The 114,553-nt window shown below is 47.4% G+C and carries 110 protein-coding genes and 7 tRNA genes (2 of these 117 cut by a window edge); 68 read left to right on the plus strand and 49 right to left on the minus strand.

Annotation, left to right across the window (positions count from 1 at the left end; translation table 11 throughout):
* On the minus strand, nt 1-516 hold the 5' portion of the coding sequence (locus ACOSVP_RS01645; RefSeq protein ID WP_487345775.1) for a 2-hydroxyacid dehydrogenase. The gene continues 495 nt to the left of window position 1, outside the view; 516 of the gene's 1,011 nt are visible here — the first part of the coding sequence; its start codon is at nt 514-516; the stop codon falls past the left edge of the window.
* A 341-nt stretch (nt 517-857) separates the two neighbouring features.
* Between ACOSVP_RS01645 and ACOSVP_RS01650 the strand changes: the two genes are divergently transcribed.
* The gene (locus ACOSVP_RS01650; RefSeq protein ID WP_055462030.1) at nt 858-1,067 is read left to right on the plus strand and encodes a cold-shock protein; all 210 of its coding nucleotides are present in this window, start codon (nt 858-860) and stop codon (nt 1,065-1,067) included.
* A 73-nt stretch (nt 1,068-1,140) separates the two neighbouring features.
* Here ACOSVP_RS01650 and ACOSVP_RS01655 read toward each other — a convergent pair whose 3' ends face one another.
* A complete protein-coding gene (locus ACOSVP_RS01655) occupies nt 1,141-1,899 on the minus strand; it encodes a sulfite exporter TauE/SafE family protein (protein ID WP_487345776.1) in 759 nt (252 codons plus the stop codon).
* A gap of 485 nt (nt 1,900-2,384) precedes the next feature.
* On the opposite strand from ACOSVP_RS01655, the gene ACOSVP_RS01660 reads away from it, so the two are divergent.
* The 3 genes from ACOSVP_RS01660 (at nt 2,385) to ACOSVP_RS01670 (ending at nt 4,903) form a co-directional block, all read left to right on the plus strand.
* A complete protein-coding gene (locus ACOSVP_RS01660; RefSeq protein WP_487345777.1) occupies nt 2,385-3,317 on the plus strand; it encodes a porin in 933 nt (310 codons plus the stop codon).
* Nucleotides 3,318-3,550: 233 nt separating this feature from the next.
* Entirely contained in the window at nt 3,551-4,192 is a 642-nt protein-coding gene (locus tag ACOSVP_RS01665; protein ID WP_487345778.1) for a cupin domain-containing protein, read from the plus strand.
* 9 nt (nt 4,193-4,201) lie between these two features.
* A complete protein-coding gene (locus tag ACOSVP_RS01670; protein ID WP_487345779.1) occupies nt 4,202-4,903 on the plus strand; it encodes a fumarylacetoacetate hydrolase family protein in 702 nt (233 codons plus the stop codon).
* Here ACOSVP_RS01670 and ACOSVP_RS01675 read toward each other — a convergent pair.
* Both ACOSVP_RS01675 and ACOSVP_RS01680 read right to left on the minus strand, forming a co-directional pair.
* Nucleotides 4,900-5,376, minus strand: coding sequence for a DTW domain-containing protein (locus ACOSVP_RS01675; RefSeq protein ID WP_487345780.1), 477 nt, complete (start codon nt 5,374-5,376; stop codon nt 4,900-4,902). The genes ACOSVP_RS01670 and ACOSVP_RS01675 overlap by 4 nt on opposite strands.
* A 98-nt stretch (nt 5,377-5,474) precedes the next feature.
* On the minus strand, nt 5,475-6,686 hold the full coding sequence (locus ACOSVP_RS01680) for an ammonium transporter (RefSeq protein ID WP_487345781.1): 1,212 nt from the start codon (nt 6,684-6,686) through the stop codon (nt 5,475-5,477).
* 470 nt (nt 6,687-7,156) lie between these two features.
* On the opposite strand from ACOSVP_RS01680, the gene ACOSVP_RS01685 reads away from it, so the two are divergent.
* Complete coding sequence (locus ACOSVP_RS01685) at nt 7,157-7,369, plus strand: cold-shock protein (RefSeq protein WP_055462037.1); 213 nt, start codon at nt 7,157-7,159, stop codon at nt 7,367-7,369.
* A 74-nt stretch (nt 7,370-7,443) separates the two neighbouring features.
* Here ACOSVP_RS01685 and ACOSVP_RS01690 read toward each other — a convergent pair whose 3' ends face one another.
* Complete coding sequence (locus ACOSVP_RS01690; RefSeq protein ID WP_487345782.1) at nt 7,444-8,271, minus strand: outer membrane protein assembly factor BamD; 828 nt, start codon at nt 8,269-8,271, stop codon at nt 7,444-7,446.
* A gap of 123 nt (nt 8,272-8,394) precedes the next feature.
* Between ACOSVP_RS01690 and rluD the strand changes: the two genes are divergently transcribed.
* From rluD to clpB, 3 genes are all read left to right on the plus strand, one after another.
* Complete coding sequence (gene rluD / locus ACOSVP_RS01695) at nt 8,395-9,372, plus strand: 23S rRNA pseudouridine(1911/1915/1917) synthase RluD (RefSeq protein WP_487345783.1); 978 nt, start codon at nt 8,395-8,397, stop codon at nt 9,370-9,372.
* A 73-nt stretch (nt 9,373-9,445) separates the two neighbouring features.
* Complete coding sequence (pgeF, locus tag ACOSVP_RS01700; protein WP_487345784.1) at nt 9,446-10,189, plus strand: peptidoglycan editing factor PgeF; 744 nt, start codon at nt 9,446-9,448, stop codon at nt 10,187-10,189.
* A gap of 100 nt (nt 10,190-10,289) precedes the next feature.
* Nucleotides 10,290-12,893 carry an ATP-dependent chaperone ClpB gene (clpB, locus tag ACOSVP_RS01705; RefSeq protein WP_487345785.1) on the plus strand — a complete coding sequence of 868 codons (2,604 nt, stop codon included), beginning with the start codon at nt 10,290-10,292 and terminating at the stop codon, nt 12,891-12,893.
* Between the two features lie 84 nt (nt 12,894-12,977).
* Here clpB and ACOSVP_RS01710 read toward each other — a convergent pair whose 3' ends face one another.
* The 15 genes from ACOSVP_RS01710 to ACOSVP_RS01780 all read right to left on the minus strand — a co-directional run bounded on the left by ACOSVP_RS01710 (nt 12,978) and on the right by ACOSVP_RS01780 (nt 21,004).
* The gene (locus tag ACOSVP_RS01710) at nt 12,978-13,631 is read right to left on the minus strand and encodes a TIGR04219 family outer membrane beta-barrel protein (protein ID WP_487345786.1); all 654 of its coding nucleotides are present in this window, start codon (nt 13,629-13,631) and stop codon (nt 12,978-12,980) included.
* 95 nt (nt 13,632-13,726) lie between these two features.
* A tRNA-Gln gene (locus ACOSVP_RS01715) sits at nt 13,727-13,801 on the minus strand.
* A 15-nt stretch (nt 13,802-13,816) separates the two neighbouring features.
* Nucleotides 13,817-13,893, minus strand: a tRNA-Met gene (locus ACOSVP_RS01720).
* Between the two features lie 22 nt (nt 13,894-13,915).
* Nucleotides 13,916-13,990: transfer RNA gene (locus ACOSVP_RS01725), tRNA-Gln, on the minus strand.
* Between the two features lie 12 nt (nt 13,991-14,002).
* Nucleotides 14,003-14,079: transfer RNA gene (locus ACOSVP_RS01730), tRNA-Met, on the minus strand.
* Between the two features lie 22 nt (nt 14,080-14,101).
* A tRNA-Gln gene (locus tag ACOSVP_RS01735) sits at nt 14,102-14,176 on the minus strand.
* A 13-nt stretch (nt 14,177-14,189) separates the two neighbouring features.
* A tRNA-Met gene (locus ACOSVP_RS01740) sits at nt 14,190-14,266 on the minus strand.
* 13 nt (nt 14,267-14,279) lie between these two features.
* A tRNA-Gln gene (locus tag ACOSVP_RS01745) sits at nt 14,280-14,354 on the minus strand.
* A gap of 104 nt (nt 14,355-14,458) precedes the next feature.
* Nucleotides 14,459-15,550, minus strand: coding sequence for a redox-regulated ATPase YchF (gene ychF / locus ACOSVP_RS01750; protein ID WP_487345787.1), 1,092 nt, complete (start codon nt 15,548-15,550; stop codon nt 14,459-14,461).
* A gap of 24 nt (nt 15,551-15,574) precedes the next feature.
* Nucleotides 15,575-16,159: an aminoacyl-tRNA hydrolase gene (gene pth / locus ACOSVP_RS01755; RefSeq protein ID WP_487345788.1), complete on the minus strand. Its 585-nt coding sequence runs from the start codon at nt 16,157-16,159 to the stop codon at nt 15,575-15,577.
* A gap of 16 nt (nt 16,160-16,175) precedes the next feature.
* Nucleotides 16,176-16,754, minus strand: coding sequence for a 50S ribosomal protein L25/general stress protein Ctc (locus ACOSVP_RS01760; RefSeq protein ID WP_487345789.1), 579 nt, complete (start codon nt 16,752-16,754; stop codon nt 16,176-16,178).
* Nucleotides 16,755-16,821: 67 nt separating this feature from the next.
* A complete protein-coding gene (locus ACOSVP_RS01765; protein ID WP_487345790.1) occupies nt 16,822-17,769 on the minus strand; it encodes a ribose-phosphate diphosphokinase in 948 nt (315 codons plus the stop codon).
* A 56-nt stretch (nt 17,770-17,825) separates the two neighbouring features.
* Entirely contained in the window at nt 17,826-18,686 is an 861-nt protein-coding gene (ispE, locus tag ACOSVP_RS01770; RefSeq protein ID WP_487345791.1) for a 4-(cytidine 5'-diphospho)-2-C-methyl-D-erythritol kinase, read from the minus strand.
* A complete protein-coding gene (gene lolB, locus ACOSVP_RS01775; protein WP_487345792.1) occupies nt 18,683-19,261 on the minus strand; it encodes a lipoprotein insertase outer membrane protein LolB in 579 nt (192 codons plus the stop codon). The genes ispE and lolB overlap by 4 nt, the downstream gene beginning before the upstream one ends.
* 9 nt (nt 19,262-19,270) lie before the next feature.
* Entirely contained in the window at nt 19,271-21,004 is a 1,734-nt protein-coding gene (locus ACOSVP_RS01780) for a tetratricopeptide repeat protein (RefSeq protein WP_487345793.1), read from the minus strand.
* A 237-nt stretch (nt 21,005-21,241) separates the two neighbouring features.
* On the opposite strand from ACOSVP_RS01780, the gene hemA reads away from it, so the two are divergent.
* From hemA to prmC, 3 genes are read left to right on the plus strand one after another with little or no spacing between them, the layout of a single operon-like run.
* Nucleotides 21,242-22,510, plus strand: a complete 1,269-nt coding sequence (gene hemA, locus ACOSVP_RS01785) for a glutamyl-tRNA reductase (RefSeq protein ID WP_487345794.1) — start codon at nt 21,242-21,244, stop codon at nt 22,508-22,510.
* A 1-nt stretch (nt 22,511) separates the two neighbouring features.
* The gene (gene prfA, locus ACOSVP_RS01790; protein ID WP_487345795.1) at nt 22,512-23,600 is read left to right on the plus strand and encodes a peptide chain release factor 1; all 1,089 of its coding nucleotides are present in this window, start codon (nt 22,512-22,514) and stop codon (nt 23,598-23,600) included.
* Nucleotides 23,601-23,632: 32 nt separating this feature from the next.
* The gene (gene prmC, locus ACOSVP_RS01795) at nt 23,633-24,472 is read left to right on the plus strand and encodes a peptide chain release factor N(5)-glutamine methyltransferase (RefSeq protein WP_487345796.1); all 840 of its coding nucleotides are present in this window, start codon (nt 23,633-23,635) and stop codon (nt 24,470-24,472) included.
* Nucleotides 24,473-24,488: 16 nt separating this feature from the next.
* Here the strand turns inward: prmC and yaaA are convergent, their stop codons facing one another.
* Nucleotides 24,489-25,262, minus strand: coding sequence for a peroxide stress protein YaaA (gene yaaA / locus ACOSVP_RS01800; protein ID WP_487345797.1), 774 nt, complete (start codon nt 25,260-25,262; stop codon nt 24,489-24,491).
* 89 nt (nt 25,263-25,351) lie between these two features.
* Here yaaA and ACOSVP_RS01805 point away from each other — a divergent pair, with 89 nt between their 5' ends.
* The 3 genes from ACOSVP_RS01805 (at nt 25,352) to ACOSVP_RS01815 (ending at nt 28,183) form a co-directional block, all read left to right on the plus strand.
* Nucleotides 25,352-25,555: a hypothetical protein gene (locus ACOSVP_RS01805; protein ID WP_487345798.1), complete on the plus strand. Its 204-nt coding sequence runs from the start codon at nt 25,352-25,354 to the stop codon at nt 25,553-25,555.
* Between the two features lie 24 nt (nt 25,556-25,579).
* On the plus strand, nt 25,580-26,500 hold the full coding sequence (locus ACOSVP_RS01810) for a hypothetical protein (protein ID WP_487345799.1): 921 nt from the start codon (nt 25,580-25,582) through the stop codon (nt 26,498-26,500).
* Between the two features lie 132 nt (nt 26,501-26,632).
* Nucleotides 26,633-28,183 (plus strand): methyl-accepting chemotaxis protein, encoded by a 1,551-nt coding sequence (locus ACOSVP_RS01815; protein WP_487345800.1) that lies wholly within the window; start codon nt 26,633-26,635, stop codon nt 28,181-28,183.
* A 66-nt stretch (nt 28,184-28,249) separates the two neighbouring features.
* Here the strand turns inward: ACOSVP_RS01815 and ACOSVP_RS01820 are convergent, their stop codons facing one another.
* Genes ACOSVP_RS01820 through hemC form a run of 4 tightly spaced genes read right to left on the minus strand, consistent with a single transcriptional unit; the run spans nt 28,250 to nt 32,407 of the window.
* The gene (locus ACOSVP_RS01820; protein ID WP_487345801.1) at nt 28,250-29,482 is read right to left on the minus strand and encodes a heme biosynthesis HemY N-terminal domain-containing protein; all 1,233 of its coding nucleotides are present in this window, start codon (nt 29,480-29,482) and stop codon (nt 28,250-28,252) included.
* Nucleotides 29,479-30,696 (minus strand): uroporphyrinogen-III C-methyltransferase, encoded by a 1,218-nt coding sequence (locus ACOSVP_RS01825; protein ID WP_487345802.1) that lies wholly within the window; start codon nt 30,694-30,696, stop codon nt 29,479-29,481. Before ACOSVP_RS01825 ends, ACOSVP_RS01820 begins: the two co-directional genes overlap by 4 nt.
* Before the next feature lies 1 nt (nt 30,697).
* Nucleotides 30,698-31,450 carry a uroporphyrinogen-III synthase gene (locus tag ACOSVP_RS01830; RefSeq protein ID WP_487345803.1) on the minus strand — a complete coding sequence of 251 codons (753 nt, stop codon included), beginning with the start codon at nt 31,448-31,450 and terminating at the stop codon, nt 30,698-30,700.
* A 30-nt stretch (nt 31,451-31,480) separates the two neighbouring features.
* Nucleotides 31,481-32,407, minus strand: a complete 927-nt coding sequence (gene hemC / locus ACOSVP_RS01835; RefSeq protein WP_487345804.1) for a hydroxymethylbilane synthase — start codon at nt 32,405-32,407, stop codon at nt 31,481-31,483.
* Nucleotides 32,408-32,564: 157 nt separating this feature from the next.
* On the opposite strand from hemC, the gene argH reads away from it, so the two are divergent.
* Nucleotides 32,565-33,965, plus strand: a complete 1,401-nt coding sequence (argH, locus tag ACOSVP_RS01840) for an argininosuccinate lyase (protein ID WP_487345805.1) — start codon at nt 32,565-32,567, stop codon at nt 33,963-33,965.
* An 86-nt stretch (nt 33,966-34,051) separates the two neighbouring features.
* On the opposite strand, the gene ACOSVP_RS01845 is transcribed toward argH, so the two are convergent.
* Nucleotides 34,052-34,840, minus strand: a complete 789-nt coding sequence (locus ACOSVP_RS01845; RefSeq protein ID WP_487345806.1) for a hypothetical protein — start codon at nt 34,838-34,840, stop codon at nt 34,052-34,054.
* 196 nt (nt 34,841-35,036) lie between these two features.
* On the opposite strand from ACOSVP_RS01845, the gene lptM reads away from it, so the two are divergent.
* The 6 genes from lptM to trxA all read left to right on the plus strand — a co-directional run bounded on the left by lptM (nt 35,037) and on the right by trxA (nt 39,083).
* Nucleotides 35,037-35,162 (plus strand): LPS translocon maturation chaperone LptM, encoded by a 126-nt coding sequence (gene lptM, locus ACOSVP_RS01850; RefSeq protein WP_487345807.1) that lies wholly within the window; start codon nt 35,037-35,039, stop codon nt 35,160-35,162.
* Between the two features lie 10 nt (nt 35,163-35,172).
* Nucleotides 35,173-36,426 carry a diaminopimelate decarboxylase gene (gene lysA / locus ACOSVP_RS01855; protein WP_487345808.1) on the plus strand — a complete coding sequence of 418 codons (1,254 nt, stop codon included), beginning with the start codon at nt 35,173-35,175 and terminating at the stop codon, nt 36,424-36,426.
* A 10-nt stretch (nt 36,427-36,436) separates the two neighbouring features.
* A complete protein-coding gene (gene dapF / locus ACOSVP_RS01860; protein ID WP_487345809.1) occupies nt 36,437-37,267 on the plus strand; it encodes a diaminopimelate epimerase in 831 nt (276 codons plus the stop codon).
* Nucleotides 37,268-37,277: 10 nt separating this feature from the next.
* Nucleotides 37,278-37,946: a DUF484 family protein gene (locus tag ACOSVP_RS01865; RefSeq protein WP_487345810.1), complete on the plus strand. Its 669-nt coding sequence runs from the start codon at nt 37,278-37,280 to the stop codon at nt 37,944-37,946.
* A complete protein-coding gene (locus ACOSVP_RS01870; RefSeq protein WP_487345811.1) occupies nt 37,943-38,656 on the plus strand; it encodes an HAD family hydrolase in 714 nt (237 codons plus the stop codon). Before ACOSVP_RS01865 ends, ACOSVP_RS01870 begins: the two co-directional genes overlap by 4 nt.
* 100 nt (nt 38,657-38,756) lie before the next feature.
* On the plus strand, nt 38,757-39,083 hold the full coding sequence (gene trxA, locus ACOSVP_RS01875; protein ID WP_487345812.1) for a thioredoxin TrxA: 327 nt from the start codon (nt 38,757-38,759) through the stop codon (nt 39,081-39,083).
* A gap of 65 nt (nt 39,084-39,148) precedes the next feature.
* Here the strand turns inward: trxA and ACOSVP_RS01880 are convergent, their stop codons facing one another.
* A complete protein-coding gene (locus tag ACOSVP_RS01880) occupies nt 39,149-40,471 on the minus strand; it encodes a peptidoglycan DD-metalloendopeptidase family protein (protein ID WP_487345813.1) in 1,323 nt (440 codons plus the stop codon).
* 103 nt (nt 40,472-40,574) lie between these two features.
* Between ACOSVP_RS01880 and tyrS the strand changes: the two genes are divergently transcribed.
* Both tyrS and tilS read left to right on the plus strand, forming a co-directional pair.
* Nucleotides 40,575-41,879: a tyrosine--tRNA ligase gene (gene tyrS, locus ACOSVP_RS01885; protein ID WP_487345814.1), complete on the plus strand. Its 1,305-nt coding sequence runs from the start codon at nt 40,575-40,577 to the stop codon at nt 41,877-41,879.
* Between the two features lie 79 nt (nt 41,880-41,958).
* Complete coding sequence (gene tilS / locus ACOSVP_RS01890) at nt 41,959-43,206, plus strand: tRNA lysidine(34) synthetase TilS (protein WP_487345815.1); 1,248 nt, start codon at nt 41,959-41,961, stop codon at nt 43,204-43,206.
* Between the two features lie 52 nt (nt 43,207-43,258).
* Here tilS and ACOSVP_RS01895 read toward each other — a convergent pair whose 3' ends face one another.
* A complete protein-coding gene (locus ACOSVP_RS01895; protein WP_487345816.1) occupies nt 43,259-44,497 on the minus strand; it encodes an outer membrane protein transport protein in 1,239 nt (412 codons plus the stop codon).
* A gap of 140 nt (nt 44,498-44,637) precedes the next feature.
* The gene (locus tag ACOSVP_RS01900) at nt 44,638-45,321 is read right to left on the minus strand and encodes a nucleoside/nucleotide kinase family protein (protein ID WP_487345817.1); all 684 of its coding nucleotides are present in this window, start codon (nt 45,319-45,321) and stop codon (nt 44,638-44,640) included.
* Nucleotides 45,322-45,391: 70 nt separating this feature from the next.
* On the opposite strand from ACOSVP_RS01900, the gene ACOSVP_RS01905 reads away from it, so the two are divergent.
* From ACOSVP_RS01905 to rpoS, 13 genes are all read left to right on the plus strand, one after another.
* On the plus strand, nt 45,392-45,688 hold the full coding sequence (locus ACOSVP_RS01905) for a DUF6482 family protein (RefSeq protein ID WP_487345818.1): 297 nt from the start codon (nt 45,392-45,394) through the stop codon (nt 45,686-45,688).
* An 85-nt stretch (nt 45,689-45,773) separates the two neighbouring features.
* Entirely contained in the window at nt 45,774-46,742 is a 969-nt protein-coding gene (locus ACOSVP_RS01910; RefSeq protein ID WP_487345819.1) for a PDR/VanB family oxidoreductase, read from the plus strand.
* A gap of 184 nt (nt 46,743-46,926) precedes the next feature.
* Nucleotides 46,927-48,561 (plus strand): CTP synthase, encoded by a 1,635-nt coding sequence (pyrG, locus tag ACOSVP_RS01915; protein ID WP_487345820.1) that lies wholly within the window; start codon nt 46,927-46,929, stop codon nt 48,559-48,561.
* A 51-nt stretch (nt 48,562-48,612) separates the two neighbouring features.
* A complete protein-coding gene (gene eno, locus ACOSVP_RS01920; protein ID WP_487345821.1) occupies nt 48,613-49,908 on the plus strand; it encodes a phosphopyruvate hydratase in 1,296 nt (431 codons plus the stop codon).
* A gap of 111 nt (nt 49,909-50,019) precedes the next feature.
* Entirely contained in the window at nt 50,020-50,298 is a 279-nt protein-coding gene (locus tag ACOSVP_RS01925; RefSeq protein WP_487345822.1) for a septum formation initiator family protein, read from the plus strand.
* Nucleotides 50,298-50,996, plus strand: a complete 699-nt coding sequence (gene ispD, locus ACOSVP_RS01930) for a 2-C-methyl-D-erythritol 4-phosphate cytidylyltransferase (protein WP_487345823.1) — start codon at nt 50,298-50,300, stop codon at nt 50,994-50,996. Before ACOSVP_RS01925 ends, ispD begins: the two co-directional genes overlap by 1 nt.
* A gap of 9 nt (nt 50,997-51,005) precedes the next feature.
* The gene (gene ispF / locus ACOSVP_RS01935) at nt 51,006-51,494 is read left to right on the plus strand and encodes a 2-C-methyl-D-erythritol 2,4-cyclodiphosphate synthase (RefSeq protein ID WP_487345824.1); all 489 of its coding nucleotides are present in this window, start codon (nt 51,006-51,008) and stop codon (nt 51,492-51,494) included.
* The gene (gene truD / locus ACOSVP_RS01940; RefSeq protein ID WP_487345825.1) at nt 51,491-52,585 is read left to right on the plus strand and encodes a tRNA pseudouridine(13) synthase TruD; all 1,095 of its coding nucleotides are present in this window, start codon (nt 51,491-51,493) and stop codon (nt 52,583-52,585) included. The genes ispF and truD overlap by 4 nt, the downstream gene beginning before the upstream one ends.
* A complete protein-coding gene (gene surE / locus ACOSVP_RS01945; protein ID WP_487345826.1) occupies nt 52,563-53,309 on the plus strand; it encodes a 5'/3'-nucleotidase SurE in 747 nt (248 codons plus the stop codon). Before truD ends, surE begins: the two co-directional genes overlap by 23 nt.
* Nucleotides 53,306-53,968: a protein-L-isoaspartate(D-aspartate) O-methyltransferase gene (locus ACOSVP_RS01950; RefSeq protein WP_487345827.1), complete on the plus strand. Its 663-nt coding sequence runs from the start codon at nt 53,306-53,308 to the stop codon at nt 53,966-53,968. The genes surE and ACOSVP_RS01950 overlap by 4 nt, the downstream gene beginning before the upstream one ends.
* Nucleotides 53,961-54,905 carry a DUF368 domain-containing protein gene (locus ACOSVP_RS01955; protein ID WP_487345828.1) on the plus strand — a complete coding sequence of 315 codons (945 nt, stop codon included), beginning with the start codon at nt 53,961-53,963 and terminating at the stop codon, nt 54,903-54,905. The genes ACOSVP_RS01950 and ACOSVP_RS01955 overlap by 8 nt, the downstream gene beginning before the upstream one ends.
* Nucleotides 54,906-54,922: 17 nt before the next feature.
* Nucleotides 54,923-55,747: a peptidoglycan DD-metalloendopeptidase family protein gene (locus ACOSVP_RS01960; protein ID WP_487345829.1), complete on the plus strand. Its 825-nt coding sequence runs from the start codon at nt 54,923-54,925 to the stop codon at nt 55,745-55,747.
* A gap of 31 nt (nt 55,748-55,778) precedes the next feature.
* Nucleotides 55,779-56,780, plus strand: a complete 1,002-nt coding sequence (gene rpoS, locus ACOSVP_RS01965; RefSeq protein WP_487345830.1) for an RNA polymerase sigma factor RpoS — start codon at nt 55,779-55,781, stop codon at nt 56,778-56,780.
* A 96-nt stretch (nt 56,781-56,876) separates the two neighbouring features.
* Here the strand turns inward: rpoS and ACOSVP_RS01970 are convergent, their stop codons facing one another.
* Nucleotides 56,877-58,325 carry an AhpA/YtjB family protein gene (locus tag ACOSVP_RS01970; RefSeq protein ID WP_487345831.1) on the minus strand — a complete coding sequence of 483 codons (1,449 nt, stop codon included), beginning with the start codon at nt 58,323-58,325 and terminating at the stop codon, nt 56,877-56,879.
* A 165-nt stretch (nt 58,326-58,490) separates the two neighbouring features.
* Between ACOSVP_RS01970 and serB the strand changes: the two genes are divergently transcribed.
* Nucleotides 58,491-59,411 carry a phosphoserine phosphatase SerB gene (gene serB, locus ACOSVP_RS01975; protein WP_487345832.1) on the plus strand — a complete coding sequence of 307 codons (921 nt, stop codon included), beginning with the start codon at nt 58,491-58,493 and terminating at the stop codon, nt 59,409-59,411.
* 70 nt (nt 59,412-59,481) lie between these two features.
* On the opposite strand, the gene ACOSVP_RS01980 is transcribed toward serB, so the two are convergent.
* From ACOSVP_RS01980 to moaA, 3 genes are read right to left on the minus strand one after another with little or no spacing between them, the layout of a single operon-like run.
* Nucleotides 59,482-60,672, minus strand: coding sequence for a molybdopterin molybdotransferase MoeA (locus tag ACOSVP_RS01980; RefSeq protein WP_487345833.1), 1,191 nt, complete (start codon nt 60,670-60,672; stop codon nt 59,482-59,484).
* 1 nt (nt 60,673) lies between these two features.
* Complete coding sequence (gene moaB, locus ACOSVP_RS01985; RefSeq protein ID WP_487345834.1) at nt 60,674-61,213, minus strand: molybdenum cofactor biosynthesis protein B; 540 nt, start codon at nt 61,211-61,213, stop codon at nt 60,674-60,676.
* Between the two features lie 14 nt (nt 61,214-61,227).
* Entirely contained in the window at nt 61,228-62,211 is a 984-nt protein-coding gene (moaA, locus tag ACOSVP_RS01990; protein ID WP_487345835.1) for a GTP 3',8-cyclase MoaA, read from the minus strand.
* A 196-nt stretch (nt 62,212-62,407) separates the two neighbouring features.
* Here moaA and ACOSVP_RS01995 point away from each other — a divergent pair, with 196 nt between their 5' ends.
* Both ACOSVP_RS01995 and ACOSVP_RS02000 read left to right on the plus strand, forming a co-directional pair.
* Entirely contained in the window at nt 62,408-63,232 is an 825-nt protein-coding gene (locus ACOSVP_RS01995) for an acyl-CoA thioesterase domain-containing protein (RefSeq protein ID WP_487345836.1), read from the plus strand.
* A 295-nt stretch (nt 63,233-63,527) separates the two neighbouring features.
* Entirely contained in the window at nt 63,528-64,841 is a 1,314-nt protein-coding gene (locus tag ACOSVP_RS02000) for a GGDEF domain-containing protein (RefSeq protein WP_487345837.1), read from the plus strand.
* Here the strand turns inward: ACOSVP_RS02000 and queG are convergent.
* Nucleotides 64,768-65,838, minus strand: coding sequence for a tRNA epoxyqueuosine(34) reductase QueG (gene queG, locus ACOSVP_RS02005; RefSeq protein WP_487345838.1), 1,071 nt, complete (start codon nt 65,836-65,838; stop codon nt 64,768-64,770). The genes ACOSVP_RS02000 and queG overlap by 74 nt on opposite strands.
* An 88-nt stretch (nt 65,839-65,926) precedes the next feature.
* The gene (locus tag ACOSVP_RS02010) at nt 65,927-66,187 is read right to left on the minus strand and encodes a hypothetical protein (RefSeq protein WP_055462092.1); all 261 of its coding nucleotides are present in this window, start codon (nt 66,185-66,187) and stop codon (nt 65,927-65,929) included.
* 423 nt (nt 66,188-66,610) lie between these two features.
* On the opposite strand from ACOSVP_RS02010, the gene ACOSVP_RS02015 reads away from it, so the two are divergent.
* From ACOSVP_RS02015 to ACOSVP_RS02030, 4 genes are all read left to right on the plus strand, one after another.
* A complete protein-coding gene (locus ACOSVP_RS02015) occupies nt 66,611-68,329 on the plus strand; it encodes an acetolactate synthase 3 large subunit (protein ID WP_487345916.1) in 1,719 nt (572 codons plus the stop codon).
* Between the two features lies 1 nt (nt 68,330).
* Complete coding sequence (gene ilvN, locus ACOSVP_RS02020; RefSeq protein WP_055462094.1) at nt 68,331-68,822, plus strand: acetolactate synthase small subunit; 492 nt, start codon at nt 68,331-68,333, stop codon at nt 68,820-68,822.
* Between the two features lie 248 nt (nt 68,823-69,070).
* Nucleotides 69,071-69,574 (plus strand): hypothetical protein, encoded by a 504-nt coding sequence (locus ACOSVP_RS02025; RefSeq protein WP_487345839.1) that lies wholly within the window; start codon nt 69,071-69,073, stop codon nt 69,572-69,574.
* Between the two features lie 148 nt (nt 69,575-69,722).
* Complete coding sequence (locus ACOSVP_RS02030) at nt 69,723-70,181, plus strand: Lrp/AsnC family transcriptional regulator (protein WP_487345840.1); 459 nt, start codon at nt 69,723-69,725, stop codon at nt 70,179-70,181.
* On the opposite strand, the gene ACOSVP_RS02035 is transcribed toward ACOSVP_RS02030, so the two are convergent.
* Nucleotides 70,165-71,052 (minus strand): DMT family transporter, encoded by an 888-nt coding sequence (locus ACOSVP_RS02035; RefSeq protein ID WP_487345841.1) that lies wholly within the window; start codon nt 71,050-71,052, stop codon nt 70,165-70,167. The genes ACOSVP_RS02030 and ACOSVP_RS02035 overlap by 17 nt on opposite strands.
* 167 nt (nt 71,053-71,219) lie before the next feature.
* Here ACOSVP_RS02035 and ACOSVP_RS02040 point away from each other — a divergent pair, with 167 nt between their 5' ends.
* The gene (locus ACOSVP_RS02040; protein ID WP_487345842.1) at nt 71,220-71,849 is read left to right on the plus strand and encodes a LysE family translocator; all 630 of its coding nucleotides are present in this window, start codon (nt 71,220-71,222) and stop codon (nt 71,847-71,849) included.
* A 92-nt stretch (nt 71,850-71,941) separates the two neighbouring features.
* On the opposite strand, the gene ACOSVP_RS02045 is transcribed toward ACOSVP_RS02040, so the two are convergent.
* From ACOSVP_RS02045 to ACOSVP_RS02060, 4 genes are all read right to left on the minus strand, one after another.
* Nucleotides 71,942-72,421: a MarR family winged helix-turn-helix transcriptional regulator gene (locus ACOSVP_RS02045; RefSeq protein ID WP_487345843.1), complete on the minus strand. Its 480-nt coding sequence runs from the start codon at nt 72,419-72,421 to the stop codon at nt 71,942-71,944.
* 182 nt (nt 72,422-72,603) lie between these two features.
* On the minus strand, nt 72,604-74,010 hold the full coding sequence (locus ACOSVP_RS02050) for a cryptochrome/photolyase family protein (RefSeq protein WP_487345844.1): 1,407 nt from the start codon (nt 74,008-74,010) through the stop codon (nt 72,604-72,606).
* Between the two features lie 2 nt (nt 74,011-74,012).
* Nucleotides 74,013-74,993: a YbgA family protein gene (locus tag ACOSVP_RS02055; protein WP_487345845.1), complete on the minus strand. Its 981-nt coding sequence runs from the start codon at nt 74,991-74,993 to the stop codon at nt 74,013-74,015.
* A 9-nt stretch (nt 74,994-75,002) separates the two neighbouring features.
* Nucleotides 75,003-75,974: an NAD(P)/FAD-dependent oxidoreductase gene (locus ACOSVP_RS02060; RefSeq protein ID WP_487345846.1), complete on the minus strand. Its 972-nt coding sequence runs from the start codon at nt 75,972-75,974 to the stop codon at nt 75,003-75,005.
* 106 nt (nt 75,975-76,080) lie between these two features.
* Between ACOSVP_RS02060 and ACOSVP_RS02065 the strand changes: the two genes are divergently transcribed.
* Both ACOSVP_RS02065 and ACOSVP_RS02070 read left to right on the plus strand, forming a co-directional pair.
* On the plus strand, nt 76,081-76,944 hold the full coding sequence (locus ACOSVP_RS02065) for a MerR family transcriptional regulator (protein WP_487345847.1): 864 nt from the start codon (nt 76,081-76,083) through the stop codon (nt 76,942-76,944).
* A gap of 102 nt (nt 76,945-77,046) precedes the next feature.
* The gene (locus ACOSVP_RS02070; protein WP_487345848.1) at nt 77,047-77,280 is read left to right on the plus strand and encodes a DUF2061 domain-containing protein; all 234 of its coding nucleotides are present in this window, start codon (nt 77,047-77,049) and stop codon (nt 77,278-77,280) included.
* A 51-nt stretch (nt 77,281-77,331) separates the two neighbouring features.
* On the opposite strand, the gene ACOSVP_RS02075 is transcribed toward ACOSVP_RS02070, so the two are convergent.
* Nucleotides 77,332-78,681 carry a sodium-dependent transporter gene (locus tag ACOSVP_RS02075; RefSeq protein ID WP_487345849.1) on the minus strand — a complete coding sequence of 450 codons (1,350 nt, stop codon included), beginning with the start codon at nt 78,679-78,681 and terminating at the stop codon, nt 77,332-77,334.
* Nucleotides 78,682-79,147: 466 nt separating this feature from the next.
* Between ACOSVP_RS02075 and ectA the strand changes: the two genes are divergently transcribed.
* The 4 genes from ectA to ACOSVP_RS02095 all read left to right on the plus strand — a co-directional run bounded on the left by ectA (nt 79,148) and on the right by ACOSVP_RS02095 (nt 83,120).
* Entirely contained in the window at nt 79,148-79,651 is a 504-nt protein-coding gene (ectA, locus tag ACOSVP_RS02080; protein ID WP_487345850.1) for a diaminobutyrate acetyltransferase, read from the plus strand.
* A gap of 59 nt (nt 79,652-79,710) precedes the next feature.
* Complete coding sequence (gene ectB / locus ACOSVP_RS02085; protein ID WP_487345851.1) at nt 79,711-81,021, plus strand: diaminobutyrate--2-oxoglutarate transaminase; 1,311 nt, start codon at nt 79,711-79,713, stop codon at nt 81,019-81,021.
* Between the two features lie 76 nt (nt 81,022-81,097).
* Nucleotides 81,098-81,487 carry an ectoine synthase gene (locus ACOSVP_RS02090; RefSeq protein WP_487345852.1) on the plus strand — a complete coding sequence of 130 codons (390 nt, stop codon included), beginning with the start codon at nt 81,098-81,100 and terminating at the stop codon, nt 81,485-81,487.
* A 190-nt stretch (nt 81,488-81,677) separates the two neighbouring features.
* Complete coding sequence (locus ACOSVP_RS02095; protein WP_487345853.1) at nt 81,678-83,120, plus strand: aspartate kinase; 1,443 nt, start codon at nt 81,678-81,680, stop codon at nt 83,118-83,120.
* Nucleotides 83,121-83,194: 74 nt separating this feature from the next.
* Here ACOSVP_RS02095 and ACOSVP_RS02100 read toward each other — a convergent pair whose 3' ends face one another.
* Complete coding sequence (locus ACOSVP_RS02100; RefSeq protein WP_487345854.1) at nt 83,195-85,417, minus strand: bifunctional diguanylate cyclase/phosphodiesterase; 2,223 nt, start codon at nt 85,415-85,417, stop codon at nt 83,195-83,197.
* 188 nt (nt 85,418-85,605) lie between these two features.
* A complete protein-coding gene (locus tag ACOSVP_RS02105; RefSeq protein WP_487345855.1) occupies nt 85,606-86,187 on the minus strand; it encodes a HupE/UreJ family protein in 582 nt (193 codons plus the stop codon).
* 250 nt (nt 86,188-86,437) lie between these two features.
* Here ACOSVP_RS02105 and ACOSVP_RS02110 point away from each other — a divergent pair, with 250 nt between their 5' ends.
* From ACOSVP_RS02110 to ACOSVP_RS02120, 3 genes are read left to right on the plus strand one after another with little or no spacing between them, the layout of a single operon-like run.
* Nucleotides 86,438-87,391 (plus strand): ABC transporter substrate-binding protein, encoded by a 954-nt coding sequence (locus ACOSVP_RS02110; RefSeq protein WP_487345856.1) that lies wholly within the window; start codon nt 86,438-86,440, stop codon nt 87,389-87,391.
* A gap of 10 nt (nt 87,392-87,401) precedes the next feature.
* Nucleotides 87,402-90,533, plus strand: coding sequence for an EAL domain-containing protein (locus tag ACOSVP_RS02115; RefSeq protein ID WP_487345857.1), 3,132 nt, complete (start codon nt 87,402-87,404; stop codon nt 90,531-90,533).
* A complete protein-coding gene (locus ACOSVP_RS02120) occupies nt 90,521-91,159 on the plus strand; it encodes an HD domain-containing protein (protein ID WP_487345858.1) in 639 nt (212 codons plus the stop codon). Before ACOSVP_RS02115 ends, ACOSVP_RS02120 begins: the two co-directional genes overlap by 13 nt.
* Here the strand turns inward: ACOSVP_RS02120 and ACOSVP_RS02125 are convergent.
* Nucleotides 91,152-91,598 carry a MarR family winged helix-turn-helix transcriptional regulator gene (locus ACOSVP_RS02125; RefSeq protein ID WP_487345859.1) on the minus strand — a complete coding sequence of 149 codons (447 nt, stop codon included), beginning with the start codon at nt 91,596-91,598 and terminating at the stop codon, nt 91,152-91,154. The two genes, ACOSVP_RS02120 and ACOSVP_RS02125, sit on opposite strands and share 8 nt — an antisense overlap.
* A gap of 78 nt (nt 91,599-91,676) precedes the next feature.
* Nucleotides 91,677-92,012, minus strand: a complete 336-nt coding sequence (locus tag ACOSVP_RS02130; protein WP_487345860.1) for a Rieske (2Fe-2S) protein — start codon at nt 92,010-92,012, stop codon at nt 91,677-91,679.
* 202 nt (nt 92,013-92,214) lie between these two features.
* On the opposite strand from ACOSVP_RS02130, the gene mrcB reads away from it, so the two are divergent.
* Both mrcB and ACOSVP_RS02140 read left to right on the plus strand, forming a co-directional pair.
* Nucleotides 92,215-94,431 (plus strand): penicillin-binding protein 1B, encoded by a 2,217-nt coding sequence (mrcB, locus tag ACOSVP_RS02135; protein WP_487345861.1) that lies wholly within the window; start codon nt 92,215-92,217, stop codon nt 94,429-94,431.
* A gap of 177 nt (nt 94,432-94,608) precedes the next feature.
* Nucleotides 94,609-95,406, plus strand: coding sequence for a substrate-binding periplasmic protein (locus ACOSVP_RS02140; protein WP_487345862.1), 798 nt, complete (start codon nt 94,609-94,611; stop codon nt 95,404-95,406).
* A 64-nt stretch (nt 95,407-95,470) separates the two neighbouring features.
* Here the strand turns inward: ACOSVP_RS02140 and glgA are convergent, their stop codons facing one another.
* On the minus strand, nt 95,471-96,901 hold the full coding sequence (glgA, locus tag ACOSVP_RS02145) for a glycogen synthase GlgA (protein ID WP_487345863.1): 1,431 nt from the start codon (nt 96,899-96,901) through the stop codon (nt 95,471-95,473).
* A 97-nt stretch (nt 96,902-96,998) separates the two neighbouring features.
* On the opposite strand from glgA, the gene glgC reads away from it, so the two are divergent.
* Complete coding sequence (glgC, locus tag ACOSVP_RS02150) at nt 96,999-98,261, plus strand: glucose-1-phosphate adenylyltransferase (protein WP_487345864.1); 1,263 nt, start codon at nt 96,999-97,001, stop codon at nt 98,259-98,261.
* Nucleotides 98,262-98,295: 34 nt separating this feature from the next.
* Here the strand turns inward: glgC and ACOSVP_RS02155 are convergent, their stop codons facing one another.
* Nucleotides 98,296-99,234 (minus strand): TraB/GumN family protein, encoded by a 939-nt coding sequence (locus ACOSVP_RS02155; RefSeq protein ID WP_487345865.1) that lies wholly within the window; start codon nt 99,232-99,234, stop codon nt 98,296-98,298.
* A gap of 205 nt (nt 99,235-99,439) precedes the next feature.
* Between ACOSVP_RS02155 and ACOSVP_RS02160 the strand changes: the two genes are divergently transcribed.
* The 7 genes from ACOSVP_RS02160 to acpS all read left to right on the plus strand — a co-directional run bounded on the left by ACOSVP_RS02160 (nt 99,440) and on the right by acpS (nt 105,726).
* Complete coding sequence (locus ACOSVP_RS02160; protein ID WP_487345866.1) at nt 99,440-100,075, plus strand: riboflavin synthase subunit alpha; 636 nt, start codon at nt 99,440-99,442, stop codon at nt 100,073-100,075.
* A 215-nt stretch (nt 100,076-100,290) separates the two neighbouring features.
* Nucleotides 100,291-102,093, plus strand: coding sequence for a translation elongation factor 4 (gene lepA, locus ACOSVP_RS02165; RefSeq protein ID WP_487345867.1), 1,803 nt, complete (start codon nt 100,291-100,293; stop codon nt 102,091-102,093).
* 55 nt (nt 102,094-102,148) lie between these two features.
* Complete coding sequence (gene lepB / locus ACOSVP_RS02170) at nt 102,149-102,973, plus strand: signal peptidase I (protein WP_487345868.1); 825 nt, start codon at nt 102,149-102,151, stop codon at nt 102,971-102,973.
* A gap of 17 nt (nt 102,974-102,990) precedes the next feature.
* Nucleotides 102,991-103,668: a ribonuclease III gene (rnc, locus tag ACOSVP_RS02175; protein ID WP_067212199.1), complete on the plus strand. Its 678-nt coding sequence runs from the start codon at nt 102,991-102,993 to the stop codon at nt 103,666-103,668.
* Nucleotides 103,669-104,583 carry a GTPase Era gene (gene era, locus ACOSVP_RS02180; protein WP_487345869.1) on the plus strand — a complete coding sequence of 305 codons (915 nt, stop codon included), beginning with the start codon at nt 103,669-103,671 and terminating at the stop codon, nt 104,581-104,583. It abuts the gene before it with no gap.
* 3 nt (nt 104,584-104,586) lie between these two features.
* Nucleotides 104,587-105,333, plus strand: a complete 747-nt coding sequence (gene recO, locus ACOSVP_RS02185) for a DNA repair protein RecO (RefSeq protein ID WP_487345870.1) — start codon at nt 104,587-104,589, stop codon at nt 105,331-105,333.
* 9 nt (nt 105,334-105,342) lie between these two features.
* Nucleotides 105,343-105,726: a holo-ACP synthase gene (gene acpS / locus ACOSVP_RS02190; protein ID WP_487345871.1), complete on the plus strand. Its 384-nt coding sequence runs from the start codon at nt 105,343-105,345 to the stop codon at nt 105,724-105,726.
* On the opposite strand, the gene ACOSVP_RS02195 is transcribed toward acpS, so the two are convergent.
* Together ACOSVP_RS02195 and ACOSVP_RS02200 are read right to left on the minus strand one after the other, a co-directional pair.
* Nucleotides 105,665-108,520, minus strand: coding sequence for an ATP-binding protein (locus ACOSVP_RS02195; protein WP_487345872.1), 2,856 nt, complete (start codon nt 108,518-108,520; stop codon nt 105,665-105,667). The genes acpS and ACOSVP_RS02195 overlap by 62 nt on opposite strands.
* Before the next feature lie 29 nt (nt 108,521-108,549).
* Nucleotides 108,550-108,777 carry a hypothetical protein gene (locus tag ACOSVP_RS02200; protein WP_487345873.1) on the minus strand — a complete coding sequence of 76 codons (228 nt, stop codon included), beginning with the start codon at nt 108,775-108,777 and terminating at the stop codon, nt 108,550-108,552.
* Between the two features lie 142 nt (nt 108,778-108,919).
* On the opposite strand from ACOSVP_RS02200, the gene cysM reads away from it, so the two are divergent.
* The 5 genes from cysM to ppc form a co-directional block, all read left to right on the plus strand.
* Nucleotides 108,920-109,816, plus strand: a complete 897-nt coding sequence (gene cysM / locus ACOSVP_RS02205; RefSeq protein WP_487345874.1) for a cysteine synthase CysM — start codon at nt 108,920-108,922, stop codon at nt 109,814-109,816.
* A 77-nt stretch (nt 109,817-109,893) separates the two neighbouring features.
* Complete coding sequence (gene rlmD / locus ACOSVP_RS02210) at nt 109,894-111,204, plus strand: 23S rRNA (uracil(1939)-C(5))-methyltransferase RlmD (RefSeq protein ID WP_487345875.1); 1,311 nt, start codon at nt 109,894-109,896, stop codon at nt 111,202-111,204.
* 23 nt (nt 111,205-111,227) lie between these two features.
* Nucleotides 111,228-113,474, plus strand: coding sequence for a GTP diphosphokinase (gene relA, locus ACOSVP_RS02215; protein ID WP_487345876.1), 2,247 nt, complete (start codon nt 111,228-111,230; stop codon nt 113,472-113,474).
* Nucleotides 113,471-114,283 (plus strand): nucleoside triphosphate pyrophosphohydrolase, encoded by an 813-nt coding sequence (gene mazG / locus ACOSVP_RS02220; RefSeq protein ID WP_487345877.1) that lies wholly within the window; start codon nt 113,471-113,473, stop codon nt 114,281-114,283. The genes relA and mazG overlap by 4 nt, the downstream gene beginning before the upstream one ends.
* A 49-nt stretch (nt 114,284-114,332) precedes the next feature.
* Nucleotides 114,333-114,553 carry the start of a phosphoenolpyruvate carboxylase gene (ppc, locus tag ACOSVP_RS02225; RefSeq protein ID WP_487345878.1) on the plus strand. 2,410 nt of this gene lie beyond the right edge of the window, so the window shows 221 of its 2,631 coding nt (coding positions 1-221); its start codon is at nt 114,333-114,335; its stop codon lies off the right edge, out of view.

Raw genomic sequence — 114,553 nt, forward strand, 5'->3', positions numbered from 1 at the left:
CAAAACTTTGCAGCCAAAACCATTCATGATGCGACAAAAGGCCTCACCGATTCGCCCTGTACCAATACAGCCAACTGTTTTGCCTTCTAGGTTAAAGCCCATTAGTCCCTCTAGAGCAAAGTTACCTTCTTTGACGCGATGGTAAGCGCGATGGGTTTTACGGTTTAGCGCCATAATTAGCGCAACGGCATGCTCGGCAACAGATGTAGGGCTGTAGTCGGGGACATGAAACACGGGGATGGAGAAGGCTTTAGCACAGAAAAGATCAACATTGTTATAGCCAGCACAGCGCATAGCGATGGCTTTGATACCGTACTCCGCTAACTGTTCAATGACTGGTCGGCTTAAGTCGTCATTAACAAAGCAAGAAACGGCATCATAGCCTTGGGCTAGGGAGACGGTCTCAAGGCTTAGGCGGCTTTCAAAGTAGACCAGCTCGATATCCGAAGCGGTTGCGCTGGCTTCATCAAGCGTTCGTTTATCATAGGGTTTGCAAGAGAAAACAGCGACTTTCATAAAGCCCTCCTAAGAGCGTTGGAAGAAACTAATTCTAGGTAGATTTTTGCAAATTGTGACAATCAATTTCTAGCCTGTTGATTTGCCTCAAATAGTGGCCAGATCTAGTGAAAAGTCCTACTTTTATAAAGTTACAAAAAATATGTGGATTTCGTTGACCTCGTTCATAAAACAATTCTACAATCGAGATGTTTAAATAATTGGCGCTATTTATGTACAGTGTCGCTTGCGACCAAATACGGTTTTGTCCTGTTTTGTCATAAGTAATACCGAGTTTTTTAAGCACTACCGGTTGCAGCAATGTGACCACTATAAAACTTATTTCAAACAGGAATATCATCATGTCAGACGTAGTTACTGGTACAGTTAAATTCTTCAACGAAACTAAAGGTTTCGGTTTCATCACTCAAGAGTCTGGTCCAGACGTGTTCGTACACTTCTCTGCAATCGACGTACCAGGCTTCAAAACTCTAGCTGAAGGCCAAAAAGTTGAGTTCCAAGTAGCTCAAGGCAAAAAAGGCCCAGAAGCTCAAAACGTTAAGCCTCTATAATTTTAGAGCAACCGTTTTAAGTAAAAAAGGCAGCCATTTGGCTGCCTTTTTTGTTGCTCGAAATTTGAGTGAATTAGCTCAAAAGTGCTGCTGTGCTGCCTACCAGTGTCATGACAAACAAGAACCATTTTAAGTGCTGTGGCTTGGCCTTGATGGCAAATTTCACTGCCACCATAGAACCTAACATGGTGCCACAGGCCAGTGTTAAGCCTGGAATCCACCAAACCTGATCGTTCCAAATAAACACCAGCAAGGCTAAGAAGGTGAAGCAAATGGTACAGACCATTTTTAATGCATTGGTTCTGACCAGATCATAACGGAGCGTACCAGCCAAAGCGGCAATCAATACAAAACCTACACCCGCTTGAACAAAACCTCCATAAATGCCTGCCGCAAAGAGCGCGAGCCAAGCGCTAGGACGCTCGGTGACTTTAAATGGAATGGTGCCTTCAGGTGGTGCAACGATACTTGGCTTAACCAGCATGACAACGGTCATACTGATCATGGCGGTGAGCAGTAAGGGCTTTAGCAAAGCTTCTGGCGCAAAAGAAGCACACAACCCGCCAACAAGTCCCCCTAATAGCGTGGGGATCAAGATAGGGATAAAGTCGGATTGATCGACTTTACCTGCTTTATGAAAGCCTTTTACACCCACCAAACCCTGTAATAAAACTCCAACACGGTTCGTGGCATTGGCAACATCGGCTGGCATGCCCATGACCATTAATGCGGGTAGGGTTAGATTCGAGCCGCCACCGGCCAGTGTGTTGATAATGCCTGCTAAGAATCCTGTCGCAATTAATAGTGCGCTGTAAGCTAAATCTAATTCCAAAGTTTATCCTCCGATTTTTGTGGCAAGAGTAACAAAGTAGAGAAAATGCGTCCTATTTTTTAGCAGAGAAAGTGTAAAAAAAAAGCTTGCGTGTTTTTTGAGCAATTTGTCTGTAGCGGGTGTTAGTGAGCAAAAACTGCATTATCTAAAACCAAAAATTATTTAAGATATTTTTTAAAGGTTATTTCTGTTATTTAACATCCTTTTTATTTTCTTAAAAATATAAGAGAAAAGTGATATTGATAAATATTATTGTCACAATGCATTTTAAGTGACTGAAAAATAAAGATATTTTTTTGTTTCTATGAAATTTCAATATGAAATTTTTGAAAATATGGATGCAAAAAGAACGCATGGTGAATAGAGGGTGCAAATATGTTGCGTCGTATTGATTAAATGTGGACGAATATTAGAGTGTCGGTAAGTGGCTTGCACAGTTCGAGCGCTGAACATAATAAGTGAATCAACAGAAAGGAAACCGATTTATGAAAAAGACTCTTGTAGCTATCGCAGTTTCAAGTGCGGCGTTGACTTCAGTATCTGCATTCGCAGCTGATGAAACAGTTAACTTCGATGTATACGGTAACATTCAGCTAGTTTACGTAGACTCTGATGCTAGTGATTCTCAAATCACTGACAACGGTTCTACTTTTGGCTTCCAAGGCAGCACAGCGATCAACGACGATCTAACTGGCTTCTTCAAGTACGAGCTTGAAATGGATGCTGATGACAAACGTAAAAACGGTGATTACAGCGTAGATCTTGACCAAGCATACGTTGGTCTTCAAGGTTCTTTCGGTAAAGTTCAAGTAGGTTCTTTCGACACTATCTACAACAACGCGATCCAAGATACTTACGACCAATTCGAATGGTTGGGCGTTCACATGGCGCAAGACAGTGAAGAAGGCGACACTATCGCTTACTACTCTCCATCTTTCGGTGGTCTAGAGTTCCAAGTTGCAGCGCAGTTCAAAGGTAAAGACGACGAAACTCTAGATGCGGCTAACCAAGACGGTACAGCAGTTTCTGCAGTTGTTAAGTACTCTGTAGATGCTCTAGCAATCGCTGCTGCTTACGATGACGCGTCAAACAAAACTGTTCGTGACAACGCTGACTCAGCGACTTACGGTCTAAACGTTACTTTCCAAGCTACTCCTGCTCTTTCTGTTGGCGTTCAGTACGAGAAAGAAGAAGACATCGCTGATGCATACGGTCTAGCGGCTCGTTTCAACTACGGTGCGGGTGATGTTTACACGACTATCCAAACTATTGACCTAGAAAGCGGCGACGACTACGACGGTTACGGTGTAGGTGCGACTTACAACCTAGCGTCTAACATGTACGTATACGCTGAATACGGTCAAACTGGCTCTGATGAGCACAAAGAAACTGCAGTAGGTGCTACTTACCTATTCTAATCCCTAGCTATTTAGCGGATTACTTTTACTCTAAGGCTCCTTGCGGGGAGCCTTATGTTAAATGTGATCATTCAAGGTTCCATACGTCCTTTTTCGTTCGGAGATAGACTGACTGGAACATTTAGGCATTAGGTCTTTGACCTAGTGCCTTTTTTTTGTGTGGAAATATTTGCTTCGAGGCTTAATCACTGGATAGACTAAGTAGATCATTATTTGAGCAAGCAGAAACGCCCATGTTGAATATGGATTTTAGCGTTGCCGTGATACGTAACCTAGATAAGTTGGAATGGCTGCCGAGTCCAATGCCTGGGGTGGAGCGTAAGCCACTCGCGCGAGAAGATGCTGAACGTGGCCATGCCACCAGTATCGTGCGTTATGCGCCGGGGTCTGTGTTCAGGGCGCACCCTCATCCACTAGGTGAGGAGATTCTGGTACTGGAAGGTGTGTTTTGTGATGAAACCGGTAGCTATCCTGCTGGCACCTACTTTCGAAATCCACCAGGTTCTAGTCATGCGCCTTTTAGCCCAGATGGCTGTGTGCTGTTTGTTAAATTGCATCAATTTGCACCACTGGACAGTGAGCAGGTTTTGGTGACTGCTGAAGTGCTACAGAATTTACCTTTTAATCGGCCTCACTTATTGCATGAGTACCGAACCGAGCAAGTCTATTTACTGCGCTTAAAGGAAGCTTCCGATTTTTCTGAGTTGTTTGACATTGAGACAGGGGCATTTGAACTCTTGGTGGTGCAAGGTAAGGTGAGTTATCAAGAAATGGACTTGCCTGTGTTGAGTTGGTTGCGTACACCTTCACTTATCTCAAGTCAGCTTAAGGCTAAAGAAAATAGCGTACTATGGCTTAAATTTGGACATTTTTAAGGAACAGAGATGACGCAGTATTTAATCACTCCAGAGCCCGAGGTGGTTCTACCAATTGTTGGTATGGATCAATTGTTTCCTGTGCGACGTATCTTTTGTGTCGGACGTAACTATGCGGAGCATGCGCGTGAGATGGGGGATGACCCGAGTCGCGATTTGCCGTTTTTCTTCTGTAAAGATCGTACCTGTGTGCAGTGGTTGAATCCCACTCAAGACAATAGCTTAGAGTATCCTGAAGCTACTGAGCAGTTTGAATACGAAGTGGAGCTAGTAGTGGCTCTGACCAGTGGTGGTCGTAATTTAACTCTTGAGGAGGCGGATGCTTCTATATTTGGCTACAGTCTGGGATTAGATATGACGCGCCGAGATTTGCAAAGCCAAGCGAAGCAGAAAGGTCGCCCTTGGGAGGCGGGGAAAGCGTTTGAAGCGAGTGCGCCAATGACCTCGATTGTGCCACGAAATGGCGCGGCTTTATTGCAGCAAGGTCGTATTGAATTATCGGTCAATGGTGAAGTGAAGCAGAGTAGCGATTTGTCTCATCTCACTTGGGATATTGCCGAAGTGGTGGTGAAATTGTCGGAACTGTTTGAACTTCATCCTGGTGATTTAATCATGACAGGCACCCCTGAAAATGTCGGGCCTGTGGTGGTGGGTGATCGAATCACTGCTGTGTTGGAAGACGTGGCTGAACTTGAATTAGTGGTGGTTTAGAGTTGCTGGTTAAAGGCTAAAAAAGCCATTTCCAATTGCTCAGCTTCAAGCTTTAAGCCCTGTTTTCTGAGTAGATAAATGGCGGATTCTGCGGTGCAGAGTCCGCTTTTTTGTTGGTTTCTACGACGTAGATATTGCGAACTTTCGCCCTCGATTTCATAGGTCTGAAATGGGTGTAAATAGGGGCTGCGGTTATACATTTTTCGCGCCTGCTGCCAGGTGCCATCGAGGATAATAAAATGCTCTGCGTGCTCTGCACCAAGCGTGAACTTGAGCGTCTCAGTCTCTTTATCTTCCATAGCAGGATAAATAACTAGAGTTTTATCGACAGGAAGGTTAAGCAATTCTTGTGCGGGCTCTGTTCGTTGCCAAACAATCACAGAGCATAGTTGTGCTAACTGCTTGCTAATCAGTTGGCCAGTGCCATTCACTTTTTTTAATTCCTCTGAATGTGTCAGTAGCCAAATATGCATGAATTACAGTGCCGCCCAGTAAAAAAAGCTGATTCTATCAAAAAATAAAAAGGGGCGCTGTCTGCGCCCCTTGGTAATCTGGATTAGTGAGAAAAAAATTACTCTTTACCGATCGAGCCAATTTTATGAATGCTTAAATCGGCACCGTTAAATTCATCTTCTTCACTCAGGCGAAGCCCCGAAATGGTTTTTGTCGCACCGTAGACAATAAAGCCACCCAGTAATGCAATGGCAATACCCGCCAAGGTGCCGATCAGCTGAGCGGTGAAGCTCACGCCGCCCAATCCACCCAGTGATGTGCTGCCAAAGATACCTGCAGCAATACCGCCCCAAGCGCCACAGATACCGTGTAGTGGCCATACGCCTAGTACGTCATCTACTGAATGTAGCTTTTGTTGGATCCAAGTAAATAGGACCGTGAATAGCGCACCAGCAATCGCGCCGGTTACAAGAGCACCGATCGGATGCATGATATCTGAGCCAGCGCAGACTGCCACCAAGCCTGCTAGCGGGCCGTTATGAATAAAGCCTGGGTCATTCTTACCAATCAGCATGGAAGTAATAACGCCGCCGACCATCGCCATTAGCGAGTTCACCGCCACAAGACCACTGATACCATCTAGGGTCTGTGCTGACATGACGTTAAAGCCAAACCAGCCAATACAAAGAATCCATGCGCCCAGCGCAAGGAAGGGGATGTTAGAAGGAGCGAAGGCCACTAGTCGGCCTTGGCGGAAGCGACCATTACGAGTACCCAATAAGATAATGGCCGCTAGAGCGACCCAGCCACCGACGCCATGAACCACTACTGAGCCAGCGAAGTCATGGAAGCCTGCGCCAAAGCTGCTTTCCAGCCACGCTTGGAAGCCGTAATTACCATTCCAGATAATGCCCTCAAAGAAGGGATAAACCACACCGACAATCATGGCTGCTGAAATCAGCATGGGGTAGAACTTAGCGCGTTCCGCTACACCGCCCGAAATAATGGCTGGAATCGCAGCAGCAAAGGTCATCAGGAAGAAGAACTTTACCAAGGCGTAACCGTTATTCTCGGATAATACTTCGGCACTATCGAAGAAGGTCACACCGTAGGCGATTTGATAACCGACAAAGAAATATACTAGTGCTGAAATGGCGAAGTCCGTCATGATTTTCACCAAGGCGTTTACTTGGTTTTTATGGCGTACGGTACCGACTTCTAAAAATGCAAAGCCTGCATGCATTGCGAAAACCATGATGGCGCCGAGTAAAATAAATAAGGTATTTGAGCTAGAAACCAAAGTCTCTACTGCACTATTAATGTGATCCACATGCACTCCTAAGTAGGTGTCTATGCACCGGTTTGGTGAACTTTTTTTTGATTTGCCATTTTATGGGGCGTAAATGGCGCTTTTTGAGGTGTCCATTCCTCGGCGTGAACCAGACTAAGCAATAAATGTGCCTATTGTGCTTTTGTTTGGTGCTTTGATTTTTGGCTTGCCCTTAAATGGTGTGGGCGAGAAATGAGCTCAATGAAGAACTGTCAAACTACTGTCATGGAAAAACATTAAACTGAGCTTTGATATTGTCGCCAAGTCAAAAAATGAATCTAGTGTGCATAATTTGTGTATGTATGGGGTTTATATTTTTTTCTACACGACATATTATCGAGAGGTCGCTGTTTAAAAATAACTCAAATGTAAAGGGATTTAGGCAGCACAAAGGAACAATGTCTTGCATTTCGCAAGATGGATGATGAATAAGCTACCGTTGCAGGGTAGTCAGCGTAAAAGAGGTTGTTATGTCAGATCAATTGGTTTCCGGTATCGTTAAATGGTTCAACGACGAGAAAGGTTTCGGTTTCATTGAACGCGATAGTGGTTCAGATGTTTTTGTTCACTACCGTGCTATCAACGGTACTGGTCGCCGTACTTTGCAAGAAGGGCAAAAAGTTACGTTTGAAGTAACTCAAGGCCAAAAAGGCCCTCAAGCTGAGAATGTCACGATTGTTTGATCTGGCATAAACGAAAAAAGCCAAGCAATATGCTTGGCTTTTTTATGTCTGCGATTTCGCTGACTGAGGCCTTATCAGTTGATAAGACCTAGGCTCACCCAGTACAGCAGATCTGGATCGGCTTCACGTGGCAGTTCAAAAGGGATGAACTTTTTGTCTTTGTCCAAGAATTTACTGTTAGGGAAGCTGTTGGCTAGTACTGATAGATTCAATTTCGCCTCGTCATACAGACCTAAATCCATATAGGCTTGGATGGTGATCGCCAAGGCTTCTTCTACCGCTGGGGTAGATGGGTAGCCCTGTACCACCTCTTGGCCACGACGTAACGCTGACAAAGGGGCTTTACGTTTAAAGTAGTAGTGGGCAATGTTTACTTCATGTTCAGCAATAAGGTTACGTAGGTAAGTCATACGCGCCTTCGCATCCGGAGCAAATTGGCTGTCAGGGAAGCGGCGTAAGAAGTCAGCAAATTCTGCAAAAGCTTTGTCGAATTCAGTGGTATCGCGCTCTGCAGCATTCAGATCTAGGTAACGACCTAAGAAGGTTTCTGCGCCACGGTAAGTCGCTAAGCCACGCATGTAGTAGGCATAGTCGATGCTGCTTTGATCTGGGTAGTTTTTAATGAAGCGATCCGCTGTAGCATGGGCGGCAGCATAGTTGCCTGCTTCGTATTGCGCATAGATCAAATCTAGACGCGCTGGAATGGTGTACTCGCCGAATGGATAGCGGGTTTCGAGCTCTTTTAGCTGCTCAGCTGCGGTCGTTGGTAGACTGTTGTCCAACGCTTCTTGAGCTATGCGAAAATATTCTTTTTCCGGTAGGTCAGGTTCTACGGTTGGTTGGTTGCTTGAACAGGCTGTCAAAGCGGTGTAAAAGCCTGCAATTGTCAGAAATCGTGACAATGTCTTATTAAATCCCATGTATAATACAACCCTAGTAAACGAGGCATAGCATTTTAACACTGCTATGCGGTTGGCATATTTCGCGTCGCGATGACGCAGCATCGAGCATAGAAAGTTTATTGTATGGCAGAGCGCATAGTAAAAGAAGCCCAAGTTTCATTGGATTTCTCTGGTCAGCGATTTGATCAAATTGCTACCGAATTATTTTCAGATTATTCACGTTCTCGAATCCAGAGTTGGATCAAAGAGGGCGTGTTGCTGGTAGATGGCAAACAAACCAAACCGAAAGAAAAACTCTTTGGTGGTGAGAAAATCACATTAGACGTGGAATTGGAAGAGCAGGCGGTACACGACGCTCAGGAAATCCCGTTAAACATTGTCTATGAAGACGATGATATTTTGGTAATCAACAAGCCTGCTGGTTTAGTAGTGCACCCTGCAGCAGGTCACAGCGATGGCACCTTGCTAAACGCGATTTTGCATCATGCACCAGAGACAGGTACGGTGCCGCGAGCAGGTATCGTGCATCGTCTGGATAAAGAGACTACGGGTCTAATGGTGGTGGCGAAGACATTGCAGGCGCAAACAGACTTGGTAGCACAGCTGCAAGAGCGCAGTATGGGGCGTGAGTACGAGGCCATTGCCATCGGTGCCATGACCGGTGGTGGCGTGGTAGACGAGCCAATTGGTCGCCATCCGCATAACCGTCAGAAGATGGCGGTTGAGCCGATTCACGGTAAAGAGGCGATTACTCATTACCGTTTGATCAAGCGCTACAACAACCACACTCATATTCGCTTGAAGCTGGAAACTGGTCGTACGCACCAGATTCGTGTGCACATGGCGCATATTCAGTACCCACTGGTGGGCGATCCGCAATATGCTGGCCGCTTAAAAATGCCTAAGGGGTGTTCTCCTGAGTTGCAAGACGCGCTGCGTGGCTTCCGTCGTCAGGCACTGCATGCGAAAAAGCTTGAGCTGTCGCACCCTGTAACGGGCGAGTGGATGGAATGGGAAGTGGATCTTCCTGAAGATATGTTGGCCTTAATTGAAGTGTTGGAAGCCGATTTGAAAAACGGCGGACAGAACCAATATATGTAATGTGATCAAATTAAAAAAGGCAGCGCTAAGCTGCCTTTTTCTTAGCTGAACTTTTTAGATGGACGTATGCAGTATGGCAACAGCAGAGCAACTGATTATTCCCGATTGGCCAGTACCTAAGCAGATTAAGGCGTGTGTCAGCACGCGCTTAGGCGGTGTCAGCGAGGCGCCTTATCAAGGGCTCAACCTAGGGGCGCATGTGGGGGATTTGATCGAGCGTGTGCAGGCGAATCGAGCTGAGTTACAACACTTGGCTGGTTTTTCGGGTGAGATTCAGTGGTTAAATCAGGTGCACTCAAATATTGCTCTTGAACTGCCGACGGCGTTAGCCGATCGAACTGCCGATGCTTCTTATACCCATCAGGCGAATAAGGTGTGTGCGGTATTAACTGCAGATTGCTTGCCTGCGATTTTCACAGACAAAAAGGGCACTCAAGTAGCGGCCGCTCATGCGGGTTGGCGTGGCCTGTGTGATGGGGTGCTAGAAGAAACGCTGAAAACCTTTCCTAACCCTGCTGAGGTCTTGGTATGGCTCGGCCCTGCGATAGGTCCTGACGCCTTTGAAGTGGGCCCTGAAGTGCGTCAAGCCTTTATGGCGGTCGATGCTCAAGCGGAGCTAGCGTTTAAGCCGTCTCATAATGAAGGCAAATGGTTAGGCAATTTGTATCAGTTGGCCAAGCAACGTTTGGCGTTGCTTGGCTGTGAGCAGGTTTATGGTGGCGATTTCTGTACCTTTACCGATCAAGAGCGCTTTTACTCCTATCGTCGAGATGGTGTAACGGGGCGTATGGCGACCTTAATATGGATAGAAGAATGATGGGTGTCAAAAAAATGACGGTCAGCCATTGAAATGCAGAATAGAGCTCCTATAAAGCATGTAGAAGCTCAATTTTGTTATCGATTCATCGGAGGTCATTATGCGAATTGATCGATTAACCAGTAAATTACAAATTGCTCTGTCAGATGCTCAATCCGTAGCGCTAGGGCAAGATCATAACTATATCGAAGCGGTGCATGTGTTGATGGCTTTGCTGGATCAGCAAGGTGGCGGTGTGCGCCCAATTTTACAGCAGGCAGGGGTACAGGTAACCAAGTTCCGTGAGGAGCTGAATGGGATTTTGGATCGTATGCCAAAAGTGAGTCATCACGACGGCAACGTACAGATGTCGCCAGAGTTAGGGCGTCTACTCAACCTTGCTGATAAAGAAGCGCAGAAGCGTAAAGACCAATACATCTCCTCTGAATTGTTATTGCTTGCCATGTTTGATGGCAAAGATGACGTTGCCAAGGCGCTTAAGGCAACGGGGGTTACCAAAGCTGACATTGCTACAGTGATTGATTCTGTGCGTGGTGGTGATGCGGTGAATGACCCGAACGCAGAAGAGAATCGCCAGTCATTGGATAAGTTTACTGTCGATCTAACCGCTCGTGCTGCTGAGGGGCGTTTGGACCCAGTCATCGGTCGTGACGATGAAATCCGCCGTACCATTCAAGTATTGCAGCGTCGCCGCAAAAATAACCCAGTGCTGATTGGTGAGCCAGGTGTCGGTAAGACCGCTATTGTCGAAGGCTTGGCGCAACGTATTATCAATGGCGAGGTGCCTGAAGGTCTAAAGAATAAGCGAGTGCTGTCTTTAGACATGGGGGCCTTGATTGCCGGTGCCAAATACCGTGGTGAGTTTGAAGAGCGCTTAAAAGGTGTGTTGAATGAGTTGGCCAAACAAGAAGGCCAAATCATTCTGTTTATCGATGAGATCCATACCATGGTGGGCGCAGGTAAATCTGAAGGCTCTATGGATGCGGGTAATATGCTAAAGCCTGCTCTGGCGCGTGGTGAATTACACTGTGTTGGCGCAACGACTTTGGATGAATATCGTCAGTACATTGAAAAAGATGCGGCGTTAGAGCGTCGTTTCCAAAAAGTCTTGGTGGAAGAGCCGAATGTATTGGATTCGATTGCCATCTTGCGTGGTCTGAAAGAGCGCTACGAAGTCCACCACGGTGTTGATATTACCGACTCGGCTATCATCGCTGCAGCTAAGTTATCCCAGCGTTACATTACCGATCGTCAGTTACCAGACAAAGCGATTGACTTGATTGATGAAGCGGCCAGCCGTATCCGTATGGAGATGGACTCAAAACCTGAGGAAATGGACCGTTTAGAGCGTCGTCTGATTCAATTTAAGATTGAGCAAGAGGCGTTGAAAAAAGAGAAAGACAAAGCCTCTAAGCAGCGTCTAGAAGAACTCGAAAGCGAAATCGAAGTATTGCAGAAGCAATTTTCTGATCTAGAAGAAATTTGGAATGCAGAGAAGGCTGCGGTTCAGGGTGCTCAGAAATTGAAAGAGGATCTTGAAGGGGTGCGTCATGAGATGGAAGAGGCACGCCGTCAAGGTAACTTGGCGAAGATGTCTGAGCTGCAATATGGTGTGATCCCAATGTTGGAAGCAGAAATTGAAAAAGCGGCTCAGGCAGAGGAAAGTGAAGCGCAAACGCAGCTGCTTAAGAACCGTGTCACCGAAGAAGAGATCGCGACTGTGGTGTCTCGTTGGACAGGGATTCCGGTGGACAAAATGCTTGAAGGTGAGCGCGATAAATTGTTGCGCATGGAAGATGCCTTGCATGAATCTGTGATTGGCCAAGACGAAGCGGTAACAGCAGTCTCCAATGCAGTCCGTCGCTCGCGTTCAGGTTTGGCGGATCCTAATCGTCCAAACGGTTCCTTCCTATTCTTAGGTCCAACCGGTGTGGGTAAAACTGAGTTGTGTAAGTCTTTGGCTAAGTTCTTGTTTGATACTGAACAAGCCATGGTACGCGTCGACATGTCTGAGTTTATGGAGAAGCACTCTGTGGCGCGTTTGATTGGTGCGCCACCAGGCTATGTGGGCTATGAAGAGGGTGGCTACCTAACTGAGGCTGTTCGTCGTCGCCCTTACTCGGTATTGCTGCTAGATGAGGTTGAGAAGGCTCATCCTGATGTGTTTAACATCTTGTTGCAGGTGCTTGATGATGGCCGTCTAACGGATGGTCAAGGCCGAACAGTAGACTTCCGTAATACCGTGGTAGTGATGACCTCGAACTTGGGTTCGGACATGATTCAAGAGTACCGCAGTAACGATGAGTACGAGGCGATTAAGAGTAAGGTGATGGAAGTGGTGGGCATGCATTTCCGCCCAGAGTTTATCAACCGTATTGACGAAACAGTGGTGTTCCATCCATTGCTACAATCTCAAATCAAAGGCATTGCTAAGATCCAGTTGGCGCATCTCAATGAGCGTTTGGCTGAGATGGGCATGTCGATGAATTTAAGTGAAGCGGCGATGGCGCGCTTAGCAGAGGTGGGTTACGACCCTGTCTACGGTGCGCGTCCATTGAAACGTGCGATTCAGAAGTGGATTGAAAACCCATTAGCGAATGAATTGCTGGGCGGTAAGTTTGTTGCAGGAGACCTGATTAAGGTGGACGTCAACGAACAAGGCATGACCTTTGAGGCGCTAGCCGAAACACAGCAAGCCTCTTAATCAGTTCACTTATGACAAACTAAAAAGCCAGCTAATCAGCTGGCTTTTTTTATGGTTCACTTTTTATTGCTAAAGAATGGCTGATTAGAAGTCAGCAAATACACCGACAAAGAAGCCGTCAAACTCTAGCTCAGAGTCGATGCTGCCTTCGTCAATGTCGAAGTTGGCATTGCGGTAACCGCCTTCAACGCCCACCACAAACGGTGATTGGTATTTAATTTTGAAGGTCGTATCGGTAATGCTTGAGTCACCCGCAGAGATGGCTTTGATTTCGCCGCCGAACTGAATTGGTAGCGTTGGAATCTTGAAGTAAGCAGATACGTAACCTGTTGGTAATACGACGCTTTCAGAGTCTGTAGAGCCGCCTACACGTGCGTCTAGATCAAGATCGCGAATCGAGATACCCAAGTCTAGGTCAAGCCAAGCTAGGCCATCTAGTAGTTCGTAGTAAAGTGTGTAATCCGTGCTTTCAATTTTCATGTCCACATCAGAGCTGTAGCCTTCCAATGTAGAGTGCTGCAGGCGCACGTTTGGAATCAGTGGTACTGGGTGTTCAAAGGCAATGCCGTAGTAAGTATTGTCTTCGCCATTGAAGTCAACGTTTGCTGTTTGGTTGTCTAGGCGACCATCGAATGATGCGTCAGGAGAAAATTGACCAATTTCAGCGGTTACGCCAAGTACGTCTGCTTGGGCAACGCCAGCAAGAAGTAGAGTTGAGGCAATCAAAGCTTTCTTCATGAAAGGAATCCCTATATTGATTTTGATTTTCACGGATTATAACTAAGCGTGGAGTAAAATCTAACAGAAGAGGGAAGAAAGTAGAGAGTTTTTGATGGCTGGGGTAGCTGGATTCGAACCAACGCATGACGGGATCAAAACCCGTTGCCTTACCGCTTGGCGATACCCCAACGAATCAAAAAGGGTGGTGGCTATGACTAGATTCGAACTAGTGACCCCATCATTATGAGTGATGTGCTCTAACCAACTGAGCTACATAGCCTTAAGCTTGATTGTATTTTTAATGGCTGGGGTAGCTGGATTCGAACCAACGCATGACGGGATCAAAACCCGTTGCCTTACCGCTTGGCGATACCCCAATTCATCAAAATTGGTGGCTATGACTAGATTCGAACTAGTGACCCCATCATTATGAGTGATGTGCTCTAACCAACTGAGCTACATAGCCTTAAGCTTGATTGTATTTTTAATGGCTGGGGTAGCTGGATTCGAACCAACGCATGACGGGATCAAAACCCGTTGCCTTACCGCTTGGCGATACCCCAATTCATTAAAAATTGGTGGCTATGACTAGATTCGAACTAGTGACCCCATCATTATGAGTGATGTGCTCTAACCAACTGAGCTACATAGCCTTTTGCAAGAGAGTGGCTGGGGTAGCTGGATTCGAACCAACGCATGACGGGATCAAAACCCGTTGCCTTACCGCTTGGCGATACCCCAATAATCTCGCAACACAGACAATTTGAAATGTTTCGTTCAGAACGTCTGTGGCGCGATATTATTCATATAACCCATTCATGGGTCAAGGATTTTTTCTAAAAAGTTTAAACATTAAAGCGGAAGTGCATTACATCGCCATCTTTGACAATGTACTCTTTGCCTTCTAGACGCCATTTACCTGCATCCTTAGCACCACTCTCGCCTTTGTACTGAATGAAGTCGTTGTAGGCGACTACTTCTGCACGGATAAAGCCTTTCTCGAAGTCGGTGTGGATCACTCCAGCCGCTTGTGGAGCTGTTGCGCCTTGTTTCACTGTCCAAGCTCGAACTTCTTTTACGCCCGCAGTGAAGTAAGTTTGTAGACCTAGTAGCTCGTAGCCGGCGCGGATTACACGGTCAAGGCCTGGCTCTTCCATCCCCATCTCGTCTAGGAAATCTTTCATTTCCTCTGCATCTAGCTCAGAAATTTCAGCTTCCAGCTGGTTACAGATTGGTACCACCATGGCACCTTCTGCTTCAGCGATTTCACGCACCACATCTAGATGAGGGTTGTTTTCAAAGCCATCTTCCGCCACGTTGGCGATGTACATGGTTGGCTTAGTCGTTAGCAGGTGAAGCAGTTTAACGGCTTTCTTTTCATCGTCAGAAAGATTCATTGAGCGAACGGGTTGACCGTCTTCTAGGTGAGATTTAACGCGCTCTAGGAAGTCTTTGTGTGCAATCGCTTCTTTGTTGCCGCTCTTAGCGTTTTTCGCAGTACGTAGGATTTGCTTCTCAACCGATTCGATGTCTGCAAAGATCAGTTCAAGATTGATTACTTCGATGTCTGCTTTCGGGTTAACTTGGTTTGCCACGTGAATCACGTTGTCATCTTCAAAGCAGCGTACCACGTGGGCAATGGCATCGGTTTCTCGAATGTTGGCTAGGAATTTGTTACCTAGACCTTCACCTTTAGATGCACCCTCTACTAGACCGGCGATGTCTACGAACTCCATAGTGGTGGCAAGAATACGCTCAGGCTTTACGATTTCAGCCAGAGCGTCTAGACGTGGGTCAGGCATGGCAACCACACCAGCGTTTGGCTCAATGGTACAGAAAGGGAAGTTTTCAGCGCCGATACCGGCTTTGGTTAGCGCGTTGAACAGAGTTGATTTGCCGACGTTTGGTAAGCCGACGATACCGCAATTAAAGCCCATAAAGATTTCCTAAAGCTGGTAGTTTTATGCTTTGAAACTATGAAGATGGTTCATGACACTATTCCAATTGTCCGCGACAATGTCTTGGTAATAGCGTAACGATTCATCAATGGTTTGTTCGATTTTTTGGTATTCATCGCTTGGGGCTTTCTTTAATACGTAGCTTGCCACTTGGCTCGCGTGCCCTGGATGACCAATACCGATGCGTACACGACCGAAATCACGGTTGTTGCCGAGTTTGCTGATGATATCTTTTAGACCATTATGGCCACCATGACCGCCGCCTTTTTTCAGCTTAACGGTACCTGGTGCTATATCCAGCTCATCGTGAACGACAAGAACTTCTTGGGGAGAGATTTTGTAGAACTGGCAAACCGCTTGCACGGCCTTGCCACTTAAATTCATATAGGTCGTAGGAATTAGCAGATAGCATTCCTGCCCACCTATAAAAACTTTTCCGAATTCGCCGAAAAACTTCTTTTCCGAGCGAAGAGAACACTGGCTCATACGAGCCAGTGCTTCTATCCATTGTGCGCCAGCATTGTGGCGGGTATCTTCATATTCAGAACCTGGGTTACCCAAGCCAACGAGTAATCTAAAACCTGCCACAGACTTGCCTCAATGATTAACGCTTAGCTTTACCGATACGAGCGATAGGTTGGTTGTGGTCTTCGCCTTTAAGAAGAGCAACCAATTCTACGCCTTCAGGTAGTTGAGCGTCAGAAAGGTGGAAGATTTCGCCTAGTTGGCCGTTGATTACGTCAACGATCAAAGAAGCTGGTAGGTTCTGTGGTAGGCAGCGAACTTCAGCAAGTTTCGCTTCTACTTGTAGACGACCACCTTGGTTTTTCACACCGTCAGCTTTAGCAGCGTTAACGAATTCTAGAGGAACACGTGTAACAAGTTTCGCTGCAGAATCAACGCGTTGTAGGTCGATGTGCATAACATCGCCAGACGCTGGGTGACGCTGTAGAGACTTAACGATTACTTCTTGCTCTGCGCCATCAACCGCTACTTTAACTACGCTAGTTAGGAAAGCAGTGCTTTCAACAGCTTTCGCTACTTCGTTGTTTTTGAACGTTACAGAAACTGCATCAGCGTTGCCACCGTAGATTACAGCAGGAACAAGACCAGCGTTACGAAGGCGGCGGCTCGCACCTTTACCTTCTTCGTTACGTACAGAAGCGTTTAGTACTTGAGACATTTTGAATATCCTAAATTAAGTTAAGTTTGCCCAGAACTGCGACCCGTTCCGAGCGTAAATGTTTGGCTTAGGCCCCAAACATGGCACTGATTGACTCTTCGTTGCATACGCGACGAACAGCCTCTGCCATAATGTCAGACATTGACAATTGGCGGATTTGTGGGCAGTTCTGTGCTGCTTGAGACAACGGAATGGTATCCGTTACCACAAGTTCATCTAGTACAGAATTGCTGATGTTCTCAATGGCTTTGCCAGACAATACTGGGTGAGTACAGTAAGCCAAAACTTTAGATGCACCGTGTTCTTTCAGTGCTTTTGCCGCCGCACACAAAGTGCCGCCAGTGTCACACATGTCATCGACTAGGACACAAGTCTTGCCAGCAACGTCACCGATCAAGTGCATGATCTGAGCTTCGTTGGCACGTGGACGACGTTTATCGATGATCGCCAAGTCAGCATCATCAAGTAGTTTTGCGAAGGCACGAGCACGTACCACACCGCCAACGTCTGGTGATACAACGGTGATGTTCTCATGGCCTTGGCGTTGTAGATCGTCTAGCAACAATGGTGTGGCATAAACGTTATCTACTGGAATATCAAAGAAACCTTGGATTTGGTCAGCGTGTAGGTCGACCGTCAATACACGGTTAATGCCTACCGCAGAAATCATATCCGCTACCACTTTGGCAGTGATTGGCACACGCGCTGAACGTACGCGACGATCTTGGCGCGCGTAACCAAAGTAAGGGATTACAGCTGTTACACGGGTAGCCGACGCACGACGCAGCGCATCAGCCATTACAATCAGTTCCATCAAGTTATCGTTACTTGGAGCACAGGTAGATTGGATAATGAAAACGTCCTTACCACGTACGTTTTCGTTGATCTCTACTGTGATCTCACCGTCGCTGAATTTTCCAACCGTCGCGTTGCCGATCGGAAGACCTAGACGGCGAACGACCCTGCGAGCGAGTTCAGGGTTGGCATTACCGGTAAAAACCATCAACTTGGACACTGTGTATACCCTTTGTATTTGTAGCGATGAAAAATAGACTGGCGTTTTATTCAGCATCAAGTATGCTGAGATGCAATCCACTGGTTCAGTACGTCATGAGTGGGAGAGGTGTTACAACCACGACAAACAAAGGTTTGCCACTGCTCTGGTGCAGATGCTCTCACTCGCTCTGCGTCATCAATTGACTCACATGCCAAAAACAAACACGCGCCCGTGCCCGTTAGCTTAGCGTCGCCAAATTGCGATAGCCAAAGAAACGCTTCATCCACCTCTGGATAAAGTCTTTTAACGACTTCGAGGCAATCGTTATGCCCCTCCAGTTTCAAGGCGTGCGATATTCTGATCGCAGGGGTGTCTCTTGTCAAATATTTATCGGTAAAAATTTGAACAGTTGGCACCTCGCAGTTGGGCTTCAAAAGCAGGTAATACGGGGTGTCTGGCTCTGTTTGGGTGAGTTTTTCACCGATTCCTTCAGCGTAAGCTGAGTGACCAAAAACGAAGATAGGAACGTCGGCGCCCAGCTGTTTACCGAGTTGCGCTAACTCTTCTAAAGGCAGTTGGCATTGCCAAAGCTGATTTAATGCCAGCAAGGTGGTCGCCGCATTACTGCTACCACCGCCAATACCACCACCCATTGGCAGTATTTTAGTGAGTGAAATAGCGACGCCCTGATAAGTCGCCTTGTAAGGCTCCAAAATACGTGCGGCTTTGACAATAAGGTTGTCTTCGTGAGCCACCCCTTGGATCTCAGGGGTCAGGGTGATGTCTGGGTTTTCGGTCAGGGTAAAACTCAGTTCATCGCATACATCAATAAATTGAAACAGTGTTTGCAGTTCATGGTAGCCATCCTCGCGACGTCCCGTGATGTGCAAAAACAGATTGAGTTTAGCGGGTGAGGGTAAGGTTAATACGGTCATTGTACTGCCCAATCTGTAATGATCAGATTAACGCGATAGGGAGTATGAGTAACCTGCAAACGTTGTGGTAACTTCAAACCATCCAGATCGGTAAACTCACGATAAGAGACCGTCCAGCCATCTTGAGTGATTTGTTCAGGAGTGCCGTCTTGCTGATAGGCGATTTCTGCAGCTGAATTGGGGGATGCCAAACCACGAATCCAGTATTGCACGTTGTTGACGGGGAAATGCCAGCCTAATTCGTGATACAGCAGGGCCTCTGCGCTTGGGCCAGTGAGATCCTTGTCGTCATAGGTTAAGCGAGCTTGTTGTCCCGGTGTACCTTCAAGGCGTGTCGCGCCCTGACCAAAAGGGCCATAAATATTCAGTTCATAGTGTTCAGGGTTCTGTTGCCAATTAAAGTTGCCGGAAATGGCGTCTTTTTCGGTGCGAATGCCAACACGGCCTTCGGTTTGCCAGGCATTGATGTCTTCAACACGTTCTGGTGTTGGGCCCTTTGGAGTGGTTGGAGCAAGGCTACAGCCCGCAAGAAGCGCTGCAGCAAGAGAGCCTATCAGTAAATGCTTTATGTTCATGGGTAATCCTTACGCGCCCTCAAGCAATTTCGGCGCGTATTTTTTTAACGTCTTAATTAAGGCGGGCAAAGACGCGTTATCTTTTAAAGATTTACGCCAAACAGCCAAAGCTTGCTCTTTTTTGCCTTGCTGCCATAACACTTCGCCAAAATGTGCGCCGATTTCGGCGTCTTGCAGTTCATTCCACGCTTGGGCTAACAAGTCGCGCGCACTGTCAAGATCTCCGTTCAGGTAATAAGCCCAGCCCATGCTGTCCAAAATCGCCGGATCTTCATCATCCAATTCGTAGGCTTTTTGAATCAGTTCAAACGCTTTATCAAAATCATCTGGCGATCGTACCATCATGGTATACCCCAGAGCGTTTAAATAAGCTGGATCGTCAGGGTGCTTTTTCAGTAGTAGTTTTAGGTCGGCAAGTGCTTCTGTCCACTGTTCTAAGGTGTCGTAAGTAATGGCGCGTTTATAACGCAGAGCATCCGCATCAGGAAATACGGCCATGGAGCGTGTCAAAAGCTCAAGCGCCAAATCAGGGTGCTGATGGCGCAGATGTAAATCGGCCACGCCCATTATATGACCTGGCTCCGCGTCCAAGGCGGCACGTTTTAAAATGATACTGTTAATAAGCTCGGCTTGCTGAGCAGAATAGAGCCATTTGACGATCATTTCTGAAGCGGTCCAACTAAACTGACCGAAGACATTAACGAGGTTGCTAAGTGCTGCGTCAAATTGTCCTACTTCTTGTTGGGTCGTCGCCAACATAAACAGTAATTGATCACGCAACACGCCATGGCGCGGCAAATCAGACAGCAGTGCGATGCTTTGTTCAAGATAGCCTTGGTGTATCAGTAGTTGCCCCATACCAATGCCGATTTGCTGTGCTAGGTAAGGCGGGAAGTTTGCTTTATAAAAGGCTTCTAGGGCTTTCTGAGATTTGCCATTTTTAATTAGGATTTCCAGCAGATTCGCCTGAATGCGTTGGCTATCTGGGTGCTGCTTTAAACCTTGTTCAAGAGTGCGCTGCGCTTTGTTTTTAAAGCCTAACTGCTCTTCACTAAAGGCTTTGATGATAATTAACCCTTCTAGTTCAGACTTAGGGCTACGGGTCATAAAGGTAGTGATGTTTTCAACAATGTACGGGTAGCCACCATTGATAAACAATAGATGGTATTGTGCGATCTCTACGTACACGTCCTTTTCAAGCTCAGGTGCCCCCAAAATATCTTCTAATTGAGAGGTAATGTTTTCGTGGCGCACATTCTGATCAACAAAGTTCGGTAGAAATCCTAGCGATACTTTATTTTGTACGGCTTGGCTGAGTAGCTCGGCGGCTTGATCGGTTTGTTCCGCATTGAGTAAGGCTTGCAACCTAACGGGATAGGCTTCCTTTGCGCTCGGATTTAGTTCAAGCCAACGAGCGCTCGCATCAAGAATCGCTTGTGTATCCTCAGTCATCACCGCGGTAGAGGTGGCGCGTTTGGCAATACCTTCATCGCTACTTTGTTTCGCGACATCCAAATACAAAGCGCTAGCCTGCTGGCTACCTTGGCGTTGTAGCGTGAACTCTGCGCTCAGTACCTGTTCCAATTGTTTGGCGTGCGTTGACTGCGCTACGGGAGTCCATTGCGGATTCTCTGGTAAGGGCGTGACATGATTGGAAACCGATGAGCAGGCACTGAGTGACAGGCCAAAGGTCATCGTTAAAAAAACGCGTTTAAGCGTGAAAGGGTATTGCAGTCGTTGCATAAGTACCTGCCTTATGGGCCAAAATCATGTCCTAGCTCCTATGGTAGCCTTGCTTGAGCTCTGTTGTCAGCCTAATAACGGAATGTTCAATGTAAGGAATCGACATATTTATTGATTTGATGGGGTGCGAAGAGCTAAAAATTCCTCTTATAATAGGGGCATTTATTTATGAGTCAGAAAGTTTGGCCCATTTCTGAAAACACTTGTTCGATCTCAAGTCGTGAGAAGAGTTCCTGAATGCCGCTAATTGCTGTGGGCGTAAACCACAAAACTGCACCAGTATCTATCCGAGAGAAAATTTCGTTTGCCCCTGAAAAAATGGTTGAGGCACTCAATTCGCTCGTGTCCGACGCTCAGGCAAAAGAAGCAGTCATCGTTTCTACTTGTAACCGTACCGAGCTCTACTGTGCGGTAGAAGAAGGGGCGAGTGAAGAGCAGATTATTAGCTGGCTCGGACAATATCACAATGTATCGCCAGATGAACTAGGGCGCTTTTGTTATGCCCATCGCGGTGATGACAGTGTACGTCACGTGATGCGTGTGGCGTCAGGACTGGATTCGCTTATTCTAGGGGAACCGCAAATTCTAGGGCAAGTGAAATCCGCTTATGCTGTTTCTCAAGAAGGACGCTGTATCGGTTCAGAATTGCAGTCCCTGTTTCAGCAAACCTTCTCGGTCGCCAAACGCGTTCGCACCGATACCGCGATCGGCGAAAACCCTGTTTCGATTGCCTTTGCCGCAGTCAGTTTGGCGCAACGTATCTTTGCTGATGTCAAACGCAGTACTGCGCTGTTAATTGGTGCCGGGCAAACCATTGAGTTGGTGGCCAGACATTTAAAAGAAGCAGGTATCAAGCGCATTATTGTCGCTAACCGAACCTTAGAACGTGCGCAAATATTAGCCAACGAATTAGGCGCAGAAGCCATCTTACTGGGTGATATCACGGATTATCTGCATCAAGCGGATATCGTGATTTCCTCCACGGCGAGCCAATTACCGATTATTGGTAAAGGTATGGTGGAGCGTGCTACCAGTAAGCGTCGCCGCAAACCCATGCTGTTAGTCGATATTGCCGTACCGCGTGATATCGAACCCGAAGTGCAGGAAGTTGAAGACGCTTATTTGTACACCGTCGATGATCTGCACTCGGTGATTGAACAAAACGTCCGCGCGCGACAAGAGGCCGCTGAAGCCGCTGAAAAGATCATTGAGCAAGGCATTGAAGAGTTCAAGCGTAAACAAGAGTCTCGCAAAGTTGCCGATCTAATTGTAAGCTACCGCGCCCAAGCAGAATTAATAAAGCAGTCCGAGCTCGAGCGTGCGCTCAAAGGGCTGGAATCTGGTCAAACACCGGAACAGGTGATGACTAAATTAGCACATGGATTGATGAATAAACTGATCCATTCCCCAACCCAGTTTTTGCGCCAAGCCGGTGCGGAAGCAGACCAAACGGCCCTACAACAAGCGGCTGAGGTGTTGGGCATAACCGATACGAAAGAATCCTAGAATGAAAGACTCGATTAAATTTAAGTTAGAAAGCTTATCTGAGCGTTACGAAGAATTGGCCGCTCTATTGAGTGAAGCGGATGTGATTATGGATCAAGATTTGTTCCGTAATTACAGCAAAGAGTACGCCGAGCTTGAGCCGGTAGTGAAATGTTTTACTGAGTACCAGCAAGTATTGGAAAACATCGAAGAAGCTCAGCTAATGCTGACTGACTCAGATCCAGACATTAAAGAAATGGGGCAAGAAGAGCTAAAAGCTGGCAACGAACAGAAAGAAGAGCTGTTGCTAGATCTGCAAAAACTCTTGCTACCAAAAGATCCAAACGACTCGAAGAACGTGTTCTTGGAAGTTCGTGCCGGTACCGGCGGTGATGAAGCATCGATCTTCTCGGGGGATTTGTTCCGCATGTACTCTCGCTACGCTGAAACCCAGCGTTGGAAAGTAGAAATCGTCAGTGCCAGCGAAGGTGAGCACGGCGGCTACAAAGAAGTCATCGCTCGTATCGTGGGTGAAGGCGCTTACTCTAAGTTGAAGTTTGAATCGGGCGCGCACCGTGTACAACGTGTGCCAGCAACTGAGTCACAAGGCCGTATTCATACCTCGGCTTGTACGGTAGCGATTCTGCCAGAAATGGACGAAGTGGAAGCGGTCAACATCAATAAAGCCGACCTACGTATTGATACTTTCCGTGCCTCAGGCGCCGGTGGTCAGCACGTCAACAAAACCGACTCGGCCATCCGTATCCTACACATCCCAACCGGTGTGGTCGTGGAGTGTCAGGACGAACGTTCACAGCATAAAAACCGTGCTAAAGCGATGGCCTTGCTAGCGTCTAAACTGCAAGCCGCAGAAGAAGAAAAAGCCGCCTCTGAGCAATCGGAAGCACGTCGTTCTTTGGTGGGTAGTGGTGACCGTTCGGAGCGTATTCGTACTTACAACTACCCTCAGGGTCGTGTGACCGATCACCGTATCAACCTAACCCTGTACAAGCTAGATGAGATTGTTCAAGGGGATTTGGATGCCTTGATCAACCCATTGGTAAACGAATATCAAGCAGAGCAGCTTGCTGCGCTAAGTGGCGACAACTAAGCGTTAGTTCCTATCTTTAAGCGTGACCGCCCATGACCATTGAATCGTTATTAAAACAGGCTTATGGGCGGCTATCTGCGCTGTCCGATACCGCGCAGCTGGATGCCCAGCTGTTGTTGGCACATGTACTTGAGGTGTCTACCACCTATTTCTTTACGTGGCCTGACAAAGAGGTGTCTGAAGTCAAACAGATCGCCTTTGAAGCCTTGCTTAAGCGCCGCGAAACCGGTGAACCGATTGCCTACATCCTCGGTGAGCAAGACTTCTGGAGCCTTTCTCTAGAAACCTCGCCGACGACACTAATCCCTCGAGCGGACACTGAACGTTTGGTGGAAGTGGCATTGGAACTGTTGCCTCAAGGCGCGAATAAACTGGTGGATTTGGGAACGGGTACCGGTGCGATTGCCTTGGCGTTGGCCAAAGAATGGCCTGCCGCTCAGGTGATCGGAGTCGATTATCAAACACAAGCGGTGTCATTGGCCGAGCGTAATGCTGTGCGCAATAGGATTGCTAATGCCACGTTTTGCCAGAGTGACTGGTTCTCGGCGTTAGCGGATGAGGCGCCGTTTGATCTGATTATCTCGAACCCGCCTTATATTGATCCAGAAGACGAGCATCTCTCTCAAGGGGATGTGCGTTTTGAGCCCCTGACGGCGCTCATTGCGGAAGAGCATGGCCTAGCCGATATTCGTCATATTAGCGAACAAGCTAAGCACTATCTGGCGCCTAAGGGTTGGCTGATGTTTGAGCACGGCTACGATCAAGGGCTGGCAGTGCGAGACTTGTTACAAGATAAAGGTTTTGTCGAAGTTGCCACCTATCAAGATTTAGGTGGCAATGATCGTGTCACGGTAGGCCGTTTAAGCAATTAAACGATTGCTTAGACGGTTATTGGGCGCTCTCTGGGCGAGTGAAGACTGGCTCAAGTGGCTTTGAGCGCTCAGCATCGTAGCGATACCCCGCCAAGTTAAAGCCTTTGATGTCTTCCAAGGACTCAGCCCCCTTTTCAATTAGGTAGCGTACCATCAAACCGCGTGCCTTCTTAGCGTAGAAGCTAATCACCTTGTATTGACCGTTTTTTTCATCCAAGAAATTTGGCGTAACGATGGTGTGGTGGATGGCTTTTTTATCGACCGCTTTAAAGTATTCGGTCGAGGCCAAGTTCACCAGCAGTTCGCCTTCTTCAAGTTCTTCATTTAGGGCTGGAGCAATGCTATCCGCCCAGAAGTGATACAGGTTGTCGCCTTTGGGGTTGCCCAGCTTAGTGCCCATTTCTAGGCGGTAAGGTTGCATCAAATCCAGTGGCTTTAGTAAACCGTATAGGCCGCTTAAAATACGCAGGTGAGATTGTGCGTACTGAATTTGTGCATCCGTCAGTGAATAAGCATCCAGGCCAGTGTACACATCGCCCATAAAGGTAAACATGGCTGGACGGCTATTCTGCTCTGTATGGCCTTTTTGCCAAGCTTGGTAGCGTTCTACGTTCAGTGTGGCCAATTTATCACTCAGCTTCATCAATGATGCGATATCGGCTGGCGAGTAAGGCTTGATAGTGTCGATCAAGGTTTGTGCGTGATCTAAAAAGCGCGGCGCGGAAAAATCGGAGCAGGGTAGGCTGCTGTCTAAATCCAGCGTTTTCGCTGGTGAAATCAAATATTTCATTATCTTACCTTGGCATATCGTTGCGTTTTCATAAGATTATCCATAGAGTGTTAATAGATATCTACTCATTGTCTTGATAGAGAAACTGTATGAAGGACAACATTATTCCATTCCCAATCGCATCGAACACACAGGGTGATGATATGGCTGTGGAGTCGGCAGTAGATAGCACTAACAAAAAACGCCTGCATGAACTGCGTCATGCCTTTGACGAGGCGCGTAAGCTTTGGCCTTTGGAAATGTCCGAGTTGCCTGAGCAAAATCGTAAACAAGTTGCTTCTCATAAGAGTTAGTCAGACTTCAAGGAAGATCATTCCGTGTTAGCTTTTCTTGTCAAACATTCCCTTGTGGGGATGTTTATTTGTGCCTTGTTAGGCTTCGCCTTTCCTGCCGCATCAAACGCCTTATTTCCATTTCTACCCTATGTGCTGTTTACATTAATGATGCTGACCTTGGTCAGTATGCCGATGGAACGTTTGGTTAAACGTTTATGTAATGGCGCTATTTGGCTGTATGCCTTGCTGCACAGCGCCTTTTATATGGTGGTGTTTACACTGGTTGGTCTGCTGTTTGGTATTTCGGATGAGCTGATGTTGGCGATCCTAGGGGTGGGAGCTACCGGGTCTTTGTTTGCTACACCGGCTATTGTGCGTGCCTTGGGGTTTGATGCCTTAGAAGCCATGGCCATGACTATCGCAACCACCTTGCTGCTGCCGCTCGCGTTATTTATCCCAATACAGTTTTTGCCCATGAGCCAAGGCAGTTTGGATTTTGTCACCTATGGTCTGCGCTTACTGATCTTTATTGCGGGGCCTATTTTTATTTCCTTTAGCCTACATCGTTTGCTGCCAGCAGAAACATTGCAGCGCGGTTTGTTGAAAATTTCACCCTACACCATCTTGTTGGTGTTTGCGTTTCCATTTGGTCTCATCGGCAGCTACCGTGGCATGTTTGATCAAAGCATTATGCAGGCATTAGTTTACCTGCTGATCGCTGTGGTATTAGTGATCTTTTTCTTTGCGGGTACTTTTTTGGTATATCGCCGAACCGGTGTGCAAGAGGCATTAACCGCTGCGATTACCTCTGGTAACCGAAATGTTTTGCTGACCTATTCCATTGCTGGGGCCTTGCTCGGGCCAGCTTTCCTTCCCCTTGCTGGTGCCATGCAAGTACCGACTTATATTCTTCCGGTGATTACCCGTCGTTTGGCTCGTTATCTGGAGTCGAAAGCACAATAGATTCTGATCGTATATGCAAATCCTCTAACCTTTGACTACGCTTCATAGAAATGTGTACAAAAAGTGGTCTTTGAAGGTGCTGTTCAGACCGTGGGTTATCGATGACTTTTGACGGATGTACATGAGGGAGCTATGAGAAAGAATCTGCCTGTTACGAATGTGGAGAGGCTTGTTTCAAAAGGTATTCGCCTGATCTCCACCACCGATTTGAAGGGTAAAATTACCTACTGCAACCAAGCTTTTATTGATATCAGCGGCTTCACTTACGAGGAGCTGCTCGGTTCGCCCCATAACTTGGTTCGACATCCCGATATGCCCCCAGAAGCCTTTGATATTATGTGGTCCCATTTGAAGGCTGGTAAGCCTTGGATGGGATTGGTTAAGAACCGCAGTAAAAATGGTGACTATTACTGGGTCGATGCTTATGTCACGCCGATTACTGAAAAAGGCCAAGTAATTGGCTATGAATCAGTACGCTCGACACCGGATCGTCGCGCCGTTGAGCGGGCCGAAAAGCTGTATGCCAATATCCGAAATGGGCGCAAAACCTTGTCGGTCCCAAGTGGCATAGTGGTGTCAGCGGTGGTGGCATTGGCGTGGATCGCCTCGCTGGTGATGTTTTTTATGGACAATCCATACGCCGAGTTTCCTGCTCTGTTGTCCTCTATCATCATGGTTGCCTATTGCACTAGGCAGCAACACCATATGCGAACAAGTCTTGAAAAATCACTTTGTAATGCCTTTACCCACCCGTTAGCCGCAAAAACCTATTCAGATCAAAGCTCAGGCTTAGCCAGTTTGGAAGTCGCAGTGAAAAGCCAAATGATGCATCTGGACACGGTTTTGACACGCATTGAATCGGAATCCAAAGAGGTCTCCAATAAGTCGGATCATGGCCTAAGGCAAACACAAAATGCGGCGGATAAAATTCAGCAACAGCTTCATGAAACTCAAGAAGTGGCAGCTGCGATGCAACAAATGACCACCACGGTCTCAGACGTGTCTAAGCATGTGCAACAAACGGCGCTGAGTGCAGAAGAATCGAAGTCCTTGGCAGTAGAAGGCAATCAGACCATCGAAGAGACCACCCACGCCATTAGTGCCTTAGCAGAGCTGGTGGAACAGATCAGCCAAGCGGTCACTAATCTCTCGCAGCAGTCAGAAAGTATTGCTGAGGTGGCCATTATGATTGATCAAATTGCTGAGCAAACAAATTTGCTGGCACTCAATGCCGCGATCGAAGCCGCGCGCGCCGGGGAGCATGGGCGTGGCTTTGCTGTGGTGGCTGATGAGGTGCGTCAGCTAGCTCAGCGTACGCAAGGCTCAACGCAGGAAATACACACTATTATTGAGCGTCTGCGTAATGGCGCCCAAGAGGCCGTTAATGTGGCCAGTGATGGTCAAGAGAGTGCTAGAGTAGGATTAGATAAAATGTCCGCCGCTCAGCGCTCGCTGACCACTATTGTGTCGTCGGTCAGTGGTATTTCTGAAATGTCGATGCAGATGGCGGCCGCAGTAGAACAGCAGGCTCATGTGTCAGAGGATATTAATCAGCAGTTGGTGCGGATCTCGAACTTGGCTAATGCCAGTAAAGACGAAGCGGAGGAGGCAATGCAGAGTATGGTGACCTTGCGTGGGGTTGCCTCGGATATGCATGAACTGGTGGTGCGTTTTAAAAAATAGGCGATAATTTGCTTACTAATAAAAATGCCGAGCTTAGCTCGGCATTTTTATTAGTGGCTCATTGGCTTAGCGTGGCAACGGCAGCGCTTTCACCGACTGGCTGTCATGGCGAATGCGTTTCACAATCAGCTGTTGTGCTTCATCTAGGTCGCCCATAGATTCAAGTAATAGGCTCAATTCCACGATCGCTTCTGAAGAAGAGTCTAGACGCAATGCTTTCTCATAGTAGTCGCGTGCTTTGCCCCATAGTTGCAAACGTTGGCAGATACGGCCAGCGCTTAGGTAAAGCGGTGCACTGTCTGGGTGACGGCGGATCCAAGTTTCAACATTACCCAGTGACTTCTGTAGCGAGACTTCCGTCAGTTGTCCGTAGACGCCTGCTAGGGTGTCTGACCACTGATCGTTTAGGGCGGTGCGGATAAAAGCTTCTGCTTTGGCTTCGCTGCCAAATTCAATCAGTGTCGCTGCATACAGTGCCTGCATTTGCTCGTCTTTTGCTAGACCATCAAGTTTCTTCCAAATGCCTTGTAGCTCATCTAGCAGCACTTCTTTGCTAAGGCCGGTTTTCTCGCGGAAGCGTAGCTTCTCTAACAATGCCATGAACGAGTTTTTCTCCAACTCAAGTAAGTTGGCCTCGTTGAAAATACCGTGTTTTTTCAGCGCTGGTGTGAGCTCTTGTAGTGCTTCCCAATCTTTCAATTGAGTGTAGGCATTAACTAGCATCTTCAGTGTTTGACGATGCTTTGGCTTCATATCGTGCAGGCGTTTCAAGGTGGCTAATGCGCCTTCATAGTGGCCTTGCTTAAGTTGTAGCTGGCTTTGCACGAAGCTGATGGCGAACTCAGCATCTGGCGACGTTTGGTGTGCCTTACGTAGCAGTTCTTTCGAGCGTTCATGCTCTTCTTGCTCGCTGGCAGCGTAAGCGGCACCGATGTAGTTCAGCAATGGGTAAGAGACCTTGTTGGCCGATGTGGTCAACAGTTTCTCAGCTTTGCCCCAGTTGCCGCCCGCCAGTTCCAGCATCCCTTTGATGGTCGCTTTCAAAGCGCGCTTGTGGGACATGGTGCCAGTTAGTCTGGAGATAGACGAATTTGGATGCATCAAAATCCAAACCAGCTTTAATGTAATCATGATGGCCGCATAGCCTAACGCCATAAACAGCAACATCACCCATAGGCTCATTTCAATGGTGACTTCTTTAAATGAAATCATCACATAGCCAGGATCTTGCTTCATGATCAAGCCAATCGCACCGCCAATCAGTAGTACGATAATGATCGAGAGGAGAACTTTTCTCATAGAGTGTTTTCTCCCTTAGTGTTGGCTACTGGCGTGCTCACTTTCCAGTTTTGCATCAGCTCACGCATGGCTTGAAGCGAGGCACGAGGCATTGGTACATCTGGATTTGGGTTGACTTGCTGCAGTGACGTTAAAGTTGTCATAAAAGCAATGGTCGCTTGCGATGTGGTGTCGAAGTGCTTGTTGACCGCTTCTGCGACACGGCTTAATGATTTCTCATAAATCGCAGGTTCCGCTTTCAATAGTGCGACTTGCGCTACATCTAGCTGAATTTGAATGCCTGTCACCAACTCTTGGTATTCCGCTGGCGGTAGCAGAGGTTTGATTGGCTTGTGGTTGTAGTTGATGACCACTAAAGACTTCAAACCTTGCCATGCTTCATTAAACAGTTGTTTTAGTGCAGAACGACTGGTTTGTTTGGCTTCCGCAGTGGATTCTTGCTGCTCTTGCCATTGTTTTGATGGCTCTCGTTGCGGCAGTTGTGCCACCTGGTTGTAAAGTGCTGACAGCTGTAGGTAGCGGCCTTCAAGGTCGAAGCTTGCGACCGATTTCAGTGCTTGCATGTCTTGAGCAATGGCTTTACGGGTGTCAAACATCAGCGGATCTTCAAGACCGGCGAGGATGTTGTCAGCACTGGCCAGCAATGACAGGCTGCTCTTGGTATCTTTTTCCAGTAGCAAGCGTTGGTTGGCTAAGCGAATCAGGTATTCCGCTTCTGCTAATAACCAATCGTTTTTATCAGCATTATTTAGCTTGTTAATTTTCGCGGACAGGTCGACTAGAGCTTGCTCTGTTTGCGCTTTCAACTCATCCGACTGAGTTTTTGCAGCGCTAAGCGTACTGCCCATATCACCTAGCTGTTGTGCTGCGGCTGAGTTGCTTTCAACATTGCGGTTTAGGCGCTCAACTTGCTGCTCAAGGGCGATCACTTTATTTTGTGCATCCGCTAGCGCTTGATTGCCTGAAGTGGAAAATTGTGATTGGTAAAACTGCCAACCACTTAAGCCCAGTGCCGCGACACCAAAGATAATGGCAACAGCAGGTAATGCTTTGTTGCTAGCTGAGGAGGATTCTGTGTTCTCTTTAGCCGTATTGGGTGTGCTTAAGGCTTCGCCAGTCGGTGCGGAAGAGCTTTCTTTAGCGGACTCTAAGGACGTAGTGTCTACGCTGTTTTCCGTGTTGTCGGTTAAAGCCTTGTCGTTTTTATCAGTCATGTTATCGTCCTAAATGCTGCTGTGTGGCTGCGATTAAACGTTGGTCGTCAGCACCTTGTGCACAGATTACCTGATTCCAGCGAAGGGACTTTGCTAGTTGCGCCACTCTTTCACTTGGAACAAATAAGGCAGTGTTTTTTAGATCTGGGTCAAACTGATCAACATAGGTTGTCAGATTTGTCACGCTTTCACCACTTGTCGCCCATATTACGTCAGGACGCTCTAAGAATAAAAAAGTTTGTGCCGTATATTCTGGCAGATGTCGCTTATAGAGTTCTAAATGGTCGACAATCGCCCCGCGTTCTTCTAGACCTTTGGCCAAATCTGGTCGACCGCCAGCCCCTCTGACAATCAAGACTTTTTGGTCGCGCATTTTTACAGGCTTGAGCCAGTCTAGCATTGCCTCGGTGTTATTGCCTGGGTTGCTGATGGCAGGGATATGTAACTCGTTCAGTGTTTGCGTGGTGCCTTCACCAATGCCTAGCCAATGCATGCCGACCGGTAACATGGGCCAGCATTCATCAATTCGCTCAGCAGCCAAACGGGCAGCATTCTTACTGACGAAAATCACGAATTGGTACAGGTCAAGGTTATAAAGCTGCGAGCGCAATGCAGATAACTCGGCATCACTGGAAAGAGGGCGAATCTCTAGCATAGGCAAAGAGATTGGCGTGGCACCAAGCGCAGTCAGCGCTTGGCAGGTCAAAGCATTTTCCGGTTCTGGTCGGGTGACCAATACTTTTACGCCTTGCATGGTGAGGCTATCCCCAATCTGGTCATTCAATTAGTGTTGGTACACTTCGTCCAATAGGGCTTGGGCGCCATCCGCAAGCAGTTGCTCTGCTAGTTGGATACCTAGTGCTTCGGCGTTGGCTTTGTCGCCACGAATCTCTCCACGCACCATACGTTTACCATCGGTGCTGCCCACTAGGCCTCGAATAAAGAGTTCATCGCCGTCAAGCAAGGCAAAGCAAGCAATCGGAGCTTGGCAACCGCCGTTGAGGCGTTTGTTGACAGCGCGTTCAGCGATGACACGGTAGGCCGTTTCTTGGTGCTGCAGTGGCGCAAGCAGCTCAATCAACTCTGCATCATCGCTACGACACTCGATACCCATGGCGCCTTGACCGCCCGCTGGAAGCGAGAAGGTGTCGCTGATGCGAGTTTTAATGCGATCGGCCATTTCAAGACGCACAAGACCTGCGGTTGCCAGGATGATGGCATCGTATTCACCTTCATCTAGTTTGCGCAGACGTGTATTCACGTTGCCGCGCAGGTTTTTAATCTCTAGATCAGGGCGGTGCATTTGCAATTGGCAAGAGCGACGTAGGCTGGATGTGCCGACCACGGCGCCTTGTGGTAGTTCATCGATGCTGTTGTAAGTGTTGGAAACAAAAGCGTCGGTAGGGTCTTCACGCTCACAAATCACGTATAAGCCAAGACCTTCAGGGAATTCCATCGGCACGTCTTTCATAGAGTGCACAGCAATGTCTGCTTCGCCGTCTAGTAGCGCTTTTTCGAGCTCTTTTACGAACAGACCTTTGCCACCGATTTTCGATAGGGGCGAATCTAGAATTTGATCGCCTTTGGTGGTCATGCCCATTAGTTCGACATTGATTTCTGGGTAGAGGGCTTCCAGTGACGCTTTTACATTGTTAGCTTGCCAAAGGGCCAATTGGCTTTCACGGGTTGCAATGACGATTTTATTTCTCACATTCTCTCCTAGAGTCGACATCGAGCACGAAAATAACGATAAAATTTCGCTATATCATACTCGCTTGCCCAGTAGGCGTCATCCCAGAGCCCTTTATAAAGGGCGCGTCATCAGGTAATCTTGCCGCAACATTGATCTCACACTGGGAAATGAAGAAATGACTGATACCAACAAAACCACTAACCAGCAATGGGGTGGCCGTTTTTCTGAGCCTGTTGATGCGTTTGTCGCACGTTTTACCGCATCGGTTGAATTTGACCAGCGCATGGCGAAACAGGACATTCAAGGTTCGATTGCACACGCAACTATGCTTGCGAAAGTGGGCGTATTGACTGACGAAGAACGTGACCAAATCATCCAAGGCCTAACGGAAATCGAGCAAGAGATCGCTCGTGGTGAGTTTGAATGGTCAGTTGAGCTAGAAGATGTGCACATGAACATCGAAGCTCGCCTAACACAAAAGATCGGTATCACAGGTAAAAAACTGCACACAGGCCGTTCACGTAACGACCAAGTAGCAACCGATATCCGTCTGTACATGCGTGACGAAATCGACTTCCTGCTAGAAGAAGTAACACGCCTACAACAAGGTATCTTGTCTCTAGCGGAACGTAACACTGACACCATCATGCCAGGTTTCACGCACCTTCAAACAGCTCAGCCAGTAACGTTTGGTCATCACCTAATGGCGTGGTACGAAATGGCTCAGCGTGATTACGAGCGTCTAGCTGACTGTCGTAAGCGTGTGAACATTTTGCCTCTTGGTGCCGCTGCGCTTGCGGGTACGACTTACCCAATCGATCGTCATATGACGGCTGACTTGCTAGGCTTCGAGCGTCCAACTTACAACTCTCTAGACTCGGTAAGTGATCGCGACTTCGCGATTGAATTCACCGCGGCAGCTTCTGTGACCATGATGCACTTGTCACGTTGGGCAGAAGAGCTAGTGATGTGGACCTCAGCACAGTTTAACTTCATCTTCTTACCAGATCGCTTCTGTACGGGCTCTTCAATCATGCCGCAGAAGAAAAACCCAGATGTGCCAGAGCTAGTGCGTGGTAAAACAGGTCGCGTTTACGGTCACCTAATGGGCCTGCTTACACTGATGAAGTCTCAGTGTTTGGCGTACAACAAAGACAACCAAGAAGACAAAGAGCCGCTGTTTGATACCGTTGACACGCTACGTGGTTCACTGCGTGCGTTTGCCGATATGATTCCGGCCATCGAAGCCCGTAAAGAGCATATGTACGAAGCAGCCCGTCGTGGTTTCAGTACCGCAACTGACTTGGCGGACTACTTGGTACGTAAAGGTGTGGCGTTCCGTGATGCTCACGAAATCGTTGGTAAAGCGGTAGGTTTTGGTGTCAAAGAAGGCCGTGATTTGGCTGAAATGACCCTAGAGGAGCTAAAAGGCTTTGGCGATATGATCGAACAAGACGTGTTTGAAGTGCTAACACTGGAAGGTTCGGTGGCTGCGCGTGATCACATCGGTGGTACGGCGCCTGCTCAAGTTAAATCAGCGATTGAACGTGCGAAAGCAGAGCTTGCTGCGCGTTAATTAATCCTGAGATTTGAATCTGAAAAGCCCGCTTAGTAAGCGGGCTTTTTTATTCCTACGTGGACAATTTATTCTTGGTAGGTCAATTATTCTCGGGGACCAAAATGTAAGTCTTGGAATAAATCACTCTGCAAAATATCTGTGGTGATGTTCAACTCAAAGCGAAAGGTCTGCTTTTGCCCTGAACAGCCAGACAGCACTACTTGCCATTCTTCCCGCGAGCCTGGTTTCGGTAATTTCCAACAAATACCTTTAATGTTCACATAGCGCGTGCCGTCCGCATCCTCTGTGATGGGGTATTCGGTTTGTTCAATAATGCCCTTAGCGTACTCGGCTTGTAGATTTTTGGCCTGAATAATAGCCTGACGAAATTGTGGTGAAAATGGGTCTTTACTGGGGTCGACTTTAGGGCTATCCGCATTGATTTGACCAATGTCGAGCAAGCTATTAGTTTTCCAATCATTCGCTGCCTCGGATGAATTTAGCATTTGGGCAATTTCATCAAGGGAAAAGTTCTGTGTCGGCACAGCATGATTTGCTCGCGTTTCACCTGTTGTCGGTGCGCTGGTTGTCGGTGCGGTTTGTTTTGGGGCTTCAGATGCCGGTTTAGGTTGTGCTGGCGCAGCGACGGCTGCTTGAGCTCGAGGCTCAGGCGAAGGGCGATTGCTTGGTTCGCTGGTGATTTTACTGGCCGGTTCGGGAGTAATGACGGGCTCTGGTTTTGTGGGAAGCAATGACACTTCAAAATTGGGTATTTGGGATGGTGCTGGATGGCTGAAAGACCAATCACGATCTTGAAACCATAGGAATACCCCAGCGTGAAGACAAAGCGCTGCGATCAAAGCAAATATCCATGGTTTGAGCAGGCGTTTCATTGTTTCGATTACAACCTTATGTGAGCAATAACAGCCGAGCAAAACTTCATGTTTCTAGGGCCTCACTATAACAAATCGAGAAATTTAAAATACCGTCAGAAAGTAAAGATTTTTGGTCAAAGTCGCTAGTGGGGGTGGGAATAAGATAGGGGATCAGTATACTGTCAACAAATTGTATTAATGGATGGTAGTCACTGTGTCTAAGCTTGTTTTGATGTTGCTAGCGACCCTTATGCTAGCGGGTTGTGGTAACAAAGGTCCACTTTACTTACCTGAGCAAGCTTTACCGACTGATACCGTGTCATCTTCCGCAGAACATTGAGGTAACCCCCTTGGATTTTTTTAACTACTCTGGCCACCAGCTGCATGCTGAAAGCGTTTCACTCACTGATATCGCTGAGCAATACGGTACGCCGACTTACGTTTACTCTCGTGCTACGTTTGAGCGTCACTATAAAGCTTATGCGGATGCGTTTGCATCCCATCCGACGTTGATTTGTTACGCGGTGAAGGCTTGTTCCAACATTGCCATCCTAAACGTATTGGCGCGCCTAGGTTCTGGTTTTGACATCGTATCGGTGGGCGAACTTGAGCGTGTATTGCGTGCTGGTGGTGATCCAAGCAAGGTCATGTTCTCAGGTGTTGCAAAACAAGAACACGAAATGCGCCGTGCGCTAGAAGTCGGTATTCACTGCTTCAACGTGGAGTCAGAATCTGAGCTACACCGTCTAAACAAAGTGGCGGGCGAAATGGGCAAAGTTGCGCCCGTTTCTCTGCGTGTTAATCCAGATGTAGACGCGAAAACCCACCCATACATTTCCACAGGTCTAAAAGACAACAAATTCGGTATCGACATTCAAGATGCGGTACGTATCTATGGCGTTGCGCACTCACTAGAGAACCTAAACGTGATGGGTGTTGACTGTCACATCGGTTCTCAGCTGACTGAATTGCAACCTTTCTTGGATACCTTTGACCGTCTAACGGCATTGATCGATAAACTGGCTGAACAAGGCATCGAAATCAAACACCTTGACCTAGGTGGTGGCTTGGGCGTGCGTTACCGTGATGAAGTTCCACCAGAGCCAAAAGACTACGCGGCGTTGATCCTTGAGAAAGTAAAAGGTCGTAACTTGTCGCTAGCGTTTGAGCCTGGCCGTTCAATTGCGGCGAACGCCGGCATTCTGATGACCAAAGTTGAGTTCCTAAAATGTACCGCCCATAAGAACTTCGCCATCATCGACGGTGCCATGAACGACATGATTCGTCCTTCTCTATATGGCGCTTGGATGGACATTGTTCAGGTAAACCTTGAGCCAACGCCAGAAGGCAAACGTGTTTACGATCTAGTGGGTCCTATCTGTGAAACGGGTGACTTCCTAGGTAAAGAGCGTGAGTTGGATATTCAGCCAGGTGATTTGTTGGCGGTTCGTTCTGCTGGTGCCTACGGCTTCACGATGGCATCGAACTACAACAGCCGTGGCCGTGCTGCCGAAATCATGGTCGACGGTGACAAAACTTACTTGATCCGTGAGCGTGAAGACATTGATCACCAATTGGCTGGTGAGCAGTTGTTGCCTGCTTAAGGAGATCACTATGCTGTTAAAATTTACTAAGATGCACGGTCTGGGCAACGACTTCGTTGTGGTTGACGCTGTGTCACGTAAAGTGTATTTCAACAAGGCGCAGATTGAGCGCCTTGGTGACCGTAACCGCGGCATCGGCTTTGATCAGTTGTTGGTGGTTGAGCCACCATCCAACCCAGATATGGACTTCCGCTACCGTATTTACAACTGCGATGGCTCGGAAGTTGAGCATTGTGGTAACGGTGCGCGCTGTTTCGCGAAATTCGTACTGGATCGTGAATTGACCCATAAACGCGTGATTGACGTAGAAACCAAGCGCGGTCAAATCCAACTGAGAGTCCAAGACGATGGTCAAGTCTGTGTTGATATGGGCGAGCCAAGCTTCGTGCCCGCGGATCTACCGTTTGTCGCGGAAGGTTTAGCGGATCTTTACCCAATTGATGTGGCCGGTGAAACCTTTGAACTGACGCCCGTCTCTGTGGGCAACCCACATGCGGTGATCCGTGTTGAAGAGCTAAGCGATGCCATCGTTGAACACGTGGGTCCGATTGTTGAAGATCACGAACGTTTCCCAAATAACGTCAACGTGGGCTTTATGCAGGTGCTGTCTGACAGTGAAGTAAATCTACGCGTTTACGAACGTGGTGTAGGTGAAACACAAGCCTGCGGCACAGGTGCCTGCGCTGCTGTGGTAGCGGGTATCAAGCAAGGCTGGCTAGCGGCGGATGTGCTGGTACATCTACCTGGCGGTGACTTGCGTATCTCTTGGCAAGGCCCAGGTCATTCGATTCAAATGACCGGCCCAGCAGAGAAAGTTTTTGAAGGTCAAATTTACCTATAAGTGAGGTCCCATGACGGAAGAGGAAGTAGTCCAGTACTTGCAAACAACGCCTGAGTTTTTTGAACGGAACCCAGCGTTACTGGAATCGATGACTGTTCCTCATCCGCTTCATGGTGGTGCCATTTCCTTATTGGAACGCCAAGTCTCGCTGTTGCGTAAATCGGTGGTGGATTATCGTGGTGAGTTTGAACGTCTTGTGGCGATTGCCCGAGAAAACGAAGCCATTATGAAAAAAAGCCGCCGTTTGCTTCTGAAATGCCTTAGTTGTGAGTCGTTAGACGATTTCGCTGGGGTGGTTGAAGAAGTGATGCGCGAAGACTTTGCGGTCAACTATATGTCGATGGTGTTGTTCACCGAACAAGAGCTCGATACCTCTATTCGTACGGCCAGCTGGGAAGCGGCTGAGCCAATCTTAAAAGAAATGCTGGCGCAGTCAGGCTGCTATTGTGGCGTGTTATCGGTCGCTGAATCGGAATTCTTATTCCAATCGCAAAGTGATTCCGTCATGTCTTCGGCGATCCTGCCATTGGTGTCTCGTGAAGGTGGGCAAGTGATTTATCACGGTGTGCTGGCGCTTGGCTCCAGTCGCTTAAATCACTTTGATAAAGAAAAAGGACTGTTGTTTTTAGACTTTTTATCCGACCTTCTGAGTGCGCTACTACTTAGGTTATTACCATGAAAACCCTTATTTCGTTCGATCTCGATAACACCCTATGGGATGTAGACCCGACGCTTACCCGTGCTGAACACGCTATGGAAAAGTGGTTTGAAGACAACTTTCCAGGCTTTGCTGAGCGTTTTTACACGCCGACCATGGATCCGATCAAATACGAGATCTACGAGCTTTACCCAGACATTAAGCACGATGTGACCAAGGTTCGTTTGGCGCAATACAAGTTGGCGCTACAGCGTTACGGCTTGCCTGCGGAAGAAGCAAAGCAGCGTGCCGAACAAGCCTTTAATGTGTTTTACGATTGGCGCCAGCGCATCGATTTGTACCCAGATGTGCATCCTACTTTGACTAAGTTGGCGCAGCGCTATGAACTGGCCGCTCTAACCAATGGCAATGCGGATGTATTCCACCCGTACATCTCCTTGGAACATTACTTTGGTACTGTCATTCGTGCCGACAAAGAAGGCATTGCTAAGCCTGATCCAGAGATTTTTCAGCGTTTAGCCGAGCGTACTAAGACGCCAATGGAGCGTATTATCCACGTCGGCGATCATCCGATTGATGATGTGCAAGGGGCCGTCAATGCTGGGGCTCGCGCGGTGTGGTTTAACCGCCATGGTGCTCGTCGTTGGCGTGCAGAATGGACGGTAACTCCAGACGCGGAAGTACACTCTTTACCAGAGTTGATTACCTTAATTGAGAACATGAACTTATAGCCATTTGCTATCGCTCTAGTTAAGTATTCTGATTTTGCAGTGACAAGATTAGTGATACACTAGCTGCATTAATTGATTAACCGAATTTAAGGAAATTGCGATGAGCGAAAATATTATCAACGTAACAGATGCTCAGTTTGAAGAAGAAGTTCTAAAATCTGACCTACCAGTTATCGTAGACTTTTGGGCGCCATGGTGTGGTCCTTGTAAAATGATCGCCCCAGTTCTTGAAGACGTAGCACAAGAATTCGCTGGCCGTGTAAAAGTTGTTAAAATCAACGTTGATGACAACACTGAAACTGCGCCGAAATACAATGTACGTGGTATCCCAACACTACTTGTAATCAAAGGTGGTGAAGTAGCGGCGACTAAAGTTGGTGCTGTTTCTAAGTCTCAGCTAGTAGAATTCGTTGCTGGCGCTCTATAATTTAGAGACCTAAGACACGAGAAAGGCCGCATTTGCGGCCTTTTTTGTTTTTGTGCTCTGTGCAGCTAGCGTTCCAAACGTGCTAAATAAGCAGAAAAGTCCTGCGAATGGGAGCCTTTTAGGCGTTTAGAGAGTTTTTGTGCGTAGGGTAAAAAAGCCACCAGCTCTTCTTTTGACATGGGGCTGTCGAAGGGAATGTCGACAGTTTCTGGATTTTGATACGCACCATTGATACGGAATTCGTAATGCAGGTGTGGTCCCGTGGCCCAGCCTGTTTGTCCCACATAGGCAATGGTGTCACCTTGCTTAACAGGGCGACCAGCGATCAGCTTGTCGGCAAAGCCATTCAAATGGGCGTATAGGGTGGTGTAGCCTTGGCCATGATCAATAATCACTGTGTTGCCATAGCCTTTCATTTCTCCCACAAACGAAACCTTGCCATCCCCCGAACTTTGCACGGGCGTGTTGATTGGTGCTGAGTAATCCACCCCTTGGTGTGGGCGCGTAGTTTTAAAAATCGGATGCAAGCGGTTTGGGTTGAACTGGGAGGACACGCGAGTGAAGTCTACCGGTGAGCGGATAAAGGCGCGACGCAGGGATAAGCCATCACGGGTAAAGTAGTCAGTGCGATCGCCCGCTTGGTAGCGCATGGCTTCAAAAACACGGCCATTATTAACGAACTGTGCGGCAATAATATTGCCAGTGCCTACTTTTTCACCATCAATCAATTTTTCTTCGTAGAGAAGAGCGAAGCGGTCACCTTTGCGAACATCTAGGGCAAAGTCGATGTCCCAACGAAAAATATCCGTTATCTGTGCCAGCAGCTTGTCGCTTAGTCCTACATTTAAACCATCAACGAATAAAGAGTTTTGAATCACCGCCTCTTTGTACGCCAACACAGTTTCCATTGGTGTGATTTCTAGTTGGTAGCTAAAGCCTTGGTCGGACTTACTAAACACATGGGACTGTTCACGTGTTTCGGATAGTGAAAGTCGTTGTAAATCGCCGGAGGGAGTCAGAATTTCCGTGGTCAGTTTTTGCCCTGGTTTGAGACTACGTAAGACTTGATGCTCATCCACTTCTAACAACTTGGCAATTTGACGGTTATTGACGCCCAAGCGGCTCAGAGTCCGAGACAGTGAGTCGCCGGCTTGCAGCACTGCGGTCGTGGATTGCAAGGTTTGTGGTTGATTGCGTTCCTGTAGATATTCAGATGTGGGCACATCGGCCTTGTCTGGAATAGGGCCTGCAGATTGGCGCACCTCGGCCGCTTCGTCTAAAACGGAAGTTTCTTGCGAAGTCGGTTGCCAGAACAAGAGTCCAGCCCCGATGGCCAATAATGTAAAAGAAGCCCCTAACAGGCTTTTTGAAAGCAGCGATTTGTCCAATATACAGGTCCAATTTTCAATAGAAAGCCGTGTAATCCTATCAACTAAGTGGCTATAATTGAACGCCAATTTATTTTCACTCAATTAGGATTTGGATCGTAAAATGACACAACAAAACATCGACCTATTAGCTGACTTACAAGCTCGTGGGCTTATCGCTCAAATGACAGCAGAAGAGGAGCTTCGCGCTCACTTGTCATCCGGTCGTCGTACTTTGTATTGTGGCTTCGATCCAACCGCGGACAGTTTACACCTAGGTCACCTAGTACCGCTATTGGTTCTTAAGCGTTGCCAAGATGCAGGTCATAATCCGATCGCGCTAGTGGGTGGCGCTACCGGTATGATCGGCGACCCAAGCTTCAAAGCGGCAGAGCGCTCTTTGAATACAGCGGATGTGGTTGCTGGCTGGGCGGATAAAATCAAAGGCCAAGTAAGCCAGTTTGTTGCATTTGAAGGTGTTGATAACCCAGCGCGCGTGGTGAATAACCTAGATTGGACTGGCAACATGAATGTGATCGAATTCCTACGTGAAATCGGTAAGCACTTCTCTGTCAATGCCATGATCAACAAAGAGTCAGTACAGCAGCGTCTAAACCGCGAAGGTGCTGGTATCTCTTTCACGGAATTCTCTTACGCCTTGCTACAAGGTATGGACTTCGCTGAGCTGAACCGTCAATACGACTGTACGCTTCAGGTAGGTGGTAGTGACCAATGGGGTAACATCGTTGGTGGTATCGATCTTTCTCGTCGTCAAAACCAAGCACAAGTTTTCGGTCTAACGGTTCCACTAGTGACAAAATCCGATGGTACTAAGTTTGGTAAGACGGAATCTGGTGCAGTTTGGTTGGATCCTAAGAAGACGAGTCAGTACTCGTTCTACCAATTCTGGTTGGGTACTGCAGACGCAGACGTTTACAAGTTCTTGAAGTTCTTCACTTTCTTGTCTGTTGAAGAAATTGAAGCGATTGAAAAAGCAGACCAAGAAAACGGTGGCAAGCCACAAGCACAGGCTATCCTTGCTCGTGAAGCGACGCGCCTAGTGCACGGTGAAGAAGGTCTAGCGGCAGCAGAGCGTATTACCCAAGCTCTGTTCAGCGGTGAAACCGACCAGCTAAGCGAACAGGATCTAGAGCAAATCCAACTAGACGGCCTACCAAGCAGCTCTCTAGCAGGTATCGATCTTGCTGAAACACCACTAACGACACTACTAGCGGACGCAGGTCTTGCCGCAAGCGGTAAGCAAGTCAAAGATGCGCTACAGCGTAACTCTGTGTTTGTAAACGGTGTCGCAAAAGGCATGGATGATAACATGGCCGCAGCAGACATTTTCAAAGCGGAGAACGGCTACTACGGTAAATACTTCCTAGTGAAACTAGGTAAGAAAAAACACCATCTGTTTGCTCTGTAAGCCATCCGGTTTATGCTTCTAAAGGCGCTTCGGCGCCTTTTCTGTTTTCTACGATGGCGAATGTTTCAGAGAAATCCGCATGATGATCATTGATTGGCAACGTTTAGAAGGCTTGCTTGGTGAGCAGGGCAAGGTGTGGCTGGCACTCAGTGGCGGCATGGATTCGATGGTATTACTGCATTTGCTTACCCATCAGGCGCCAACCTCTGTTCGTCAGCGATTGGCAGCATTGCATATTCATCATGGCTTAAGTACTTATGCTGATGAGTGGTTACAGCACTGCCAAGTCACTTGCCAAGTCTATGATGTGCCGTTTTATGGTAAACGGGTACAGATCGAACAGGCGGGTTCGATTGAGGATCAGGCACGACAAAAACGCTATCAAGTGTTTGAAGCCTACCTCCAAGCAGGAGATGTGCTTGTTCAAGGTCATCATGCCAATGATCAGGCCGAGACGCTGCTATTTCGCTTAGAGCGCGGTTGTGGCTGGCGTGGGGTGCAGGGGATTCCCGAAACTCGCTCATTGGGCTCTGCAACTATTTTCCGGCCATTACTGAAAACTTCGAGGGCTGAAATAGAAGCTTATGCGCAGCAGCATTCATTAAGCTGGGTAGAGGATGAGTCCAACCAAGATGTGCGCTTTCGACGTAATTTCTTACGTCATCAAGTATTAGCTCCTTGGCAGGAAAATAGCCCTAATATTGCTAAGCAAATGGCCCAAAGCGCTGAGCGTATCCAAACGGAAAGTCGCGTATTAGAGCGGCTGGTAGAAGATGCCCTGTCAACCTATCTCAATCCAGACGGTGCTCTACTGTTGTCTTTATTGCCTGAGACAGAACGAGGCTTCTGGTTGTCGGCTTTTTTGAATCTGCAAGGGATTTCCCTGACTCAGGCGCAGCAATTGGCCCTAGTTGAAATGTTCTTTAGTACGCAAGACAAGCAGCCAGAATACCGCGGCCGAGAGTATCGCTTAGTACGTTTTAAAGAGGCGATGTATGTGCTACCGAAAGAGCAAATCGTGGTCGAGCAAGACCTTTGTGCTGGTGAGTGGCTAGAACGAGGCTTTGATCGTGTTTACTGTGATCAAGACGTTCAGTTAAGGCCTCGCCCTGAAGGTGTTCAATTGTGCCTGCCGAATGGTAAACATCGTTCACTAAAAAAATGGCTGCAAGATCAGCAAATTCCCAGTTGGTGGCGTGAGCAACTGCCTTATATTTTTGCTAAGGGAGAGTTGGTAGCAATTGGTAATCTTTGGCGACATCCTGATTGGTCTGGGCAAGTTCAATGGCAGCGTAACGCTTGCTTGGTTTGGCCGATGAATTTCTGACTTAAATAAAAATGCCCAGCGTTGAGCTGGGCATTTTGCTATAAGCAAGTGTTTAGAAAGTGCGACTGTATTGAAGGCCGAATAACAAAGCGTCGGCGTGGGTGGTGCCGGCAATACTGGAGGCGCTGTTGCTTTCGGATACCGAAACGTCTTTGCCCATTAAATAAGTGGCGCCAAAGTCGATATTGCTCATGCCATCAAACTTGTAGCTGAAGCCAGCGGATAGCCATTGACGGTCTGAGTCTGGAACCGAGATCGAACGTCTATCTGCTTGAGCGCTGGTGTCGTACATATAGCCAGCACGCAACTCCCAGTTATCATTCATATAATAGGTGCCACCAATTGAGTAGTGCCATGCATCTTGCCAGTTATAAGTGTTAATCAAGCCGGCGTTATCGGCGCTTAAGGTTTTAAACTCCGACCAGCGAATAAACTGCACGCTGTAGTGAATCGCGTACTCTGGTGCTAAGCGATGGTAACCGGAGAATTCGGCAATATCCGGCAGAGGCATGATGACTGTGTCGGCCTGCTTAGTTGGCGTGGCCCCAAAGCGATACACCTCACCGTCAGCATCAATGTCTGGACTAAAATGATAGTCCAAGCCAAAACGGTTGTTATCGTCTACCTCAAACAGTAAACCAAGGTTGTAACCAAAGCCCCAACCGTCAGCCTTAATCTCAAGTAAATTATCGACACCGTAAACGCCTGAAATCACAGGATTTGCGGGACGAGTAAAGGTGCCTTCGCCATAAACCGCATCGATACCTGCGCCTAAGGTTAACTGCTCTGTCATCTTGTAGGAGCCGACAATACCAAGGTTGGCGCTGGCCACATCGGTTTTGCCACCGTACTCATAGCCGGCGTAATTATCACCAAAGTTGGTTTTGGTGCCGAAGTTGGAGTAGGCGTTTACCCCCCAAGCGAATCTGTCATTGACCGGGTGAACATAGTAAAAATTCGGCACTACAGACGTATCACCAATATCATTGGAATTAGCTGTCGCGCTGCTAGCGGTCAAATTGTTGGTGTAGCTGGCGTCTTTGACCTTGATATCGGTGGTGATGGTTTCAACACCAATCGACAGCGCAGGTTTATCGAATAGGGACATAGCGGCGGGGTTACGAGCGATCACGGAAGCGTTATCGCCTATGGCTGCGTCACCGGAATAGGCTCGGCCCAGACCTGTAGCAGATTGGGCGTTAAGCTGGAAGCCTGCTGCCTGAAGCTGCATAGCAGATAGAGCGATGGTCGTGGCAATGAGGGTTCTCTTATACGGTAAAAACGCGGTCATAAGCTTGTCTTCCTTTTTGTTATAATTGGGACGGTGATAAACGTTGGCGCGTTACGCCAGAGCATAAAAGTCTTTAGACGATAGTCCGATCCCCAACGAGATTCCATGTAAAATTGTGGCGATATTGCTGTCAAAATCGATCATCTCACGCTAATGATATGATCGGCGAAGCGTTTGCTTTGGTCCGCGATTTGAGCGTTTAACGCATCATTCTGCTCAATGCGTTGCCACGCTTGTGTTTCACTCATGCCCCATGCTTGCTGATGACGCTGGGCCAATTGCCGCAGAGCCTCCTTGATATCTAGGTCAAGGAACCAACTTTCATCTAGCCACGTTTGTGCGTTTTCAAAGCCATGCTCTTTGTGTAGCACATACAGGCCCTCTACGATCAGCACCTTGGTGGTAGTGGGGATTTCAATGTCGTCTTCAATCGGGTCGCCATGGGCATGATCAAAGCTTGGCCAAGACAACACCTGTTCAGGGTATTGTTTAAATTTAGCCAGATGCTCACAGAAATTTTGACTGTCAAAGGTCCAAGGAGCGCCGCGGCGATCTAGTGCAGCCTGAGGATCGGCAAAGCGATTTAGCTGGGCTTTACTATAATGAAAGCCATCCATACTCACGCTGGCAACCTGTGCTGGATATTGCTGATTAAGACGATTGGCAATGTAATCCGCTAAAGTGGATTTTCCGGAGCCAGGTAATCCAGCAATGCCGATGATTAGGCGCGTAGTGTGTTGGCTGACAAGTTGCTCAACCTTTTGTAACACCGCTTGGTATTTCAAAGATTGATCGAGCTGCTTAAAAAGTTCTGCTTGGGTCATCTTTAAAGGTTTTCATCCGACTGAGTTATGGTGGCGTATAACACAGGGTTAACGATAGGAGAGTAGCGAAATGACAGTGTCCGAGCTAGCAAAAATATCGACGATTGAGAAAGTCTGTATTCATTCTCTTGAGTCAAACTTGTACCAACTTTCGATCATTGCCAACGGTGAAGAGCATTATATTACCGACCAAAAAGGGCGTTTCTTAACCAGTCATAACAAGCTCGATTTGCAGCATATGTTTGATCATAAGCATGTCGATGAAATGGTCTTGTGTCATCAAAGTGCTTATGACGAAATGGTGGGTCAGCCAGTGGGGGGAAGTAATGTGTTGGAAGTGCCCTTAGGTGATCCGTTTAAACATTAGTCGATAGCTCTATCTGGTAAGTATCTTCTGTATTGCGAGTCTATTATATTAGGCGTAACGACACAGAGCAGTGAAGGGATATCGAGTGAAGGCAGTGATGTTGGATTTGGTGGTGAAGCACATTACCCAAGAAACCGATAATGTGATTCGACTTGAATTGGTGAAGGCCGACGGCGGTGCTTTACCGATTTATCAGGCAGGGGCGCACATTGAACTGCAATTACCGAGTGGTAAATTGCGTCAGTATTCTTTGTGCCGCCTGCCAACTTCTGGCAAAGAGTATGAGATTGCGGTGTTGCGGGATGCAAAATCCCGTGGTGGTTCAGCAGAACTGCATCGTTTAAAAGTCGGCGACAAGTTGCAGGCCAAACTGCCGCAGAATCATTTTCTACTAAAAAATCCACGAGCTTCGGCTTTACTGATGGCGGCAGGCATTGGTGTCACGCCGTTGATCCCCATGGCGCAGATGTTGGCCAAAAGTGGCGCTGACTTTCAGTTACATTATTCTGCGAAAAATGCCCGACAAGCGGCTTTCTATAACATGCTGACGCAAGCTCCTTTTGCCGATAGGGTTAAGTTTCATTTTACTCAACTAGAAGGCAAACGAGCCGATATTCGCGCCTTGCTCAAGTCTCTGCCTGATAAGCGTGATATCTATGTGTGTGGGCCAAATGATTACATTCACGAAGTGATTGATTGCGCCCTTGAATTGGGTTGGCCCGAAGTCAAACTGCATCGCGAGTTCTTTAACGGTATGCGTTCGCCGGAAATGGATAATGCGCCGCGGGAGGCGTTTCAAGTCAAGGTCGCCAGCACGGGTGAGGTGTTTGATGTCGAGGCTGGGCTGAGTATCACGCAAGCTCTAGAAATCAATGGCATTGATATTCCGATCTCTTGTGAAGAAGGCTGGTGTGGTACCTGTATGACACGGGTGCTCGAAGGTGTGCCGGATCACAGAGATACATTCCTCTCCAATGACGAGCGCCGTGCGAACAATTTGATCATGCCTTGCTGTTCTCGATCACGCAGTGATTGCTTGGTGTTAGATATCTAGATCAAGGTGTTAACTGAGTATTTGTGTGCTGTTGCTAGAAAACGCTTAGAAAAGACGCAAATCTTGTGCCCTTTTACGTTGAGTGAAAGGGGGTCTGATGCTATTATTTGCTCCCGTCCTAAGGTGCTTTTTTAAGTGCCTTTTCTCATTTCGATCATACACATTTAAGGCGGGCTTAACACACATGGCGACACGATATATTTTCGTCACAGGCGGCGTGGTTTCATCACTTGGTAAAGGATTGGCATCAGCTTCATTAGCGGCGATCCTAGAATCCCGTGGTCTGAAAGTCACCATGCTTAAACTGGATCCATACATCAACGTTGACCCAGGCACAATGAGCCCATTCCAGCACGGTGAGGTTTTCGTAACCGAAGACGGTGCTGAGACAGACCTAGACTTAGGTCACTACGAGCGTTTCATCGATACTAAGATGACTAAGCTTAACAACTTCACATCTGGCCGCGTATACCAGCACGTTCTACAAAAAGAACGTCGTGGTGACTACCTAGGTGGTACGGTTCAGGTGATCCCGCACATCACTGACGAAATCAAACGCCGTGTTCTTAAAGGTGCTGAAGGTGCCGACGTTGCTCTAGTTGAAATCGGTGGTACGGTAGGTGATATCGAATCACAACCATTCTTAGAAGCAGTACGTCAGCTAAAAGTTGAACTAGGATCACACCGTGCCTTGTTCATGCACCTAACGCTAGTGCCTTACATCCGTACGGCAGGCGAAACCAAAACGAAACCAACACAACACTCTGTGAAAGAGCTTCGTTCAATCGGTATTCAGCCTGACATCCTAGTATGTCGTTCTGAAGTGTCTATCGAAGCGCCTGAGCGTAAAAAAATCGCCCTATTCACGAACGTGGACGAGCGCGCAGTCATTTCTCTGCCAGATGCAGACACTATCTACCGTATTCCTCAAATGTTAGCCGACCAAGGTCTGGATAGCCTGATCGTGCAGCGCTTCAACCTAGACTGCAACATGGCTGACTTGGAAATCTGGAACAAGGTTGCGCAAGCGAAACTGAACCCAGAGAAACAAGTTAACATCGCCATGGTGGGTAAATACATGGAGCTGTTGGATGCCTACAAGTCGTTGATCGAAGCGATGGATCATGCCGGCATTCATGCTCGCACCAAAGTCAAATTACACTACATCGACTCTGAAAAAATCGAAGAAGAAGGCACTGACGTGCTAGAAGGTATGGATGCGATCCTAGTACCTGGCGGCTTCGGCGAGCGTGGTGTGGAAGGTAAGATCCGTACGGCGCAATACGCCCGTGAAAACAAAATCCCTTACTTGGGTATCTGTCTAGGTATGCAAGTAGCGGTAATCGAATTTGCTCGTAACGTAGCAAATCTAACTGGTGCGCACAGCACTGAGTTTAACTTAAAAACAGAGAACCCTGTGGTTGGCCTTATTACTGAATGGGTTAACTCTGAAGGTTCCAAAGAGATTCGGTCAGAGGAATCCGATCTAGGTGGTACGATGCGCCTAGGCGCGCAAAACTGTAACTTGGTACCAGGTACAAAAGCTCACGCTGCGTACGGCCAAGATGTCATCAGTGAGCGTCACCGTCATCGTTACGAAGTAAACAACTACTATGTGCCAGCACTAAAACAAGCCGGTCTAACTATTTCAGGTTTGTCTGCTGATAACTCGCTAGTAGAAATGGTGGAAATTGCTGACCATCCTTGGTTTGTAGCGTGTCAGTTCCACCCAGAATTTACTTCGACGCCTCGATATGGTCACGGCCTGTTTAGCGCCTTCGTTCACGCGGCGCTGAAATATGCAGGAAAAGAAAAATAGATTTAACAAACAGATGTTTGTGAATTATTCATCTACGAAAAGGGGTTTGTTATGAGTCAAATCGTTGATATCAAAGCCAGAGAAGTTCTGGATTCACGTGGTAACCCAACTGTGGAAGCTGACGTAATCCTTGCGGATGGCTCGTTTGGTTCAGCGTGTGCACCTTCTGGTGCCTCTACCGGTTCTCGTGAAGCTTTAGAACTGCGTGATGGCGATAAGAGCCGTTACCTAGGCAAAGGTGTATTGAAAGCAGTTGCAGCGGTAAACGGTCCAATCCGTGAAGCGCTACTAGGCAAAGATGCAACAGCGCAAGCTGAGCTTGATCAGATCATGATCGATCTTGATGGCACAGAGAACAAATCTCAATTTGGTGCGAACGCGATCCTAGCGGTTTCTTTGGCAGCAGCAAAAGCCGCTGCGGTATCTAAGAAAGTGCCTCTGTACGCACACATTGCTGACATCAATGGCACACCTGGCGTTTACTCTATGCCAGTTCCAATGATGAACATCATCAACGGTGGTGAGCACGCGGATAACAACGTTGATATCCAAGAGTTCATGATTCAGCCAGTTGGTGCGCCGAACTTCCGTGAAGCGCTACGTTACGGTGCCGAAATCTTCCACGCACTTAAGAAAGTACTAAGTGCACGTGGTTTGAACACAGCAGTAGGTGATGAGGGTGGTTTCGCGCCTAACCTAGCGTCTAACGCTGAAGCACTAGCAGTAATCAAAGAAGCGGTTGCAGCAGCAGGCTACGAGCTAGGTACAGACATTACCCTAGCGATGGACTGTGCATCGTCTGAGTTCTACGAAGACGGCAAGTACAACATGAAAGGCGAAGGCAAAGTGTTCACATCAGAAGAATTCTCTGATTACCTTGCTGAGCTTTGTGAAGAGTACCCAATCGTTTCGATCGAAGACGGTCAAGACGAGTCTGACTGGGCGGGCTTTGCGTACCAAACTAAGATCCTTGGCGACAAGATCCAACTTGTGGGTGACGACCTATTCGTAACCAACACTAAGATCCTGAAGCGTGGTATCGACGAAGGTATTGCTAACTCTATCCTGATCAAATTCAACCAAATCGGTTCCCTAACGGAAACCCTTGAAGCGATCAAGATGGCGAAAGCTGCAGGTTACACTGCGGTGATCTCTCACCGTTCTGGTGAAACAGAAGATGCGACTATTGCTGATCTAGCAGTGGGTACGGCAGCGGGCCAAATCAAAACGGGTTCTCTATGTCGTTCTGACCGTGTGTCTAAGTACAACCAATTGCTACGTATTGAAGAACAATTGGGCGGCAAAGCACCCTACAAAGGTCGTTCTGAGATCAAAGGCCAAGCATAATTTTCGGTCTCTTTATCAAAGGGAGAACATTCGTTCTCCCTTTTCTATTTTTTTTTCTCCCATTTCGCGAAATAATGGACATTCATTTGTCCAGAGTCTGAATCTTCCAACATGATGTTGCGTATTTTCCTAGCGGTCTTCGTCAGCGTGTCCGGCTATTTCTTTTTCCAGGTTTACTGGGGGGAGCAAGGCGTGAAACGCGAAGAAGAGCTTGCCAAACAGATCGAATATCAAGAGCAAATCAACAAGCGCTTAAAGGTGCGCAATGACGCGCTGCGAGCACAAATCAGCGATCTGCGCCGTGGTGAAGATGCCATTGAAGAGCATGTTCGGACCGAACTCCAATACATTAAAGACGGCGAAGTCTTTTATCGAATAGTAGAAAAGTAATGACACAGTTTTGGGTGATTATTCCAGCCGCTGGCGTGGGTAAACGCATGGCCAGCGCACAGCCTAAGCAATATCTTATGCTGAATGGCAAAACCATTCTTGATACCACCATTGAGAAGTTTCTTGAACACCCACAAATTGCGGGGATTGCCGTGGGCGTGAGCCCAGAAGACGAATACTGGCAACACTCAGAGTGGGCCGGTAATCCACAAGTAGTACGTTTTGATGGCGGTGATGAGCGCTCGGAAACTGTGCTGAACGGTCTACAGGTTTTGATGGCGATTGGTGTGGCGGACGAAGATTCGGTGTTGGTGCACGATGCAGCGCGACCGCTCGTGACCGAAGCGGCACTAACTCGCATTATGGCGCACACTGGTGAGCAAGGTGCCTTGCTGGCGATTCCTTGTAAAGACACGCTCAAGTTGGCGGAAGAACAACGTTCTACAGCGACCGTGGATCGCAGTGTCATTTGGCAAGCCCAAACACCACAAAAATTCCCCTTGATGGCGCTTTATCAAGGTATTGCGAGTGCGCTGGAAGAAGGTATTGCCATTACCGATGAAAGCTCGGCGATGGAGTTGATCGGTTGGCAACCGGATCTGATTGAAGGCGAGTCCAGTAACTTAAAGATTACCGTGCCAGAAGATTTAGTGATCGCCCAAGCGCTATTAAGCATTCATCAAGCACAGAATAAATAGGAGAACACCATGTTTCCATTTCGAGTTGGTCATGGCTTTGATGTCCACAAGTTTGGTGAAGGGGATCATATTGTTATCGGTGGCGTGAGCATTCCTTATGAAAAAGGTCTTGTCGCGCATTCAGACGGCGACGTAGCCTTGCATGCGTTAACGGATGCTTTACTGGGCGCTGCTGCTTTGGGCGATATCGGCAAACACTTTCCCGATACGGATGCGGCGTTTGCCGGAGCGGATAGCCGTGGCTTATTGCGCCAGGCCTTTGCCGAGGTGAAAAAACTGGGTTGGCGCGTGGGCAATGTGGATGTGACCATCATCGCCCAAGCGCCGAAAATGCGCCCACATATCGATGCCATGCGCGCTAACATCGCGGCTGATCTAGAGATCGATATGGATGCCACCAATGTCAAAGCAACCACCACTGAGAAGCTGGGTTTTACTGGACGTAAAGAAGGTATCGCGGTTGAAGCGGTAGCGCTACTGTATCGAGACAATGCATGAATACACAGTGGCAATATGCTTGGACGGCACCACAAGTTAGCGCGGATTTAAAAACCTTTGCCAGTGACTTCCTTGTCGAAGAAGTGCTGGGCTTTGAGCCAGAGGGCAAAGGTGAATTCGTTTACCTTTGGGTCGAAAAGCAAGGGGTGAATACCGATTATCTGGCTAAGCGCTTGGCACAGGCGGCGGATATTTCGCCCAGTCGCGTCACCTACGCTGGCGTGAAAGATCGTCATGCTTGTACGCGTCAATGGTTCTGCTTACATATTATCGGTCAAGCGCCAGACCTTGCTCAGATTGAACAGGTGTTTCGTGAGCCGGAAATGGTGCGCGTGTTACGCCAAACTCGCCATTCGAAAAAGCTTCGTACCGGTGGCTTGCAGGGCAACCGCTTTGTCTTGCGGCTACGCAATCTGCAAGGGGACCGTGCCGAAGTCGAGCAACGCCTAAGCTTGATTGAGCGTTTTGGGGTGCCGAACTACTATGGTGAGCAGCGTTTTGGTATCCAAGGCAATAACTTGGTCAATGGTTATGAGTTTGTTATGCCTGGACGTAAAGGCACCCACAAACTTAATAAAACGCAGTCTTTCTGGTTATCTGCGATCCGTTCATGGTTCTTTAATGAAGCCCTATCAAGCTTTGTTGAGCAGGGCAGTTGGGACGTATTAAGCGTGGGTGACATTGCCCAGCCAAGAGACGGCGCACAATCGTTCCGTATTAAAGAGTTATCCCTTGATCAATTAGTACGTCATCGCAATGGTGATATTTCTCCGGTCTTGCCGCTCATTAGTGATGGATGGCCGATGGGGACTAATCCTGAGCGCGGCCAAGCGATGCAGGCACTGTATGCAGATCATGGTGATCTGCTGGATGGCTTGATTACTTTTGGTTTTGCGCGGGATAGCCGAGCGACCCGTATTGTGCCCAATAATATGGCCTGGGAATTGCTATCCAAGCAGGGTGAAGCGGATCAGCTCGTCTTGCAATTTGATTTGCCGAAAGGTGCGTTTGCCACCAGCGTATTACGCGAATTGTTTAATATTAATGACAAATCCCAAGAAAAACATAATGAGATTACTTTTAGCGAATGATGATGGTTTGGATGCTCAAGGTATCCAAACGCTAGCTCAACACCTAGCAAACGATTTTGAATGTACCTTGGTGGCACCTGATCGTGATCGCAGTGGCGCCAGTAATTCTCTGACCTTGACGCGCCCACTACGACCAATCTTAGTCCGTGAAAGACAGTATAAAGTGGACGGCACACCAACCGATTGTGTCAACTTGGCTTTGTCAGAAGTCATCGACGGTAAGTTTGATGCGGTGATCTCGGGGATTAACCATGGCCCGAACTTGGGTGATGACGTGATTTACTCAGGTACCGTTGCCGCGGCGATGGAAGCGCGCCATTTAGGGCGGCCAGCGGTTGCCGTTTCTTTGGTCGGCAATCGCCATTTTGAGACCGCTGCTAAGGTGGTGGCGCAGCTGTTACGCGATGCGCATACCTTGTCATTGCCACCCAAGGTGCTGTTGAATATCAATGTGCCAGATGTACCGTTTGCCGATCTTAAAGGAATGAAAGTGACGCGTTTAGGTTACCGCCATCAGGCGCATCCTGCGATTCCGGCGAATCATCCCAAAGGGTTGGAGTGCTATTGGATTGGCGCTTTAGCGGAGCCTCATGATGCGGCGGACGATACCGACTTTTACGCAGTGGCCAATGGCTATGTGTCTATTACACCGATTCACACGGATATGACCTGCCATTCGGCGTTACATCAACTACATCAGTGGGTGAATGATTTAACACCATGAGCATCGCATTGGATGACCTTATAAAACGCTCATCACCTCGTTCTAGCCAGATGTTAGAGCATTTGGTTAGTGAAGGGGTTAGCCATAAAGAATTGTTGGAACTGATGGCCAATTTGCCGCGCCATGAGTTTGTAGAACCAGCGTTTTCGCATCTTGCTTACAGTCCGACGCCGTTACCGATCGGACGAAATCAGACCATCAGTCAGCCATTAACCGTGGCAAAGATGACGTCCTGGTTATTGCAGTATTCACGCTTAGGTCGAGTACTGGAAATTGGTACTGGGTCGGGTTATCAAACCTGTTTGTTAGCGCACTTTTTTAATAAGGTGCACACTATTGAACGCCAACAAAGCCTGTATGTCCAAGCCCAAGAGCGCCTGCGTAATATGCAGATTAATAATGTTGAGTTCTTACATGGCGATGGTCATTTAGGTTGGCCGCAGAAAGTACAGATGGATGCGATTATTGTCACGGCTATGGCCAGTAAGGTACCGGCCGCGTTAACGGACATGTTAAAAGAAGACGGCGTATTGATCATGCCGATTGCGGATGAGGTGCCTTCGATTGGCTGTTGGCGTCGAGTCGGCGATAAGTGGAAGCGTTTAGAGTCAGCTCCGGCTCAGTTTGTGCCGTTATTAGAAGGAAAAGTCGATGCCTAAGTGGCTCAAAATTTATTTAAGTGGTGTGTTGATGGGCGCTGCCGATGTGGTGCCGGGGGTATCCGGTGGCACCATGGCCTTTATTGTGGGCATTTATGACCGCTTGATTGCAGCCTTAAGTGGCGTCAATGGCAAAAGTTTAAAGATGCTTTGCAAAGGTGATGTAAAAGGCCTATGGCAGCATTTTGATGGGGCTTTTCTTTTGACATTATTGTTAGGGATTGCCACCAGTATTTTTGCTATTGCTAGCCTGATCACCAGCTTGCTGCAGGATTACCCTGTTTGGCTATGGAGTTTCTTTTTTGGTTTGATCCTAGCGTCAGCCTATATTTTGATCCATGAAATGAAGCGCTTTAGATTGGTCCATGGGATTGTCATGCTGTTTGGTATCTTTGTTGGCGCAGCCTTATCCATGTTGGTGCCAACACAAGTGGATACAGGGCTTGGGATGGTGTTTATTTCAGGCATGATTGCTATTTGTGCGATGATTTTACCCGGTATTTCCGGCAGTTTTATTTTGCTGATGATGGGTATGTACGGCTTTGTGATTTCGGCAGTGAAAGATTTGAATGTGATCGTCATTGCTGTGTTTGCGTTGGGTGCACTCATTGGTCTGCTAAGTTTTTCTAAGTTATTGAATTGGCTATTATTACATGCCAAATCGGTTACGTTAGCGCTTTTGACGGGCATTATGATGGGAGCTTTAGTGAAGGTGTGGCCTTGGAAAGAAGCTCTGTCTTATATTGAAGTGGGTCATAAGCGCATACCAAGTGAAGAGCACTTATTGTTGCCATGGCATATGGCCAATTACGAATTTATTAGTGGTTTACTGATTCCATGCGCTTTGATCTTTTTAGGAGGAGCACTCGTTTATGGTGCACATTACATCTCTCTTACAAAAAACCTACGCTTGGGCGATAAAGTAAGAGAAGTGTAAAAAAAGGGACCCTTCGAATGTTAAAGGTAGGTCAACTGAGAACATTTACCAATTCCATGGCATCACTGACAAGGAGTATCAGTGGTGCTGTGTTTGTGTGCGTATTTGTGACTGGTTGTGCCTACGATAGCTTTCACTATTATGAAAAGGGGGCTTATAACTCTAGCCCCAAAACCAACTCAATTCCGAGTTCCGGTATTCATCGAGTGAAGTCCGGCGACACCTTGTTTTCTATCGCTTTTTCATACGGTTTAGATTACCGCAATGTAGCGAGTATTAATGGCATTCCAGCCCCTTATACAATTTATCCTAATCAAAAGATTCGCTTAACCGGTGCACCTCAAAAGGTTGCACAATCTACAACAATTGCGACCCCTAAACGACCTGCTGCACCGGTAACAAAAAACACCACGGCAAAAGTGAATACCCCCTCAAAGCCTGTGTCGACTGTAAATGTGCCTGACAAAAATGTCTCGTCTTGGCATTGGCCGGTGATAGGTTCTGTTACAAAAGGCTTTTCAAACGCGGGCGTTAGTAGTAAAGGTATAGATATACGAGGTAAGGATGCCGAGCATGTGAAAGCAGCCGCAGATGGTGTCGTTGTGTATGCAGGCAATGGCTTGATTGGTTATGGTAATTTAGTCATAGTGAAACATAACGACGTGTATCTTAGTGCTTATGCTTACAATGATCGTATCCTAGTAAAGGAAAAACAAAGTGTTCGAGCGGGTGATTCCTTAGCCATCATTGGTGGCAAAGGTACAGAGCGACCCTTGCTGCATTTTGAGGTGAGGCGTGATGGTCAGCCAATTGATCCACTAAAAGTGCTACCCAAAAAATAATAATCATAATTTGGGAATTGAGGAGGGCTATATGAAATCGGTAGAAATGGATAAGTCAGAAGAAGATATTGTTCAAAATGCTGATGATTTTGACTTCGATGATGATTTAGAGGATGTGGAAGAGGATGACAGCACAGACGAGGATTTTGAGTCTGCTGTCAATGCACGCTATGCAGATGGCGATGCTAAATCTCTCGACGTAACTCAGTTATATCTTAGTGAAATCGGCTATTCACCGCTTTTGACCGCAGAGGAAGAGGTGTATTTTGCACGTCTTGCACTGAAAGGGGATGAGGCTGCTCGCAAACGTATGATTGAAAGTAATCTACGTTTGGTGGTTAAAATTTCTCGACGTTATTTAAACCGTGGTTTAACCCTGTTAGACCTGATCGAAGAAGGTAACTTAGGCCTGATTCGTGCGGTGGAAAAATTCGACCCTGAGCGGGGCTTCCGCTTCTCAACTTACGCCACTTGGTGGATTCGTCAGACCATCGAGCGAGCCATCATGAATCAAACGCGTACCATCCGCTTGCCAATTCACGTGGTGAAGGAGCTCAATGTCTACCTTCGAGCTGCGCGTGAATTAACGCAGAAATTGGATCATGAACCCAGCCCAGAAGAAATTGCTCAAATGCTGGATCGTCCGGTAGAGGACGTACAGCGTATGTTGAGTCTGAATGAGCGTGTCAGCTCAATCGATTCACCTGTAGGTGGTTTAGAGAACGACAAGAGCCTAGTTGAGGTGCTGGCTGATACGCAGCACGCAGGCCCTGAGAGTGAGCGCCAAGAAGGGGATGTGCAGCATAATATCGAACAGTTGTTGGATGAACTGAACGATAAGCAATGTGAAGTGATCGCGCGCCGTTTTGGTTTGCGTGGCTACGAACCAAGCACTCTTGAAGATGTCGGCTTTGAGATTGGTCTAACGCGCGAGCGAGTGCGTCAGATCCAAGTCGAGGCGCTACGTAAACTGCGAATGTTATTACAGAACCGTGGACTGTCTTTGGCGGATGTGATCGATTTAGATCACTAAGTAGGTCAGTTGCCTGAATAAAAAGCCCTAGTTAATGCTAGGGCTTTTTTGTTGCTGTCGGTTTAATAACTGGAGACGGGCTGCTTTAGATTCCAATCAGGTCTCTTGTTCAGAGGTCTGCTCTAGATCAAGCTCGAGCTCATCCATATGCTCTTTGATACGCGCACGATACTTTTCTGATAAGCCTTTTACCGCGTACGCTAGAACTTCACCTTGCTCAAGCTCAATGATTTCCGGCAAGCTCAAAATAATGCGGTTTTGGATTTCTGGGATGGTAATGATGTCTTCTGTGACCACCAGCTGATTATTTGACTCAGACATGGCGAGCGCATCAGCGGCTTCAATCAATGGCGAGATGCTGTCATCGATTTGATCCGCTTCATACATGCGTGACAGAGATTCGTCTCCCTTGTGTAGGCCCATATGATAAGTAATAGCGGGGACATCATGGTAAAGGTTGCTGCCCATTAGCTGCTTTAACAGCTCTTGGATCAACTGGGCACAGCTGGCCGCATTCATGTACAGGTTTTCATCGCAGTTTTTCGCTTGGAATAGCATCAAGACGCAGTCTTTTTCATACTGATGCACCTGGCCATTGTAGTATTCGCTAGCCAAGAAAATCGTGCGGTAAATCGGTGTTAATAAGTTAGCAACCTGAAGAGGCGGTAATTCATCACGCCATTCGTTCAAATGTTTGAGTTGAATAAAGAGGGCACAGGATTCGCGCTCAGTATCCTTGATAATTTGCTCGAAGTTAATTTCAAACTGGCCTTCTTCATCAACGGGTGGTTCATCCGCTTTCTCAGGCTCAACTTCAACCTCACGTGCTAGTGGCGCGGTCAATTCTAACGTTTGCAATTGGCGTATATGACCAATGAGTTCATCTGCTTCTAAATAAGTTCGCTCAGGCATAGGAAGGTTATTAGTGCCGTTTGTATAGGCTTGGAGAGCATCACTGGCGCGAGTGATGGGGTTAAATAAGCGTCGTACAATCAACAGCAGTATTAAACTGGTCACGGCGGTTAAAAAGATACCTAAGCCAATCATCAAATTACTGATATGACTTAACGTGGACTGCACTGAAGTTCTGTCTAGGGTGATTAGGACATGTCCCACCACATCGTCACGAAAACGAATAGGTGAGCTGAAGATGCGATGGGTATCACTCGGGCGTATTTCTGGCTCGTTGCTACTTTGTGTGCCGTTGCGGTTGGCTTCTGCTAACAGTTCATCTTTTTTGTTGTACACCCTGGCACTGAGAATATTGTCACTGACCACTAGACGGTTCAGCAGTACGTTTAGACTCAGCAAATCATTGGTTAAGATCGACTGGCTGGCGTTAAAGGCTGCTTGGGTGGCAAGGCTGCTACCGAGCACATCGGTTTGCTGATTTAGGTGCTTATTCACAGCAGAGGTAACAGAAAACCAAACGACTGCCAGCGTGATAAAAATAAGAGCCAAATAAGAAGTCAGCAAAATGCTGGCAGACGAGCATTTTCTAAGCAGCTGGTAGTAGCCAGATGAGAGTTTTTTTAAGGTGTCCATCGACGTCCTGGTGTGTTCTGTTTTGGGTATCTCATTGATATACCCGAAATTAGTTCAAGTTCTAATCTGTTGTCGGATCTAACGAGTATTTCTTTAGAGCCTTGTAGTGGTTAGCGTCAGCATGGGGATTTGATATAGTAAGTGTCCCCATTATCAGGAGTTTCTATGACAGCTTCGATCACCCTTATTGGCGAGCATCTCGCACAATATGAACCAAGCTTTCAAGCTTGGCTTGCCACACAACAATTAGAGGCTTCCCGAAAAGTTCTCACCAATCAGAAAGATGTCTTTTGTGTTCAGCGTTATGACCTTAGCACTCCGCTTGCAGATGGTAAATATGAAGCGCTGCGTACTGAGTTATTAGCCCTTGCCGATTCCACTGGTATTGATCATGTTCTTCAACTGGCAACACCAGATATCCGCAAACTAGGTCTCGCTGTGTTCGACATGGATTCTACCTTAATCAAGGCAGAAGTGATGGATGAATTAGCCGTTGAAATGGGTATTGGTGAACAGATTGCCGCAGTGACGGCGAGTGCCATGCGTGGTGAAATCGACTTTGTCGAAAGCTTTACGCAGCGCTTATCGTTGCTTGACGGTTTGAGCAGTGAGGTGATGGATTCGGTTTACCAACGCATCGAGCATATGGATGGCATCGGAACCTTAATGCAGGTGTTGCATCACTTTGGTTGGAAAACAGCGATCTTATCCGGCGGCTTTACTTACTTTGCCGATCGAGTGCAAACCGATCATGGTATGACCGAAGTGCATGCTAACGTGTTGGAAATCGTGGATCGTAAGCTGACTGGCAACTATGTTGGCCCGATTGTCGATGCGAAGCGCAAACAACTGCTACTAGCAGACTTAACTGAAAAGTATGCGGTTCCAGCTGAGCAAACCATTGCCTGTGGTGATGGTGCCAACGATTTGTTGATGCTCAATGATGCAGCGCTTGGTGTGGCCTTGCATGCTAAACCCATCGTGCGCCAGCAAGCTCCATGTCCGATGAGCCAGTTAGGATTGGATGGTATCTTATACCTGCTTGGCTTAAGCAGTGATGAGATTGCCGAGATCGTTAACGCTTAAATAAAAAAGGCCTAGTGCATTGGGTAATGACTAGGCCTTCGTTTTATCGGTCAATCGATGCTGACAGCAATCAGAAGCCGTTGAATGGATAAAAGTCGAACTGACTGTTCAAGGTAACATCTTGCTGTGCTGGCACATGCAAGTAGCCGTCGGTTTGGCTGGCTGCCAGCAGAGCACCAGAGCTTTGTTGCGAATGAGGCGTTGCCACCCCATGTTTTACATGCACACGTAAAAACTCATCCCGTGATTTATTACTCTTGCGCTCAAAGGCGCAAGTCACCGGAATCGGATCGGGTAGATCCAACTGTTCGCCTGCCGCTTTGGCCAGTGCTAAGCGCGCAAACAGGTGGAAGGTCACCAAGGTCGAACTGGGGTTGCCTGGTAAGCCAATAAAGGGCGTGTTAAACACGTTTGCGAACACTAATGGTTTGCCTGGTTTAATGGCAATCTTCCACAGATGCAGCTGACCATTTTGTTCAATTGTGGCTTTGACATGATCTTCTTCCCCCACTGAAACACCACCCGAAGAAATAATCACATCCGAGCATTCGCTGAGGTGCTTTAGGGCATCTTCGGTCGCTTCAATCGAATCCATTGCATGGCTGCGCAGGCTCACTTGATGGCCAGCACTGATCACCAGGGATTCGATTAATGGGCCGTTTGAGTTATAGATTTGACCGGCTGCCAAGGGCTGCCCCGGGACTTGCAACTCATCACCGGTGGTTAAAATGCCGACCTTCAGTGGCGCATAGGTTTGAACTTCGGTGATGCCTATGCTGGCTAGCACACCGATATCAATCGCCGTTAAACGCTTGCCTTTGGCTAAAACGGTAGCGCCGCGGGCGATGTCTTGCCCTGCTGGGCGAATATTGTCGTTTAGCTTAACCGGGTTAATAAAACGCACTAGATCGCCATCGAGTTCGGTATTTTCCTGCATCACCACCGCATTGGCCCCAGCAGGGATTTCCGCACCTGTAAAGATACGGGCGCAGGAACCCGCGGCTAATGGTGCTGGTGCACAACCTGCGGCAATACGCTGTGAAACAGCTAGCGTGTCCGTGTTGTCTAAGTCACTGACGTGCACGGCGTATCCGTCCATGGCGCTGTTATCCGCTGGCGGTACTTGGATGTTGGAGATGACATCTTGTGCCAACACTCGACCAAGGGCTTGGCCGAGTGTTGTGCTCTCTACTTGAGTGGCGCACTCAAGAGCGCTTTTGATGTGTGCAATGGCCTCTTTGAATGGCAGTAACGATGCCATATTACACCTCGTGTACAGGTGGCTGGTATGGGCCTAACAACATGGTAACGAAGTTACATGGGCGATGGCGCGCATCTAGTTGCTCTTTGATAATGCCGTTCCAAGCAGTACGACAGGCACCCGTTGAGCCAGGTAGACAGAAAATCAGTGTCTTGTTAGCAAGGCCTGCCAAAGCACGAGACTGAATTGTCGAAGTGCCGATTTCTTGGTGAGAGATTTGGCGGAATAGTTCACCAAAGCCGTCAACTTGCTTATCTAGCAGTGGAATGATGGCTTCAGGGGTACTGTCACGTGAATAAAAGCCGGTACCGCCCGTGATCAATACCACGTGAGCGTTTTCATCGGCAATCCAGTTTGATACCACAGCACGCATGGCGTAAACGTCGTCTTTTACCAAAGCGCGATCGTTTAGAGTATGGCCTGCTTCTTTGAGCATTTCGATCAATGCCTCGCCCGAGGTGTCTTCTGCCAGACCACGAGTGTCTGAAACGGTTAACACATTGATGTTAAGGGGGCGAAAAGGCGAAGGTGTTTTAGCCATAATAAAATCCTTTATTAACCACCAGTTGCGCTCATAAAGCGCAAGATTTGTGGTTCTTCTTCTAGATTGAAATGATGTTTCTCTGGTTTTAACACCAAAGAATCAATAATGGTTTGTTTAAGTAGCTCAACGTTCTCAGGATGCGCGCGCATGACGGCTTTCAAATCCTTTGAATGTTCATTGCCCAGACACATTAGCAGACGACCTTCGGCAGTCAAACGGACGCGGTTACAGGTGCTGCAAAAGTTGTGACTGTGTGGCGAAATAAAGCCAATTTGCTGAGTTTCGCCAGCGATATTGAAGTAACGTGATGGGCCGCCAGTTGAACGCTCACTGGCGCTCAGTTGCCAACGCTGGCTCAAACGCTCACGTAATTCATCGCTGGAAATATAGACTTTGGCACGATCATGGTGGCTAATCTGTCCTAGTGGCATCTCTTCAATGAAACTAATGTCCATTTTATGTGCCAAGGCGTACTCCACTAGATCTTCGATCTCATCGTCATTGTGACCGCCTAGAATCACCGCGTTCAGCTTAAGCTGTTTAAACGGTAGGGCGCTGACGGTTTCGATGCCACGTAGGACCTGTTCAAGCTTGTCGCGACGGGTCAGTTCTTCGAAGCGCTCACGTTTTAGTGTGTCTAGACTGATGTTGATACGAGAAACGCCCGCATCGAACAACTGCTGCCCCATCTTTTCCAGTTGCGAGCCATTGGTGGTAATGGTCAGTTCGTCTAAACCAGGTAGTGCGGCAATTTGCTCTAGGGCCCAAAGAATGTCTTTGCGCACCAGTGGCTCACCACCGGTGATGCGAATTTTGCGCGTACCCAGTTCTACAAAAGAGGTGGCGACCTGAACGATTTCCTCTAACGATAGAATATCTCGACGAGGTAAAAAGGTAGCATCTTCATCCATGCAGTAGGTACAGCGAAAATCACAGCGATCCGTCACTGAAATCCGTAAATAATCAATTTTTCGTCCAAACGGATCGATAAGCATGGAGTCTGACACTTGAATTGGCCTCGCTACAATTTTCTAATAGAAGCAAAATTACTCGACAGAGGCAAAAACTCTGTACTGACTGTGGTTTGCGTTATGCTCAAATAACGCAATATTTGAGTCCAGTTAGAGCCACTATTGAAATAGGGGAAACGCAGTGCGTAGTGTTATACATAATTTGATAGATTTACTCACTTTGAATCGGGTATCTGACACTAAATTTGTCGGTAAGAGTCAAGATTTAGGGTTCCCCAAGGTCTTTGGTGGGCAAGTCGTTGGACAAGCACTCAGTGCAGCAGCGCAAACGGTTCCTGATGAGCGCATGCCTCATTCTCTTCATAGTTACTTTATCCGTCCAGGGGATGCGACGCAAACCATCGATTACGATGTGGAAGTGATTCGCGATGGCGGTAGCTTCAGTGTACGCCGGGTCATTGCTTCGCAAAAAGATGGTCCGATTCTATTAATGACTGCCTCGTTTCAAAAATTTGAAGACGGTTTGTCCCATCAAGAAGCCATGCCCAATGTGCCAGGACCAGAGAATTTCAAATCTGAACTCAGTCTGTTTCAAAAGCACGCGGAAGAGATTCCAGCCAAGATTCGCAGTTTATTGATCGCTGAACGTCCGATCGAATATCGCATTGTAGAGAATCAAAATCCGTTTCGACCGCGTCCAGGTTTACCTACTCGCCATATGTGGATCAAAAGTGTCTCACCATTGCCGGACAATGAGTTAGTGCATCAATCTATGCTGGCGTATACCACCGACTATGGCTTTCTCGAAACCGCGTTACAACCTCATGGGATTTCCATTGGCAACCCTAATCTCAATATCGCTAGTCTCGATCACTCGATTTGGTTCCATCGCCCATTTCGTCTCGATGAATGGCTGTTGTATGTGGCGGACAGCCCTTCGGCCTCAGGTGCGCGTGGCTTTGTGCGCGGTAAAATCTTTAACCGAGAGGGGGCGCTTGTGGCCTCTACGGCCCAAGAAGGTTTAATTCGTCTGACGAGATATTAGCTTTGTAATGAAGTGTAATTAAGTTTGGTTTTTTAGCTAAATTTTAGCTGATTTAAGGCTTTTCACGGGGGGTGAAATCTGTTTTGTAATTTAATGTAGCTCTATGGTGTATTTTGTTTTGTTTATGTTAATTTTGCTCGTCTTTCATTATCAAAATTAATACCTGAACTAGTTGGTAATTCTTATTAACGCTGGGCCTTAGGGCGCTGGCATGGATTTATAAGGGTTTAACGTGGTGCCTCGTAGAAGTGCGGTTCAATTTATCTTAACTAAGGTAATAGCCTGTTATATTGCTATGGCTACTATCGTGTTATTGGTGTTTTGGGCTTGGTCTAGTCATCATGCTGAACAGCATCGCAACGATGTGGTGGAGCAGTTGCAAAGTGCTATTGTAGCGGCTCTAGAGCAAACGCCAGACGACATGCAAAAAGTCTTTGAGTGGCTATCTGTGGGCATCAATATCAGTCAGGCAGATGAAAAGTCATTACGAGCCATTGCACTGTTAGGCGAAGACGGACACGTTCTTTTTGCTTGGCCTAGCGCGCACCAGTTAGCGGCGACAGACTCCGGTACCTTTACTGCGTATAAGGTACAAAACTCCTCCTTCGAGCTTGTTATCGCCTTTTCCGACACTCTATTAGAGCGAGTCTTTAATCAAGATATCTTGCCATTTTTGGGAATATTGCTTTGCCAATTGACGCTGTTGCTGTTGTTGCTTAAGTATCTTGTTAAGCGTGGCATCTCAAATGCGTTCAATGGTTTTATGCGTGAGTTGAGTCTAGTTAATCTGCGTCATCCTACGCCTTTGCAAGCGGATTCATTTCTGGGGCAATTCGGTGAGTATCGTCAAGTTCTGGCAGGCGTAAACCGTGTCATTTTATCCTTGGCCAAGTCTCGCGCCGAGCTTGCTGAGATTAATCAAGGGTTAGAAACACATATTTATGCTAAGACTGCGGCGCTAGAGGAACGCAATGAGGAGTTGTTGATCCTGAATAAGCAGCTGTCGATTATTGCTAATACCGATTCTTTGACTCAAGTATGTAATCGCACCCGTTTCGATGTTTTGTTTAAAGAACACGTTGAACACGCTAAACGAAGGGCTACCTCGCTGGCTATCTTGCTGGTGGATCTGGATGACTTTAAAAAGGTTAATGATAGATTTGGACATCAGGCTGGCGATCAGGTGCTAAAGCGTGCTGCGCATCTCATTCAAAGTGTGGTGGACGAAGAAGGGGTCGTAGCGCGCTGGGGCGGAGAAGAGTTCGCCGTATTGTTGCCTTACTTTGATTTGTACAAAGCGGAAGAAAAGGCGGAAATGCTACGTGCTACGATAGCCAAGGCTCGCTTTGAGGAGCAAGCCATTAAGGTAACCACTAGTATCGGTGTGGCGCAATTAAGCGATTCAGAATCGGCAGCACAGCTGCTAAAACGTGCTGACGATGCCCTGTATGATGCCAAGGGCTCAGGGCGAAATCGCGTGATTATTGCCTCTTTGGAGCACATACATACTCAATTGGAGTTAGCGGATGGCGAGTTTATTGAGGTGCTTGATGTTGAGCCAGAGCCCACTCAAGGTGCACCAGAAGTTTCGCAGACGCTCCTGACCTAGCGTTTTCTAAGGCGTCAATAATATCGACTCGGGTCGGCGCATTACCTAACGCGACGGCGATATTGCGGCGCCAATTCTCATAGCCGGTGCGGCGAATGGGGGAGCCTTCTGTATTTTTCAAAAAGGTTTCTTCATCCCAATTAAATAAGATAAGTAAGTCTTCACTGTCTAAATGATGGCGCGGTTGAAAGTCTTCTTCTTGCGTGTACTTGGCAAATTTGGTCCAAGGGCAGACCAATTGGCAATCGTCACAACCAAAAATGCGGTTGCCCATTTTTGCTCGTAGCTCTTCAGGAATGATGCCATCGTATTCGATAGTAAGATAAGAAATGCACTTGCTGGCATCCAATACCCAAGGAGCAACAAAGGCATTGGTAGGGCATTTATCCAAACAGGCGCTGCAACTGCCGCAGTGGCGCTTAGGGGTAGGCCTATCCACAGGTAACGGTAGGTTGGTAAAAATCTCCCCCAATAAGAACCAGCTACCGGCTTTAGGGGAAAGTAATAAGGTATTTTTACCAATCCAGCCCATGCCTGCTTGTTCAGCGATTTGTCGCTCCAGAATGGGGGCACTATCAACAAAGGCGCGGTAACCATGATCGCCGATGGCTTGCTCGATTCTTTTCGACAGCTGCGTTAAGCGCTTGCGGATCAGCTTATGGTAATCACGACCAAGGGCGTAACGGGCAATGTAGCCTTTTTCCTTGGTTTGCAGGCGTTTAACGGTTTCTACTGACTCTGGCAAATAGGCCATGCTCAGGCTTAAGACACGTTGTGTGCCGGCATGTAAATTGGCGGGGGCAAAGCGTAACTCAGCGTGATTGGCTAAGTAGTCCATTTCACCGTGATAGCCCTGATCTAACCAAGCTTTAAACTCTTCCCGATATTGCTCTAGAGCCGGATCGACAATACGACAGTCGCTAAAGCCAAATTCTTTAGCCCATTGCTTAATGTCGTTGGCTAGTTGCTGTAATTCAGTATCAGAAAGAGAAGACACAATAAAAAACTTTGCTTGGTTATGCTGCGAGAAGCATTCATTGGGAAGGCAAAAGTAGGAGCGTAGTACTCCTACTTAGAAGGGCAACTTAGTACAGGTTGCTGTCACTCTTAACCGTGTCCATCAATAGCTTGATGAATAGGCGGTCAGCATCAGAGTGCTCTTCTGGGATTTTAAGTGTGGTTTGGCTAGAAACCGCTTCGGCGATCACTTGGTAAGCATTTGGCTCATTGATGTGTTGTTTAGCAATGCGAACCAATTCACCTGATAGCTCAGGCTCCATCAGCATTTTGCGGAAGCAGCGCAAAAATTCATCGATGATACGTTGTTGATTTAGTTCTGAAGCCATAGTGGTAACTCCTTAATTCATAATATAAGTATGACACCATGAAAGCCCTATCAGAGCAAGAAGAATGGCGATTATCGGGCTTTTTCATTGACACTTTAGGGTGTGCCTGACAAAATGGCCGCTTACGTCGGCAATACCCCGCTGACTATCTCTTCTGATGGTGGCCAACAGCCCCTTCCAATACGACTCAGTATAGTCGTTACACTAAGTGTTGTAGGTAGAATTTTTCCTCGCAATGCTTCCCCTCGCGAAAAGACGCGGGCAGTGTCAAAACTGCGATTTCTTGCGTTTGAGTGTTCCTTGGTTCTAGGCAACTCATTTGTTTTGCAAACATCGTTTTATCAACTTTTATCTGACCTTGGTATGCGGTTACAATAGGCGCACCAAAATAGCAGATTGATGAACACTATAGAGGTTTACAAGGTGGAGTTATTATCCGGTGGTGAAATGATCGCCCGCTTCCTCAAAGACGAGGGAGTAGAATACATTTATGGTTATCCAGGTGGTGCAGCACTGCACATTTATGATGCACTGCATCGCCAATCTGACGTCAAGCACGTTCTCGTCCGTCACGAGCAAGCGGCGACGCACATGGCTGATGGCTACGCGCGTGCGACAGGTAAACCTGGGGTTGTACTCGTCACCTCTGGTCCTGGCGCAACCAATACTGTAACCGGTATTGCGACAGCATTCATGGACTCCATCCCTATGGTGGTCATCTGTGGTCAGGTAATGAGCTACTTGATTGGTGAAGATGCGTTCCAAGAAACGGACATGATTGGTGTTTCGCGTCCAATCGTTAAGCATAGCTTTACGGTTAAACATCCTTCTGAGATCCCATTGATCCTGAAGAAAGCTTTCTACATTGCAAGCTCTGGTCGTCCTGGTCCGGTTGTTGTCGACATTCCAAAAGACATGACCATGCCAAACGAGAAGTTTGAATACAGCTACCCAGAATCGGTATCGCTACGTTCTTACACTCCGCCAGCGAAAGGCCATAGCGGTCAAATCAAGAAAGCGGTAGATCTATTGTTGGCGGCAAAACGCCCAATGATTTACGCAGGTGGTGGTGTCATTATGGGCGGTGGTTCTGAGCTACTGACGAAATTGGCACAACAACTTGAATACCCAGTAACGAATACGCTAATGGGCCTAGGTGGTTACCCAGGTACTGATAAGCAATTCGTAGGTATGCTAGGTATGCACGGCTCTTACGAAGCCAACCAAGCCATGCACCACAGTGATTTGATCCTAGCGATCGGTGCACGTTTTGACGATCGTGTGACCAACGATCCAGACAAATTCTGTCCAAGTGCGAAAATTATCCATGTGGACATCGATCCTGCTTCGATTTCTAAAACGATTCGTGCCGATGTGCCAATCGTTGGTCCAGTGATTCAAGTACTGGAAGAAATGTTGTCATTGATCGACGATGCGCCAGCGCGTGCTAACCAAGATGCGATCAGCAACTGGTGGAAGCAAATCAACGAATGGCGTCAAGTACACGGTGGTCGTTACGACACGACGAGTGAAAAGATCAAGCCACAAGCAGCGGTTGAAGCTTGTTGGCGTGCTACCAACGGTGATGCATTTGTGGCATCAGACGTTGGTCAACACCAGATGTTCACAGCGCAGTACTACAAGTTCGCTAAACCTTACCGTTGGATCAACTCTGGCGGCCTAGGCACAATGGGCTTCGGTCTGCCTGCGGCGATGGGCGTTAAGATGAACTTCCCTGAAGAGACGGTTGTGTGTGTAACCGGTGAAGGTAGTATCCAGATGAACATCCAGGAACTATCGACTTGTCTACAGTACGGCTTGCCAGTGAAGATTCTATGTTTGAACAACGGTTACCTAGGCATGGTGCGCCAATGGCAAGACATGAACTACGAAGGCCGTCACTCAAACTCTTACCTAGATTCATTGCCTGAATTTAAGACACTGATGGACGCCTACCGTCACAAGTACGTTGAAATCCGTACTAAAGACGAGCTAGATGCGAAGATGGAAGAAGCGTTCGCGATGAAAGATCAGCTTGTATTCATCAACTGTTATGTAGACCCAGAGGAACACGTATACCCAATGCAAGTACCACGCGGTTCTATGCGTGATATGTTCCTAAGCAAAACGGAGCGAACTTAATATGCGACACATTATCTCAGTTTTAATGGAAAACGAACCGGGTGCATTGTCGCGTGTTGTAGGCTTGTTCTCACAGCGTAACTTCAACATCGAAACGCTAAACGTTGCCCCAACAGACGACCCGACTTTGTCTCGTCTAACGCTAACAACCTTTGGTTCTGACCAGGTGGTTGAGCAAATTACTAAGCAACTAAACAAGCTAATCGACGTGGTGAAGCTGGTGGATTTGACCGAAGGTCAACACATCGAGCGAGAATTGATGTTGGTGAAAGTACGTGCCTCTGGCGCTCAGCGTGCTGAAGTGAAACGTACAGTAGACATCTTCCGTGGCAACATCATCGATATGACGCCCTCAATCTACACGATGCAGATCGTTGGCGAGTCAGATAAGCTAGATGGCTTCCTACAAGCACTAGGTGGCATGCACATTCTTGAAGTGGTTCGTACTGGTGTGTCTGGTATCGCCCGCGGTGAGAAAACTCTGTCACTGTAAGGTTTGCCTTGCATTAGATATTAAAAACGCGCCAGATGGCGCGTTTTTTTATGCCTGTAATTTAAGCCACCCCATGTGCAATTTCCTGGTATCTCTTAACGCTCTGCTGACAATTGTTGAGTGAATTGTCAGCTTGATTAACATTCAGTACTTACTGGGAGTAAAAGCGTAACTGACTGATTCTAGGTTTATTTTTTCTCAGGAGTAGCCACAATGAAACTACACATTCATTGGAACAGGACGGAACTATGAACACTTCAACGGCACTTAAAAATACAGCGACAATGGTTAAGAAAGGCGCTCTAGCAACTGCTATTGCAGCTGCAGCCTTAGTAGGGACTTCCGCTTACGCAGACGATCTAGCCTGCGCACGAGTGGCGGGTAATGAGGCGGCAGTAGAGATCGCTAAGGCGCAGGAAGACTGGAGTAAAATCTTTACCTCAGAAGCCAAGCTAGCTTACGCGAAGACAGGATGTTTTATTGATCAGCATCTGACGGAGAATGATGCGGATGGTAAATGGTCAGAGATTAAAGAAGGATTCCAAGAGGGAATGGCGGAGCTGCATGATGACTTCCAAGATCAAGTCGATAAGGCCAAAGATGCCTACGAGGATGCTAAAGATAAGGCAGAAACAGACAAGGCTCTAGCCGAGGCCAAAGAAAGTTACCATGAGACTATGGAAGAGATCAGTGAGGCATACCAAACTTCAGTAGCAGCCCTGAAAGACAAGCTGGGTATTAATGAGTCATAAGTTGAAGTGAAGGAAATATTTATATGCCTACTAGATTCGGCCTGCTGGATTTTAAGCAGCTGATTGTTCTAGGTTCAAAAGAAAAGTCGTACTAGGTAAACTGGTACGGCTTTTTTTATTTTTGCCTCTGGGGTAGGTCAGTCACAATATGGATAAGATTAATTGGAAGTTGCTGAAAGCATTAGAAGAAAACGGTCGCCTCAGTTATTCCGAGCTTGCCAAGTTGGTGCATTTGTCTGCGCCAGCGGTGGCTGAGCGCATCAAAAAGCTAGAAGAGCAGGGCGTGATCACTGGCTATCAGGCCAAGATCAACCTTGAGAAAGCAGGAATTCCGATTACTGCGTTGGTAGAGTGCGAGGTCTATCGTACCAAGGAACGTGAGTTCAAAGAGTTGGTGCTCAGCCTTGATGAGGTGCTGGACTGCTATAACGTTACCGGTCCCTCGGCGTTTATCTTGCGCGTGGCGGTGTCGTCTATGTCCCGTTTGGATATTTTATTAGAACGCCTGATCGACTTGAGTGACACCAAGACCATGATGATTTTATCGCAGCCTGTTGAACGCGAGATGCCACTCAATATTGAAGAAACGACTAGCGCATTTCCTTAGCCGTTTCTGGAGTTAACGCTCCTTCTTTGCGTGGCCATTGGCTGACGATCATTCCGGTAAAAATCAAGGCACAACCAAACAGCGCGCGATCACTTAATACTTCACTCATAAATAACCAGCCACCGATGACGGCAAATACTGCTTCCATGGATAGGATTAAAGCGGTCGTGCTTGGTGTTACTTGGCGTTGTGCTAGAGTCTGCAATGTAAAGGCAATCCCTGAAGAAGCGACTCCCGCATAGACCAATGGCCACCAAGCGAGTTCTACTGCGGCCAATGTTGGTGTTTCCAATACAAATGCGGCAAGGCTAGCCCATAAAGTTGCTACGGCAAATTGCATAATCGAAAGAGGCAGGGCTGGTAAAAAGCGAGAGAGATAGCCGATCAATAATACGTGTAGGGTCCAGAAAAACGTGCCGGCAAATTCAAGCGCATCGCCTTTGTTAATCGTTAGATTGGGGCCAATGGTTAAGATGTAAAAGCCCGCCAACGCAACAGCGATCCCTGCCCAAGTTAAACGATCCACCGCATGTTTGAATAATAATCCGACCAAGGGCACCAGCACGATATACATGCTGGTAATAAACCCTGCATTACCGGCGGTGGTATACAAAAGCCCCGTCTGCTGGAAGGTGAAGCCACAGAACAGTAAGGTGCCTGCAGCAAGACTGCCTTTGACTAATGCCTTCATTGGATAGGCTTGTTTACTCTTAAAAATAAACAGCAGGGGGATTAGCGAAAGTGTCGCTAAAAGAAAGCGTACCGCATTAAAGGTATGTGGACCAATGACTTCCATGGCGGTGCTTTGCGCAACAAATGCGAATCCCCAAATGCTGGCGGTTAGCCATAAAAATAAGTGTGAAATAGACATGACAGGCTCTCAATTTGTCGTTACAGTTGCCGCCTATTTTACGGTCAATGGCAGAAATCAGAACAGCCGTATACCTTTGAAAATAAGGTGAGAATCCTTGGTTAATAAGGTAATTAGAGGTTTCTGCTTTGGAATCTAAAGTCATTCATTGCGAGGTATTCCCCAGAATGGCACTTGAGTTTTGGTTAGCGACAGCACCTATCCTGTTGCTGTTATCGTTTGGTCCAGGACCAAACAATTTTACCGCCATGTACAACGGTATCCGTGTCGGTGCTATGTCGGCAGTGATTGCGGTAATTGGGCGTAATATTGCCTTTACCATCTTGATGGTGATTTCGGCATTGGGTCTTGGAGCAGTAATCGTATCCTCGTCCTTTTGGTTTAATGTAGTGAAATGGCTAGGTGTGATTTACCTGCTGTACATAGGTGTAAAAACTTGGTTGGCGGCAAAAGACAGCCTGCACACTATGGAAGAAGATGGTGTGGTGGTGCCTAGCTCCCATTACTCGCGTATGCGCCAGGAGTTTATGATTGCCATCAGTAACCCAAAAGCCGTGTTGATCTTCACAGCGATTTTTCCGCAACTATTGGATTTGACTAAACCGGTGGCGATTCAGTTTACCGTGATTGGGGCGACTTTTGTTTTGACGGAATTTATTGCCGCATTTTTCTATGCGGTGGGCGGTCGCCAATTGCGTAAGATGATTCGCAGTCCAAAGGGGCTGGCGAACCTAAATCGAGGTATGGGCGGTATTTTTGTCGCCGCCAGTGTGTTTTTGGCCACAGCGACCCGCTAACCCACTACAATTATGACTAAAAAGGCCGCTGATGCGGCCTTTTTTGTGTTTGTTGAAATCGATGGCAGATGATTTGTAGTCTAATAAATCATTTAAGCGCTGGGCGCATTAATATCCAACAAGGGTGCGGCATCTAGGTGCTCCGCATCCATCATTAAAGCGACCCGTTGTAGGGATGACAAAATCTGTGTTTGTTCCCAGTTAGCCAAGCCATCGAATTCAGCAATAAATTTCTCATGCAGCAACGGCGGTGCGGTTAGTAGGACGTTGCTGCCTTCTTCCGTGAGTCGAGCATTGACGATGCGTTTGTCTTTTTGTGCGCGCACACGTTCCACCAATTGGCGTTCTTCAAGACGATTTAATATCGTCGTTACCGTTGCTTGGCTTAAGGAGACATTGTCTGAAATCTTACGTACGGTCACATCGCCCAATTCTTCAATGGCACGCAGTACCATGATTTGGGGAATGGTCAGGCCGCAGGCTTTGACAATACGCTTGGATTGTAAGTCAGTTGCGCGAATGATGCGGCGCAGATGAACGAGGACGTCGTGTAGATGTTGTTGTTCTGGCATAACTATTATTAAAAAATCTGCTTGGGTGTCATTTAGGCGCGCATTATAGGCAGATATACAGAGAGGATGAACCCCTCTGCTAGGGAATCTGCGCTAAATTCTTATTCGTTAGACTTCAAAATAATAGCCGGATCTAGGAAAGTCAATCTGAGCAGGCTTTTCTGAGTGAAAATCAATCTTTGTTAGACGTTATCCTTTAGGTTTTCAAAAGCGCTGATGGCATTAACTCGAGCTTTTTTATAGTCCACGATAGGTTCCATGTAACCGCTTTGCTTACGTACCGCACTACTTGGGTCGTGAATCTGTTTGCGATCGACGCTCTTTAGCTCGGGCACAAACTTCTTAATGAATTGACCATCAGGGTCAAAGCGCTCGGACTGGCGTGTTGGGTTAAACACTCGAAAATAGGGAGCGGCGTCACAGCCTGTCGAAGCGCTCCATTGCCAGCCACCATTGTTGGCGGCAAACTCGCCATCAATCAGCTTTTCCATAAAGTATTTTTCGCCTTCACGCCAATCAATCAGCAGCAATTTGGTCAAGAAGCTGGCGGCAATCATGCGTAAGCGATTATGCATCCAACCAGTTTGATTAAGCTGGCGCATGGCGGCATCAACAATAGGAAAGCCGGTGTTACCTTCACACCAGGCCTGAAAGCCTGCTGGGTTATGGTTCCATCGCACATATTGGGTTTCTGGTTTGAATGGCAATGATTTGGATAAATCAGGGAAAAAGCCCATCAGCTGCTTATAAAAGTCACGCCACGCGAGCTCTTTTAACCAGACGCTTGCGTGCCAATCCCGTTCGCCTGCACCGCAGCTATGAATGATGGCTTCTAAGCACTCCCTTGGTCCAATCGCACCCAGCGCAAGATAGGGCGACAGGGTGCTGGTATAAGGCTTGGCAGGAAAGTCTCTCAGCTCGTCGTAATGTTGCTCTTTGTGGTGACAAAACTGCCACAGCTTTTCACGAATCACTTGGTAGTTTGCAGGCCAAAGATCCTCACGGTAATGGCTTCGATCCGAACGCATCACTAAAGGTTCTGGCATCTTGCCATCAGTTGATTGCTGAGTCGGCACGTCATAGGGCGCGCTGACCTTGCTGATTAAAGTGGCTAACCAACGTTTATAGAAGGGGGTGAAGACTTTAAAGGGCTGCCCTTGTTGATTTAGTACTGGTTCAGAAACAATTAAATCTGGCGCGAAGCGCTGGCAGAGAATGCCGCTTTGGCTCAACCGTGTGGCGACTTTTTCATCCCGTTGAGCTTCATGCACGGGCAGTTCGTTTTGCCACCAAACTTGTTGATAGCCGTGCTGTAGGCACAACTCTGATAAGGCTTTAGCACAATCTGAAAAGCGATTTAGTGGTAGTAGGTGGCAAGGAATCCCTAATTCGTGGGCCTGCTGTTGCAAGGTATGAATCAGCTGTTCGCGCAGCGCGCACTTGGCGCTGGATTCATTATGCTCTTGCCACTGATCAGGAGTCAGGCAGACCGCTAGTGCGATATCGCCCTGTTGTTGCGCGGTAGAGATCGCAGGGTGGTCAGTCAATCTAAGATCGTTGCGTAACCAAACTAATTGAGTGATGGCCATGATTAAACAGTATTCCTAATGCCTAGAGCTTGCGGGTAGGGCGCGAAGTAACGTTGTTCTTTTACGTATTCACTGCCGTAAAGTTTCAAATAGTGATATAGCAAGGTAATCGGTGTGGTCAGGTTGACCTCACCGCGACGGTACTGCTCTACCACGTTGAGAATGTCTTGGCGCACGCTGGAATCCACTTCACGTTTTAAATAGCCGACAAGATGCATCAACACATTACAGTGGTTTTTACGCTTCGCTGGTTTGGCTAGGGCGTGCATAAATTGCTGAAAGTACTCTTCTACCAGATCGGCGATAGGTCGTTTTTCTTGGCCGGATAAAAGGCGTCCCAAAGACTTGTAAGTGGGTTGTGAGTGCGCCATGACCACGTATTTATAGCGACTGTGATAGTCGATAAGGTTCTTCATCGACAGCTCGCTCAATACGGTATGACGAAATTCATGATGGGCGAAAACACGTAATAGGAAGTTTTCACGCAACAGCGGGTCATTGAGGCGACCGTCTTCTTCAATTGGCAATAATGGAAAACGCTCTTCCAAGGCTTGAGTGAATAACCCTTTGACGCGACGCATGTGCGGGTGGCCGTTTGCTTGATAGACCTTAATGCGTTCAAAGCCACAGGATGGCGAGTTTTTCATAACAATGTAGCCATCTAACTCTGGCAGATTGTCTAAATAGCGTGCGTTGGCGCTGGTTAGCTGCTCTGTGATGTCTTCATCCTGATTATTTGAAAATACCATTCTCGGTTGGTCAGGATCTCCTTGTAGGCGCATGGTGGGGCGTGGGGTGCCAAAACCTGCGGCCATTTCTGGGCAAAATTTCTTATAGTCGAAATATTCCGCTAAAGGGCCCAAGCAATACAGCGAGCGGCTATGGCCGCCATTAAAGCGCACGTTATCACCCAATAGGCAGGCGCTAATGCCAACCGGTATTTTGTGACTAATATGGTTTGGATGACATTCATTTAGCGTCATGACAATCTCCTAAATGTTGCTCGTATCAAATGTTGATGCCAAGGCTTCAAAGGCAAATTTTGCGCTTAGCATGGCGCCTTCAGCATCGCCTTGGCACAGCCAATCGCCAATCAATCCGATATTCATGGTGTTGTCCCACATAAAAGGCTGTGGCGCTAAGGCCATTGCTTGACGTCCTAGCAACCAGCGATGGGGCTCACCGGCGTCTAACACCTCAACACCTGTTACCTCAGTAAAGGCTTGAATCATGCGGGCGAGCACTTCGCTCTTTGGTAAATCAAGGTGCTGTTTGCTCCATTTTGGAGACGCTTGAATGACCCAGGTTTCTAGCTGGCTGACGGGACGTTGTGGTTTATCTGAGTCCTTAATGATGGACTCCAGCACTTCGTGTTGACAGGGGACGAGAGGCGCATGTTCGGTAGTTTTGGTGGTGACCCACATGGCCCATTGTGGTTGTGTTTGACTGCCTGCTTGATTGGCAAACTGCAATAAGGCGCCTGAGTTTGGTACGCTGGCGAGCAACATGGCCGCTTGAATCGCTGGTGTTGCCAAAACCACATGCTCGGCATGACAAATCGGCTGGTAGCTTTCATCACGAATCAGCCAGCCTTTGCCTTGACGTTCTATATGATGTGCCTTGGTGTTGGTTAGTAGTGGCGTGTCTTGTAATAAATAGCGGGCGATGGCTGACATTTTAGGCACACCCACATAAGCACTCTGCCAACGTTCGATCACCTGTTCTCTGAGTAAGGCTTCTCTTAGTTCGGTTAATTCTTCATCGCCAAAACTAATGATGCTGGCGCCTAGATCTACGCTGCCTTGGTCTAAGCGTTTACTGCCTGCGCGCCCACCTGTGCCACGGGACTTTTCAATTACTAGGCATGAATTATTGTTCTGTTTTGCGAAATAGCTAAAGGTCGCACCAGCCAGACCAGCGCCGATGATGGCTATGTGTGTATGGGGGATGTCGTTGTTCATCATTCTATTCTCTATGCAGGCGTATGCTATAAACTTATACGATAATTAATTTTGTATAAGTTTATTTTTGTACATATTATGTATTTGTACAAGTTTTGGATCTGAATTGATGATGATTACGTCTGTTGCACCTGAGTTGGATTACTTTCCTATTCGTATTTTGTCTGAATTAACCGGAGTGAACTCGGTGACCCTGCGTGCTTGGGAAAGACGCTATGGCTTACTTAAGCCATTTCGGACGGAAAAGGGGCATCGTTTGTATCGCCCAGACGATGTCGAGCGAGTGCAGAAAATTCTCTATTGGGTGAATCAAGGGGTCTCGGTTAGCAAGGTCAAAGTGCTGCTGGACTCTAATCAGGAGCTCAGCAAAACCTTGCTCGATGATGCCCAATGGCCCGATTGGCAGGCACAGTTTGTGACGGCGGTGATGTCGCTTAATCAGGTGAAATGGGAACAATTATTCCAAGATGCCAGTAAGCAATATCCCATTCATGTACTGTTGCAAAAGGGCCTACTGCCTGCACTCGTCACATTGGGCAATCAGAGCGATGCCGCAGTTGATCGTTTGTGTCTACAAAGCTCGTTAATAGAACTTATCTTAGCGATCAAGGCCAGCGCTCGTCATGCCCGCTTTGCCCAAGCCCACAGCCTAGTATTGAGTGTCGACAACAGCTCACTCATGGCGCGTTTATTGGCTTGGTCATTAAACGAGACGGAGCACAGTTTTAATGTGTTGGAAGGGGTCCGCACAGCACAAGAGGTAGTGCAGGTCATGCAGCGTTTTACGCCGCAGCAAGTGATCGTAGTGGCGGAAAGCGTTGCCCAAGCTGAAGCGGAGAAGTGGCTCAATTTGCTCGCGCAGCAAAGCTTACCTTTGGTAGTGATTGGGTCTGGTTTTTGGCTGGCAGGCAAGCATGGTCCCGCGATCGAACAGATAGAGCTGTATTCTAATTTGCTCGATTATCTTTCTTAGTTGGAAAAATTAATAGGATCGATTTTATTAATTAATTTTCGGTATTTCAATTGGTGGCTTAGTCTTAGTTTTACCGAATATCAGGAAACTAAGGAGAAGCCCATGACGAAAACAATGACTTTTGCAGTGATGCATTTCTGTGTGGCATTTAGCGTTGCTTATGCTATCACAGGAAGCTTTTTGGTGGGTGGCTTGGTTGCCATGATTGAGCCAGCGATTAATACCGTCGCTTACTACTTTCATGAGAAAATCTGGCAGCGTATTCAGTCTGGTCAAGGCGCTGTTTTACCAAAGAGTGTGCAGCAGTCCTTGGAAAGCTTTGCCTTACGTTCTTAAAGCAAAAAGCCCTGCAACAGCAGGGCTTTTGTATCTCAAAACAGGCGTGTATTAAAGGTTTAGAACAAACACAACGCCAACTGCAACCGGTGCGATAAATTTCACCACAAACATCCAAAGCTTGAATAAGCCTTCAGATTTGAAGTTGATTTCATCCGCAGAGAACTTCTGTTTCACTACCCAGCCAGCAAATAGCGCCACCAAGATTCCGCCAAGAGGCAGCATGATGTTCGCGGTAATGTAGTCAAGGAAGTCAAATACGTTCTTACCGAATAGGGTGACGTCAGACATAAAGTTGAACGAGCCTAGACATAGAATACCCATCGCCCACACCACAACTCCTAGTGAAATGGTCGCAGAAGAACGTTTCATACCCACGCGCTCAACCAAGTAAGCAACCGTAGGCTCTAGTAGAGAAATTGCCGATGTCCAAGCTGCTACAGCGATCAAAATGAAGAACAGGGTGCCAAAGAATTGACCGCCTGCCATTTGACCAAAGGCAACTGGCAATGAGATAAACATCAAGCCTGGGCCTGCTGCTGGATCCATACCGTTCGAGAAGATGATTGGGAAGATCGCAAGACCCGCTACTAGAGCAACTAATGTATCTAGGAAGCCGATCGCTAATACGGTTGAGCCAATCGAAGCACGTTTTGGCATGTAGGAACCGTACGCCATGATGCTACCCATACCCAAAGAAAGGGTGAAGAATGAGTGGCCCACGGCAACCAATACCGCATCCCACGTCAGCTTGCTGAAGTCGAAGTCAAACATGAAACTCCAACCCGCGGCAAAGCCATCAGTGCTCATGCCGTAACCAAATAGCACAAATAGCAAGATAAACAGTGCTGGCATCATGATGCGCGTAGCACGTTCAAGACCTGCGTTAACACCGCCGATAACGACTACAACTACCATGATGGTAAAGATTGTGTGCCACAATAGTAATGTGGTTGGGTCGGCTAATAGGCCTGAGAAAATTTCTCCGGCTTGCTCTGAGCTGACACCATTTAGGGCGCCAGTCGCGGTTGAGAAGATGTATTGCAATACCCAGCCGGCAACGACGGAGTAGAAAGAGAAGATTAACACCCCTGAAAGCATACCCATAAAGCCGATAATGCCCCAGCGCTTGCTGCTGCCGGACTCTTCCGCTAGATCCATCAAGGCATTAATGGGGCTTTGGCGAGCACGACGACCGATGAAGACTTCAGCGATCATGATTGGAATACCCACCAGTGCGATACAGATTAGGTAAACCAGAACGAAGGCACCGCCACCATTCTCACCAGTAATGTACGGAAACTTCCAAATGTTACCAAGGCCAACTGCAGATCCTGTTGCGGCTAAGATAAAGATCCAACGACTCGCCCAAGAGCCGTGTATCGATTTTTTCTCTTGCATAAGATTCTCTTTTTTCTAAGCAACTAGCGTGCATCTTTGTAAGGACACGCATGAGAGATCACTGATAAGTGATGATCCGTACTGCTCAATCGGCTCTCTTGCTTACTGTTAATGGAAGAACTGCTTGTTAGAGCAACATAGCCTGAAAACCTTCCCACTGATGGTCTCAAACCTGCTAATACCGAATTGGCATGAGCAAATTACTCTAATTTGGCGGGCGATTTTGCAAATTTTGTTCATTCATTTCAAGTTAAATCTGTCGAACTGGTCAAAATTACAGCATAAATCATTGAATCTTTTAAAGAAGTTGTCATCTGTTTAATAAATGTTCTAGGTGGGTGGGGGTAAGCGATAGACTTGATATAAATATTTAGACATGTAAGTATTTTTTTGTGGTTGTTTAATCTTAATTAATTAGTTTTTAGACTTATTTTTGTTGATTACTTGTTAGAGGTGTAATTTTATAATGAATGAAGAGCCGATCGCACTGCGTGAACCTGTGGCTGAAGATGGCATGGCAGTCTTTGATCTGGTCGAGCGCTGTGCGCCATTAGATTTAAATTCGTCCTATTGTAATTTGTTGCAGTGCAGCCATTTTGCCGACACCAGCGTGGCGGCTACGCGAGAGGATCAATTAGTTGGCTTTGTCTCGGGCTACCTAAAACCGAATGAGCAGCAAGTTTGGTTTGTGTGGCAGGTCGCGGTTGCTACCGAAGCGCGGGGCTGTGGCTTAGCCAAGCGTATGTTGCAGTCTGTGTTAACTCGTTCCGCACTTAACCAAGTGCACTATATAGAGACCACTATCACGCCAGATAATGAGGCGTCATGGGCATTGTTTACCAGTCTGGCACAAACGCTCAAAGCACCCATCGAGAAATCCGTGTTGTTTGAAGAGCAGCAACATTTTAAAGGCCGTCATAAAACAGAATTTTTAGTACGTATCGGCCCTTTCAATACAGCCTCTGAGTAACCCCCATTGCTCTGAGGCAGACATAAAAATCATTACATTCCAAACATAGAGGAGAACCCATGAAAATCTTTGAGGAAATTGAATCGGAAGTACAATCATACGCACGCTCATTCCCACGAGTGTTCCATAAGGCGCAAGGTTGTTACCTATATGATGACGAAGGTAATCAATACCTCGATTTCCTAGCCGGTGCCGGCACCCTTAACTACGGTCATAATCATCCGATCTTAAAGCAAGCCCTGGTGGACTATATTCTAGACGATGGCATCACCCATGGCTTGGACTTGCATACTAAGGCCAAAGGCGAGTTCTTAGAGTCTTTCAAACACAACATCTTAGTGCCACGTGATCTGAATTATGTGATGCAGTTCACTGGACCTACGGGCACCAATGCTATTGAAGCGGCGATGAAGCTGGCACGAAATGTCACAGGGCGTGAGAACATCATTACTTTCACTAATGGCTTTCATGGTTGTAGCTTGGGCGCCTTGGCAGCGACGGGAAATTCCCATCATCGTGGTGTGGCGGGGACGTCCTTAGGCGGTATTAGCCGTGTGCCATTTGATGGCTATTTGGGCGACGGCATTGAAACCACAGAATATCTCGACAAAGTCCTGTCTGACTCGTCCAGTGGCATTGATCATCCAGCTGCGGTGTTGGTGGAAACGGTACAAGGTGAAGGCGGTATTAATGCTGCGTCGTTGGATTGGTTGAAGAATCTGGAAACAGTCTGTCGTAAACATGATGTGTTGTTGATTGTTGATGACATTCAAGCAGGCTGCGGTCGAACCGGTACTTTCTTTAGTTTTGAGCCAGCGGGCATTAAGCCTGACATTGTGACACTCTCCAAATCGATCAGTGGCTACGGGCTGCCTTTTGCCATCGTGCTGTTTAAGCCTGAGTTGGACCAGTGGAAGCCGGGTGAGCACAACGGCACTTTCCGTGGCAACAACCTAGCCTTTATTACGGCTAAACATGCTTTAGATACCTTTTGGAAAGATGATGCCTTCGCCAAAGAAGTGCGTCGTAAAGGCCAATACATTGAAGATCGTTTAAACAAAATTGTCGACGAAGTGGGTGAAGGCAACTTTACCGTACGCGGCCGAGGCATGATGCGCGGTATAAACTGTGTCAGCGGCGAGCTGGCCAGCAAAATTACCAAGGCATGTTTTAAACAGAATCTAATTATTGAAACCTCTGGTGCGGACGATCAGGTGGTGAAGTTTTTATGTCCGCTGGTGATTAGCGATGCCGAGTTAAAACAGGGCATTGATATTGTCGAGCGTGCTATCCGGGAGGTGTGCGCTAAGACAGAAGAAATGCCTGAGGAAAAAAGCTACTTCGATGACAACTACGACATTGCTGTCTAGTCCTTTCAGATAGGGAGCGCTATGGCGCTCCTCCTGCAATCCATGCCAGTCAATCTTATAACATAGGAGCCTTATTATGATCGTGCGTGATCTATATGAATGTGAACAAACAGAACGCAAGGTAGTGTCCCCAGATGGTAAATGGCAAAGTGTGCGCATGTTGTTAAAAGGCGACAATATGGGCTACTCATTCCATATTACGACTATTTTTGCCGGCCAAGAGTGTCAGTTTCATTATCAAAACCACTTTGAATCTGTCTTCTGTATGGCAGGGGAGGGTGAGATTGAGAGCCGGGAAGATGGCAAAATCTACCCCATCAAACCAGGCACCTTGTATAACTTGAACGAGCATGACCGCCATACACTGCGTGCCTTCAGTGAGTTGAAATTAGCCTGTGTGTTTAATCCGCCCGTGACCGGACAAGAAGTTCATAATGCACAGGGTGCTTATGAGTTATTGGACTAAGCAATACTGCTAAGAATTTAACCGAGCGGCGACGCTTGTTTGTGTGCTCCAAAAGCGACCAAAAGTGTCATATTTAATTAAGATTTATGTAATTCGTGCTTAATATTTGAACGTCCTTATGACACACTACGCACCGGCGCTCACAATATAGGTTGAGGTTCCCTTAGCCCTACAGAAATTCGGAAATAAAATGGGACAACATACAGTTGATAAGATCGGCGGAACGTCCATGAGTGACTACCGCTCGGTCCGCGATAACATTATTTTTAAACCAGCAGGCACAGAAGACCTGTATCAACGTATTTTCGTAGTATCGGCATACGGCGGTATTACCGACAAGCTGCTGGAACATAAGAAAACGGGTGATGCGGGTATTTACGCGCACTTTGCTAAAGACCGCAATCAAAGCGGCTGGCGTGATGCGTTTGCCGACGTGCGTGCAACCATGCTGGGTATCAACCGTGACTTGTTTGGTGAGAGCGAGCTTCTAACCGAAGCCGATGACTTTTTGGCCGCTCGTTTAGATCAAGCGCAAGAAGCATTAGAAGACCTAAGTCGTCTATGTTCTCATGGCCATTTTTCTATTGATGAACACCTAGCAACCGTACGCGAAATGTTGGCTAGCTTGGGTGAAGCCCACAGTGCTTTCAACATGGCACATTTGCTAAAACGCGATGGCGTTAATGCAGTGTTTGTTGACCTTACAGGTTGGAACGCAAGCGTTCACATGTCTTTGGACGAGCGTATCGTTGAGTCATTTAAAGACGTGGATCTAGCCACTCAGTTGCCGATTGCAACGGGTTACGCACACAGTGAAACGGGTCTGATGACAACGTTTGACCGTGGTTACTCGGAAATGACCTTTAGCCGTATTGCAGTATTGACGCAAGCGCGTGAAGCCATCATTCACAAAGAGTTCCACCTAAGCAGTGCCGATCCTCGTCTAGTAGGCGAAGACAAAGCTGTGCCAATCGGTCGTACTAACTACGACGTAGCGGATCAGCTAGCTAACTTGGGTATGGAAGCGATCCACCCGAAAGCCGCGAAAGGTTTGCGTCAAAGTAAGATTGCTTTGCGTGTGAAGAATACGTTCGAGCCAGAGCACACAGGTACGCTGATCACTGGTGATTACGTATCGGACGCACCATGTGTTGAGATCATTGCTGGCAGCCGTGGTGTTTACGCGGTTGAGCTATTTGACCAAGAAATGGCGGGCGAGATCGACTCTTTCGATATGGGTATTTTGAATGTGTTGAACCAATTGGGTGCACACATCATCGCGAAAGACATCAATGCTAACAGTATTACTCATTACTTAGCGGCCAACCTGAAAACGCTAAAACGTGTGATTCGTATGCTAGGGGAAGAATTCCCAGAAGCAGAAATCACCCAGCGTAAAGTGGCGATCGTATCGGCTATCGGTTCTGATATGAAGACGACTGGTATGCTGGCGAGTGCGGTGAAAGCGATCTCTGAGCAAAACATCAACGTAATCGCGATGCACCAATCGATGCGTCAAGTGGACATGCAGTTCGTGGTGGATGAAGAAGATTACGAAGTGGCTATCCGTAGCTTACACAAAGCTTTGGTTGAATCTCACAACCACGGCAGTGCGATCTGTCTAGCGTCTTAAATCGTCAGCTTGCTTCAGCAAGTTAGAAAAAACCCAGCTTTGGCTGGGTTTTTTTATGTCTGTCTTTTTTATGTCTAGACCAAGGACGTTGATAACGCTTCGGCAGCAATGGTTTCAGGGAAACAATCGAAGCTATCTTTAGGGATTGGGCGGCTGATGTAGTAGCCCTGGCCGAGGTCGCATTTAAAGGAGCGCAGCATATGAAGCTGCTCGAGTGTCTCTACCCCTTCGGCAATGACCATGATGTCAAGTTTGTGAGCCATGGCGATAATGGCTTCAACCATCATGCGATCGTCTTTATCGGTTTCTAAATCGCGCACAAAGCTGCGATCAATTTTAAGCAGATCCACCGGCAAGTTTTTCAGCTGTCCCAATGAGGAGAAGCCAGTACCAAAATCGTCGATAGCAATGCAGATACCGAGCTTTTTAAGTTGCTCTAAGGTTTTTTTAGCGTGGTCAATATCGGTCAAGAGGGTGGTTTCAGTGATTTCAAAGCCAATGTAATGACCAGGTATTTTGTATTGCTGAATTATCTCTTTAACAAAGGGTACTAAATTAAGGTCATTTAGCTGCAGCGAGGAAAGGTTGATGTGTAAAAGAATCGGGTACAGTCCCAATTTTTCACGGTGTGCTAGGTATTCAAAACTTTTACGAATCACGTAATTACCCAGTTCCAAAATCTGCCCAGATTGTTCCGCCAGAGGAATGAAATTATCTGGGTAAACCAACCCCTTATCTGGGTGATCCCAGCGCACTAGGGCTTCAGCGCCGATGATTTTATTCAGTTCTAAATCGAACTGTGGTTGAAAATGCAGAATCAGCTGTTCTTCTTCAATGGCTTTGGCTAACGCCATCTCTTCGTTGTGCATATCGATGGTGTTTTGACGCATGCTTTCGTCAAAAATCACAAACTGATTTTTACCGCGGCGCTTGGCTTCGTATAGGGCCACATCAGCACATTGCATTAAAGGTAACAGCTGGGAGCCGTGATTTGGGATCAGTGTAATACCTAAAGACGTACTCTGTTTGAATTCACGATGCTCAATGGTAATGATTTGCTGAGTGCAGTGTAAAATAGTGTGTGCCTTGTCACGAATTTCTTCAACGCTTTCGGCATCAGTCACGGCAATAACAAATTCATCGCCACCTAAGCGAACTACAATATCACTGTCGGCGGTGTTGTCAGAGAGCCTTTGGGCAATTTCGATTAGTACCTGATCGCCCACATCATGGCCAATGGTGTCATTAATGGATTTAAAGTTATCCAGATCGAAATAGATAAAAGCGCCAAGCTTATTTTGCTCGGTAATATGCTGAATGATGTCGGCCAAGTGGTCGTTTAGATAGCGACGATTCGGTAAGCCCGTTAAGGGGTCTTTAAACGCTAGCTCTTTTAATTCAAGGGTTTTTTTATCCACTTCCTTTTGTAGCTGGATTGGGCGCACCAAAATGTTATATAAGCTCAGTGCGCAAATAGTGGCCAGCAAGAGAGAAATTGCCACCATATTAATGGTACGAGTGACGAGATTGTTGCTGATATCGTGGGAAAGCGACAAGGTCCAAGAGCCTGATGGCAAGGTGATCTCTGCTTGCACTAAAGCGCTAGCGTCCAGCGAGCGCTCAGAGCGATAAAACTCGAATATCTCATTGGAATCATTGTGCTGACGCTCTAGGGAAATAGCATAGCCCTCAGACTCCAGCTTATGGATACCACTGCTTTCTAATAGTGGCGTTAGATAGATCAACGCCGAGGCAAAGCCCCAAAACTGGTTTGAGCCTGGTCCTGCAATGTCCATAAAAATAGGGGTGCGGCTAATGACGGCAACGCCGCCTTGTACCAGTTTAACCGGTCCCACTGCAATCATGCGTTTTTCTTTAATCGCCAACTGTGCGGCTTCACGGTAATTCGGGTGGTTTAAAACATCCAGTCCTAAGGCGGCTTCGTTACCTGCTAAAGGGTAGATGTATTCAATAATGCCGTTGGGAGCCAGCTGTATGCTGTCAATTCCTGGAATGGATTGCATGATATTGCTGGCATAGCTATTAAAAAAAGCCACCTTATCTTGGTCTAATGCGATTTGGTGCGCCAAGATCTGTGTCGAGGTAAAGGATAGGGTTAGGCTACGCTCAATTTCTGCGGCCTGGGAGCGGGCAATACCGCTTAACAGCAGGCGCTGGTTTTGGCTAAAGTTTGTATTGGAGAGATTGATAAAATACAGGCAGACGGAGAAAACGATGACAAAAATGCTCGTGGCCACGAGAAACGCTCGACGGTCTTTAATCCTATTAATGAGCATTCTAAGTAAAACTCCTAGTCTTAGAGGCTAATTGACTGCCGCGCATGGATGACGGTAGTTTTGCAAAAGTATAAAGCAATAATAGCTACTGAAGTATTGGCCATCATACACACTAAATAAAACAAGCAGTGCAGGAATTCCTGCACTGCTTGATCTAAGTCTTAAAAGATTAGCTTATAGTTGCTTGGTTACGCCAGTGTTAAAAATAGCCCTGCAAAGGCAATTACTGCGCCACTTAAGCGGCTAACCAACGGTAGTTGGAACGTACGCAAAAGCTGGCCTGCGCCGACGCCGACTAGGTGCAAAGCGACGGTGGCTAAACTAAAACCAAGACCATATTCAAGACCGCTGCCAGAAATAGGCATCTCCATGCCGTGGGCAACGCCGTGGAATAGGGCAAAAGCGCCTGCTAGAAAGGCTGCCAGTGCTGTCGGCAGACGCTTCGCCGTCAGCAGTAATGTGCCCAACAAAATCACTGATAAGAGGATGCCTGATTCCACGAATGGTACTGATACGCCCAGCATGGCAGCTGCTGCACCAAGAATCATGGTTAAGACAAACATACTAGGTACGATCAGTAGTGCGCGACCGCCAAGGCTCGCTGCCCAAAGGCCAATAGCGAACATGGCTAGCAAGTGATCTAGACCTGTAAGAGGGTGAGTTAAACCTGATAGGAAGCTAGAGGTGTGTTCGTGGCCTGGGTGAGCCAGCGCTAAGCTAGGTGTTAGAAGTAAAGCTAAAAATCCCATTTTTACAGTGCTGATCCGCATCAGTATTCTCCTAAAATAAAGTCAATAAAAGTGCTGTTAACCGAAGCTGGCAATAGTAGCAGGTTATCACTTCTCTGTCGGTGAATCTGACACATGCTTTCTTAGAATGATTTCAACATTCCTTTACAAATCAATGCAATCAAGACACAGAGTCTTAACATGTAGCTTTCTATAATCGCCGCAATAGAGGAAAGGTTGTATTGCAAGAAGGCCATATTGATCGGATGTAGTGTGGCGATTCTGGAGAACTATGAAGTCTAAATTGCTATTAAGTATGCTGGTTTTAGCCGTGGTGATCAGTGCCGCTGCCATATATCTGCTGTCGTACCAAAAAAACTTGCGTGTGAGTATGCATCCATGGCCAGGCTATGAGAGCTTATTAATTGCAAAGCACTTTGCTTGGCTACCGGGAAATGTCGAAGTGGTGCAGTCCAACAACGCATCCGAATCAATGGCGCTATTACGCTCAGGCGCAGTGTCAGCGGCAACCTTGACCTTGGATGAAGCCATTTTACTCGAAGGAGAGGGGCTCGACATTTCTATAGTAGCCATCATGAATGAATCCATTGGCGCGGATGTGGTGATTGCTCGTCCCGTAGTAGAGGAATTGACGGATATCAAAGGTAAGCGTATTGCGTTAGAAGGAAACACGGTTAGTAATATTGTACTGCACGAGCTTTTGCATGAGACTGGACTGTCAGCGCAAGAAGTCCATCTGGAATATCTCCCTCCGAATGAGCAAATTAGACAATGGAAAACGGGCCGCTTTGATCTAGCGATCACCTACGAACCCTTTGCGACCTATTTGGAAAAGCTAGGGGGATTGCGAATATTTGATAGTAGCCGCATTCCTAATGTAATCTTCGATGTCCTAGTGATTCGTAATGATGCCATTTGGTTACGTGGGCAAGTGCTGACAGAACTATTGGCGGGGCACTTTCGTGCGCTGGAATATATTCGAATTAACCGAGAAGATGCCCTGCGTCGCATCGCTGCGTGGCGCGATCTTACTTATGAGGAAACTGTGTTGGTGTTTAACGGCTTGTATTTACCCGATATTTATTACAACAAGCGTACGTTGAATGATCAGCAAGCTCAGTTCTTTGAGGCAATGAAACAGGACCGTGATATGCAAGGAATTACCCTAACAGACGACGAGCTTCGCTCAATGATTCAGCCTGCCTATTTATACCGAATGCACTAGGTATTATCGCATGTTGAAATGGATTGTTTGGTTAGTGCTCAGTTGTATTGCGTGGTCAGTGTCGGCGCAAGAGCAACGTCCGTTAAGTTTAGCGGTTTTATCCTATAGCCCTGATGTCACGACGGTTTTACGCTATCACAATATCGTCAATGAGTTGGCAGACAAGCTGCCTAACTACAAGCTCGATCTTAAAGTGTTGGGGGCGGATTCGATTGAGGATCAAATCGATCGTTACCAATACGATTTACTGCTGCTAGATCCGGTGCATTACTTAAAGTTTCGCAGCTCAGGCAGCTTGAGTGGCGCTCTACTAACCTTACGCCGCGGTTTTCATGGGCAAACCACCAGCTTAATGGGCGGCGTGATTTTTACCCGTGAGCAAAATCAGCACATTCGTCTCGACAATCTGTATCAGTACCCAGTAGCCGCTTCTTCTCCCGAATTTCTGGAAAACTACATTGCACAGATCTATGAATTGAAAAGCATAGGTTTGCACATCCCTTCCAAAGAAGCTTTGGTGCAGTACGATGATGCCGAACAAGTGGTGCATTCTGTATTAGCGGGTGAGCAAGAAACCGGCTTTGTGCGCACTGGCGTACTCGAGCGTATGGCTCGGGAAGGCAAAATAAACCTTGAAAATGTGCGTATTCTTAATCAGCAGTATTTGGCCGGTTACCCGTTTTTGGTTTCGACGCGTCTCTACCCTGAATGGGCATTTGTGGCTAAAGCGCAGGTGGACTCAGATATAACAAGGGAAATCACGGCTGCTTTACTGAGTCTGTCACTTAGTAGTGAGGAAGCTCGGAATTATGGGGTGTATGGTTTTATGCCCGCGCTGGACTATCTCCCAGTTGAAAATACTCTAAAAGCTTTATCCTTACCCCCTTATGAAGAGCGTAGCTTAGGCTGGATTGATTTTCTCAAAAGCTATGCCGTGTACTTTGTCTTAGCAAACATCATTGCTATCTCTTTGATTTTCTTGTCTTGGAACACTTACCGCCAAAACAAACATCTGGCGCGCTTAGTGCGACAAGAGAAACAAGCTCAGGCATTGCTGACTCGTAGCAATCAGCAACTGGATGCCTTATTAAGCAGTAGTCCAACCGTGATTTACTCGCTCGATCCTGAGCAGTTCAACCTTAAATTTATCAGCAGCAACTGCTTTCATCTGTATCACAAAACTTCAGACGAAATTAAAAAGACCCGTAATTGGTGGCAGAAATCGATTCATGACGACGACCTGACGCGGGTGTTGGCAAGTTTTAGACAATGGCGTATTGATGGCTTTCTTGGCACCTTGACCTTTTCTTACCGCCTGTCTCGTGGTGATGATTGGATCTGGATTGAAGATCGCCTGCAAGCCCTGCGCAATGATGACAATGATGTCACCTTATTAGTTGGTGCCCATTCCGATATTTCTGATCGGCATATGAATGAAGAGCAGCTGGAACTGTGGGCGAGTGTCTTTGCGAACGCTCGTGAAGGTATCGCCATTACCAACCCAAGCGGCGATATTCTGGATGTGAACTCGGCCTTTTCGCGTATCACAGGCTACAGTCGCTACGAAATTATTGGGCAAAATCCACGGGTTTTGAACTCTGGTCGTCAGAGTAGAGAGTTCTATCAAGAAATGTGGCGTCAGATCGTCAGCGCCGGATTTTGGGAAGGCGAAATCTGGAATAAGCGTAAGGATGAAAGCATCTACGCGCAAAACTTAACTGTGGTCGCGGTAAAAGACGCGGAAGGCCGAGTCAGTCATTATATTTCGCTGTTCTCAGACATCACTCGCCAAAAACGCAATGAAGAACAGCTGGAGCACATTGCTTATTTTGATGCCCTGACTGGGTTACCGAACCGAACCAACTTAACCAATTCATTGGGCCTCCAAATCAGTCACTCGGCGCAATATGGAAGTAAGTTTGCGCTGGCTTTCTTGGATCTGGATGGCTTCAAAGAAGTGAACGATACCTTTGGCCATGATACCGGTGATCTGCTCTTGGTTGATGTGGCGCAACGTATGCGTGATACGCTCGGTCAAGCGAGTACGGTGGCGCGCTTTGGTGGGGATGAGTTTGTGTTGTTGCTACCGATTATTGCCGACGTGTCAGAGGTTGAAGAGAAATTAGAGCGCTTACTGGTGGCGTTAGCGGAACCATTTCGCGTGTCTGGGGTAACCCTGCACATTAGCGCCAGTATCGGTGTAACCTATTACCCGCAAAATAGAATGATCGAAGCGGATCAATTGATTCGACAAGCGGATCAGGCCATGTACCAAGCTAAAATCAGTGGACGTAACCGCCTGAAGTCTTTTGACTTGAGCCAAGAGGATATTCTGGTTGAGCAGCACCGCTTCTACGAAGAGCTGCAAAGTGCCTATGAAAAACAGCAGTTCTGTTTGTTTTATCAACCTAAGGTCAATATGCGTAGCCGTGAAGTGATTGGCTACGAAGCCTTGATTCGCTGGCGTCATCCGACCCGTGGCGTGCTGGCACCAGCGGCCTTCTTGCCAGCAATGACCAACCAACCGCTGGAATTGGAAGTCGGGCATTGGGTGATTAAGACGGCATTAGAGCAAATCGAGGCTTGGCGTAAACAAGGTCACTTCCAAGCCATTAGTGTCAATCTAGCGGGCTACCAGCTGCAGCAACCGCACTTTATGTCAGAGCTACAAGAGATTGTCCTAGGCTTTGCTCCAGAAGTGGTGCATTCCTTAGAACTGGAGATTCTAGAAACCAGTGCCATTGAAGATTTGGCTATTGTTTCTGGAGTGATTGATGCCTGCAAGGATATGGGCATTAAAGTCTCTTTGGACGACTTTGGTACTGGCTACTCAACTTTAAGCCATCTTAAAGAGCTGTCGGTGGATATGCTCAAAATTGACCATGGCTTCGTGCGCGATATGCTGGATGACAAAAACAATTTGGCTATCATTAAAGGGGTGGTGGGCTTTGCGGACGCCTTCTCGTTAGAGGTGATTGCAGAAGGGGTGGAAACCCCTGAGCATGCAAAACGATTACTCGAACTCGGTTGTGAATTAGGGCAAGGGTACTGTATTTCTCGGCCTATGCCTGCAGATCGCGTGCTAGAGTGGTACGATGAATGGACCCACATGGCAAATGAGAGTAAAGAATGCGCGAACTAAAACAATTAGAACAACGCTGTAAAGACTTTGTATTGGACTCCATGGCAGCAGATAGTGCCCATGATATTGCGCATATTGAGCGTGTCGTCACACAGGCCAAGTGTTTAGCACAGAAAGAAGGTGCCAATGTGGTAACGGTTGTCGTAGCGGCTTGGCTGCATGACTTGGTCAATTACCCGAAAGATGACCCAAAACGAGCTCAGGCTTCGTTCGATTCCGCGACCAAGGCGGAGAGTTTTTTGAAATCGCTTGGTTTTGATAGTACAGAAATCAGTGCCATTCAACATGCTATCGTCACCCATAGCTTTAGTGCACAAGTGACACCTCGTACCTTGGAAGCAAAGGTGGTACAGGATGCAGATCGCCTAGATGCCTTAGGTGCCATTGGCATTGCCCGCTGTATGATGGTAGGCGGGCGATTGGATCGTAGTCTTTATGATTCCCTTGATCCTTTTTGTGAAATGCGCGAAGCAAATGATTTGCTGTATACCCTTGACCACTTCTTTGAAAAATTATTGTGCCTTGAGAATACCTTTCAAACCGATAGTGGCCAGTTGGAAGCCGCTCGTCGAACGGCCTTTATGCGTGAGTATTTAGCTCAGCTGAAAGCTGAAATTGTTAATTAGCTCGATCGAAGCGCTCTAGATTGCGGCTCATATGAGTGGCGGTGGCTAGGAAATCCTCTAGCTGCTGCTCAGATAGGCCTTGGGTCATGGCTTCGAGTGCTTCCATGTCTAACGCTTCGAGTAACTTAAAACAGCTTAAGCCTTTTTCTGATAGTTCAATAAAAAAGCTACGTTTATCTTCTGGGTTTGGCAGTCGGATGAGAAGTTGATGCTGATCCAACTCTTTAATTAAACGGGTGATTTGTCCTTTGTCTCGACCGGAGCGGGCAGCAATTAGCATTGGCGTGCATTGCGGAATTTCATGGATCAGCTTCATGATCAGAAAGTACAGCGGCGAAAGCGGGATACTGTGCTCCTGCATGGCAAAGCGCATCGCGTGCTTTAAACCAGAAATAATGCCGATCAAGGCGTGTTGAATGTCTCGTTCAAGTTGTGCCATAAATTCTCTTTATAGTATTGCTTAGGCGTCACTTCAGGGTAACAGATCAAACTCGTGGTTGCGGTCTGGTTCAGCGGTTTATGTCGTAAGCAGATAATATTCGCCATCTTGTTCAGTCAATTGGTATCTTTTTAAGGGTTCACCGAGACAAGGGCCAGAGACACAGGCACCTGAAGTCGGGTTAAATTGGGCGCTATGGAATTGGCACTCAATTAAAGAAAAAGAGTCATCAAAGCAATGGAAACTGTCATTCGCGAGACGTTTGTGTAGGTGCGGGCAGCTATTTTCATAAAGGTAGCATTGACTCTCAAACTTGAGGGCTAAGATGTGCGTTGCATCAACCGTGAAGGTCAGGCTTTGTTCATTCGATAATGACTGAATTTTTTCGATTTGTTGTTCGCTTAGCTGCAGCACAGAAACTTCACCCTTTGCATGTTTGTGAGGGTAAAGTGTATCGACTTAGCAAAGAAACGCCTATTGTTTTGTCGCTTGATTGCCGTCCTTTAGTTGGGCCTTTATACTCCGCCCTATGACTAAAAAAACCTCCACCGCTCAGAAAAAAACCACTTCGAATCGTCGTTCTGGGACCCGAAAACGGTCACCAAAACGTCCGTCTTTGTTACGTAAACTCCTGAAATGGCTTGTTTTGTTAGCCCTGCTGGCAAGTATTCCGTTTGCTATTTGGCTTTGGTGGTTAGATAAGCAGGTGGTGGCGCGTTTTGAGGGACAGAAGTGGCAAGTGCCGTCCGAAGTCTTCAGTGCGCCTCTGGTGTTGCAGGATGGTGCGCCTTGGCGCAAGCAGGATTTGGAGGCGGTGCTGTCGGAGTACGGATATCGCTTTGGTAAAAACAGCCAGAAGGTCGGTTGGGCCGCCCGCAGCCAAGCTAAGGTCAGTGCCCATCTACGTGATTACACCGATCATACGGGTTACCATCCGGCTTCGCGCCGAGTGTTTTCGTTTGCCAATGGTTTGCTACAAATCCAGGATGTGTCTGGTAAGCGTTATCGCACAGCGGTACTAGAGCCGCAAAAAATTGGTTACTTGTACGGTGGTAATACTGAAAACCGTGACATCCTTGTTTACGAGCAAATCCCCAAAAGCTTAATCGATATTTTAACGGCCACCGAAGACCGAGATTTCTTCGAGCACTTTGGTATCTCATTAACGGGTATCGCCCGTGCTGCATTTGTTAACCTCTCATCAGGGAGTCGCCGTCAGGGCGGTTCCACACTGACTCAACAGCTGGTTAAGAATATGTTCTTAACTTCAGAGCGAACCTATAGCCGTAAAGTCACCGAGGTCTTTATGGCGTTATTGCTGGAGTATCGTTACAGCAAAGAGCAAATCATCACCGCTTACGTCAACGAAGTGTATCTGGCGCAAGAAGGCGACAGTGCCTTGCATGGTTTTGCCGCCGCCAGCGAATATTTCTACGGGCGTCCTTTAAATGAGTTAAACCTCGATGAACAGGCGTTGCTTGTGGGGATGGTGAAAGGCCCGTCGTTATACAACCCTCGACGTAACCCTGAGCGTGCGCTACAGCGCCGTAATGTGGTGTTGGACTTGTTGTTTGAACAAGGTCGTTTGACGCAACCTCAAGTGGTCGCATTAAAAAAGCAGCCACTGCGCATTGCTACCGAGGGCAAGCGCCGCTCCGCTTACGGGGATTATCTAGATCTTGTCTCGATGCAGCTTGAGCGTGACTTTGATCAGGACGCGTTAGCGACGAAAAACCTTAAAATCTACACCGCCTTGGATATTCGTGCGCAAAGGGCTGCTCTGGACGCTATGCACGATCGTGTTGCGCAATTAGTGAAACAACGCAGTGGCTTAAAAGGGCTACAGGGAGCAATGGTGGTCACCGATCGCCATACAGGGCAAGTGCGTGCGGTAGTGGGTTCATCTGATAAGTTATACAGTGGCTTCAATCGCGCCTTGGGTGCGGTGCGTCCGATTGGTTCGTTGGCGAAACCGCCAATTTATCTGACCGCGATCGCCTCTGGGCGTTATACATGGTGGGACCGTCTTAAAGATGAGCCGAAGCGCTTTAAAGTGGGTAACTCAGTATGGGAGCCGCAAAACTATAGTCGCTCAGCCCATGGCGAAGTGCATATGTACGAAGCGCTGGCTAAGTCCTATAACTTAGCGACCATTGATTTGGCTAATTCATTAGGCTTTGATCGCGTGGCGCAGACGTTACGCGACCTAGGTGTTAAACGACCTTTTACTATGTATCCTTCGGTGGCTTTGGGGTCATTAGAGCTGTCGCCATTTGAGGTAGCCCGTTTATATCAACCTTTGGCTTCAACTGGCGAGAGTTCAGAGCTAGGTGTCGTTCTGTCGGTGATGGATCAGAATGGTAAAATGTTGAAACGCTTTGATCAAAGTAGTGAAGTACCTTTTACCAAGCAAGCGTTGTCGGTGACCTTGGCGGGGATGACCAAGTCGCCAGAAATCGGTACGGCGCAAGCGGCACAAGCGCAATTGCCTTGGTTACGATTTGCAGCCAAAACCGGAACCACCAACGATCAGCGCGACAGTTGGTTTGTGGGCATTACGGATGATTTTTTGAGTACGATTTGGCTTGGGCAAGATGATAACTCGCCAATGAACATTACCGGGAGTTCTGGGGCGCAATGGGTGTGGATTGATTTCGCTAAAGCCTTACCACAGCGCTCTTTGCCTAAAGCATTGCCTGAGGGGGCTGGTTATTATCAAGTGACCTTGGATGATTTTGAAATTGCAGCAGATCGCTGTAGTGACAAAGTAGAGTTACCTTTTATCGAAGGGACGCAACCACAGTCATCGACCTCTTGTCTCTGGCCATTTTAGAAAAAGCTGAACAAATGGGTTAAACACAGATTTGTAATTATCTGATATATATGGTTTTCTTTGCTGATTGTGTAAATTGTTGTATGTTTTTGTAAAGCTTGTGTCCGGGTGGTTTAACGAAGTGGTTAAGTGCTGATGATGAGAATAAATTCTAAAATAATAGGCGCAATCAAGGTGATGACGGCACCCCTTTTGGTATTGGGAGCACTTGCAAACCCTTTTACATACGCTTCGGCTGCCCAAGAGCCGCAAGAGTGCACCTCTTTGCTTGCGACAGGTAACCCTGAATACCCTCCCTTTCTATGGCGTGCTGAGCAGGGCGATGCGCTGCATGGTGCTGTCGCCAATTTGATGGCGAAGCTGAGTGATAAAATCGGTTTGCCGATTGAGACGCTCTATGTGGGACCATGGTCGCGATCGCAGCAGGAAGTACGTAGTGGCCGTGTGGATCTGATGGCGGGCGCATTTTACACCTCCGAGCGTGCGGAATATATGGAGTACTTCACACCGGCGATGATGTTTACTAAAAGCGTGGTGTGGCAATCGAATGTCGCGCCCTTTGAATACCAAAGTTGGAATGACTTAGTTGGGCGTTGGGGGGTGACTGTGATCAATAACAGTTTCGGCCAAGAATTTGATGCCTTTGCTAAGCAAAACTTGAATCTCCTCAGTGTGGCCAGCTTAGAGCAAGCGTTGGCAATGTTGGGCGCTGGCCGAGCGGATTACGTGCTGTATGAACGCAGTCCAGGTATAGCGTATGTTCAAAAGCTAGGACTTGATGCGGTGCGTTATGTAGAACCCGCTATCAGTAGTGAAGGATTATTCCTAACCATTTCAAAAATGTCCGCTTGTAACACACCTGAGATCAAACAGAAAATTGCGACGGCCTTGAGGGATCTGGTCGCGGAAGGTGAATCGCAAACGGCTTTGATTGATGCGCTAGCCGAGTGGCGAACTCCTACAGGATTAGAATGAAGCATTCGTGCATTGATGAACGAAAAAGCCGAAGCAATTTGCTTCGGCTTTTTCGTATCCAGAATCAGTTAAGTAGCGATTGGTACAGCTGAATCCATTGTTCGGTCACTCGTTCCCAGCTGTGGTCTTGCGACATGGCTTGGATCTGCAATGTGCGCCAAGTGGTTGCGTTGCCAAAGGCTTCTAAAGAGCGTTCGATGGCAGCCTGCAAATCCTCGACGGTAGCATGATTAAAGACAAAGCCATTGGCATTATGGCCTGCCTCAAACACGGTATCTGCCAACCCGCCTGTGTGACGCACGATAGGCAGTGTGCCGTACTTCAATGCATACAATTGTGTTAGACCACAAGGCTCAAAGCGTGATGGAATCAAGAGGGCATCCACGCCTGCTTGCAGACGGTGCGAATAGGCTTCATCGTAGCCAATACGAATGGCAACTTGCTCTGGATAGCGTTCTTGCAAGGCAAGGTATTGCTTCTCTAGCGACTTATCCCCTGACCCCAGCAGTATCAGCATAGCGCCGCGTTTCAGAGCAGGCTCAATCGCCACTGGGATTAAATCCAAGCCTTTCTGTTCGGTCAAACGACTGACCACACCAAATACCAGTGCGTGAGCGTTCTCCGGTAGGTTGTTTTCACGTTGTAGGGCTAATTTATTCTGCAGTTTTAAATCGATGCTGTGCAGGTCGTAATGGGTGTGGATAAATGGATCAATGCTCGGCGACCATTCGTTGTAATCCACACCGTTTAGAATGCCTGATAGCTTATAGCTAGCTGAGCGTAACGTGCCATCCAAACCATCTCCGTATTCCGGTGTTAAGATTTCTCTCGCGTAAGTTGGGCTTACCGTGGTAATTGCATTGGCATACACCAATCCAGCTTTCAAGGCCGAGTAGCGACCATAAAACTCCATGCCGTGAAGCGACAGCAGGTCGTGAGGTAAGCGTACCTTATCAAATTGGTCCAATGGGAAGCTGCCGTTGTAACGCAGGTTATGAACCGTGGTCACGATTGGGGGATGGTTTAAGCGCCATGCCGCCAGATAAGCCGCTGCAAATCCTGTCTGCCAATCATTCAAGTGTAAAATGTCTGGTTGCCAGCCAATTAGTCTGCCATGTTGAGTAATCATGGCGCACACCCAAGAGAAGGCCGCAAAGCGCACGTCGTTATCGCCAAAGTCATGGCCGTATTGATCTAGATAAGGGCCTGCTTCACGTTCAAATAAGCCTTGGCATTGCACTAAATAAATTGGCGTATGAGACTCAGGTAGGTGGGTTTCCAGCAGAATTAAGTCGCCCGTACCAAAAGGATTACCAAAATTTATCGAACTTTTGACCGGGGCCAATTTTTCGAGGATACCTCGATAAGCTGGCATGATAAGTTTAACGTCAATATCTTTTTTTCGTAGTGCAATGGGTAAGGCGCCTGCAACATCTGCAAGACCGCCGGTTTTAATTAGAGGGTGAATTTCAGATGCTGCAAACAGGACTTTCATAATTTTGATTTCGTATTGATTTAGTAATATGACCAGAGTATACCTAATTAAAGCCTAATATAGTCTGGGACTTGGATAAAAAAATTAAGGGTGATATATGGATTTAAATGCTGCGCGTATGAGTACTCTCTCGCTAATTTTAGCTGGGGGAAGAGGGTCTCGTTTGAAACAATTGACCGACCATCGTTCCAAGCCGGCGGTGCCTATTGCTGGTAAGTACAAGATCATCGACTTTCCTCTGTCAAACTGCATCAACTCTGGGATGAGAAAAATTGCCGTGCTCACCCAATACCGTTCTCATACGTTAAATCAACACGTCCAACGTGGTTGGAACTTTTTACGTTCTGATTTCAATGAATTTATTGAATTATGGCCTGCGCAGCAACAAACAGGTGAAGATTGGTACCGCGGTACCGCGGATGCGGTGTACCAAAACTTCAAAATGATTGATGAGCTAAACAGCGAATACATTTTAATATTGGCGGGTGATCACGTATATCGTCAAGATTATAGTGTCATGCTACAAGAGCATATCGAGAATAATGCCGATGTGACGGTGGCTTGTATTGAAGTACCGGTAAAAGAAGCGGATCAATTCGGTATTATGCATGTCGATGAAGAAGACAATATTATTGCCTTCGAGGAAAAACCGGCCAATCCGCCGACCATGCCTGGTAACCCAGAGGTTTCGTTGGCAAGCATGGGTATTTATATTTTTAGCACCAAATTCCTACGTGATAACTTAATGAATGATGCCAAGGACTGCGAGTCGAGCCATGATTTTGGTAAGGACTTGATTCCCATGTTTGTCGGCCGTTCAAAAATCAAAGCGCACCATTTTGCTAAAAGCTGCATTCCAAACGACAGCTACCCAGACAAGCCGTATTGGCGTGATGTAGGTACCCTAACTGCCTACTGGGAATCCAATATGGACCTGACCAAATTGGTGCCTGAATTGGATCTGTACGATGAGTCATGGCCAATTCGTACTACTCATTATCAGCGCCCAGCCGCGAAGTTTAACTACAACTACGAAGAGCGTATTGGGACGGCGCTTAACTCTGTGGTGTCGGCAGGTTGTATCGTGTCTGGCTCTACGGTGGAGCAGTCGATTCTGTTTAATAACGTGCGCGTCAATTCTTATTCGTATGTGAAAAATAGTGTCATTTTGCCTCGCTGTGATATCGGCCGTTACTGTCAGCTAACCAATGTGGTGGTGGATTCGGATACGAATATTCCGCCAAACACCATCATCGGTGAAGATCCTGTGGCGGATGCGGAACGTTTCTATCGTAATGAAGATGGCATAGTGCTCGTTACACAAGCCATGATTGATGCCTTACCTAAAGAAGACGCTTAATACAGCAAGCGTTTTCTAAACCAAGTTGAAAGCCCTATTTATTAGGGCTTTTTTCTTTTTGAGGGGATGAGAACAGCGGTTGCACGAAGTAGCCTTTGCTTTCTAATTCATGCACCACACTTTTCGGACCGCTAAGATGCAGTGCGCCAATCACGACAAAGGTGGTGCTTGAGCCACTAGGGGACTGTCCTAAATAAATGCTGATGACATCGGCCATGCGTTGGTTGCGATGGTCCAGCAGGGCTTCCATCATCGGCTTAAGTTGCGGTGTATCGAGCACATCTTGATAAACAAATTGATACAGGCCATCCGGATCCGCTTGGCGCCAATACTCGGTCATTTGCGCCATATAATCGTCATCCTCCATTTGCTCAAGGCTGGTAGTGAGCATGGCAAGCTGAGCGTTGAACGGGGCGTCGGCAATGGCGCTAATTTGTTGTTCAAGGCTTTCTATTTCAAGAATCGGCAGGTTGCGTTGTTTCGCTTGTTTGAGAAAATTTAAATCAATGCCGTATTCTGCTTGAAAGTCTGAATCCTTGAGCTGGGCTTGAGTCAATTGCTCGACCAGCATCCAAGGGCGTATGTGCAGTAAACGCTGATAGTCTGTGCCATTCTCTTGCGCGAAGTCTTTCAGCTTTTGTAACTGGCCTTGCGTCAAATAGTGATCGAGTGTAACGCCCTGTGGTAGCCACATTTTTGATTGCACTAAGCGTGAGGATTTATAAGGGTCGAGATTGTCGGGGTCTAGTTCCACCGCTAAGCGGTCTGCGCTGGCAAAAGCTGTCTGATAGGCTTCTGGTAATGGATAGAAGTCTGGTGTGAGGGCGTGAATAGAGCCGACTAGATATACCGTAGCGCCTTGGTTTTGCACTTTCCACATGAAAGGTTGGTAAGAAGATGCGATTGCCGACGCTTGGGCTATGACAAGCAGCGCGATAACGATAAACTTTGAGAATAAGTTGTGAAGGCGCATAGGATGTATCTACCTAATGTCACAAATGAGTGCAGGATTATCCCCGAAGCTTGTGGATAACCCATGTAGAGACTATGTGATAACTCTCTCAAAGCCTTATTTTCTCTGCTTTGAGTCGGTTTAGTATATTAATTCTTCAGTCACATAAAAATCATGCTCCAAAATGAGTGGTTGGAGCCAGAATGATCAAACAGAGGATCGAATTATGTTTACCGGTATTGTCCAAGGTATGGCGGAAGTGGTTTCCTGTCAAGAGAATGGTCGCAACCTTATTCTTGAAGTGAAATTCCCTCAGGGCATTATGTTGCAACAACAGTTAGGTGCCAGTGTAGCGATCAATGGTGTGTGTTTGACCGTTGCTAAGATTGAAGGTGATGTGCTGACCTTTGATGTGATCGACACCACCTTGAACTTAACCAACATTGGCAAGTTGCAGCCAGGGACACAGGTGAACTTCGAGCGTGCGGCGCGCATGGGCGATGAGGTCGGTGGTCACGTGATGTCAGGTCATATCATGACCACGGTAACGGTGCGTCAGATTGAGCGTATCGACGAAAGCTTCCATATTCGTTTTGCGGTAGATCTCGCCAACCCTGAGGTGGATGCGCGTCGTTACCTGTTTGACAAAGGCTACGTAGGCTTAAATGGTGCGAGTTTGACGATTAGTGCCATTGGCGATGATTGGATTGAAGTGTCTCTGATCCCTGAAACCTTGCGTCTCACCACCTTTGGCCTATTGCAAAGCGGCGATTTAGTGAATCTAGAGATCGACGCACATACTCAAGCGACCGTGGATACGGTAGAGCGCGTACTAAAACAGCGCGGTATTGTTCTGCCCTAATGTAAATAACAGGGATATGGCGTGAAAGCACTGAAATAAATGGAGTCTATGCCTGAATTTCGGTAGAATGCGCGCCATATTTTGCCTTGAGAACCTGTTTATAAGTCATTTATTACAAGTTTGGTGGATTTTGCCGAACTCTTTGGCTGTGTCTAGCATGTAGTGGACTTATCAACCGTTGCTCTTATAAATCGCTTTTTAAGTGTGAGTTTAAAGTGTCGAACAATCTAAAGCACATCCGAAATTTCTCTATCATCGCCCACATTGACCATGGTAAGTCGACTTTGGCTGACCGTTTCATCCAAAAATGTGAAGGTCTGTCAGAGCGTGAAATGGCCAACCAAGTGTTGGACTCAATGGACATCGAGCGTGAGCGTGGTATCACCATCAAGGCACAGAGTGTGACCCTTGATTACCATGCCCAAGACGGCAATACCTATCAACTTAACTTTATCGATACCCCAGGACACGTTGACTTCTCATACGAAGTATCACGTTCTCTAGCGGCCTGTGAGGGTGCATTGTTGGTGGTCGACGCAGCGCAGGGCGTGGAAGCACAGTCCGTTGCAAACTGTTACACAGCAATCGAGCAGGGGCTTGAAGTAATGCCGGTTTTGAACAAAATCGACTTGCCGCAAGCGGAGCCAATTCGTGTGGCTGCTGAGATTGAAGAAATCATCGGTATTGATGCGACGGATGCGGTGACTTGTTCTGCGAAAACAGGCTTGGGTGTTGACGATGTGCTTGAGCGCTTGGTTGCAACCATTCCTGCGCCAGAAGGTGATACCGAAGCACCGCTGCAAGCCTTGATTATCGACTCTTGGTTCGATAACTACTTGGGTGTTGTGTCTTTGGTGCGTATCAAACAAGGTACGCTACGTAAGAAAGACAAGATTTTCATCAAGTCGACGAAACAATCTTACCCAGTGGATAACATTGGTATCTTTACACCAAAACGTAAAGAGACCGGTGTTCTAAAAGCGGGTGAAGTAGGTTATGTGGTCGCGGGTATCAAGGATATCCATGGTGCACCAGTGGGTGACACCATTACTCACATTGCAACCCAAGACGTGGCGCCACTGGCTGGTTTCCAAAAGGTAAAACCACAGGTTTACGCGGGTCTATTCCCGGTCAGTTCCGATGATTACGAAGACTTCCGTGAAGCGCTAGATAAGCTAACGCTAAACGATGCGTCCTTGTTCTTCGAGCCAGAAACTTCTGATGCATTAGGCTTTGGTTTCCGTTGTGGCTTCCTTGGTATGCTGCACATGGAGATCATTCAAGAGCGTCTAGAGCGTGAATACGATCTTGATCTGATCACCACTGCGCCGACGGTAGTTTACGAAGTGGAACTAAACAACGGTGACGTGATCAACGTAGACAGCCCGTCGAAGATGCCGGATCCAGGTACTGTGCGCAACATGCGTGAGCCGATTGTTGAGGCTAACATTCTAGTACCGCAAGATTACCTAGGTAACGTGATTTCATTGTGTGTGGAAAAACGTGGTATCCAAAAAGACATGCAATACGTGGGTAGCCAAGTGCAACTACGTTACCACCTACCGATGAACGAAGTGGTTCTAGACTTCTTCGACCGTCTGAAGTCTTGTAGTCGTGGTTTTGCGTCGTTGGATTACTCTTTCCACCACTTTGAAGAAGCGCCATTGGTGCGTTTGGATATCTTGATCAACGGTGAGCGTGTCGATGCCTTGGCTTTGATCATGCACCGCGACAACGTACAAACCAAAGGTCGTGCATTGTGTGAAAAGATGAAAGACCTGATTCCACGTCAGATGTTTGACGTGGCGATCCAAGGTGCGGTTGGTGCCAAAGTTATTGCTCGTACTACGGTCAAAGCACTGCGTAAAAACGTAACCGCGAAGTGTTACGGTGGTGACGTGAGCCGTAAGAAGAAACTGCTACAGAAGCAGAAAGAAGGTAAAAAACGTATGAAGCAGGTCGGTAACGTTGAGGTACCGCAAAGCGCGTTCTTAGCGGTTCTAAAAGTAGACAGCTAAGACGGAAATGATAAGGGCCGCATGCATGTGCGGCTCTTTTACTTGGAGAAGTAGTATGGATTTTGATTTCGAGTTGATCTTGGCTGTGGCCTTTGTGGTGACCTTCGCGGCTTGGTTGTATGACCGCCTTGTGTTTGCCCCAAAACGCAAACAAATCCTTCAGCAAATGGCGCCTGAAGCGGCATTGCGATTGGATAAGAATGCAAAGCTAAGGTTGGCAGATACGCCTAAATGGTTATTGGAAGTCAAATCTTACTTTGTCATCATTGCCGTGATCTTCGGTTTGCGCTCGTTTGTCGCAGAACCGTTCCAGATTCCATCAGGATCCATGTTGCCAACTTTAGAAATTGGCGATTTCATCCTAGTGAACAAAATGGATTACGGCTTGCGTTTACCGGTGTTGAATACCACTCTGATTGAAACAACAGAGCCTAAACGTGGCGATGTGGTAGTGTTCAAATACCCTGAAAACCCAAGCCTTAACTACATTAAGCGCATGATTGGTTTACCAGGTGATGTGATCAGTTACCACAACAAGCGTTTGATGGTGAATGGTAAGCTGATGGATGAAGAGTTACTGGCGGAATTGCCAGTGTCTAAGAATCCAAGCCGTGAGCCAGTGGCAGTGTTTGAAGAAAATTTAGACGGTGTTGCCCATCAGGTTTACAAGAGCTACCGCCGCAATCCACTAGAAGGGGATTGGGTGGTGCCAGAAGGCCATTACTTTGTCATGGGTGATAACCGTGATAACAGTGCAGATAGCCGCGTATGGGGCTTTGTGCCAGAAGAAAACTTAAAAGGTCGTGCCTTTTATGTTTGGCTGCACTGGGATGAATTTTTCAGTCTCCCAAGTATTAAGAATAACGGTTTAATTGAATAATAATTTTTGGAGAAATTTTGAGCTCTCTTTATGAAAAACTGTGTCGGCGCATAGGTTACTTTTTTGCCGACCTTGGGCTGCTTGAGTTGGCGTTGACCCACCGTAGTTATGGTGGGAAAAACAACGAACGATTGGAATTTTTGGGCGACTCGATCTTAAATTATGTGATCGCAGAAGACCTATTTCATCGTTTTCCAAAAGCCAAAGAAGGCGAGTTAAGCCGACTGCGTGCGTCCCTTGTAAAAGGTGACACCTTGGCCGAGTTAGCTCGTGAGTTCCAATTAGGGGACTTTTTGAAACTGGGTGCGGGCGAATTAAAGAGTGGCGGTTTCCGTCGTGATTCGATTCTGGCCGACGCAGTGGAAGGCATTATCGGCGCGATTTACCTAGATGCCGGTATGGATGTATGTCGTCAGCACATTTTGGAGTGGTACAAAGAGCGTCTTAATGCAACATCACTAAAAGTGGTCACCAAAGACGCTAAAACACGTTTGCAAGAGTTCCTACAAGCGCGCAAGCATTCTCTGCCTCAGTACGAAGTAGTAGATATTGTCGGCGAGCCTCATGCACAAACGTTTTTTGTCCACTGCCAAATTGAGTTGTTCGATGCGCCAATCGAAGGTAAAGGCAGTAGTCGACGAATCGCTGAGCAAAATGCTGCAGCCAAAGCGCTTAAAGAGCTGGAAAAGAACTAAATGCATCACGAAGAAGAGTATCAAGAGATTACGCACTGTGGTTTTGTGGCGATCGTGGGTCGCCCAAATGTGGGTAAATCCACCCTAATGAACCATATCCTCGGCCAAAAGCTGTCGATTACATCGCGTAAGCCGCAAACCACTCGTGATCAGATTTTGGGTGTGCAGACTAAAGGTCACATCCAAACGATCTACGTAGATACCCCTGGACTACACAAAGGTCAGGATAAAGCCATTAACCGCTACATGAACCGTACCGCTAACCAAGCATTGAAAGATGTCGATGTGGTGCTATTTGTGATCGATGCGGAACGCTGGACAGACGAAGACGATAACGTATTGGCGAAAGTTCGCCATGCGGATTGTCCAGTGGTGTTGGTGGTGAACAAGGTCGACAAGCTGGAAGAAAAAGACGAGCTATTGCCACGTATGATGGTGTTGTCAGAAAAAATGGACTTTGCGCAAATCGTGCCGATTTCGGCATTGCGTAATAAGAACCTTGATCGTCTAGAAACCCTGGTAGAAAGCTACATTCCTGAAGGTGTGCAGTATTACCCAGAAGATCAAATTACCAACCGTAGTTCGCGCTTCCTAGCGGCGGAAATCGTACGTGAGAAAATCACACGTCAGCTTGGTCAAGAAGTACCTTACGAAGTGGCGGTACAGATCGAAGAGTTCGTCTATGAAGGCACGACCATTCATATCAGTGCTTTGATTCTGGTTGAGCGTGATGGTCAGAAGCGCATCATCATTGGTGATAAGGGCTCCAAGATTAAGCTGATTGGTAAAGAAGCGCGTATCGACATGGAGAATCTGTTCCAGCAGAAAGTCATGTTGAACCTATGGGTGAAAGTGCGTTCTGGCTGGTCCGATGATGAGCGTGCCTTGGCCAGTTTAGGTTACCAAGACGATTAATCTGTGCGCGTCCAAGGCTACGTCATACACACACGTCCATTTCAGGATGACAAGGTCTTAGTCGACTTGTTGACCCAAGAAGCGGGCTTGGTGCGTGGCGTTTGGCGCAAAAAATCCAAAGAGGCTCGGGTATCCCCCGGGTCTTTTTTGTTGCTGGAATTCGAGCTGGCTGGCCGTGCCGAGCTAAAAACCATCCGCTCCGCTGAAGCCTTGGAAGCGCCCGTATTGCTGCAGGGAACCGCGCTTTACAGCGCCTTTTATGTGCATGAGCTGATTGAACGTCTATTGCCTGTGGGGCTGCCGTTTGAGCCCTTGTACATTCTGTATCGCTGGTTAATTACCCATTTGGCTGGGGAAGCCCCTGTGGCCCCTTTGTTAAGGCGCTTTGAGCTTGGGTTATTTGAAGAGCTTGGGATTCAGGTCAACATGCGTGCCACGAGCAGGGGTGAAGCGCTTGAGGCGAAGCAGCTGTATCAATTGCACTCCAAGTTTGGTTTGCGTCCCTATTATGGCGAGCAACCCAAGGTGAAACCGATCGTCTATCTAGATGGTACGGCGGCCTTAGCCTATGCTGAAGGGCGTTGGGATAATCGCCATGTGTTGGGCTTAGCCAAAGAGCTGCATCGGGCATGGCTGGATCAAGCCTTAGGTGCCAAACCGTTGAAGTCCCGCTCTCTGTTGCCAAGCAAGCCCTATGATGGGGAGCGCTTATGGCAGGTGCCGTTATTTAAGTTATCAGACAAAGTTTAAGAAGCCTTTATGATTATTGGTATTGGAACGGATATTGTTGAGATAGAGCGTATTGCGTCTTCGATTGAGCGCTTGGGTGAGCGTTTTGTGAACCGTATCCTAACGCCTTCCGAGCGTGAACAATTTGCCCAATTGAACCCGCAGCGAGCGGCGTCGTTTCTCGCGAAACGCTTCGCGGCGAAAGAAGCCGCTGTTAAAGCCTTAGGCACAGGGATTGGTTCGGGGGTGAGCTTTCAGCATTTTACCGTGGTTAATCTGCCATCCGGTAAGCCGGTCTTAGAAGTGGATGAAAGCATTCAAGCCATGCTTGAACGCCCAGTCAAATGGCATCTTAGTTTGTCGGATGAGCTGCAGTTTGCGTTGGCATTTGTGACCCTTGAGGCCACGGAATAAGTGTTTGAGCGTTTTCTAAACGCTCTAAACTGCTCATAAAGTCTTCAAACACTTCTTCGACTTCATCAAGCCCCAGCTCTTTTAAGTGAGTTTCTAAAAAGTTCGCATGTTTGGTGAGCTCAATGGTGCCAGAGTATTTGCTGGCGCCGTGTATACGATGCACGGTGGCGATCAACTTTTCCAGATCACGATTTTCAAAATGATGGATCAATAAGCGTCGATCTTCGCTGAGAGATTGCATCAACATGTCAAACAGGTCTCGCGCGGCTTGGGCACGGTTGCCGGCCATGGACAGTGCCTTATCCAGATCGAATACCTCGGACAGAACTTCTTCCACCTGACTGGTAAGGTTCTTGTTCGTAGTACACCATTCACTCAAGGTATTCAGTAGAGTTTCTTCATTGATTGGCTTGGTCAGATACGCATTCATACCACTGGATAAAATGGATTGCTGCTCTTGTGCTAGAGCATGTGCTGTTAAGGCGATGATCGGCGTGTTTTGATAGCCCTCGATTTGACGCAGGTGCTTGGTAGCTTCCATGCCGTCCATCTGTGGCATTTGGATGTCCATAAGAATCAAATCAAAGTGTTGCTGTATCGCCATATCAATCGCTTGCTGACCGGAGTAGGCCAAGCTTAAGTGAATCTGGTGTGGTTCCAACCAATGTCCTAGCAATTGTAAGTTGATCGCGGTGTCATCGACTGCCAGCATATGCAAACCGGCCAGATGTTGCCAAGCGTTACTGTCCTCAGGAGAAGGTGTCAGTGACGTGGTAGTTTGTGCGTTTGGCTGATTTAGATTGCGTAGGGCACTGTACAGTCGTTTCAACGAAATAGGCTTTTGTGCCAAATGCGATGCCAATTGGTATTGTTGAGCATGTAAGGCCAAGTGGCTAGAGGGCTTAGCAAGTACAATTGACGGTAATTGATAGCGTTGCGACAGGTAATGGGTCAGCTCGGCCGCTTCTTCGGCATCGGTTTGTTTGATGCCAGTGCAGATTAACGCCGCTTGGTAAGTTTTCTCTGTGCTGTGTAATGACGCCATAAATTGCTCGACCGAGCTGGTAAAGTTATAGCTCACGGATAACTGTGTTAAGCAGTTGCTGAGGTATTCGCGATAGTTACTGCCTGGCTCGTAAATGATGACATGCTGATTGAGAGGCGGCAGGGTCTCACTGGTTTTGCTTGAACTTTGTAGGCGAATATTGAAGTAGAAGTTGGAGCCTCGCTCGAGTTCGCTGTTGACGCCGATGTTGCCGCCCATTTGTTCGATCAGCTTTTTGGTGATCACTAGCCCTAAACCGGTACCAGCATAGCTTCGGGTGTGGCTGGAGTCTACCTGAGAAAATGGTTTAAACAGCTGGCTCAGTTTTTCGTTGGGGATGCCGCAGCCGGTGTCGACGACTTCGATGCGTATATCGAGATCAGTGGCAGATAATGGGGTGCAGCTGGCAAAGACTTGTATCGAGCCTTTTTGGGTGAATTTGATCGCATTACCCACCAAGTTATTGAGGATTTGGCGTAAGCGAGTCTTATCCCCCTTGACCCAATCCGGCAGGTTGCTGTTGAAATTGGGGATCAAGTCGATGTCTTTGGTTTCGCTGAAGGGGGTGGACGCCAACGAGTGCAGCACATCGTCGATGGTGTCCTTGATATTAAAGTCTTCTCGGTCGAGTACCACCATCTTGCCTGCTTCAATTTTTGAGAAGTCGAGGATGTTGCCAATGGTCGTCAGTAGATCATTGGTGGATTGCGAAATGGTATCAACGTAGACCTGTTGTTGAGGGCACAGATTGTCTTTTTGCAACAAGTTGCTATAGCCCAAAATAGCGTTGAGCGGGGTGCGAACCTCGTGGGAAATATTGGCTAAGAACTGGGTTTTTAAGCGGTTTGATTCCATCGCCTCTTTATTGGCGATATGCAGCTGAGCGCTTTTTTCTTCCAGCAACACGGCGTTCTCACGAGTTTCTTTGGTTATCTGATTGATCTCGTTTTCTAGCTCGGTGCGATAGTTCTTGAGTCGTTCAGAGATGTAATTCAGCGCTTCTCGAGTTTTTTGTAAATAACTCGGTAAGCGAATGGCGTTGGCTTTTTCATAATCACCACTGGTAATCAGAGCCAAGCTATCGGTGATATTTAGCCATGGCGCGGCGATACGTAAAGCATAGCGCCAGCAAACAAAAGCGCTGATCAGTGCAGCAATGAAAAAGTAGCCCAGAACGGACAGAGCAATGGTGATGTTGCCAAGCTGGAGACGTTGGGTGCTGGAATTAACTTGTATCCAGCCAAGAAGTTCCTGTTGCGGCGCTTTGGATAGGCCAATGGCATCCGCGAGAATAGTGCTGTTGGGCTCTAGAAAAGGTGTGTCCGTTAAGTTGTTTTGGCTAAGGTTGGCGTAGTAAATGGGCGCGCTAGTGACGTAATGGTCCACTTCATCAAGATAGTAGCTCTGCACCTTGCTCGACAGGGTGTCCTTTGAGTCATGGATTTGCCCGACACTGTCAATCAAATCGCCTTGGCTATTGAAGTAACTGACCCCGACAATATCCTGTTGACGTAATAAGCTGTGAATATTGCTGCTGATCAGGTTGCGGTCATTAAAGAGTAGAGCGTATTCACTGGAATTGGCGGTTTGTTCGGCTTGATAGCGGTTGATGTACTCGAATTGAGCTTTGCTATCAAAGATTTCTACCAGATAGATAATGATAGAGGTAGAGATCAGAATACCGAGAACAGGAAGAAAAATGGCTTTCCATAATTTAATTTGTAGGGCTGAGCTACTGGATGAGCGCATTTTTCATTTCCTATTTCTCTACAAGAAGTTTAGTAACAAGCTATGTTACCTTTACTCTTACGGCGATCGCATTCCCGTTCGTAGTTTTCGCAAGCAAGAACTTTGGTTCTTGATGGGTTGCTGATAGTTTTACATTCACGCCATTTTTGACGAAGTTCGGCATCTGGGATATCCGCAGAGGCGCCACCGCCAAACATATCGCAACCAGAAAGTACCAAGGTGGCAAGCAAGGCGCTGATTACAAGGGGCTTTTGCATAGTCTGTCACTCCTAGTGCAACATTATGGACCTAAATTTATAACAAGTTTGTATTTTATTCTGAACTGGATGTGCATTCTAATACGTTCTGGTAAAAAAGCGTAAACCATTAATTTATATAATATCTCAAGTGTCTGAGTTTATGATCGAATATCCAACTATTGAATCTATTATAGGCAATACGCCTGTAGTTAAGTTACAGCGACTGAATCCTAACCCTAGCAATACCATCTTATTAAAGCTTGAAGGGCAAAACCCAGCAGGCTCGGTGAAAGATCGTCCTGCACTGAATATGATCGCTCAGGCCGAATTACGTGGCGATATCAAGCCAGGCGATAGCCTTATTGAAGCCACCAGTGGCAACACTGGGATTGCCTTAGCCATGGCTGCGGCGATCAAGGGTTACGAAATGCACCTGATTATGCCGGACAACATGAGCCAAGAGCGCAAATCGGCAATGTCCGCTTATGGCGCGATCCTGCATTTGGTGAGCAAAGAAGAGGGCATGGAGCGTGCTCGTGACCTAGCTTTGGAAATGCAAGCTGAAGGCAAGGGCATAGTTTTGAACCAATTTGGTAACCAAGACAATCCGAGTGCCCACTATGTTTCCACGGGACCAGAAATTTGGCAGCAGACGCAAGGCCAAGTGACGCACTTTGTTAGCTCAATGGGCACTACGGGAACCATTATGGGGATTTCTCGTTACCTAAAAGAGCAAAATCCAGCGATTGAAATCATCGGTCTGCAGCCATCTGAAGGCAGTAGTATTCCGGGTATCCGCCGTTGGCCAAAAGAGTACCTTCCGACCATCTTTGACGAAAAGCGCGTTGATCGTGTGATGGACGTGGATCAAGAGGATGCAGAAGTGATTATGCGTCGCTTGGCCAAAGAAGAGGGCATCTTCTGTGGCGTGTCTTCGGGTGGCGCTGTGAGTGCCGCCTTAGAATTGTCAGAGCAAGTGAACAACGCGACCATTGTTGTGATCATTTGCGACCGCGGTGATCGTTACCTGTCTACTGGCGTGTTTAACGCCGTGTAAAATCCAAGGCTTACCCTAGGTCGTCGAGTTCGAATAAGGTATCATCTGCACATTATTTCTTTGTCAGAGACGTTACCTTGAAACACCGATCGAATCGTCGAACTCGACCCTCTCAGGATAAGCCTATCTCTTCCCCTATCCGCACTTTGACCATTGAGAATACCACTCATGAAGGGCATGGTGTGGCGCGCGAGAATGGTAAAGTAACCTTTGTTGAAGGTGCCCTTGCGGGTGAGCAAGTCGAAGTCCGCCTTATTAAAGAAGGTCGCCAATTCAACCAAGCCGTTACCCTTAAACGTTTGCAAGACAGCCCTGTACGTGTGGCGCCGCCATGCCCTCATTTTGAGCAATGTGGTGGCTGTCAGCTACAACATCTGGATGTAGCGGCTCAGCGTGATCTGAAAGTAGACTGGTTAAAAGGGCAATTTCGTAAGTTGGCATTGCCGGATGAAATGAGCCGCTTGGAAGGCAAAGACTTCGGTTACCGTCGTCGGGCACGCATTTCTGTGTTTGTGAAAAATAATCAGGCGCAAATCGGTTTTCGTGCCAAATCCTCTAATAACATTGTTGATATTGAACAGTGCCAAGTTTTGGAACCGTCTTTGCAAGCGGTTTATCAAGCTTTGCGTGAGCAACTGTTGGCGTCGCCATTAGTGGCTAAGCTGGGGCATATTGAGCTGTTGCTAGACGATCAAGGCGTTTGCGTCGTGTTGCGCCAATCCCGTGAGATAGCGAAACAGGACCAGCAGGCACTTAATGATTGGGCGCAAACGCAGAAGGTCACCTTGTTATGGCAAGCACCAGAGCAGAAAAAAGTTGCAATCGACTCACCGCGCCACTACACCATAGATGGCTTAGCATTGAACTTTCACCCACAGGACTTTATCCAAGTGAATGCTGAAATCAACCAAGCCATGGTGGAACAGGCTATGAATTGGTTGTCGCTTTCCCAGGAAGACGTGGTGTTAGACCTCTTTTGTGGTGCTGGTAACTTCTCTTTGCCGTTGGCAAAACGAGCAGGGCGTGTGTTAGCGGTGGAAGCAATTGAGTCCATGGTGGAAATGGGGCAAAGTAATGCGGCGCAAGCGCAATTAGAGAATTTAGAATTCTTGGCGGCAGATCTTACACAAGCACCGCCGAATCAATTGAAGAAAGCAAAAATCAGCAAAGCATTGTTAGACCCACCACGGGCCGGTGCGTTTGAGTTTTTGCCAACCTTAGTGCGTTTGAAACCGCAACAAATTTTGTATGTTTCTTGCAACGCTTCTACCTTGGCGAGGGACGCCGAGTACTTGGTTGAAAATGGATTTCGTGTGACCAAGGTGTGCATGATGGACATGTTCCCGCACACCTCGCACGTTGAAGCAATGATGTTATTGCAGAAATAAGTTGTTACCAGAAGGGTAGTTATATGGTTACGGTAAGAAAGGATCACCCTGTTTTAGCAGACGGTAGTGTCGACATCGATGCATGGATGTCGCAGTTTGCGGACAAAGTCGATGACGCAAGTCGTGTGCCTCTTAGAATGGCCTGTGAATTGGCAAGGCAAGCGGAAGCTGCATCCGGGCGATCCTCTTATTGGGGACCACAGGCCAGTACTTTCCGTGCTGGTTTAGAGATGGTGGAAATCTTGGCTGGTTTTCGTGCCGACCAAGATTCCTTGATCGCCGCTGCTCTGTATCGCGTGGTCCGTGAAGACCAGCTGGTGCTGTCTAAAGTCAGTGACATGTTTGGTCGTAAAGTGGCGTCCTTGATCGAAGGCGTGATTCGCATGGGCGAAGTGTCTAAGAACCTGTCTAAAGACACCACCGCAGAGGTACTTGGCAGCCACGAAAACCAGCTTGAATCCCTACGTAAGATGCTGGTGTCGATCATCGACGATGTACGTGTGGTATTGATTAAACTGGCAGAGCGCGCCTGCGCTATCAAAGAAGCCAAACATCAAAGTGACGAGCGCAAAGAGTCCGTTGCCCTTGAAGTGCAAAGCGTGTACGCGCCTTTAGCGCACCGTCTAGGCATTGGTCACATCAAGTGGGAGCTTGAAGACCTATCGTTCCGCTACTTATATCCAAGTGAATACAAACGTATCGCTAAGTTATTGGACGAGAAGCGTCTTGATCGTCAGCAGTTTATTGACGATGTGATTAACGTTCTCAAAGAGCGTATGGAAGCCATCAATATCCACGCGGATGTCAATGGCCGAGCCAAGCACATCTACAGTATCTGGCGCAAAATGCGTCGTAAGAACATCCCGTTTGATGAAGTTTATGATGTGCGTGCGGTGCGCATCCTCGTGGATGAGCCAATGCAGTGTTACGGCGTACTTGGCATTGTCCATAACTTGTGGAAACCGATTCCGCAGGAGTTCGACGACTACATCAGTAACCCGAAATCCAACGGCTATCAGTCTCTGCATACGGCCGTCGTGGGGCCGCAAGGTCGCGTGCTAGAAATTCAAATTCGTACCCACAAAATGCACGAAGACGCCGAGCTTGGCGTCTGCGCCCACTGGAAATATAAGGGCACGGATTTAAGTTCAAACAGCTCGAGCTACGAAGAGAAATTGCAGTGGCTACGCACCATTCTCGACTTCCATGAAGTGCAAGGGGATCTTGAATCCTTGAGCGAGCAAGTCATGAATGATATCGAGCAGGATCGTATTTACGTGTTCACACCCGATGGTCACGTGGTCGATCTACCGGTTAATGCCACGCCCGTGGATTTTGCTTACCGCGTACATACGGAAATCGGTCACCGTTGTCGTGGAGCTAAGGTCAATGGCAAGATCATTTCGCTGGTTACGCACCTGAAAACGGGCGACAAGGTGGAGATTTTGACCACCAAAGATGGCGGTCCAAGTCGTGATTGGTTGCATCCAACTCTAGGCTACGTCAATACCAACCGTGCGCGAGCGAAAATTCAAAGCTGGTTTAGACGTGAAGATCGTGAGAAGAACCTCGAAGCCGGTCGCAATGTGTTGGACAAGCAGCTGAAACGTTTGGGTATCGAAGACAATAAATTGGACTACGATGCCATCGCCGAGCGTTTCAACTTCATCAGTGGTGAAGATGTCTATGTATCGTTAGGGGCGGGGGATATTCAGCTGTCACGTGTATTACGTGTGATTGATGATATCCATGGTTTGGATGGTGAACCAACGCCACGTCCGATTCGCTTGAAGAAAAGTCGCCATAAATCCTCTGATAATGACATCCATATCCAGGGGGTGGGCAAGTTATTGACGCAAATGGCAAAGTGCTGTTCGCCCATTCCAGGCGATGATATCGTCGGCTACATCACCCAAGGTCGTGGCGTGTCGATTCATCGTCAAGACTGTATCAATGCGGCACAGCTTCAGTTAGAAGAACCAGAGCGAATGGTGCAAGTGAGTTGGGGCGAAGAGGTGGATAACCTCTATCCCGTGAACATCCGCGTACAAGCGTATGATCGAACGGGTCTGCTGAACGACATCACCTCACTGTTGGCAAATGAGAAAGTAAACTTGCTTTCGATGAATACCTTATCCGCCAAAGCCGATCACACGGCGGCGATTCGTTTTACCATCGAAGTCAGTGAAATCAGTGCGCTATCACGTTTGCTGCATCGTATTAATCAACTGCCAAACGTTCTGGATGTATTCCGGGAGCGCGACAATTGAAGTACAGCCTAAATGACTTGCTCGCATTGATGACCATGTTGCGTGATAAACAATATGGTTGTCCTTGGGATCAGAAACAGAGTTTTGCCACGATTGCGCCCTACACCCTAGAAGAAGCGTACGAGGTGATGGATGCGATCATTCGCGGTGATCGCAGTGATTTGAAAGACGAACTGGGCGACTTGTTGTTCCAGGTTGTGTTTCACGCACAAATGGCCAGCGAAGAAAATGCGTTTAATTTCTCCGATGTGGTGCAGACGATTGTAGAAAAAATGCTACGTCGTCATCCACATGTGTTTCCCGATGGTACATTTGACAGTTATGCCAGCCCCAATCCGCTTTCGGAACAAGAGATTGGTGAACAATGGCAACTGATTAAGGCACAGGAAAAGCAAGCCAAGGGAAGACCTGAGCAAGGCCTACTGGATTCAGTACCCAACAGTATGTCCGTGCTCAGCCAAGCGGTGAAATTGCAAAAGCAAGCAGGCAAAGTGGGCTTTGATTGGCAAGATGTCAAACCAGTGTTCGCTAAAATTCGTGAAGAGTTGGATGAACTAGAAGAAGCCATTGAACACTTATCTCACGCTGAGGCGGAAGCCGAATTGGGCGATATTTTGTTCGCGGTGGCGAATTTAGCGCGTCATTTGTCTATTTCGCCTGAGCAAGCCTTGATGCAGACTAATGTGAAGTTTCGCAGACGTTTTGCATTTATTGAAAGCGCATTATCAGAACAACAGAAAGCCCTGACGGATTGCTCGTTAGACGAGTTAGATCAGTTGTGGGAACTAGCTAAAGCCAACGGCTTATAAAAGTCAGACTCGCATAGCGGGCTTATATAGAGAACTAAGGAGACGTATTGTGACCGATCGTCAAGCCTCGTTACGAGAAAACGTACGGTTGTTAGGGGATTGCTTAGGGGAAACCATGAGCAATCATTTGGGCGAACGATTCTTAGAGACGGTTGAAAACATCCGCCGTCTATCCAAAGAAGGTCGTCAAAGTGGGGACTCTAGTGCCTTGATTGAAGCGTTAGAAGCGCTTGATGATCAGGATATTGTTCCGGTTGCACGCGCGTTTAA

The organism is Marinomonas sp. HM11-D (assembly GCF_057626615.1).

What these genes read in the sequence shown, in the direction of transcription:
- ACOSVP_RS01665 (WP_487345778.1), top strand. Translation starts at nt 3,551, where the DNA reads ATGTTGAATATGGATTTTAGCGTTGCCGTGATACGTAACCTAGATAAG.
- ACOSVP_RS01900 (WP_487345817.1), bottom strand. Translation starts at nt 45,321, where the DNA reads ATGACCCAAGCAGAACTTTTTAAGCAGCTCGATCAATCTTTGAAATAC.
- acpS (WP_487345871.1), top strand. Translation starts at nt 105,343, where the DNA reads ATGATTATTGGTATTGGAACGGATATTGTTGAGATAGAGCGTATTGCG.
- ACOSVP_RS02045 (WP_487345843.1), bottom strand. Translation starts at nt 72,421, where the DNA reads ATGCCAGAACAACAACATCTACACGACGTCCTCGTTCATCTGCGCCGC.
- ACOSVP_RS02125 (WP_487345859.1), bottom strand. Translation starts at nt 91,598, where the DNA reads ATGGCACAACTTGAACGAGACATTCAACACGCCTTGATCGGCATTATT.
- ACOSVP_RS02120 (WP_487345858.1), top strand. Translation starts at nt 90,521, where the DNA reads ATGCGCGAACTAAAACAATTAGAACAACGCTGTAAAGACTTTGTATTG.
- ychF (WP_487345787.1), bottom strand. Translation starts at nt 15,550, where the DNA reads ATGGGCTTTAATTGCGGTATCGTCGGCTTACCAAACGTCGGCAAATCA.
- ACOSVP_RS01895 (WP_487345816.1), bottom strand. Translation starts at nt 44,497, where the DNA reads ATGACCGCGTTTTTACCGTATAAGAGAACCCTCATTGCCACGACCATC.
- dapF (WP_487345809.1), top strand. Translation starts at nt 36,437, where the DNA reads ATGCTGTTAAAATTTACTAAGATGCACGGTCTGGGCAACGACTTCGTT.
- ACOSVP_RS02075 (WP_487345849.1), bottom strand. Translation starts at nt 78,681, where the DNA reads ATGCAAGAGAAAAAATCGATACACGGCTCTTGGGCGAGTCGTTGGATC.
- ACOSVP_RS01820 (WP_487345801.1), bottom strand. Translation starts at nt 29,482, where the DNA reads ATGAGAAAAGTTCTCCTCTCGATCATTATCGTACTACTGATTGGCGGT.
- ectB (WP_487345851.1), top strand. Translation starts at nt 79,711, where the DNA reads ATGAAAATCTTTGAGGAAATTGAATCGGAAGTACAATCATACGCACGC.
- ACOSVP_RS02090 (WP_487345852.1), top strand. Translation starts at nt 81,098, where the DNA reads ATGATCGTGCGTGATCTATATGAATGTGAACAAACAGAACGCAAGGTA.
- ACOSVP_RS02060 (WP_487345846.1), bottom strand. Translation starts at nt 75,974, where the DNA reads ATGATGAACAACGACATCCCCCATACACACATAGCCATCATCGGCGCT.
- ACOSVP_RS01925 (WP_487345822.1), top strand. Translation starts at nt 50,020, where the DNA reads ATGATGTTGCGTATTTTCCTAGCGGTCTTCGTCAGCGTGTCCGGCTAT.
- ACOSVP_RS01825 (WP_487345802.1), bottom strand. Translation starts at nt 30,696, where the DNA reads ATGACTGATAAAAACGACAAGGCTTTAACCGACAACACGGAAAACAGC.
- ACOSVP_RS02160 (WP_487345866.1), top strand. Translation starts at nt 99,440, where the DNA reads ATGTTTACCGGTATTGTCCAAGGTATGGCGGAAGTGGTTTCCTGTCAA.
- moaB (WP_487345834.1), bottom strand. Translation starts at nt 61,213, where the DNA reads ATGGCTAAAACACCTTCGCCTTTTCGCCCCCTTAACATCAATGTGTTA.
- pgeF (WP_487345784.1), top strand. Translation starts at nt 9,446, where the DNA reads ATGGCAACAGCAGAGCAACTGATTATTCCCGATTGGCCAGTACCTAAG.
- ACOSVP_RS02195 (WP_487345872.1), bottom strand. Translation starts at nt 108,520, where the DNA reads ATGCGCTCATCCAGTAGCTCAGCCCTACAAATTAAATTATGGAAAGCC.
- ACOSVP_RS01955 (WP_487345828.1), top strand. Translation starts at nt 53,961, where the DNA reads ATGCCTAAGTGGCTCAAAATTTATTTAAGTGGTGTGTTGATGGGCGCT.
- rpoS (WP_487345830.1), top strand. Translation starts at nt 55,779, where the DNA reads ATGAAATCGGTAGAAATGGATAAGTCAGAAGAAGATATTGTTCAAAAT.
- ACOSVP_RS02100 (WP_487345854.1), bottom strand. Translation starts at nt 85,417, where the DNA reads ATGCTCATTAATAGGATTAAAGACCGTCGAGCGTTTCTCGTGGCCACG.
- ACOSVP_RS02140 (WP_487345862.1), top strand. Translation starts at nt 94,609, where the DNA reads ATGACGGCACCCCTTTTGGTATTGGGAGCACTTGCAAACCCTTTTACA.
- ACOSVP_RS02115 (WP_487345857.1), top strand. Translation starts at nt 87,402, where the DNA reads ATGTTGAAATGGATTGTTTGGTTAGTGCTCAGTTGTATTGCGTGGTCA.
- ACOSVP_RS01950 (WP_487345827.1), top strand. Translation starts at nt 53,306, where the DNA reads ATGAGCATCGCATTGGATGACCTTATAAAACGCTCATCACCTCGTTCT.
- ACOSVP_RS01960 (WP_487345829.1), top strand. Translation starts at nt 54,923, where the DNA reads ATGTTAAAGGTAGGTCAACTGAGAACATTTACCAATTCCATGGCATCA.
- rluD (WP_487345783.1), top strand. Translation starts at nt 8,395, where the DNA reads ATGGCAGAGCGCATAGTAAAAGAAGCCCAAGTTTCATTGGATTTCTCT.
- ACOSVP_RS01685 (WP_055462037.1), top strand. Translation starts at nt 7,157, where the DNA reads ATGTCAGATCAATTGGTTTCCGGTATCGTTAAATGGTTCAACGACGAG.
- pyrG (WP_487345820.1), top strand. Translation starts at nt 46,927, where the DNA reads ATGGCGACACGATATATTTTCGTCACAGGCGGCGTGGTTTCATCACTT.
- cysM (WP_487345874.1), top strand. Translation starts at nt 108,920, where the DNA reads ATGATCGAATATCCAACTATTGAATCTATTATAGGCAATACGCCTGTA.
- ACOSVP_RS02155 (WP_487345865.1), bottom strand. Translation starts at nt 99,234, where the DNA reads ATGCGCCTTCACAACTTATTCTCAAAGTTTATCGTTATCGCGCTGCTT.
- ispF (WP_487345824.1), top strand. Translation starts at nt 51,006, where the DNA reads ATGTTTCCATTTCGAGTTGGTCATGGCTTTGATGTCCACAAGTTTGGT.
- ACOSVP_RS01675 (WP_487345780.1), bottom strand. Translation starts at nt 5,376, where the DNA reads ATGCATATTTGGCTACTGACACATTCAGAGGAATTAAAAAAAGTGAAT.
- prfA (WP_487345795.1), top strand. Translation starts at nt 22,512, where the DNA reads ATGAAAGACTCGATTAAATTTAAGTTAGAAAGCTTATCTGAGCGTTAC.
- hemA (WP_487345794.1), top strand. Translation starts at nt 21,242, where the DNA reads ATGCCGCTAATTGCTGTGGGCGTAAACCACAAAACTGCACCAGTATCT.
- ACOSVP_RS01670 (WP_487345779.1), top strand. Translation starts at nt 4,202, where the DNA reads ATGACGCAGTATTTAATCACTCCAGAGCCCGAGGTGGTTCTACCAATT.
- ACOSVP_RS02010 (WP_055462092.1), bottom strand. Translation starts at nt 66,187, where the DNA reads ATGGCTTCAGAACTAAATCAACAACGTATCATCGATGAATTTTTGCGC.
- ACOSVP_RS01815 (WP_487345800.1), top strand. Translation starts at nt 26,633, where the DNA reads ATGAGAAAGAATCTGCCTGTTACGAATGTGGAGAGGCTTGTTTCAAAA.
- ACOSVP_RS02030 (WP_487345840.1), top strand. Translation starts at nt 69,723, where the DNA reads ATGGATAAGATTAATTGGAAGTTGCTGAAAGCATTAGAAGAAAACGGT.
- ACOSVP_RS02110 (WP_487345856.1), top strand. Translation starts at nt 86,438, where the DNA reads ATGAAGTCTAAATTGCTATTAAGTATGCTGGTTTTAGCCGTGGTGATC.
- ACOSVP_RS01660 (WP_487345777.1), top strand. Translation starts at nt 2,385, where the DNA reads ATGAAAAAGACTCTTGTAGCTATCGCAGTTTCAAGTGCGGCGTTGACT.
- era (WP_487345869.1), top strand. Translation starts at nt 103,669, where the DNA reads ATGCATCACGAAGAAGAGTATCAAGAGATTACGCACTGTGGTTTTGTG.
- ACOSVP_RS01970 (WP_487345831.1), bottom strand. Translation starts at nt 58,325, where the DNA reads ATGGACACCTTAAAAAAACTCTCATCTGGCTACTACCAGCTGCTTAGA.
- prmC (WP_487345796.1), top strand. Translation starts at nt 23,633, where the DNA reads ATGACCATTGAATCGTTATTAAAACAGGCTTATGGGCGGCTATCTGCG.
- ACOSVP_RS01865 (WP_487345810.1), top strand. Translation starts at nt 37,278, where the DNA reads ATGACGGAAGAGGAAGTAGTCCAGTACTTGCAAACAACGCCTGAGTTT.
- serB (WP_487345832.1), top strand. Translation starts at nt 58,491, where the DNA reads ATGACAGCTTCGATCACCCTTATTGGCGAGCATCTCGCACAATATGAA.
- ectA (WP_487345850.1), top strand. Translation starts at nt 79,148, where the DNA reads ATGAATGAAGAGCCGATCGCACTGCGTGAACCTGTGGCTGAAGATGGC.
- ACOSVP_RS01780 (WP_487345793.1), bottom strand. Translation starts at nt 21,004, where the DNA reads ATGCAACGACTGCAATACCCTTTCACGCTTAAACGCGTTTTTTTAACG.
- ACOSVP_RS02070 (WP_487345848.1), top strand. Translation starts at nt 77,047, where the DNA reads ATGACGAAAACAATGACTTTTGCAGTGATGCATTTCTGTGTGGCATTT.
- ACOSVP_RS02050 (WP_487345844.1), bottom strand. Translation starts at nt 74,010, where the DNA reads ATGGCCATCACTCAATTAGTTTGGTTACGCAACGATCTTAGATTGACT.
- tyrS (WP_487345814.1), top strand. Translation starts at nt 40,575, where the DNA reads ATGACACAACAAAACATCGACCTATTAGCTGACTTACAAGCTCGTGGG.
- ACOSVP_RS01760 (WP_487345789.1), bottom strand. Translation starts at nt 16,754, where the DNA reads ATGTCTCAAGTACTAAACGCTTCTGTACGTAACGAAGAAGGTAAAGGT.
- ACOSVP_RS01870 (WP_487345811.1), top strand. Translation starts at nt 37,943, where the DNA reads ATGAAAACCCTTATTTCGTTCGATCTCGATAACACCCTATGGGATGTA.
- eno (WP_487345821.1), top strand. Translation starts at nt 48,613, where the DNA reads ATGAGTCAAATCGTTGATATCAAAGCCAGAGAAGTTCTGGATTCACGT.
- tilS (WP_487345815.1), top strand. Translation starts at nt 41,959, where the DNA reads ATGATGATCATTGATTGGCAACGTTTAGAAGGCTTGCTTGGTGAGCAG.
- ACOSVP_RS02040 (WP_487345842.1), top strand. Translation starts at nt 71,220, where the DNA reads ATGGCACTTGAGTTTTGGTTAGCGACAGCACCTATCCTGTTGCTGTTA.
- ACOSVP_RS02065 (WP_487345847.1), top strand. Translation starts at nt 76,081, where the DNA reads ATGATGATTACGTCTGTTGCACCTGAGTTGGATTACTTTCCTATTCGT.
- ACOSVP_RS01710 (WP_487345786.1), bottom strand. Translation starts at nt 13,631, where the DNA reads ATGAAGAAAGCTTTGATTGCCTCAACTCTACTTCTTGCTGGCGTTGCC.
- trxA (WP_487345812.1), top strand. Translation starts at nt 38,757, where the DNA reads ATGAGCGAAAATATTATCAACGTAACAGATGCTCAGTTTGAAGAAGAA.
- ACOSVP_RS02055 (WP_487345845.1), bottom strand. Translation starts at nt 74,993, where the DNA reads ATGACGCTAAATGAATGTCATCCAAACCATATTAGTCACAAAATACCG.
- ACOSVP_RS02035 (WP_487345841.1), bottom strand. Translation starts at nt 71,052, where the DNA reads ATGTCTATTTCACACTTATTTTTATGGCTAACCGCCAGCATTTGGGGA.
- ACOSVP_RS02105 (WP_487345855.1), bottom strand. Translation starts at nt 86,187, where the DNA reads ATGCGGATCAGCACTGTAAAAATGGGATTTTTAGCTTTACTTCTAACA.
- lepB (WP_487345868.1), top strand. Translation starts at nt 102,149, where the DNA reads ATGGATTTTGATTTCGAGTTGATCTTGGCTGTGGCCTTTGTGGTGACC.
- ACOSVP_RS02095 (WP_487345853.1), top strand. Translation starts at nt 81,678, where the DNA reads ATGGGACAACATACAGTTGATAAGATCGGCGGAACGTCCATGAGTGAC.
- ACOSVP_RS02000 (WP_487345837.1), top strand. Translation starts at nt 63,528, where the DNA reads ATGGCTACTATCGTGTTATTGGTGTTTTGGGCTTGGTCTAGTCATCAT.
- relA (WP_487345876.1), top strand. Translation starts at nt 111,228, where the DNA reads ATGGTTACGGTAAGAAAGGATCACCCTGTTTTAGCAGACGGTAGTGTC.
- truD (WP_487345825.1), top strand. Translation starts at nt 51,491, where the DNA reads ATGAATACACAGTGGCAATATGCTTGGACGGCACCACAAGTTAGCGCG.
- clpB (WP_487345785.1), top strand. Translation starts at nt 10,290, where the DNA reads ATGCGAATTGATCGATTAACCAGTAAATTACAAATTGCTCTGTCAGAT.
- ispD (WP_487345823.1), top strand. Translation starts at nt 50,298, where the DNA reads ATGACACAGTTTTGGGTGATTATTCCAGCCGCTGGCGTGGGTAAACGC.
- ACOSVP_RS01830 (WP_487345803.1), bottom strand. Translation starts at nt 31,450, where the DNA reads ATGCAAGGCGTAAAAGTATTGGTCACCCGACCAGAACCGGAAAATGCT.
- ACOSVP_RS01980 (WP_487345833.1), bottom strand. Translation starts at nt 60,672, where the DNA reads ATGGCATCGTTACTGCCATTCAAAGAGGCCATTGCACACATCAAAAGC.
- surE (WP_487345826.1), top strand. Translation starts at nt 52,563, where the DNA reads ATGAGATTACTTTTAGCGAATGATGATGGTTTGGATGCTCAAGGTATC.
- ilvN (WP_055462094.1), top strand. Translation starts at nt 68,331, where the DNA reads ATGCGACACATTATCTCAGTTTTAATGGAAAACGAACCGGGTGCATTG.
- moaA (WP_487345835.1), bottom strand. Translation starts at nt 62,211, where the DNA reads ATGCTTATCGATCCGTTTGGACGAAAAATTGATTATTTACGGATTTCA.
- ACOSVP_RS01845 (WP_487345806.1), bottom strand. Translation starts at nt 34,840, where the DNA reads ATGAAACGCCTGCTCAAACCATGGATATTTGCTTTGATCGCAGCGCTT.
- lolB (WP_487345792.1), bottom strand. Translation starts at nt 19,261, where the DNA reads ATGAACATAAAGCATTTACTGATAGGCTCTCTTGCTGCAGCGCTTCTT.
- ACOSVP_RS01805 (WP_487345798.1), top strand. Translation starts at nt 25,352, where the DNA reads ATGAAGGACAACATTATTCCATTCCCAATCGCATCGAACACACAGGGT.
- glgA (WP_487345863.1), bottom strand. Translation starts at nt 96,901, where the DNA reads ATGAAAGTCCTGTTTGCAGCATCTGAAATTCACCCTCTAATTAAAACC.
- glgC (WP_487345864.1), top strand. Translation starts at nt 96,999, where the DNA reads ATGGATTTAAATGCTGCGCGTATGAGTACTCTCTCGCTAATTTTAGCT.
- ACOSVP_RS01650 (WP_055462030.1), top strand. Translation starts at nt 858, where the DNA reads ATGTCAGACGTAGTTACTGGTACAGTTAAATTCTTCAACGAAACTAAA.
- ACOSVP_RS01905 (WP_487345818.1), top strand. Translation starts at nt 45,392, where the DNA reads ATGACAGTGTCCGAGCTAGCAAAAATATCGACGATTGAGAAAGTCTGT.
- yaaA (WP_487345797.1), bottom strand. Translation starts at nt 25,262, where the DNA reads ATGAAATATTTGATTTCACCAGCGAAAACGCTGGATTTAGACAGCAGC.
- argH (WP_487345805.1), top strand. Translation starts at nt 32,565, where the DNA reads ATGACTGATACCAACAAAACCACTAACCAGCAATGGGGTGGCCGTTTT.
- ispE (WP_487345791.1), bottom strand. Translation starts at nt 18,686, where the DNA reads ATGACCGTATTAACCTTACCCTCACCCGCTAAACTCAATCTGTTTTTG.
- ACOSVP_RS02200 (WP_487345873.1), bottom strand. Translation starts at nt 108,777, where the DNA reads ATGCAAAAGCCCCTTGTAATCAGCGCCTTGCTTGCCACCTTGGTACTT.
- ACOSVP_RS02025 (WP_487345839.1), top strand. Translation starts at nt 69,071, where the DNA reads ATGAACACTTCAACGGCACTTAAAAATACAGCGACAATGGTTAAGAAA.